At 41.6% G+C, this 110,501-nt stretch carries 98 protein-coding genes, 1 tRNA gene and 1 pseudogene; 51 read left to right on the forward strand and 49 right to left on the reverse strand.

Going from position 1 to position 110,501, the window contains the following annotated elements:
- The 15 genes from sctE to PR799_RS10020 all read right to left on the reverse strand — a co-directional run.
- Positions 1 to 1,740 (reverse strand): type III secretion system translocon subunit SctE (gene sctE / locus PR799_RS09950; RefSeq protein WP_272521897.1); only part of this gene is annotated, 1,740 nt, incomplete at its 3' end.
- A 13-nt stretch (positions 1,741 to 1,753) separates the two neighbouring features.
- Complete coding sequence (sicA, locus tag PR799_RS09955; RefSeq protein ID WP_442959916.1) at positions 1,754 to 2,281, reverse strand: type III secretion system translocator chaperone SicA; 528 nt, start codon at positions 2,279 to 2,281, stop codon at positions 1,754 to 1,756.
- A gap of 128 nt (positions 2,282 to 2,409) precedes the next feature.
- Positions 2,410 to 3,483: an EscU/YscU/HrcU family type III secretion system export apparatus switch protein gene (locus PR799_RS09960; protein WP_272521898.1), complete on the reverse strand. Its 1,074-nt coding sequence runs from the start codon at positions 3,481 to 3,483 to the stop codon at positions 2,410 to 2,412.
- A 32-nt stretch (positions 3,484 to 3,515) separates the two neighbouring features.
- A complete protein-coding gene (gene sctT, locus PR799_RS09965; protein WP_154626296.1) occupies positions 3,516 to 4,310 on the reverse strand; it encodes a type III secretion system export apparatus subunit SctT in 795 nt (264 codons plus the stop codon).
- The gene (gene sctS, locus PR799_RS09970) at positions 4,307 to 4,579 is read right to left on the reverse strand and encodes a type III secretion system export apparatus subunit SctS (protein ID WP_036949954.1); all 273 of its coding nucleotides are present in this window, start codon (positions 4,577 to 4,579) and stop codon (positions 4,307 to 4,309) included. Before sctS ends, sctT begins: the two co-directional genes overlap by 4 nt.
- A gap of 16 nt (positions 4,580 to 4,595) precedes the next feature.
- Positions 4,596 to 5,261 (reverse strand): EscR/YscR/HrcR family type III secretion system export apparatus protein, encoded by a 666-nt coding sequence (locus PR799_RS09975; protein ID WP_036949952.1) that lies wholly within the window; start codon positions 5,259 to 5,261, stop codon positions 4,596 to 4,598.
- A gap of 2 nt (positions 5,262 to 5,263) precedes the next feature.
- Positions 5,264 to 6,193: a FliM/FliN family flagellar motor switch protein gene (locus tag PR799_RS09980; RefSeq protein ID WP_272521901.1), complete on the reverse strand. Its 930-nt coding sequence runs from the start codon at positions 6,191 to 6,193 to the stop codon at positions 5,264 to 5,266.
- Positions 6,193 to 7,443, reverse strand: a complete 1,251-nt coding sequence (locus PR799_RS09985) for a SpaN/EivJ family type III secretion system needle length determinant (RefSeq protein ID WP_272521902.1) — start codon at positions 7,441 to 7,443, stop codon at positions 6,193 to 6,195. Before PR799_RS09985 ends, PR799_RS09980 begins: the two co-directional genes overlap by 1 nt.
- Complete coding sequence (locus PR799_RS09990; RefSeq protein WP_154626290.1) at positions 7,418 to 7,870, reverse strand: hypothetical protein; 453 nt, start codon at positions 7,868 to 7,870, stop codon at positions 7,418 to 7,420. The genes PR799_RS09985 and PR799_RS09990 overlap by 26 nt, the downstream gene beginning before the upstream one ends.
- Complete coding sequence (gene sctN / locus PR799_RS09995) at positions 7,870 to 9,162, reverse strand: type III secretion system ATPase SctN (protein WP_272521996.1); 1,293 nt, start codon at positions 9,160 to 9,162, stop codon at positions 7,870 to 7,872. Before sctN ends, PR799_RS09990 begins: the two co-directional genes overlap by 1 nt.
- A 6-nt stretch (positions 9,163 to 9,168) precedes the next feature.
- Positions 9,169 to 9,573, reverse strand: a complete 405-nt coding sequence (locus PR799_RS10000; RefSeq protein ID WP_272521904.1) for a type III secretion system protein — start codon at positions 9,571 to 9,573, stop codon at positions 9,169 to 9,171.
- Positions 9,574 to 9,584: 11 nt separating this feature from the next.
- Positions 9,585 to 11,651, reverse strand: a complete 2,067-nt coding sequence (locus PR799_RS10005; protein ID WP_272521906.1) for an EscV/YscV/HrcV family type III secretion system export apparatus protein — start codon at positions 11,649 to 11,651, stop codon at positions 9,585 to 9,587.
- A 23-nt stretch (positions 11,652 to 11,674) separates the two neighbouring features.
- A complete protein-coding gene (gene sctW / locus PR799_RS10010) occupies positions 11,675 to 12,787 on the reverse strand; it encodes a type III secretion system gatekeeper subunit SctW (protein WP_272521907.1) in 1,113 nt (370 codons plus the stop codon).
- Entirely contained in the window at positions 12,778 to 14,478 is a 1,701-nt protein-coding gene (sctC, locus tag PR799_RS10015) for a type III secretion system outer membrane ring subunit SctC (protein ID WP_154626281.1), read from the reverse strand. The genes sctW and sctC overlap by 10 nt, the downstream gene beginning before the upstream one ends.
- Positions 14,468 to 15,277, reverse strand: coding sequence for an AraC family transcriptional regulator (locus PR799_RS10020; RefSeq protein ID WP_272521908.1), 810 nt, complete (start codon positions 15,275 to 15,277; stop codon positions 14,468 to 14,470). Before PR799_RS10020 ends, sctC begins: the two co-directional genes overlap by 11 nt.
- 269 nt (positions 15,278 to 15,546) lie before the next feature.
- Between PR799_RS10020 and PR799_RS10025 the strand changes: the two genes are divergently transcribed.
- From PR799_RS10025 to PR799_RS10085, 13 genes are all read left to right on the forward strand, one after another.
- Complete coding sequence (locus tag PR799_RS10025; RefSeq protein ID WP_442959917.1) at positions 15,547 to 16,689, forward strand: PrgH/EprH family type III secretion apparatus protein; 1,143 nt, start codon at positions 15,547 to 15,549, stop codon at positions 16,687 to 16,689.
- 13 nt (positions 16,690 to 16,702) lie between these two features.
- Complete coding sequence (locus PR799_RS10030; protein ID WP_272521909.1) at positions 16,703 to 17,014, forward strand: EscF/YscF/HrpA family type III secretion system needle major subunit; 312 nt, start codon at positions 16,703 to 16,705, stop codon at positions 17,012 to 17,014.
- Positions 17,015 to 17,078: 64 nt separating this feature from the next.
- A complete protein-coding gene (sctI, locus tag PR799_RS10035) occupies positions 17,079 to 17,375 on the forward strand; it encodes a type III secretion system inner rod subunit SctI (protein ID WP_272521910.1) in 297 nt (98 codons plus the stop codon).
- A gap of 3 nt (positions 17,376 to 17,378) precedes the next feature.
- Positions 17,379 to 18,134, forward strand: a complete 756-nt coding sequence (gene sctJ / locus PR799_RS10040) for a type III secretion system inner membrane ring lipoprotein SctJ (protein ID WP_272521911.1) — start codon at positions 17,379 to 17,381, stop codon at positions 18,132 to 18,134.
- Positions 18,118 to 18,669, forward strand: a complete 552-nt coding sequence (locus PR799_RS10045) for a hypothetical protein (protein ID WP_154626269.1) — start codon at positions 18,118 to 18,120, stop codon at positions 18,667 to 18,669. Before sctJ ends, PR799_RS10045 begins: the two co-directional genes overlap by 17 nt.
- Positions 18,647 to 19,327 (forward strand): hypothetical protein, encoded by a 681-nt coding sequence (locus PR799_RS10050; protein WP_272521914.1) that lies wholly within the window; start codon positions 18,647 to 18,649, stop codon positions 19,325 to 19,327. Before PR799_RS10045 ends, PR799_RS10050 begins: the two co-directional genes overlap by 23 nt.
- The gene (locus PR799_RS10055) at positions 19,317 to 19,802 is read left to right on the forward strand and encodes a hypothetical protein (protein WP_230088550.1); all 486 of its coding nucleotides are present in this window, start codon (positions 19,317 to 19,319) and stop codon (positions 19,800 to 19,802) included. The genes PR799_RS10050 and PR799_RS10055 overlap by 11 nt, the downstream gene beginning before the upstream one ends.
- A gap of 336 nt (positions 19,803 to 20,138) precedes the next feature.
- Entirely contained in the window at positions 20,139 to 20,567 is a 429-nt protein-coding gene (locus PR799_RS10060) for a winged helix-turn-helix domain-containing protein (RefSeq protein ID WP_272521917.1), read from the forward strand.
- A 26-nt stretch (positions 20,568 to 20,593) separates the two neighbouring features.
- On the forward strand, positions 20,594 to 21,019 hold the full coding sequence (locus PR799_RS10065) for a YbaY family lipoprotein (RefSeq protein WP_272521918.1): 426 nt from the start codon (positions 20,594 to 20,596) through the stop codon (positions 21,017 to 21,019).
- A gap of 328 nt (positions 21,020 to 21,347) precedes the next feature.
- Positions 21,348 to 29,708: an Ig-like domain-containing protein gene (locus tag PR799_RS10070; RefSeq protein WP_272521919.1), complete on the forward strand. Its 8,361-nt coding sequence runs from the start codon at positions 21,348 to 21,350 to the stop codon at positions 29,706 to 29,708.
- 967 nt (positions 29,709 to 30,675) lie between these two features.
- On the forward strand, positions 30,676 to 30,960 hold the full coding sequence (locus PR799_RS10075; RefSeq protein WP_036949907.1) for a helix-turn-helix domain-containing protein: 285 nt from the start codon (positions 30,676 to 30,678) through the stop codon (positions 30,958 to 30,960).
- A 223-nt stretch (positions 30,961 to 31,183) separates the two neighbouring features.
- Entirely contained in the window at positions 31,184 to 33,016 is a 1,833-nt protein-coding gene (locus PR799_RS10080; RefSeq protein ID WP_272521920.1) for an FUSC family protein, read from the forward strand.
- A gap of 398 nt (positions 33,017 to 33,414) precedes the next feature.
- A complete protein-coding gene (locus tag PR799_RS10085; protein ID WP_272521921.1) occupies positions 33,415 to 34,656 on the forward strand; it encodes a Zn-dependent hydrolase in 1,242 nt (413 codons plus the stop codon).
- A gap of 82 nt (positions 34,657 to 34,738) precedes the next feature.
- On the opposite strand, the gene PR799_RS10090 is transcribed toward PR799_RS10085, so the two are convergent.
- Together PR799_RS10090 and dcuC are read right to left on the reverse strand one after the other, a co-directional pair.
- On the reverse strand, positions 34,739 to 36,004 hold the full coding sequence (locus tag PR799_RS10090) for an amidohydrolase (RefSeq protein WP_036949898.1): 1,266 nt from the start codon (positions 36,002 to 36,004) through the stop codon (positions 34,739 to 34,741).
- Between the two features lie 15 nt (positions 36,005 to 36,019).
- The gene (gene dcuC, locus PR799_RS10095; protein ID WP_154602186.1) at positions 36,020 to 37,294 is read right to left on the reverse strand and encodes a C4-dicarboxylate transporter DcuC; all 1,275 of its coding nucleotides are present in this window, start codon (positions 37,292 to 37,294) and stop codon (positions 36,020 to 36,022) included.
- Between the two features lie 802 nt (positions 37,295 to 38,096).
- Here dcuC and codB point away from each other — a divergent pair.
- From codB to PR799_RS10125, 6 genes are all read left to right on the forward strand, one after another.
- Positions 38,097 to 39,344, forward strand: coding sequence for a cytosine permease (gene codB, locus PR799_RS10100; protein WP_272521927.1), 1,248 nt, complete (start codon positions 38,097 to 38,099; stop codon positions 39,342 to 39,344).
- A complete protein-coding gene (locus PR799_RS10105) occupies positions 39,337 to 40,635 on the forward strand; it encodes a cytosine deaminase (protein ID WP_272521929.1) in 1,299 nt (432 codons plus the stop codon). The genes codB and PR799_RS10105 overlap by 8 nt, the downstream gene beginning before the upstream one ends.
- A gap of 172 nt (positions 40,636 to 40,807) precedes the next feature.
- On the forward strand, positions 40,808 to 41,479 hold the full coding sequence (locus PR799_RS10110) for a heavy metal response regulator transcription factor (RefSeq protein WP_154626247.1): 672 nt from the start codon (positions 40,808 to 40,810) through the stop codon (positions 41,477 to 41,479).
- On the forward strand, positions 41,476 to 42,837 hold the full coding sequence (locus tag PR799_RS10115; RefSeq protein ID WP_272521930.1) for a heavy metal sensor histidine kinase: 1,362 nt from the start codon (positions 41,476 to 41,478) through the stop codon (positions 42,835 to 42,837). Before PR799_RS10110 ends, PR799_RS10115 begins: the two co-directional genes overlap by 4 nt.
- A 109-nt stretch (positions 42,838 to 42,946) precedes the next feature.
- Positions 42,947 to 43,954, forward strand: a complete 1,008-nt coding sequence (gene msrP / locus PR799_RS10120; RefSeq protein WP_195848209.1) for a protein-methionine-sulfoxide reductase catalytic subunit MsrP — start codon at positions 42,947 to 42,949, stop codon at positions 43,952 to 43,954.
- Entirely contained in the window at positions 43,954 to 44,562 is a 609-nt protein-coding gene (locus PR799_RS10125; RefSeq protein ID WP_154626241.1) for a sulfite oxidase heme-binding subunit YedZ, read from the forward strand. The genes msrP and PR799_RS10125 overlap by 1 nt, the downstream gene beginning before the upstream one ends.
- 37 nt (positions 44,563 to 44,599) lie before the next feature.
- On the opposite strand, the gene dmsD is transcribed toward PR799_RS10125, so the two are convergent.
- From dmsD to dmsA, 4 genes are all read right to left on the reverse strand, one after another.
- Positions 44,600 to 45,214, reverse strand: a complete 615-nt coding sequence (gene dmsD, locus PR799_RS10130; RefSeq protein WP_272521931.1) for a Tat proofreading chaperone DmsD — start codon at positions 45,212 to 45,214, stop codon at positions 44,600 to 44,602.
- A 108-nt stretch (positions 45,215 to 45,322) separates the two neighbouring features.
- On the reverse strand, positions 45,323 to 46,180 hold the full coding sequence (locus PR799_RS10135) for a DmsC/YnfH family molybdoenzyme membrane anchor subunit (RefSeq protein ID WP_132496824.1): 858 nt from the start codon (positions 46,178 to 46,180) through the stop codon (positions 45,323 to 45,325).
- Position 46,181: 1 nt separating this feature from the next.
- Positions 46,182 to 46,799 (reverse strand): DMSO/selenate family reductase complex B subunit, encoded by a 618-nt coding sequence (locus tag PR799_RS10140; RefSeq protein ID WP_036950397.1) that lies wholly within the window; start codon positions 46,797 to 46,799, stop codon positions 46,182 to 46,184.
- Positions 46,800 to 46,810: 11 nt separating this feature from the next.
- Positions 46,811 to 49,255 carry a dimethylsulfoxide reductase subunit A gene (gene dmsA, locus PR799_RS10145; protein WP_272521933.1) on the reverse strand — a complete coding sequence of 815 codons (2,445 nt, stop codon included), beginning with the start codon at positions 49,253 to 49,255 and terminating at the stop codon, positions 46,811 to 46,813.
- Between the two features lie 676 nt (positions 49,256 to 49,931).
- Here dmsA and PR799_RS10150 point away from each other — a divergent pair.
- Entirely contained in the window at positions 49,932 to 50,264 is a 333-nt protein-coding gene (locus PR799_RS10150) for a helix-turn-helix domain-containing protein (RefSeq protein ID WP_272521934.1), read from the forward strand.
- A gap of 58 nt (positions 50,265 to 50,322) precedes the next feature.
- Here the strand turns inward: PR799_RS10150 and PR799_RS10155 are convergent, their stop codons facing one another.
- A complete protein-coding gene (locus PR799_RS10155; protein ID WP_272521935.1) occupies positions 50,323 to 50,784 on the reverse strand; it encodes a hypothetical protein in 462 nt (153 codons plus the stop codon).
- Positions 50,785 to 50,789: 5 nt separating this feature from the next.
- Entirely contained in the window at positions 50,790 to 51,695 is a 906-nt protein-coding gene (locus PR799_RS10160) for a winged helix-turn-helix domain-containing protein (RefSeq protein WP_272521936.1), read from the reverse strand.
- 425 nt (positions 51,696 to 52,120) lie between these two features.
- Between PR799_RS10160 and PR799_RS10165 the strand changes: the two genes are divergently transcribed.
- From PR799_RS10165 to PR799_RS10195, 7 genes are all read left to right on the forward strand, one after another.
- Positions 52,121 to 52,639, forward strand: a complete 519-nt coding sequence (locus PR799_RS10165) for a fimbrial protein (RefSeq protein WP_272521937.1) — start codon at positions 52,121 to 52,123, stop codon at positions 52,637 to 52,639.
- Between the two features lie 66 nt (positions 52,640 to 52,705).
- The gene (gene pefC, locus PR799_RS10170) at positions 52,706 to 55,081 is read left to right on the forward strand and encodes a PefC/AfrB family outer membrane usher protein (RefSeq protein WP_272521938.1); all 2,376 of its coding nucleotides are present in this window, start codon (positions 52,706 to 52,708) and stop codon (positions 55,079 to 55,081) included.
- The gene (locus PR799_RS10175; RefSeq protein ID WP_272521939.1) at positions 55,074 to 55,742 is read left to right on the forward strand and encodes a fimbrial chaperone; all 669 of its coding nucleotides are present in this window, start codon (positions 55,074 to 55,076) and stop codon (positions 55,740 to 55,742) included. Before pefC ends, PR799_RS10175 begins: the two co-directional genes overlap by 8 nt.
- Positions 55,743 to 55,752: 10 nt before the next feature.
- Entirely contained in the window at positions 55,753 to 56,763 is a 1,011-nt protein-coding gene (locus PR799_RS10180) for a fimbrial protein (RefSeq protein ID WP_272521940.1), read from the forward strand.
- An 11-nt stretch (positions 56,764 to 56,774) separates the two neighbouring features.
- On the forward strand, positions 56,775 to 57,305 hold the full coding sequence (locus PR799_RS10185) for a spore coat protein U domain-containing protein (RefSeq protein WP_272521942.1): 531 nt from the start codon (positions 56,775 to 56,777) through the stop codon (positions 57,303 to 57,305).
- 11 nt (positions 57,306 to 57,316) lie between these two features.
- Positions 57,317 to 57,865 carry a fimbrial protein gene (locus tag PR799_RS10190; protein ID WP_272521944.1) on the forward strand — a complete coding sequence of 183 codons (549 nt, stop codon included), beginning with the start codon at positions 57,317 to 57,319 and terminating at the stop codon, positions 57,863 to 57,865.
- A 13-nt stretch (positions 57,866 to 57,878) separates the two neighbouring features.
- Positions 57,879 to 58,415 carry a fimbrial protein gene (locus tag PR799_RS10195; protein ID WP_272521946.1) on the forward strand — a complete coding sequence of 179 codons (537 nt, stop codon included), beginning with the start codon at positions 57,879 to 57,881 and terminating at the stop codon, positions 58,413 to 58,415.
- Between the two features lie 6 nt (positions 58,416 to 58,421).
- Here PR799_RS10195 and PR799_RS10200 read toward each other — a convergent pair whose 3' ends face one another.
- From PR799_RS10200 to PR799_RS10230, 7 genes are all read right to left on the reverse strand, one after another.
- Complete coding sequence (locus tag PR799_RS10200; RefSeq protein ID WP_272521947.1) at positions 58,422 to 59,099, reverse strand: fimbrial protein; 678 nt, start codon at positions 59,097 to 59,099, stop codon at positions 58,422 to 58,424.
- Between the two features lie 69 nt (positions 59,100 to 59,168).
- Positions 59,169 to 60,785, reverse strand: a complete 1,617-nt coding sequence (locus tag PR799_RS10205; RefSeq protein ID WP_154626225.1) for a fimbrial protein — start codon at positions 60,783 to 60,785, stop codon at positions 59,169 to 59,171.
- Positions 60,786 to 60,810: 25 nt separating this feature from the next.
- Positions 60,811 to 63,306 carry a TcfC E-set like domain-containing protein gene (locus PR799_RS10210; RefSeq protein ID WP_272521948.1) on the reverse strand — a complete coding sequence of 832 codons (2,496 nt, stop codon included), beginning with the start codon at positions 63,304 to 63,306 and terminating at the stop codon, positions 60,811 to 60,813.
- A 19-nt stretch (positions 63,307 to 63,325) separates the two neighbouring features.
- A complete protein-coding gene (locus PR799_RS10215; protein ID WP_154626221.1) occupies positions 63,326 to 64,009 on the reverse strand; it encodes a hypothetical protein in 684 nt (227 codons plus the stop codon).
- 95 nt (positions 64,010 to 64,104) lie between these two features.
- A complete protein-coding gene (gene ecpA / locus PR799_RS10220) occupies positions 64,105 to 64,713 on the reverse strand; it encodes a common pilus major fimbrillin subunit EcpA (protein WP_108478643.1) in 609 nt (202 codons plus the stop codon).
- Positions 64,714 to 64,877: 164 nt separating this feature from the next.
- Complete coding sequence (locus PR799_RS10225) at positions 64,878 to 65,198, reverse strand: helix-turn-helix domain-containing protein (RefSeq protein ID WP_272521951.1); 321 nt, start codon at positions 65,196 to 65,198, stop codon at positions 64,878 to 64,880.
- A 733-nt stretch (positions 65,199 to 65,931) separates the two neighbouring features.
- Positions 65,932 to 66,414 carry a cold-shock protein gene (locus PR799_RS10230; protein ID WP_181477794.1) on the reverse strand — a complete coding sequence of 161 codons (483 nt, stop codon included), beginning with the start codon at positions 66,412 to 66,414 and terminating at the stop codon, positions 65,932 to 65,934.
- Positions 66,415 to 66,595: 181 nt separating this feature from the next.
- On the opposite strand from PR799_RS10230, the gene PR799_RS10235 reads away from it, so the two are divergent.
- Entirely contained in the window at positions 66,596 to 67,294 is a 699-nt protein-coding gene (locus tag PR799_RS10235; RefSeq protein ID WP_272521953.1) for an RluA family pseudouridine synthase, read from the forward strand.
- Positions 67,295 to 67,298: 4 nt separating this feature from the next.
- On the opposite strand, the gene PR799_RS10240 is transcribed toward PR799_RS10235, so the two are convergent.
- A complete protein-coding gene (locus tag PR799_RS10240; protein WP_272521955.1) occupies positions 67,299 to 67,838 on the reverse strand; it encodes a DUF2058 domain-containing protein in 540 nt (179 codons plus the stop codon).
- 745 nt (positions 67,839 to 68,583) lie between these two features.
- Between PR799_RS10240 and PR799_RS10245 the strand changes: the two genes are divergently transcribed.
- On the forward strand, positions 68,584 to 68,907 hold the full coding sequence (locus PR799_RS10245; protein WP_036950403.1) for a helix-turn-helix domain-containing protein: 324 nt from the start codon (positions 68,584 to 68,586) through the stop codon (positions 68,905 to 68,907).
- Between the two features lie 313 nt (positions 68,908 to 69,220).
- Here PR799_RS10245 and PR799_RS10250 read toward each other — a convergent pair whose 3' ends face one another.
- A complete protein-coding gene (locus PR799_RS10250; protein ID WP_272521957.1) occupies positions 69,221 to 69,562 on the reverse strand; it encodes a hypothetical protein in 342 nt (113 codons plus the stop codon).
- A 10-nt stretch (positions 69,563 to 69,572) separates the two neighbouring features.
- The gene (locus tag PR799_RS10255; RefSeq protein WP_272521958.1) at positions 69,573 to 69,938 is read right to left on the reverse strand and encodes a DUF7079 family protein; all 366 of its coding nucleotides are present in this window, start codon (positions 69,936 to 69,938) and stop codon (positions 69,573 to 69,575) included.
- Positions 69,939 to 70,119: 181 nt separating this feature from the next.
- Here PR799_RS10255 and PR799_RS10260 point away from each other — a divergent pair, with 181 nt between their 5' ends.
- Entirely contained in the window at positions 70,120 to 70,482 is a 363-nt protein-coding gene (locus PR799_RS10260) for a YibL family ribosome-associated protein (protein WP_272521998.1), read from the forward strand.
- Between the two features lie 77 nt (positions 70,483 to 70,559).
- On the opposite strand, the pseudogene rhuM reads toward PR799_RS10260, so the two are convergent.
- Both rhuM and PR799_RS10270 read right to left on the reverse strand, forming a co-directional pair.
- Positions 70,560 to 70,709 (reverse strand): annotated as a pseudogene (gene rhuM / locus PR799_RS10265) (RhuM family protein); the annotation flags it as partial.
- Between the two features lie 61 nt (positions 70,710 to 70,770).
- Positions 70,771 to 70,865 (reverse strand) — tRNA-Sec (locus PR799_RS10270).
- Between the two features lie 282 nt (positions 70,866 to 71,147).
- Between PR799_RS10270 and prlC the strand changes: the two genes are divergently transcribed.
- Both prlC and rsmJ read left to right on the forward strand, forming a co-directional pair.
- Positions 71,148 to 73,190, forward strand: a complete 2,043-nt coding sequence (gene prlC, locus PR799_RS10275) for an oligopeptidase A (protein WP_272521960.1) — start codon at positions 71,148 to 71,150, stop codon at positions 73,188 to 73,190.
- Entirely contained in the window at positions 73,183 to 73,953 is a 771-nt protein-coding gene (rsmJ, locus tag PR799_RS10280; RefSeq protein WP_154602148.1) for a 16S rRNA (guanine(1516)-N(2))-methyltransferase RsmJ, read from the forward strand. The genes prlC and rsmJ overlap by 8 nt, the downstream gene beginning before the upstream one ends.
- An 83-nt stretch (positions 73,954 to 74,036) precedes the next feature.
- Here rsmJ and gdhA read toward each other — a convergent pair whose 3' ends face one another.
- Both gdhA and uspA read right to left on the reverse strand, forming a co-directional pair.
- The gene (gene gdhA / locus PR799_RS10285; protein WP_154627298.1) at positions 74,037 to 75,371 is read right to left on the reverse strand and encodes an NADP-specific glutamate dehydrogenase; all 1,335 of its coding nucleotides are present in this window, start codon (positions 75,369 to 75,371) and stop codon (positions 74,037 to 74,039) included.
- A gap of 268 nt (positions 75,372 to 75,639) precedes the next feature.
- Positions 75,640 to 76,074: a universal stress protein UspA gene (uspA, locus tag PR799_RS10290; protein ID WP_006657449.1), complete on the reverse strand. Its 435-nt coding sequence runs from the start codon at positions 76,072 to 76,074 to the stop codon at positions 75,640 to 75,642.
- A gap of 433 nt (positions 76,075 to 76,507) precedes the next feature.
- Between uspA and uspB the strand changes: the two genes are divergently transcribed.
- A complete protein-coding gene (gene uspB, locus PR799_RS10295; protein ID WP_036950083.1) occupies positions 76,508 to 76,843 on the forward strand; it encodes a universal stress protein UspB in 336 nt (111 codons plus the stop codon).
- 99 nt (positions 76,844 to 76,942) lie between these two features.
- On the opposite strand, the gene pitA is transcribed toward uspB, so the two are convergent.
- The gene (gene pitA / locus PR799_RS10300; RefSeq protein ID WP_036950148.1) at positions 76,943 to 78,430 is read right to left on the reverse strand and encodes an inorganic phosphate transporter PitA; all 1,488 of its coding nucleotides are present in this window, start codon (positions 78,428 to 78,430) and stop codon (positions 76,943 to 76,945) included.
- A 376-nt stretch (positions 78,431 to 78,806) separates the two neighbouring features.
- Here pitA and PR799_RS10305 point away from each other — a divergent pair, with 376 nt between their 5' ends.
- Both PR799_RS10305 and PR799_RS10310 read left to right on the forward strand, forming a co-directional pair.
- A complete protein-coding gene (locus PR799_RS10305; RefSeq protein WP_272521963.1) occupies positions 78,807 to 80,003 on the forward strand; it encodes an NAD(P)/FAD-dependent oxidoreductase in 1,197 nt (398 codons plus the stop codon).
- Positions 80,004 to 80,488: 485 nt separating this feature from the next.
- Positions 80,489 to 81,187: a pirin family protein gene (locus tag PR799_RS10310; RefSeq protein WP_154602147.1), complete on the forward strand. Its 699-nt coding sequence runs from the start codon at positions 80,489 to 80,491 to the stop codon at positions 81,185 to 81,187.
- A gap of 100 nt (positions 81,188 to 81,287) precedes the next feature.
- On the opposite strand, the gene pckA is transcribed toward PR799_RS10310, so the two are convergent.
- The 4 genes from pckA to PR799_RS10330 all read right to left on the reverse strand — a co-directional run bounded on the left by pckA (position 81,288) and on the right by PR799_RS10330 (position 86,619).
- A complete protein-coding gene (pckA, locus tag PR799_RS10315) occupies positions 81,288 to 82,907 on the reverse strand; it encodes a phosphoenolpyruvate carboxykinase (ATP) (protein ID WP_272521964.1) in 1,620 nt (539 codons plus the stop codon).
- Between the two features lie 203 nt (positions 82,908 to 83,110).
- On the reverse strand, positions 83,111 to 83,983 hold the full coding sequence (hslO, locus tag PR799_RS10320; RefSeq protein WP_272521965.1) for an Hsp33 family molecular chaperone HslO: 873 nt from the start codon (positions 83,981 to 83,983) through the stop codon (positions 83,111 to 83,113).
- Between the two features lie 28 nt (positions 83,984 to 84,011).
- A complete protein-coding gene (hslR, locus tag PR799_RS10325; RefSeq protein WP_154637861.1) occupies positions 84,012 to 84,452 on the reverse strand; it encodes a ribosome-associated heat shock protein Hsp15 in 441 nt (146 codons plus the stop codon).
- A gap of 67 nt (positions 84,453 to 84,519) precedes the next feature.
- Complete coding sequence (locus PR799_RS10330) at positions 84,520 to 86,619, reverse strand: IgaA/UmoB family intracellular growth attenuator (protein ID WP_272521966.1); 2,100 nt, start codon at positions 86,617 to 86,619, stop codon at positions 84,520 to 84,522.
- A gap of 277 nt (positions 86,620 to 86,896) precedes the next feature.
- Here PR799_RS10330 and nudE point away from each other — a divergent pair, with 277 nt between their 5' ends.
- Positions 86,897 to 87,451: an ADP compounds hydrolase NudE gene (gene nudE / locus PR799_RS10335; RefSeq protein WP_108479672.1), complete on the forward strand. Its 555-nt coding sequence runs from the start codon at positions 86,897 to 86,899 to the stop codon at positions 87,449 to 87,451.
- A 96-nt stretch (positions 87,452 to 87,547) separates the two neighbouring features.
- Here nudE and mrcA read toward each other — a convergent pair whose 3' ends face one another.
- Positions 87,548 to 90,088: a peptidoglycan glycosyltransferase/peptidoglycan DD-transpeptidase MrcA gene (gene mrcA, locus PR799_RS10340; RefSeq protein WP_272521967.1), complete on the reverse strand. Its 2,541-nt coding sequence runs from the start codon at positions 90,086 to 90,088 to the stop codon at positions 87,548 to 87,550.
- Between the two features lie 116 nt (positions 90,089 to 90,204).
- Here mrcA and pilM point away from each other — a divergent pair, with 116 nt between their 5' ends.
- From pilM to trpS, 11 genes are all read left to right on the forward strand, one after another.
- Positions 90,205 to 91,050 (forward strand): pilus assembly protein PilM, encoded by an 846-nt coding sequence (gene pilM, locus PR799_RS10345; protein WP_272521968.1) that lies wholly within the window; start codon positions 90,205 to 90,207, stop codon positions 91,048 to 91,050.
- 1 nt (position 91,051) lies between these two features.
- A complete protein-coding gene (locus tag PR799_RS10350; RefSeq protein ID WP_272521969.1) occupies positions 91,052 to 91,591 on the forward strand; it encodes a PilN domain-containing protein in 540 nt (179 codons plus the stop codon).
- Positions 91,584 to 92,126 (forward strand): hypothetical protein, encoded by a 543-nt coding sequence (locus tag PR799_RS10355; protein WP_272521970.1) that lies wholly within the window; start codon positions 91,584 to 91,586, stop codon positions 92,124 to 92,126. Before PR799_RS10350 ends, PR799_RS10355 begins: the two co-directional genes overlap by 8 nt.
- Complete coding sequence (locus tag PR799_RS10360; RefSeq protein ID WP_272521971.1) at positions 92,113 to 93,156, forward strand: transporter; 1,044 nt, start codon at positions 92,113 to 92,115, stop codon at positions 93,154 to 93,156. The genes PR799_RS10355 and PR799_RS10360 overlap by 14 nt, the downstream gene beginning before the upstream one ends.
- A gap of 505 nt (positions 93,157 to 93,661) precedes the next feature.
- Positions 93,662 to 94,183: a shikimate kinase AroK gene (gene aroK, locus PR799_RS10365; RefSeq protein ID WP_036950109.1), complete on the forward strand. Its 522-nt coding sequence runs from the start codon at positions 93,662 to 93,664 to the stop codon at positions 94,181 to 94,183.
- Between the two features lie 40 nt (positions 94,184 to 94,223).
- Positions 94,224 to 95,312, forward strand: a complete 1,089-nt coding sequence (aroB, locus tag PR799_RS10370) for a 3-dehydroquinate synthase (RefSeq protein WP_154627287.1) — start codon at positions 94,224 to 94,226, stop codon at positions 95,310 to 95,312.
- 284 nt (positions 95,313 to 95,596) lie between these two features.
- The gene (locus PR799_RS10375; RefSeq protein ID WP_154627286.1) at positions 95,597 to 96,526 is read left to right on the forward strand and encodes an SPOR domain-containing protein; all 930 of its coding nucleotides are present in this window, start codon (positions 95,597 to 95,599) and stop codon (positions 96,524 to 96,526) included.
- An 83-nt stretch (positions 96,527 to 96,609) separates the two neighbouring features.
- Positions 96,610 to 97,446 (forward strand): adenine-specific DNA-methyltransferase, encoded by an 837-nt coding sequence (dam, locus tag PR799_RS10380; protein ID WP_272521973.1) that lies wholly within the window; start codon positions 96,610 to 96,612, stop codon positions 97,444 to 97,446.
- 36 nt (positions 97,447 to 97,482) lie between these two features.
- Positions 97,483 to 98,157, forward strand: a complete 675-nt coding sequence (rpe, locus tag PR799_RS10385; protein ID WP_108479679.1) for a ribulose-phosphate 3-epimerase — start codon at positions 97,483 to 97,485, stop codon at positions 98,155 to 98,157.
- A complete protein-coding gene (locus PR799_RS10390; RefSeq protein ID WP_154627284.1) occupies positions 98,154 to 98,840 on the forward strand; it encodes a phosphoglycolate phosphatase in 687 nt (228 codons plus the stop codon). Before rpe ends, PR799_RS10390 begins: the two co-directional genes overlap by 4 nt.
- Before the next feature lie 80 nt (positions 98,841 to 98,920).
- Positions 98,921 to 99,964: a tryptophan--tRNA ligase gene (trpS, locus tag PR799_RS10395; RefSeq protein ID WP_154602131.1), complete on the forward strand. Its 1,044-nt coding sequence runs from the start codon at positions 98,921 to 98,923 to the stop codon at positions 99,962 to 99,964.
- Between the two features lie 76 nt (positions 99,965 to 100,040).
- Here the strand turns inward: trpS and PR799_RS10400 are convergent, their stop codons facing one another.
- Both PR799_RS10400 and PR799_RS10405 read right to left on the reverse strand, forming a co-directional pair.
- Positions 100,041 to 100,586: a toxin-antitoxin system YwqK family antitoxin gene (locus tag PR799_RS10400; protein WP_272521975.1), complete on the reverse strand. Its 546-nt coding sequence runs from the start codon at positions 100,584 to 100,586 to the stop codon at positions 100,041 to 100,043.
- A 261-nt stretch (positions 100,587 to 100,847) separates the two neighbouring features.
- Positions 100,848 to 101,525: a hydrolase gene (locus PR799_RS10405; protein WP_132497197.1), complete on the reverse strand. Its 678-nt coding sequence runs from the start codon at positions 101,523 to 101,525 to the stop codon at positions 100,848 to 100,850.
- A 263-nt stretch (positions 101,526 to 101,788) separates the two neighbouring features.
- Between PR799_RS10405 and PR799_RS10410 the strand changes: the two genes are divergently transcribed.
- Positions 101,789 to 102,667: a pirin family protein gene (locus tag PR799_RS10410; protein ID WP_187128544.1), complete on the forward strand. Its 879-nt coding sequence runs from the start codon at positions 101,789 to 101,791 to the stop codon at positions 102,665 to 102,667.
- 32 nt (positions 102,668 to 102,699) lie between these two features.
- On the opposite strand, the gene PR799_RS10415 is transcribed toward PR799_RS10410, so the two are convergent.
- The 3 genes from PR799_RS10415 to sodA form a co-directional block, all read right to left on the reverse strand.
- Positions 102,700 to 103,605 (reverse strand): LysR substrate-binding domain-containing protein, encoded by a 906-nt coding sequence (locus PR799_RS10415; protein WP_154627280.1) that lies wholly within the window; start codon positions 103,603 to 103,605, stop codon positions 102,700 to 102,702.
- A 36-nt stretch (positions 103,606 to 103,641) separates the two neighbouring features.
- Positions 103,642 to 104,322: a 6-hydroxyaminopurine reductase gene (gene yiiM, locus PR799_RS10420; RefSeq protein WP_272521999.1), complete on the reverse strand. Its 681-nt coding sequence runs from the start codon at positions 104,320 to 104,322 to the stop codon at positions 103,642 to 103,644.
- Between the two features lie 141 nt (positions 104,323 to 104,463).
- Positions 104,464 to 105,090, reverse strand: coding sequence for a superoxide dismutase [Mn] (sodA, locus tag PR799_RS10425; protein ID WP_132497200.1), 627 nt, complete (start codon positions 105,088 to 105,090; stop codon positions 104,464 to 104,466).
- A gap of 397 nt (positions 105,091 to 105,487) precedes the next feature.
- On the opposite strand from sodA, the gene acs reads away from it, so the two are divergent.
- From acs to actP, 3 genes are all read left to right on the forward strand, one after another.
- Positions 105,488 to 107,443: an acetate--CoA ligase gene (gene acs, locus PR799_RS10430; protein ID WP_036965034.1), complete on the forward strand. Its 1,956-nt coding sequence runs from the start codon at positions 105,488 to 105,490 to the stop codon at positions 107,441 to 107,443.
- A 205-nt stretch (positions 107,444 to 107,648) separates the two neighbouring features.
- The gene (locus tag PR799_RS10435) at positions 107,649 to 107,960 is read left to right on the forward strand and encodes a DUF485 domain-containing protein (RefSeq protein WP_272521992.1); all 312 of its coding nucleotides are present in this window, start codon (positions 107,649 to 107,651) and stop codon (positions 107,958 to 107,960) included.
- Positions 107,957 to 109,606, forward strand: a complete 1,650-nt coding sequence (gene actP, locus PR799_RS10440) for a cation/acetate symporter ActP (RefSeq protein ID WP_154602125.1) — start codon at positions 107,957 to 107,959, stop codon at positions 109,604 to 109,606. Before PR799_RS10435 ends, actP begins: the two co-directional genes overlap by 4 nt.
- 58 nt (positions 109,607 to 109,664) lie before the next feature.
- Here actP and PR799_RS10445 read toward each other — a convergent pair whose 3' ends face one another.
- A complete protein-coding gene (locus PR799_RS10445) occupies positions 109,665 to 110,093 on the reverse strand; it encodes a hypothetical protein (RefSeq protein ID WP_272521993.1) in 429 nt (142 codons plus the stop codon).
- Between the last annotated feature and the right edge of the window lie 408 nt (positions 110,094 to 110,501).

Genomic DNA, 110,501 nt, shown 5'->3' on the forward strand with positions numbered 1-110,501 from the left:
GTCACCCACTTTGACCATTTGCCCGCCAAGGGATACATAATCAGAGGATGCATCAGCGGTTTTCGCGATATTTTGAACATCGTCGAATTTATCGGCTAACTTAGAGAACTTGGTCAGCTTAACCATCTCATCTGCACTATCCGCAACTGACTGCCCAACTTTTGTACCTTTAGTGGCAATATTTCCCAATGCATTAGTGAAACTTTGTGGCATGGATTTAATAACGCTCTTTAATAAGGTACCGACATTCTTTGCCAACATTTTAGTAACGTTACTAACTGTATTTGCGATGTTTTTGGCAAATGATGACATAGAAAGCAAAGAGATTGCTAAGAATGCAATGGCCGCCAACACCATACCGACAATACTGCCTATCTTCTTAGCTTCTTCTTCCGGAACACCAAAGGTAATCAGCATATCGGTCACGGCACTGGAAATTTCGGCTGCAAGCATTTGCATCAAGCTTCCATGACCCGTTTCCTCTAGCACAATGTCAGCAATTGACATTGCAACACCAATAGCGGCAATCGCTAATGTTAGCGGAGCTGCTGTACCAAATGTTGCCACTGTGGCAATGACCGAAACAGCTAGCAGCACATAGCTAAAAATTTTACTGGCACAAGATGCCGCTTTGTTGGCATCTGCCGCTTTACGTTCGGCTTCTGCCGCTTCTTTGGCTTTTTTATCTGAATCTTTACGAGAGGCTTCACTGATTGTCATCATCAGCTCTTCTTGCTCTCTCATATTGCGAACTGAATCTTCATTCATCGCTTTTTTTAATTGAGCCGTTAACATCGTTAGAAGCGCAAGCGTGTTTTCCCATTTTTCACCATCAACATTCGTTTGCAGTGGTGCGGTCTCTATAAATTGATTTAATTTTTGACGATCTTCATCAGCAGTTGCCGCTAACTTTGTGGAATCACTCAGCAATGAATCTAATGATGAACTTAGCTGGCTAATCTCATTTTTGAGCACACTAAGTTCGGTACCCAGTTCTGTAATGTTTGACTCTAATGTTTTTTGCTGTTGGGTGATGAGCTTTATTTCGCTTGAAAGCTGCGTAATACTCGCTTCCAACATCACCTCTTGGTTATGAACTTCTTCGGTATAAGGTTTTGGAGAAGAATTCAATTGACCTAATGCTGTTTGGCTTTTAGCTAACTTAGCGCTTAGCTCAGTAAGCTTCCGTTCATTACTGGCAAATAGAGATTTGCTATTTGAAAGTTGGTTAACAAGTTCATTAGATTTAAGGTTAAGCGGCTTTAGCTGAGCCTTTTTTTCAACCACTTTGTCATGAGTTTCATTCAGTCGCTCAGTAGAGCCAGCAAATGATTTTAATAACTCAGCACCTTGCTGACGCAGAGATTCTGATTCAATATTCAATAACTGTAGGCGGTCATTTAATTCACTAATATTGCCTTCGTGTAATAACTTGCGAATAGAGGAAAACGTTTCAAGCAGTATCGCATTCGCGTTAAACCCGTTGCCTTGCTGAGCCTCTGGAGACATCTTCATTGCCGACATTTTGGGTTTGACTAGTTTTGGAAGATGTTCTGAACCCTGACGCTTCATTTGTTCTGAAGACACCAGCTCAGCACATGCCAATTCTAAGGCTAATACCGCTTTTGCGCTCGCTTCGCCCAATCCCAAAGGATTATTCCCTTGTAAGAAGGTGTGAATATTATTAATTCGATCATTACCTGAAGCGTTACTGATGCCCGGCATGGTGACTTGACTCATGGTATTTCCTTCTTTAAGTATTAGAGTCCGATAACTCTGATGGCTCTGATGGCTCTGCTTTTTCGAGATTTGTCTTTAAAGCACTCAAATAAGCCTCTGATTTTTTCTTTAAATCTGCATCAAAACTGTTTTCAACTACGCTTTCAAAACAGTGAATTGCCGCACTGCTCTTCTTCAGCATCAAATTGCACTGCCCTGCATGGAACAATGGTCGGTAATCATTTTTCGCCAAAACAAAGGCGAGTGCGTATAATTCCGTTGCTTTCTCATAACGTTTCGTTAATTGATAAACAGCCGCTAATCCCATGACATAGTCAGTGTTATAAAAATCGTAAGTACTTAAAAAGCGAAAGAATGTTTCCGCTTCTTCTAATTTTCCTTGCTGATAAAATTCATATGCATAAGCATAAATACCATCCATCGTTGTCTGTGGAATACCATGAATATCTTTATATGTTGCACCATCCATAAGTGCGCTTGTAATTCCGTCTAGTAATGCTTCCATGTCAATCTGTGTATTTTCTGTTTCAGTATGATTCATATTTTCACCTCGTTATTAATACGTGATATATGATGCAAACTGCTCTGTTGCATCATAGTTAATAAAATTTTCCATTTCTTATAAAAAACGATTCAATGCATGAATAGTTTATTCATGGCACCATCGATTCATGATGAAATTAACCGCTCCAATGCTTCATCAACATTTATTCCTAATTTTTCTAATTCCACGCGAATCAGCCAATTAATTATTTGCATAACATCCTGCAATCCATTTTCATCAATAAAGCTATTTTTTTTATAATTTCGCCATATTTGACGAGCCAAAATAATGTCTCTTACTACAGGTACATTCTGTTGCTCTGCATATTTAATAACGGCTTTCGCTTGCACCCCACGTGTTTTTAACATTAAGAAAGGTAGTGGTGCGATATTCGAATCATAATAAATCAACATGGCAATATGTGTCGGATTTGCCATAACGAACGTCGAGTTTTTAATATTTGACTTCACTTCCTCTGATAATATTTCTTGGTGTATTTCCTTACGTGCACTTTTAATATGAGGGTCACCTTCATTATCTTTGTGCTCTTTTTTGACTTCCTGTTTCTCCATTTTTAGGTTTTTAATAAATAAGAAAAACTCAGCAATTGCATCCACCAAAACAATAATTAGCGCTACCGCAAGAAAGACGAATACAAATATAATACAAAGACTTACCCACTTATCTGTCATGCCATTGATCGTGGTAAGGTATAACATAAAAATTTCGTGCCGCCACACCACAAAAAAAGTGGCAGCGGAAACGCTAAAGACCAACAAGTACAAAATGGCTTTAATCAGTTCTTTAAGCGAATTTAAAGAGAATATTTTTTTAAATCCGGCAATTGGGTTTAATTTTGTAAAATCGAGTTTGATTGCTTCGGTCGCTAATCTAAATCGACTCTGTAATAGTGAAATAATGGTTCCTGATAAAAAACAGGCAATCAAAACAGGCACCACTATACTCAAAAATACTTTTGAGAACTGCCAAAGTAAATTATCGATATAAATATCACGTGGGTTTAATAATAATTTTTTCATTAACCCACCCAGTTCATATAAACTGGACATTCCGCCAATAACAAATGCACCTGTGACTAATACAATCGCCGCTATGGTGTCCTTACTTTTATAGCTCTGTCCTTTTTTGGCTGAATCTTTTATTTTCTTGTCGGTAGGCTTTTCTGTTTTTTCAGCCATAACACAGCCTCATAATTCCGCATCAGTAATCACTAAGGTGAATGAAAAATAGTTTTTAATGGCGACATCGAAATCATATTGACCAATATATCCGGAACTTCATTTTGGAAATAAAGTAAAAACACAATAAAAGCGATGATCGACTTAATTGCCAAAGACAATGAAAATGCATTTAATTGCGGACAAAAACGGGAATATAATCCAAGTGCCACTTCCGAAATAAATAGCGTCACAATAATCGGCGCCGTTAATATCACACCATTCACCACTGCCTTATTTAACCATTCCCCTAACGGCAAACTATTAAATGAAGTAAACCCATGGGCAAAGGGCAATAATTGGTAGCTTTGTGCAAATACGTTGGCGAGTTGGTACATTCCCCCTTGCGCCAAAAACACCATACACACGATATAACTGATAAATACCGCTAATTCAGAGGCTTCCGTACCACTTGCTGGGTCTACAATACTACTAATGGTTTCCCCCCGCTGGGTATCTATCAACTCGCCGATAACATTGGCAATCATAAATGGCAGCCCTAAAATCAGTGCCAATACAATGCCAATACTGACTTCGTAAATAAAAACCTCACTGAGGCTGATTTCATCCCAATTTATTTCGCGGGCGGTAAGATAAGGCCACATCCCTAACGCCAAATACGCGACGACACAGTTTTTAATGATCCCGCCATTGAGCAATTTATTACTCAAAAAAGGCAAAAAAAACATGACAGGGGCAATACGCAACCACGCAAATGCGACTTTCACTAGCCCTTGCTGAAAATTAAAATACAAGGACGACGCCAATGAGAGCATCTCCTGATTCATCCAAATAACCCTATCGCTGGCAAAGCGGTTGTCATGACTTCAATGGCGTAATTCATCACTTTATCCGCCAGCCAACCTGAAATCATAAACAAGGAACCAAACACGGCTAATAGCTTGATACCAAATGGTAACGTCTGTTCCTGAAGCTGGGTCACGGTTTGTAAAAGCCCCACTAACAGCCCCACTACCGTCGCCACAATCACGGGAATAGCCGACAATATGACGATCAACAACATCGCTTTATTACTGACATAAATGATTGAATCCATTTTCTATTCCCTTACGTCAATGCTGTGCGAGTTCGAAATACTGCATCACCAACCCTTTCGAAATCAGTGACCATCCATCAATTGCCACAAACAAAATCAATTTCACTGGCACTGAGATAGTCACGGGACTCATCATCATCATACCGAGTGCCAATAGAATGCTTGAGATCACCAAGTCGATAACCACAAACGGTAAATAGATATAAAAACCAATTTCAAACGCAGATTTAATTTCACTCAATGCGTAGGCTGGTAGTAATGAAAATAGCGTTGGCGCCGCTTGCTCTTCTTGCACCTCGGCTTCCGTTTTACCCTGCTGAATAGACTCGAAGAAATTCACTAATTGAGGATCGGAATATTTCACTAAGTAATCTTTATAACGCCCTAGCCCGTTATCAACGAAGTTGTCGATGGATTCCACATTGCTAAAATCCACGCTTTCGTGGCGCATATAATTGTTCACATCTTGCAGCACAGGCATCATCACAAAAATGGACAGTAGCAAGGCAATACCATTGAGTGCCATCGTCGAAGGCACTTGTTGTACTCCCATCGCATTGCGCACCATAATCAGCACAATCGAAATTTTTAGATAGCAGGTTCCAGCTGCAATAATAAAAGGCAGCAGCGTGGAAAAGGCGATAAGGACTAATAAAGGTATTTCATTCGGAACCGTTGGCATGCTTATAACCTTTTATCACCTAAGCTTACCAATCGCTTAATTTCTAAGCCTAATTCGTCACTATCACCAATATAGGTCAGCTCACCTTCTGCGATCAGTTGTTTGTTCGCATACACCTTCACTTCGCGTTCTTTATTTTCACCAATTGAGTAGACTGCCCCTGGCTGGAGCGAATTCAATTCCTCTACACTGATGTCTGAATGACCCAATACAAAGGTCAATTTGACCGTGAGGTCGTGTAAATTAAAAGGACGAACAGTTTCATCAACAAACTCCTCTTCCACCGCAGAAGCTATCTGTTCGTCATCTGCTGTCATTAACTGTTCAATCATAAAAATGCCTTCTTGTTGTTTTTGAAAATGGGCCAATACACGCCCTGCAACGGTCATATCTAATTGCAATTGCTGAATACGCAGCACATCGCCAAGCGCGATAGACTGCAAAGTTTTACTACTGATATGGCTATAACCTAAAATCCAGTCGGCTTGCAGCTTAAGCTGCTCGACTACCCCGTTTTGCGCCTTACGCTCGGTTAGCCCTTCAATAGGCTCAGCTAACAACACAATGCCAAGTTTCTTTTCTTTCACCGTGAACCTTGGTTGTTGGAGCTGTTCATCATCAATAATCTCGACATCATGACAACGGAATTGCTCGGAGAAAAACGTCTTTCCGGTATTTTCATAAGTAAAAATTTTGCATAAGCTTTTGGTATCTAAAAGATTCCATGCATAGTGAGCCAACTTAGGCCAGCGGTGACGGCACCATTCTTCAGCATTTATCAGCACTTGGGTTTTTTGCTTTTTACTGTGTAGGGTGACTTGAAAATAGCGTTCTCCAACCTTGGGAATATGCATGTCTAAGTCCCATTGAAAACGCTGCTGCCACTCTCTCACCTGCTTTTCTCGGTGACTAATTCGATGAATGTTTAGCATTAGGACTCCTCATCTTGCTGATGCTGTTGTTGTCGTTGACGCTGTTGACCTTCCTGCTCTTCACGTCGGATCACCATTTTTTGTTCACCTGTCCATAAATGCTGGTTGTCTTGCAAAGCCTGCTGAACTTCATGGCTTAGCGTTGATGCCACCACCTGATCTTTGTTGGCGCTCGCTAAAGCAAAAGAGACCGTTGGTGCATTTTGCCATTGGCTAAAGGTGTAGCTCAGGGTGCGAGAAGGCACCGTTTTGAAACTTTCACTCTCGGAAGCTGCCATCAATTCAGCAACTTTGCTTGCCATGGAAGAGGCTTGCTGCATATGTGCTGGGGTTTGGGAAGCTGAAGCTTGAGAAGTAGGAGTTTGGGGCATCACAGTCAGTGATTTCTCCCCCATCTCTGCACGCACTTGCGCGACGATATTTTTGGTAATATCCATTTCATCCGGTTGAATCACTTCTGATTTTTCAATATTGAAGTTTTTCATATCAGGAAAATGTTGAGGTGCAGGACGCTCATTTGGTGCAGGTCTGACGTCGTGACTCGTAGAGGCATTCAGCCCCTTAACCTCATGTTGAATTTGCATGCTAGGTTCAAAAGAAGACTGAATTTCACTCACTAAATTCGATTGACCATCACGCAGAGGTGACTTCAATACAGCGATATCCACGACTTCAGTCTGCTGCGCTAATGGGACGCTCATCCATTGAGTTTGCTTTACGCTTGTCGGATTATCTGACAAAAATCGAGCGGCTTTTTGTTCCATAGCTTTTGTTTTAACGGTTTTCTTGTCCGCCAATTGACTGACCGATACCGTCCCAATATTGGCGTTAAACGTGACCTGTGGAATATCGTTTTCACTCACCATGTGCCCTAATGAGTCATCGGGTTGTGCACTTAGCGAATGATTTGCTTCGCTATTGTTTTTATCTGAGCCATACTCTGCAGAGAGAAATGCCATTTTCCCACCAGAGTGTATGTGCTGGATTTGAGTCGGCAAGTTCAACAGAACGGGTACCGCCAACTCTTCTACTGGTTTTTTAGGCTTTTTATTATTACCAGTCACTTGAGTCAGTTTTTTTTGAACAATATCCTGAGCAGCTTTTTTGACTGAATGCTGCTGCCCGCCTTCCTTTTGAAAACCCGTTTTTTGCTGATCATATTTTTGATGATGAAAACCTAGCGATGAACTTTTACCTTCCATTATGGAATTAAATTTACTTTCACTAGGCAGTGATTTTATTGTCGACATGAACAAACTGCTCCTCAATTTCATTTTGTTGCTGGCGCTCTAATTTTAACCACTGCGCCCTACGTTGTTGCTTGAGATATTTTCGGAATTTCTCGCACTTATTACGCAAAATGGACGTCTGTTCAGTCATTTGCTGCTTCAATAAATGATACTTAGATAATTCAGCGTCGATGTTTTCTATCTGAAATTCACATTGGGCGATTTCTGATAAAACCACGGCTTTTTGCCGTTGACGTTCCCAAAAATCCATTTGAGTTAATTCTTCAGATTTTTCATACATCCCCACCTGTAGAGCTAATATGGCAATCCGTTGGTGAATATCTTGACGCTGTTGCTGCAACTGCAAAATGGCGTGTTTCAGCTTGCTTTGCTCTAACTGCACTCTTTCGAGACGCTTTTCAGCCAGCGTTAATAATTGATTAATCATCAGGATGCCAAATGGTGTAATCGGGCTAACATCTCCTCAAAGCCCTCTGACTCATCCATGTTTTGTTGTAAGAAATGATTGATATCCTGCTGTTTATCTAAAGCACGGTCATTTTCTTGGCTTTCACCTCGCTGGTATTCCCCTAATTCGAGGTACAGCTTTATCTGCTCTAAACGAGATAAATTTTCACGAACATCGACAGAAAATTGGCGATGTTCCGGCGTTGTCACCTTTTGAAAAACACGGCTAATACTGTGCAAAATATCAATCGCGGGGTAATGTCCTCGCCCCGCAAGTTTGTGACTGAGATAAATGTGCCCATCCAAAATAGAGCGAATTTCATCTCCAATAGGGTCGGCTTCTTCCTCGCTTTCTAATAACACTGTGTAAAACGCAGTAATAGAGCCCTGTTTTACGCGCCCTGGGCGTTCGAGTAATAACGGGAGTTGCTCGAAAACAGAGGCGGGATAACCACGGCGTGCAGGGAGTTCCCCTGCTGCGAGTGCCACATCGCGCAATGCCCTTGCATAACGGGTCATTGAATCGACATACAATAAAACCTGTTTTCCTAAATCACGGAAATATTCCGCCATCGCTGTCGCCAACAAGGCGGCATTACAACGCTCAATCGGCGGGCTGTCGGAGGTGGCATACACTAAAATGGTTTTATCCGCATGGGGGGACTGCTTGAGTTCTTCAATAAACTCAATCACTTCTCGCCCGCGCTCACCAATCAATGCCACAATATGAATATCCCCGTGAGCGTGATTGATCAGCATGTTCATTAATGAAGTTTTACCGCTACCCGCCGCGGCAAAAATACCGATACGCTGACCTAACCCGCACGTGAGCAATCCATCGATAGCACGAATTCCTGTGACCATCGGTTCATTGACTGGGCGGCGTTTATTCACACTCACTGGAGGATTATCGATGCGTTGCAGCTTAGTTTTTAACTGTGTAATTTCGCTATTTTTCTGACTTAATGCGCCTTCTAATTCCCCTGCTGCATTAAAAATATTCCCAGCCAGATGCTCTCCCATTTGAAATACAAACGGATAACCACTTGGGCGAATAACCACTTCACGAGTGAGGCCCTGAGCACGACCAATTAGGCTCAGTACCGTTAGCCCTTCTTTGAAGCCTATCACTTGCGCTTTGGCGATAACTTTTGGCTGTGCCAATGACTGCTCAATAAAGCAGATCTCGCCAATAAATACGCCATCCAATGGGGCTTCAATCAGGCATCCATGAATGCGCACAGGATGTGCGCAAACGTCAAAAATTTTCATCATCAATTACGATAATTGCAGGCGTAATTCGTTAACGCATTCAAAAAATTCTTCAAAAGAATCAGCAAATACCTGCATGTCATCCAATGAATTCACCTTTAATACCGCGGATAACACTAAGTTATTTTCCATAATATTTAATGCAGGTTGCCCCGGATGAAAATTACGCGGTACATACTCTAAAATGCTTTTTAATAATGAAGCGCTGGATGCCTCGAGTCGGCTGTAATTACATTCCATTAAGTTGCACCAAATAATTAAATCATCGGATGACAAATCAATATTAATCGCAGGTGCATCATTCATTTCAAGTTGAATGTTGGAATGGCAATCAAGCTGCGGATTAACTAAATCACTGCGCCCCATGGCATTTAAAAATTCATTCAATTTCTCGACAAAGCGGTATTTCATTTACGTGTTCCTTATATTGTTTTAATAACGTTGACCTTCACCATTTCGGAAACCTCATTAAATGAGAGCACCTCAAGTTCAGGAAAACGACCTTCTAAGATTTTTTTCACAAACCGGCGGATATCCACAGGTACCAGTACATTGACATCCCTAACAGATAAATAACTGTTTTCTAATGCCAATTCAGCTGCTTGAATAAGCTCATTGCTTTTTTCAGGTTCTAGATGCAAATAAACGCCACCGGATGATTGGCGGATACCTTGACGAATGGTGTCTTCCAATTCGGCATTCACCATTAAGACATTCAAGCGCCCTTCCACCGAGAAACGGGATGAGATATAACGCGCCATGGAACTGCGAATATGCTCTACCAGCATCATGCTGTCTTTCTCTTTGGGCACCCATTGCACTAAGGTTTCAATAATTAACTTCATATTGCGCACCGAAATTTTTTCCATTAATAAACGTTGGAAAACTTCCGTGACTTTTTGTACGGTGGCGTGGCGATAACATTCTTTCAGCAATTCGGGGTATTTTCTTTCAAGATCATCCAGTAAATTTTTAGTTTCTTGGATCCCGAAGAATTCATTGATGTAACGTAATAACAACGTACTGACGCAATCAATCATTTCTGTCACGTCGTCGCGCACTAATAGACCAAGTTGCTCTACATTTTCACTGTATTGGTTGTCAAACCAGGTGCTGACTGAACCATATTCATCGGTATATTTGATAAGTTCCATACCAAGATATTCCAACTCATCATTCGCCGTCAGTAAGCGCTGACCATGAAAATAGACATCGTATTCACCCGCTTTGACTTCGTTTATTAGCACCACAATTTTGTTTTCGGGCACGATAGGCGAATAGTTAATGGCAATATCTGGGATGCGGTATCCATAGCGAATAAACACATCTTTTTTCATGCGAGATAAAAAATTATTATCTTCTAGATGCTGCTTATATTGCTGATTAACCGAGATAATGACGGGTAAGGTTTCTGGAATATATTCATCGTCAAAATCATCATTCGCGCGTTGAGTTTCCCCTTCAGTGGCTTCGGTTTGCAGATTTTCTTCACCTAATTGCTGCTCTTTTCGCTGTTCTTTGCGCTTTTTAAAATAGCGAGTGGCAAATAACCCCATCAGCAATGCCGCAAGGAACAAGAAAATGGCTGTTGGAAATCCGGGTAAAAAGCCCATAAATAGCACGATAAATGCGGTGATCAGGATGGTAAAATCATTGTCAAAAAGTTCAGAAACAATGTTTTCACCCAAGTTTTTATCATTGCCACCCACGCGGGTTACAATAAAGCCAGCACTGATAGAGATAAGCAGCGCGGGAATTTGCGCGACCAACCCATCACCGATAGTTAATAATGTGAAGGTGTTTAATGCCGTAGAGATGTCCATACCTTGCTGAGCCGTACCCACTGATATCCCGCCGATTAAGTTGACGAAAATAATCACGATACCGGCAATGGCATCCCCTTTGATAAACTTCATCGCACCGTCAAAAGAACCGAATAACTGGCTCTCTTTTTCCAGTTCGCCACGTTTAACTTTCACGGTCGCTTCATCGATAACGCCAGCGCGTAAATCCGCATCGATACTCATCTGTTTTCCGGGCATCGCATCCAAAGAGAAGCGAGCTGCCACTTCAGCAATACGTTCTGAACCTTTGGTGATAACAATAAATTGCACGATAGTCACAATGGCGAATACCACCATTCCCACCACCAAGTTGTCCTGAATAACGAACTCACCGAAAGTATCGATAATATCGCCAGCATCCGCTTCAAGCAGAATAAGTCGGCTGGTACTGATAGATAGTGCCAATCTAAACAGCGTACTAATCAGCAGAATAGACGGGAAGGATTGGAAGTTAAGGACTCGCGTAATATAAAACGAGCTCATAAAGATCAGCACCGAAATCATAATGTTCAGTGCAATCAATAAATCGACCAAGACGGTAGGTAACGGAATAATCAGCATCGCAATAACCATCACCATGATGACTAGCACCATCAGCTCAGGACGATTACGGATCTGCAGTAAAAATCCGGTTAAGTTTTTCATGAAATCGTGTATTTCCTATCAAATTAGGGTTGTCGACGTAAGCGCTGCTCTTGCGCCAACAGTTGATCCATCTGTATTTTTAATTGGTCGAGTAATTCATCACGCGCTTCCAATGAGTAAAAAATGGCAACGGGGATAATTGAAAACGCAATAATCAGAAGCTGAACAAAGCGGGCGCGTAGATCCGTAGTCATGGCACTTAATTGCGCCTGAATGAAATTCACAAGCTTGTCATTAAAACTTTCTTGGCTCCGGATCCCACTAGTAAATAGTTGGCTTAGCACCTTCTCCAACTGGTTCTGCTGCAAGTGGTTTTGTGACAAGTATGCTTGCTGGCGAAACAGACCCGATTGGAGAAATTGCTGACTAAATGTGCGATCTAGTGACTGCAGCTCACGTAGACGACCAATTCGTGTAAAGAAGCTGCCAAACTCACTGATATTGAGGTCTCCCAGCGGCAGTGCTTGTAAATCACACGCCAAGGCTCTTGCGAGATAGCGCATCATGTTTTCGCGTTGAGCCAGTTCCATCTCTTCCACCCACTGTTCGTATAAATAGACCACTGGACCGTCATAGCCGATAAATTCGCGGTATACGGTACGTAAGTTCCCAGCACTTTCACGCAGAGTTTGGGCAAACGCTTTTGCGATTAGCGCAATGTTTGCGCCTGCCTGCGCCATACGGTTGGTGTCTTCTGTTAGCAGTAACCGCTCTAACTCTTGTAAAGCCTCTATCTGTTCTTGCTTAAGTTTCTTTCGGTTAATCAGCGCAGCTAATACCATTAATAAATCACTGGGATCCGTGAAATACTGCAATAGAAATGCGCGTAATTGCTGAGGCGTCATCATTTGGCGATTTAAAATCCCCTCAATGCGCAACACTTTTTCATCCGCATTATTTTCTAGGATGCGCTCTGCAAACTGCATCCACTCTTCATCCTGCCCTTGCTTTGAACCGCTGCGACGAACGTGGCTCGCCGCCAGCATCGCCATGGAAGCATATTCGCTTGAGCTATCAATCACCCCCGCACCGCGCGCAGCTTCATCAGAGTCATCACTGGTTTTCGTAGCTGTACGACTCTTATCTTGCGCGTTCAGTAGCATGCGGTTGCTGTAGCTCAGCGGGGTTATTGCCATGAGTCCCTCATGTATTGCTGGAGGAACTGTACGGTTCCATGCAGTTGGCTATCTTTTTGTGTAATACGGGTTTTCTCGGAAAATTGTCGCCCATCCCACACTTCGTTTTCATCCAGTAAACGCGGCTGGATTAAAAAGATGCGCACCATCTTTTGTTGATTAGTCGAGCTATGACGGAATAAGCCACCTACCCAAGGGATATCGCCAAGAAGAGGGATTTTGCTTTCATTTTCAATATATTGGTCGCGAGTATAGCCACCGATTAGCAAACTGCTATCTTTGGCGATACGTGCCACTGTATTAATACTGGTGCGGTTAACAGTCGGAAGCCCTTCAACGCTGGACGTTTTGCCGCTGCTATCACGGTTTTCTGCTCCGTCTTCGATATTGACTTCCATTTCAACACTTTGACCAGCTGAAATGCGCGGCATGACGCTGATCATCGTGCCGTAAGTGACAGATTCGAGGGTTGCGGTACGTTCACCTTGTAGCTTGGCGTAGAAACTGGTGTTGTTATCAAACAGCGCAGGAACGTTTTCTTGGGTCAGTAACACAGGGCGCGAGACAATTTGGCTATTACCATTTTTGCTTAGCGCATCAATTTGCACTAAAAACTTACTGCTATCGGGCAAAGTGCTTCGATTGAAAGAAACAGAGCCGCCTCCCACATTAAAAGAGCCCACTTCCCAATTCACCCCTAAGTTATCCAACTCAGAACGCGTGATATCGATGATCCACAAGGAAAGCTCAACTTGGCGGCGGCGGTTATCTAATGTTTTAATTAAATCGCGAACGTAACGGATCTGTTCAGGGCTACCTTTCACAATCAGGCTGTTACTATCAGGATGGGCAACCAGAGAAAAACTACTATTTGATGCGCCACCACGTCTGACAGTGACTTGACGATTTTCAGAACGAGCGCCACCAATTGGTGCATCCATCAAGGCATCAATTTCATCCCCATCGGTATTGAGCTTTGCAGGTAAAATTTCGAGGGTTTCTTCGACGCTACTCCCCCCATTTTTAAACAGGGAACTGATCACCGATAACATACCGGGAACAGTGATCGATTGACCACGTAATGAGTAGCTTCGGTCGCTTACAGAGGCATGCTTCAGCGGGATCACCGCGACATTACCACTGGTTTTTTCTTCTTGCTTGCGTTGCTCGCCAAGATACAGCGCAGCACCTTTAATCAACTCAACATAGAGCGGTGGTCCCGACACAAATAACATCGTGTCGCCACCTTGGGAACGCACAGGAAAACGCGCGTCATAGATGCCATTACGCTGGATATAGCTGATAACTTGCTGGCTACTGACTTTGTGAGTCGGAATAATCAGACTACGCATTTCACTATTATCATAGACATAAATGCCTGCGCCATCGTCATACCAAACTAATGCGATACGACGCGTTAAGGCTTTAAACATTTCATCAGCATTCGCGAGATTAAAATTTCCCGTCACTTTTTTCTGGGACGCCAATTTACTTAAAATAATCGGCTTGTTAATTTGTTCTGCTACAGCATCAAACACTTTACCTACCGCGATATTATTCGCCACAAACGTGTCTGCACTTCTTTCTTTCGTCACTGGCTCTGCAATCATCATTTCTGATTGAGCGGTATTGATATTTACACTCAGTAAAAACAGCGAAATAAAAATCGCCATTAATTTTTTACTGTTCATATAACGTTGCTCCAAGGTGCCTTATTTCTGATGGGGTTAATCCCAATTCTTTTTTCAAATCATTCGTGAAGTGAGAGGCAGAGCAGTAACCTGCTTCTAACCCAACATCTAGAATAGAACTTTCACTTTCAATTAATTGCAAAATGGCCGCACCCATACGTACGCCCATAATTTTGCGTTTAGCGGTTTTATTAAAGTTTTCTCGGTAGAGTTGTCTAAAATAAGAAGCTGAAATGCCATAACGGGCACACAGTTGATTAATATTGGCGTTTTTGTCTTGCTGAGCCGCTGAAATTAAAAAGCGCATCATTCCATACGCTTCGTAGCGTCTTAATACATCACACCAATCATCAAATAACGGCTGCTTTTTAATGATCAGATCAATCACGATATTTTTAATTAAAACAGGTTCTGATATTTCATCGTCAAATAGAATGAATTCACCTAATTGATTTTCATCACTCTCTCTGGTCGCTTTTTTTGCAAGAAAGGATTGCCCCATTGCAGTATCAATAATAGCAAGCGTTTCAACGAGTTCTGATAATTCCATGGTATAGATATTCCATAAAGATTTATCTTCAATCGTTAATTCATCCAGACCGCAAACAAAGATAGCGGGTTCTTGTACCTTAATATTTAAATTTGTATACCGAGATTTATAACAAAGCGTCGCTTTTTCTGTGATTATATTTTCTATTGAGGCTATAGTTTCCTTTGGTATTGACAAGACCAATACGTCTTGTAAAGAAAAGCAACTATTTCTACTCGCCAATAATTTAGCAATATCTTCATTCGACATTATAAATAGACCTTATCCATTGATTTTTACTTGATGTAGGTTCATTGATTAAATAGAAAAAAACAAATGAATACTCTGGAATAGTTTGGAATGAACCATAAAAATACAGGGTGTGAATGAATAAGATAAATTCAGCTGACTATATTATGTTCTTATATTTAAATACTGACCATTGAAGTCAATATGATTCGTTATTTTTTATTAATTGAGATTATCTTATGATAGAAACAAAACACCACACCTGCATAATGAAAATTATTAGTGGTTCGATGAATAGTCAAGAGCTAATGATTAACATCGATAAAAATCTTATTATCGTTGGGCAACAGACTAAATACAAAACTGAAATAGATGAAAACGGTTTTACAACCTATTATATTCCTAGTGAACATACCCAGTGTGAGTTTTCTATTGTTTCTCATGACGAATCTAGTAATAGTCTTGCAATTAATTTTCAACAAGATGGAAAAAGTCGCCATTTCACTGTCACACTACAAGAAATATTGCTTATTGACACATTTCCAATCGCAATTAAGCTATTGAATACTGAATGGAATCACCCCGAGAGAGCCACAAAGCCATTGCCTTCTCAATCGCTCTCACCTACAGAACATAATTCCATTGCCATAAAACAGAAACCAAAGTTTAATCAGAAATGGCTTTTTGCTTTCTTATTACTATTTGTCGTTGTTTTTATATTATTCGTTGAATTCCAAAATAATCCAAAAAATAATACTGAAAAACAAATTAAAAATATTGATAATATATTAAAAGGAAGCTCTTCCTCTATTATCTATACGCAGAATAAAAACGGCGAAATACTTATTCTCGTCAAATCTCAAAGAGATGAAGACTGGAGCCGTCAAATTTTATTAAAATCAGATTATCAAGAAAAATATACCATTAGAAAAATAAACACTCTTGAAAAAGAAATTGAAGATAAGTTAATAGATACTGTACCTAATTTATTAAAGGTTGACATTAGAAACCCTTGTCAACCCGTCATTCGAGTCGTGAAAAACCCACTACCGAATAATGATGATAAAAATATTAATCGCATTTTATCTAATTACTTCAGTTGTTATAACCAAAGCCAACTTGTACAGATTCCTCTTGAGGAACTCATCAAGAAAGCAGAGTTAGGATTGACTGAAAGTAATGTGAAATGGCAAAGAATAACCAAAGGTAACTACGTTATCTTTGTTATAAGAGATAGTTTAAATGATAAACAGACTCTCTCTTTAATTAGTTTCACCAATTCATTTAGTCAAAAGTGGGGAACCAAGCAAATTCAATTTTCCGTCTCCCTTGCCAATAATGAACTGGCTGGAAAATCGTTTATCACTCATACCAACGGTATTACGTTGTTAGGTAATAATCATTGGTTATTTAACTCAAACCAACCTAATTAATGAGGTAATAAATATGGCAACTCCAGGTATTAGTAATACAGAGGGCAATTGGGATGCATCTGCATTAGAACAAGAGTCTACCACAGTAACAGATAACAAATGGGGCATGATGTATCGCACTTCCGCTGGTATTAGCGAAAGAACTAAGACTATCGCTGATGAATTAAAGTCTATGATTGACAACCCAAATCTGGAAGTCGATAACCCGCTCGTTCTGGGTAAAATCACAGCCTTAAGCGGTAACTATAATATGGCACGTCAATTACAAAGTAACGTAATGAAGTCCATTAAAGATGCGGCACAAGCCATTATTCGTAACGTGTAAGCCCGTAGCGTGTTATTTAAATCAGAGCATCACTCACCTGATGCTCTCTTTATAGAGAATATTTATGTTACCAATTAATCCAATCTCTACACTATCAGATATCGCGGATATAGCTCCGGTCATACCTGCAGCTATTCCACTGGAAGATAAAGTGAAACAGTTATTTGCTGAGTACACGACCTCTGTGAGCCAAGAAAAAGCAGATATTCTGGAGAAAATGAAGACCGTTGACCCAAGCGATCCCGCTAAGTTATTGGAATTACAAAACCAAGTGGGTAATTACAGCCTCGCCTTGAATATGGTCAGCACACTCACACATAAAAGTGTTTCTGCCATCGATACTGTATTAAAAGCACAATAAACTATGAATATATTAAAGAAATTCCTATTAATCGGGTTTATTGGCTTGCTGCTCGGCTGTGATAACCAGCTATTACTGAGCAATTTAAGCCAGCGCCAAAGCAACGAAGTGCTTGCGATTTTGCAAGAGCACGGGGTTGATGCTAAACGTAAGCAGGATTCTAAAAATGGGGACTCTATTCGCGTAGCGCCTGACGACTTTGTGATTGCGGTGGATCTTTTACGCCAATACAACCTGCCATCCAAAGATCCGGTGGAAATTATTGATGCCTTTCCTGGGGATTCGTTAGTTGCCTCACCGCAAGCCGAACGAACGCGATTATTATCCTTGATTGAACAACGGCTTGAGCAGTCTTTACTGACCATTCCTAATGTGGTCAATGCGCGAGTACATGTGAGCTACCCTATTTCGGGTAACGGTCCCGTAAAACAGGCACAAAAAGTCTCCAGTCTCGTCACTTACTCCGGTAATGAAGACCCGAAGGTGATGATGAATAAGATTAAGTTATTCCTCAATAATAGCTTTGCCGAAACCACCTATGACAATGTTTCTGTCGTGATAGTCAGTCGCCCTCCGCTGCTGTATCAAACAAAAAATGGTCCAACACCAGCATTTAATCCAGTGATTGCCTTTGCTTTAATCACCGCATTAATCGGCATGCTAATTGCATTTGGGTTGTATTTATACCATCGCAACAATAAACAAAGCGATGAAAATGAAGAAGAGGTGGAAAAATCAAACCATGCCCCTATTGAGTAAGCTGCTGGTTGACCAAAAAAACATTTTCTTAGCACCGGGGGATTATTTTCACTCGGAGTTTGTTGATGAGCATTATCATCAGCTACCCGTTCCGCTACAACAGCTGCAAAATTTGCAGCTTATTGAGCAATATCAATTAGATTTACCCGATGAAAAAACGTTGATATTACCCGAGATACTTGCCGAAAATTGGTCATTATTACCTTCCGTGGCATGGGGCTTGGGCGTTATTCAGTACCCGGGGCCCCTGCCTTGGTGGGGGGAGCTATCTCAATATCGACAATTACATCAGAAATTTAGCCATCCTTTATGGCAAGACATGACACATTCCATCGATACGCCTCAGCATTTACTTGCACTAGGCGCTGAGCAGCTTTTGATGTGTTTAAACACCTTTAGTCACGGCTATGCTACCCGCGCAAAATATATGTTTAGCCGCAGCACACAGCAGATGATCCCTCACACGGCTTCCAATCTGCTACCTTGGAATATTATTGAAGAAACTTGCCGCTATGTCAGAGAACACACAACCTAATATCCAGCAGACCTTAATTGAAAATGTGCTGATTAAACATCCGGTTTTAGACACCAATAGATATGTCCAGTCGGTTGTTAAACAGGCACATCAAAAAGCCACAGCACATGTTCAACAAGCTCAGCAGTCTGAGAAAAGTATTCATGCTATCGCCTATCAACAAGGCTACCAAGATGGATTAACACAACTTTTGAATGATTTTATTGGCGCTCTCAATGACAGTGAAGCCCAATACCAAAATAAGGTGAGCCAAACGGAACACCAATTAACTCAATTACTCATCGGTTTGTTTACTGACTTACGCCTACAGGAAATTGTGGCAGAACATTTCGCTCAATTACAATCCGAATCTCGCCATGTTCAATTACACATACCGGCATCATTGCAAGCCAAGATAAGTTCTCGAGCTAACGGCGCCAAAATATGTACTAGCCCCGATAATTCAATCACATTAGAAGTGAATAACGAAATTACACAATTCACGCCAAAACTGGCGGCAGAGAAAGTATTACCGCATATTTTTCCGATTTCGACCCGTTGTTTAACTTTGCAACAACATAAACAAGCTTATGCACTATTAATTCAACAAAAACAGCTAATTCAACAAAAACACGCTTTTCAACAAGAAGAAACAAGGAGGGAAAAACATGAAAATTGACTCTAATTTGCTGAATACTTTGTCAGCTTCGCGTACTCATGGCAATACGCCATCGAGTATATCCGATCTACACACTAAAATGAGTACCCTTTGGAAATCCCATAACAGCATGAAAGATATACAGAACTATCAGGCAAAAAACATCCCCCACATTTCGGAGGATAAAAATACTAAAATACAAAACTTTATTACTGAATTTAAACATTTGGATAGTGATAAAACACGATTCGCGTTGGTGTTTAAAACCATGGTAAATTTGAATCGCAATGATAAAGAGTCATTCATTGCTCAAATCGTCCAAACATTAAAGTCGTCATCTGAATCTGACCCTGCTTTATATAAAGGTTTCACTAAAGCTATTCAACGTTATATGTCAATAAGTTTAATGAATGCACCATTTACAGAACAATTGAATAAAAACATGACTAGCTTTAATCTTGATGGCGATGAAGATGAAGATTCATCAATTATATAACCCCAACGATTGAATAACTCTGTACTATTAAATTAGTTCATATCTTAAATTCTCACCGACGAATATTTATAAGCTTAGAGTACATTTTTTATAATCTAAGCTTTTTAACTCCCTCTCCTTTTAAAAACATAAAAAAAATAAATTTGAAATTGATATATACACTCACAGATAGTAGTTTAAATTTACATCACCAAAACACATTGTTCGAATTTAAAAAAACGCTTTGATTCTTCATCTATTCATTACCCTACTGTTTTTTTATATTCAACACAATTTTACTGATGATTACGATGTTGAGAATTAATTTTATATTAAACTATATTTGTGGGAAATATTATGAATAACACGGAATACAATCAAATAGAGCCAATGATGCTTTTATGTGGTCAAGTCGTTTATGACCCACTGAAGAGAACGCTATCTCGCGGAAAAAGAACCGTGAATTTATCTGAAAATGAATCCTGCCTCTTAAAGCTGTTGTTATTAAAAACAAATAGCAAGCGAGAAGTGATGCACGAAATTTGGGAAAAGCGTGGAACGATCGTGACTGAAAGCAGTTACTACAAGTTAGTCAGGCAATTACGGCAATCATTTAAGAAAGTAGAGTTAGATGAAAATCTCATCATGACACTACCTAGAATTGGTATCTTGTACACTGGTGAAAAATCAGAAATGCCAATTTTATCAAGGGTTAATGAAAGAAAAAACATGTATGCGTATGTTCGCTGTTTTTTTCAGAAAGTATTCAATCGCTCATATCAATAAATTATTTATATAAAAGAAGAAAAACCATGTCACGAATTGCTATATCAAAACCTATTTTACATTCAATTTTCATATTAGCTTGTTGTTTATTTTTATTTGCTTGTAATAACCCAATAAATCAAAGTCGAAATACATTCAATCTTCAAGGTGATATTTATAGCCAATCTATCGATATTCCTAGTGATGCGTTAATTACCTTTTCAGTGACCCCAATAAACGGGAAAAGTCACTCTGAAAAAAGTCATTATGATTATACTTTTACAACCAGAAAATCAGCGAGAACCGTTAATTTTTCCATTAATTTACCGGAATCTCTATTAACCCAAGGTCACTATTTTGGATTAAGCGTGAGAGTTGAAAAAAAGGGTGAATTACTGATGATGAGTAATCAAGTTGCACCTTTAAACCAAGCCACATCTGCGAGGCTTTCTTTAAAAGTAAATTCTATTTGATTTATTCGATTAAAGAATATCAGCACTTGCAGCATTCAAATACTTTAATGCTTAACAAAAAATTTTTAAATGCATAAATCGACAGAACAGAAAATTAGTAGTCACTAGAATTTATTGGAATTCTTTTTTTGTTAAGCAAAATTCCAAGTTATTCAAAAAATAGATCTAACAAAAATAAATATACTTCATTCAAATATAAACCGAATGATGTTGAGTATTGACAGCTCATTTTAATGACTGCGCGAATCTTAAGGATAGTTAGAAACCAAGGATTTTTAAAATACTCATTAAAGACATTTAATTAACGCTATATTCTCGGAGCCCCTTAATGAATCGCAAGTCTAAGGATTTTATTCCTTATCATGTTACATTTATCGCGTGGATAAATATTGCAACGCAGATTAGTTTTCCTTTGGCATCAATTTTTTCACCTGTCGCAGCCAATGCATTTACAGAACAAAACCATCAACAACGCACGTTTTTATTACCAAAAAAAAATACGCTTACTTTAAAAGAAACTCTGCCATATACACTACAAGCGGGAGAAACAACTCAAAGTATTGCCAAAAAATATAATATAAGTTTGGAACAATTACGTCAGCTTAATCAATTTAGAACGTTTTCACACAATTTTGAGGCCCTAAAAGCCGGCGATGAACTGGATATTCCTATAGCTCCGTTACCGGTTTTAGAATGGGAAAACGAAAAACCAGTTTATATTCCACCAGAAGCGCCGAGTGAAGGAGAAATCAAACTGGCACAGTTTGCTTCCAAAGCAGGTCAGTTTTTTACAAAGCAACCTAATCATGAAAAAACTAAAGCATTCACCCAAGAGCTCATCACGACCGCAGCAAGTAGCTATCTGCAAGATTGGTTTAATCATTTTGGTAGCTCACAAATAAAGCTGGTCGCGGATAAAAAATTTTCATTAAAAAATTCGCAAATTGATTTACTGCTGCCTATTTATGAAAACGAAGAAAGTTTATTCTTTACTCAGGGTAGTTTTCACCGTCAAGATAAGCGTATTGAAACCAACCTCGGTTTTGGTGCACGCTGGTACGGTGAAAATCAAATGGTTGGCGGGAATACCTTCTTTGACTACGATATATCGCGTGGTCATTCTCGTTTAGGATTAGGTGTTGAATATCGCCGTGACTTCTTAAAATTGTCAGGCAACAGCTATCATCGTCTTAGCAGCTGGCGCAATGCTCTAGAATTAGTCGATCATTCGGCTAGACCATCTAATGGATGGGATCTTCGCGCAGAAGGTTGGCTACCTATCTATCCACATATTGGTGGAAAGCTCACTTACGAACAATATTATGGTGATGATGTCGCTCTATTCGGTACCAAAAATTTACAACGTGATCCATATTCCATCAATGTCGGCCTCAACTATACTCCGATTCCATTAATCACATTCAATGCGGAACATCGCCAAGGAAAAGCCAGCAAGAAAGATTCGCGAATTGGTTTACAACTGAACTACCAATTTGGCAAAAGCTTGAAGCAACATTTGGATCCAGAGTCCGTCAATGCATTTCGCTCACTCATGGGCAATCGTTATGATTTTGTCAGTCGTAACAACCATATCGTTTTGGATTATAAAAAAAATGACGTAATCCACTTAAACATAACGAACTCTGTCACAGGCTACGCAGGGGAAAAGATCCCTTTAAATTTCACAGTAACCAGCAAATATGGCTTAAGTCACATAAAATGGGATGCTGAAGCACTGGTTGCAGCTGGGGGGCGCATACTCAATGAAAATGGTCAATATAGCCTTGTGTTGCCTTCCTATAAAAATACCAAAAATGCAAACAATTACACCATTACCGCCATTGCTATTGACAAGAAAGGAAATACCTCTTCCAAAGCCATTATCCGTGTTTCGGTTACTCAACCTGCTATTCACACCCTAAAAAGTGTCGTTTCATCCAGCAAAATTGATTTAATCGCTGATGGCAAAAGCAGCCAAAAACTGTCGTTATCCATTAAAGATAAAGCAGGAAATGTCATTGACCTGGCGCCCAAAGAAATCATGCTTGAGCGAGCCACAACTCGAAAATTGAAGAGAGCGATGCCAGCTAGGGGGTTAAAAGCACCACCACCAGCCAAATACACCACCATCAGCCCATTTTTTCGCTTAGCGGCCGGACAATATGAAGCGACATTAACCGCAGGCACTAAGCCTGAAAGCTTTATATTGGTTCCCAAAGTCCGTAATGCCGCCTTCCCTGAAATCAAAGTCACTATCGTTGCGGATACGACAACGACTCAAGCCACAAAGCCAACTGTCAATACCCAAACCCCTCAGGTCGCTAACGGAAACGCGCCTGTGGAGGTGAAAACACAGCTTAAAGATGCGAATGGCAACCCTATCATTAATAGTGTAGTGACTTGGAGCTCCAACAAAGATCCGCAAAAAGTGATATTCACCCCTGTGAGCAGTACAACAGATAACAACGGCTATGCCACCACTCTCGTCAACAGCACACAATCTGGTGATGTAGTGATCACCGCAACACCGTCGACGGGTGCGCCACAAGATGTCACGCTGACATTTATCCCAGATGCCACCACTGTGGTGGTGCAACCGCAAAATATTAACATTACTCAAAATGGCTCAACTGCTGATGGGAAAAAACCCAATTTGGTGTCAATTACCATTACCGATCAATTTGGCAACCCATTACCAAATATCGATGTGCAATTTGCAACTGATAAAGGAACTCTCGCCAATACCCTCATAAAAACGGATGCTAATGGGGTTGCGCAAACCGCGATCACCAGTACGCAAGCGGGTGAAGCGAATGTGACGATTACTGTGGATGGCAAAGACGTCCAACATAAAGTTCAATTTGTGGGAGATAACTCAACACCGCAAATCGCAAAACCAATCATCAACCAGGCAACGCAAATCGCCGATGGTCAAAAGCCAATTGAAATCACAACAAAATTAGTCGATGCCCATAATAACCCACTGCCAAATACGGTCGTAACATGGAGCTCAAATAAAAACGCCAATGATGTTCAGTTTGCGCAGCAGACCACTACAACCGATGCTAATGGTCTAGCAACCACCACTATTACCAGCACTGTGGCAGGGGAGATCATCATTACAGCCACTGCGCCGAATGCGACACCACAAGAAGTGAAAGTGGATTTCTTGCCTGATACCACAACAGCTGTGGTGCAATCGAATAATATTCAAGTATCCCAGCCAAACACTGTCGCGAACAGTCACTCGGCAAATACCATTTCTATTACCGTGACCGATGCAAAAGGTAACCTACTTCCAAATGTCGAGGTCGCATTCGCTACAGATAAAGGAACATTAGCTGATAGCAAAGTGACCACAAACAGCCAAGGGGTTGCACAAACCGCTATTTCCAGCGATAAAGCTGGAGATGCTACCGTGACGATCACCGTGGATGGCAAAGATGTTAAACAGATTATCTCGTTTGTTGGGGATAAAAACACACCACAGGTTGTGAAACCGACAACCAATACAGCCTCACAGATTGCCAATGGTAATAAGCCATTTGAAGTCAAAACACAAATTGTGGATGCCAATAATAACCCGCTGCCAAATACCGTAGTTAATTGGACATCAAATAAGAATGGCAATGAGGTTAGCTTCTCTGAAACCAGCAGTATCACTGATGCCAATGGCTTTGCTATAACTCAAGTCACCAGTACTGTTTCAGGTGATGTCGTGATCACGGCTGTAACACCTAACGCCACATCACAAGACATTAGCCTTACATTTTTACCGGATTCAACCACTGCAACGATTAAACCTGCAGATCTCACTGTCGGCTCAATGATATCCGTTGCGAATGGAGTGACAGGCAATCCAATTGCAGTTACCGTGACCGATGCTAATGGCAACGTTGTTCCAAATGTTGAAGTTCAATTTGCAACCAATAACGGTTCTCTGACTGACCAAAAAGTGATGACAGATAACCAAGGTGTGGCAAAAACCACCATCACTAGCAAGCAAGCTGGAGATGCCAAAATTACAGTGACTGTCGGTGGAAAATCGTTTGATAAAACTGTCGTATTCATTGCAAATATACAAACGGCGAATGTCAGTTCAGTCATGCCAGAAGTTAAAAGTCAGTATCTCGCCGATGGCAAAATGACCGTCACTTATACTGCAAAAATTGTGGATGCCAATAACAACCCTGTTTCTGGTGTTGATGTCGACTGGCTGTCTAACTTAAGTGCATCGGAAGTGAAATTTAGCCAAGTAAAAACCAAGACCAATACCCAAGGGGAAACGACGACCACCATAACCAGCACAAAAGCTGAAATGGTGGTCGTGACAGCATCGACAAATGGCGATGGGAAGATGGCAAAAGAGATTCATTTTGTTGCCGATAAAGCCCAAGCTAAAATCACATCGTTAAACGTCAAGCAATCAACTATCGTGGCTAATGGCGTGGATAACACCGATGTTTACGTCTTCGTGGAAGATAACTACGGTAACCCTGTTGAAGGTATAGATATTCAATTACAGACGAACAATGGTGCCGTACTCACCGTGGTCACACCGTTCTCTAAAACAGATATCAATGGCTTGGTTCACGCCACACTGTCTACCTCACAAGCTGCCAATAATATTATGGTTGCAGCAGTATTAGCGAACAGTAGCCAACAACCGATTTCGAGCACCGTAAAAGCGGTCGCTGATAATACGACGGCAACGGTGACGATTACATCATCAGTGAACCAAGTGCAAATTCGCCCACAAGCCCAGAAAGTGTTACTGACGGCAACTGTCGTTGATAACCTGAACAACCCATTAGTTGAAACACCTGTCACTTGGCTCAGTGATAACAACACACTGAGTATAAACACCACACGTACCGATCATCGAGGGCAAGTTACCGTTGAGTTATCGGGCTATATTGCAGGAGAAACGACGGTCACCGCACAACTGCTTAACCGCCGTGAAGCACAGGAAAAAATTCAATTTATTGCTGGAGATGCAAACCCACTATATAGTTTCTTTGAGATTAAACCACAAACTATTGTGGCGAATAATCGTGAACAAGCGACAGCCACGTTGACCTTACGTGACCAATGGAATAACCCAGTTACAGGGCAAACAATTGATTGGGATAGTAACAACAACGCCATTACATTTACGGATTCAAAAGAGCTAGCGAACACCGGTGAGTACCAAGTTAAAGTGAGTGGTAACCTTGCTGATACCATTGATATCACAGCTAGAAATGGTGCTGTTTTCAAACAGAAAAGCCTCGGTTTAATTGCAGACAGCGCCACCGCGCTCATCAAGGACATTAACATCACCAGTAACGCCTCAGTTCCTGCTGATGGCATCAGCCGCATTACTGTACAAGCAACCATTACAGATGCCGCCAATAATCTGGCGCCTGCGGGTATTGCTATTGGTTGGCGTAGTGATGTTGGTGAGCTATCACAACCCGTTAGCCGCACAGATAATAACGGTATTGCCCAAATTACTTTAACTAGCACACAAGCAGGAAAAGGCAACGTCACCGCCATTTTAGGTCAAAATACTAAGCAAACCGTTCAAAATATCGAGTTCTTAGCAGGGAACGTTTCTAGCAGCACCTCAAGCGTTGCGCTGAGCACTCCATCATTAACCGCAGCAACAGGTGAAACTGAAATTACCGTTACGCTGAAAGATGACATTGGAAACCGACTGGGTAACTTGGCGAATAAAATCAAGCTGGATTACTCAACTGATTTGGGCTTAGCAAAATCACCGACTTTCACAGAGATAACGCCTGTAGGAACCTATCGTGCGAAGTTAAACAGCACCAAAGCAGGCAAGACAGACATTACAGTCCTTGTTGATGGTGTGGCTTTGAACCAGATATCCCCTCTGACTGTAATTGCTGACACACAAAGCGCACAGGTACGTGGTAATATCCAGATTTCAAAAACAACGGAAACCGTCGGCAATAAAGTCACTGTCAGCGCCCAGTTTGAAGATGCTAATGGTAACCAACTCGGCGCAGGTATTCCTGTATTCTGGACGGCTAATGATGGCAGTCAATTGTCGGATAACCAAACAACCACTGATGCTAATGGACGTAGCGAAATTACCGTTCAACGTAATGATGTTGGTTATGCAAATATCACCGTTAACTTAACATCGCAAAACACGAAAACTGCCCCAACTATCTCCTTTACACAAGGCGCGATTGATGTCAGTAAAACGGTATTCAATGTAACCCCTGCCACAGTTGTGGCGGGTCAACCTGCGACGGTTGAGCTGATATTAAAGGATCAGTTTGGTAATTTATTAACCAATCAAATACCTGCTATTCAAATCAGTAGCAATAACAATGATGTAAGAATTGCTTCGGTAACGATGCCATCGGCTGGGGTATATCACGCGGTTGTGAGCAGTGATAAAACAGGTGTTGCCATATTATCAGCAAACCTCAACGGCAGCGTATTGTCGCAAACCTTAACGTTGAATGTGACCAGTGACAAAGCTACTAGCATCATCACCAGCGTAGTTCCCAGCACCAATAACATTCGGGCGGGTAATAGCCAAGGCGTAGTTTATACTGCCAAGGTTGTGGATCAGTTCCATAACCCGGTACCGCAGGTAAATGTCTCATGGCACTTACAGGGTAAAGCAGAACCTTTCCCACACTCATCAATAACAGATATTAACGGTAGCACTAAAATTACGGTCACCAGCCATACCGTAGGTGCATTAGTGATGACAGCCGCACTTTCCGCAAGCGAAGATAAAAAAGCCGGTGTGGTTAACGTCCTTGCTGGTACGGTAAACATCGCCAACTCTACCTTTACGACCAGTAAAACTGATATTGGTCCAGATGGACTAGAAAGCACCTTGTTCACGGTTAAATTGCAAGATGATTTTGGCAACGCCTTACTGAATGAAACGGTTGATATTACAAGTAATGTCCCAACTCAGGATTTTACTATCAGTCCAGTCACCAATCACCAAGATGGTCACTACAGTGCAACAGCTACCGCGACGAAGCAAGGCACCGTTAAGGTCACAGCAAAAGTTGGCAATAAAACCATTGCCAATCCAATTGAAATCAAAGTCGACGCCATTAACCCAACGCTACGTTTTGACAACATGCAACAGCGCCTGACTTACTCTTCCGCGGTGAATAATGGTCAGGTTGTTAAGGGGTTACCAAATGGTGCTCAACCCATTTGGTCCAGTGATAACACCAGTATTGCCACCGTGGATCAACAAGGGAAAGTAAAGTTAAAAAAGGCTGGGCGCACCAAGATTTGGGCTCGCATCGATGGAAATGGCATATATAAATCCGCAGCGGCTAGCTATGAGGTAGACATTGAAAAAGCCAAACCAAACTTAGTATTAACCAGTGTAGACACTATTTCCGCAGTTTGGTCGGATAACCAAGCTCACGATATTCAAACTTCATTTGGTAATACGGATGTCACTACCGCCATTCCTCTCGAATATGTCAGCCAAAATACTAACATCGCCCAAATGGATTCTGTTTCTGGTGCAATTACTCAGGTCAAGCCTGGCGTCGCAAAACTGACAGTGCGTTCCAAAGAAACGGATCAGTTTGTTTCTGAAAGCCAAGATATTACCTATAACCTCGCAAAAGCACGTTTTAATGTTAATTTTAACCAACAAGAGCAAGAAATTACGGATCAGCGTAATCTTTTTAGGCTACAACAAACCAGTGTTGCTATCCCACCTAAAGCAGACATTGAATGGAACTCAGGAGCCAATAATGTCGTTAATATTGCCAAAAATGGCTCGGTTCAAAGCCTAGGCAAAGGCGAAGCCAATTTAACCATGACAGTAAAAGCCAATGATTACTTTGAGCAAAGTAGTGGTAATTATAAGGTCAAGGTATACACAAAGCCTTTAATTACGATAAATTCAATCTCTTATGGAAATAATGGCAACCAAGAAACTAACGCATCGTATTGGTCCCCCGTTTATACCGACGATAACCTAACGGTTAACTGGTCTGTCGCAGGAACAAGTGATTTTGATATGCCTTCTGATGTCAAAATCGTCATAACAAAACCAGATGGCGGGATAGATAGCGTTCCATCATCGGTTACTAGCGGCCCGCGTTCAAATACCTATGCGCCAAAACAAAGCTATTTGAAAAATAACCAAAAAGTTAAAGTTGAAATTATTGCTATAGGTAAGTCCCAACACAGAATTGAAAACCGAATCCAAGCTGTTGATGTTCCTATTGTTATAACTGAACCCAAATATATCGGAAACTTATCTATTAGCTATAAGACTTTCGCTTACGTCGTAGGAGACGACGTAGTTGATAACGATAATAGTTGTAATCCTACTTTTGCTGTTTTCAATAACCATCGTAATGCGATTGTATTCCCTAAAGTATATATTGGGTTATCAGGAAAACAATTATTAGAGAATATTCAGGTGAGTCATCAGATATTAAAGTCTGAATATAGCGGGAGTGAATCGTTTAGTTCAGATAGGCTAACGTATCCAGTACTGACAAATCCAACTCATGGTCTAGATACCTATGAGTACACATATTCACAGGTTAAGAATAAGGCAATAAAAAATGAATGTTATACGAATCATAAAGGTAACGGAAACCTCACCACAATACTAGAATTTGCAGGCCAACAATCTAAACTCCAAACCCATTTCTCTTGGAGGGGTTAGTAACTTATTCCACAGGGCGCTTTGCGCCCTGTGGGGTTGATGACAAAGAGGGATAAAAAAACGTGGTTTTTCCCTCTTTGTGTTATCAGGTGAAAATCAATAAATTGTAACGCCTAAGTAAATACTCGCCTAAGTAAATACTCGTAAGATATTAGGGATTTTTAAACATATGCATAAATCACAATATGAATTTTATTACCTTATTGATAGCCGTATAACGAATATTTATACTACGAAGATTAAAACAGGAAATCCTTTACTACTAAAGTGGCATACCATTTAGTACCATTTGACTTAAAAGGATTAATGCAAAATTTTAATGTTAATCATCATAAAAACCTCTCACTGACTCACCAAATCTTTGATACTAAAATAACTATCACTTTAGAAAAACAAAAAAGAAAATAGAAATCAAAATATTTTCATTTCTATTAAGATGCCTAGAATCTACATATTTCACAAAATCATAGAAAATTGATCAAATAACGATCTTCCTAGATTGATGCCTTTATGAAATAAATCAAAAACCCAAAACAATTAAGCCAAATCACAGAGGTTAAATATAAAAATATAATATTGTTAATGTTTTATTTTCTGTTTTTTTGGTTTTATATATCGATATAAGACAAATTAATGATTTATTGTGTTGATCAAAAACAGTACACTGAAATTTACATTTGTTATAACATTGCATAGATTTAAATTTAAATCATTGAAAATAAAAAAATAATTCTCAAGCCAAATATTTAAAATTAATAATCGTAAACATGTAAATATTTAAGGCGTCATTTTGGGACTAATTGAAAACAATTATAAGGATAGTATATCATTCAGTGAGTGGCACTTGAGGGTCACTATATATTTAGCCAAAATTTAAAAGGCACAGATTATATTAAATCACTTTTATAAAATCTGAAAAATTCACATTGATTGTTATCTCAACAATATAATTTAATAGAGAATATTTATGAATAGAAAATTTCCTGTCGCTTATGCTGTCGGACAAAAAATCAAGTCATTAAGAAAGTCTCAAGGTTATACTGTGTTTCAATTAGCACGAGAATGTAATATCAGTGAACAACAGCTATTCCGTTATGAACGAGGTGTTAATCGTATTGATATTGATTGCTTAGCTAGAGTAACAAAAATATTAGATGTTAATATCAGTGATATATTTTGTGATGTATTTCAAGACAATCAAGATACTAAATACGAAAATAAAATCCAAGAATCCGTTGAGTCTTACGCATAATGTGCGTAATTAGCATTCCGTATTAACTTCAATTATTTCTTGATTTTAAAAAGTCCATATATGATGTTCCTGTATAAAAAGTAAAAGCCTGTTTTCAGGCTTTTACTTTTTATTTTACTTCGAGTTCTGTTTTGCCAATATAGAAGCCTTCCACCTTTGTTTGCGCTTTTCCCTCACAAGCACTACCCTATATGCTGTTTTATTCACCAATCTGCAAAAGACCATGTCACAACCAACTACATTAATGCAGCGATTCGGATTTGATTCTGACCGTTTACGCTTTGCAATGATCACCGCCTGCGCATCCATTCTCGCGCTATTTATTGCAAAATATTTTGGACTTACTCACCCCCAATGGGCGGCAATGACTGTATGGGCTTCCGCGCAACCTTGGCGTGAAAACTTATTAGAAAAAAGTTGGTGGCGGTTTGCTTGCACCGTTATTGGTGTCGTTGCAGGCATTGTACTCATTCAAATTCACCTAATCAGCCCATTATTATTTGTGATCGGTTTAGCCTCATGGTTAGGTGCATGCAGCGGTATTGGACAGCTACAAAAAGGCTTTGTGGCTTATGGCACTTTTTTAGCGGGCTATTCTGCCGTGATGGTGAGTATGCTCAGCGTTCATGCCACCGACAATATTTTTTCCGTTGCATGGGATCGATTTTGGACTATTTTAGTGGGTGTATTATGTGCGGTTTTGTTTAATTTTTTATTTACCCCCAAGCGTGAACAAGCATCCATCATCGCGTTAAAGCAACAAATTGATCAGCAGTTTTACACTATGTTGCACCGTTCTTTATATAGAAAAGAGTCGATTAAACAACAGGACATTGACGCTTTATGGCAGCAAATGGCCACCTATGATGAACAGTTAGAGGCCAACCGTATTGGGTGGCGTTATCACCGTAAACAAGTCGTAAAAGCTCGCCAACAACTACTCGCTCAAAGCCAAATTTTGCTACAACTTGATAAATTTAAAGAGGTAGCGGCATTTCCATTTCCATTTCCAGCGACACTACCGACTGAATCACAATGGAAACATATCCTGTCTCTGTGCCCAACTGGCGTATTGAAAAATCTCTTAATCCCGCTGTTTTATGTGTCAAAAGGGTTATCCATCAAGGCACAACACCGTGTAGATAAGCTAAAACTCCACCATGACCGCATTGCCGCTTGGCAAACTTTTGCACGCTCGTTTGTTGCCATTGCCACCGTCGGCTTACTCTGGTTAGCGACTCAATGGCAAGCTCTCGCCTATCTAACGCTAGGTTTATCCGTGATGATCGCATTGTTCGCATCCCTTGATTACCCTGCAAGGTTTATGAAAAACATCTTTACGGGACAATCTTTTGGGGCACTTTCCGCGTTGGTTTGTACTTGGTGTCTATGGCCATTCGCATCATCATCATGGCAAATGACCTTATTCATTGTGCCCGTTATCATCAGTGGAATTTTAGTTTTCGCCCACAAGAAACTGATTTTAATCGCCTTTGATTACATTATGGTCTCTTTGATCTTACTGCAACCAAACTACCCTTTTACATTAAGTTTTCCAGAAAGCCTCGGTAATGCCATCGCCATTATTTGTGGACCGTTAGTCGCGATGGGGGCTTTTTATTGGATTTACCCAACAAATCCGAAGAAACGTTACCAAAACCTTATTTTACTCAGCGAACAACAATTTAAGATGGGTCTTCATAAGATTATTTCAGGACAAAAACCATCAACATCACAGATGAGCCATCGCCTATTCAGCGGGTTAATATTGGCGCGTAAGAGTGATTATCCATTTGATAGAACAATACAATTTTTTGCCATCCGCCACGCTATTTGGCTCAATCTGATGCAAGTTTATAAACAATTTTCTGACTCTGAATCACACAATCGCGCCCTAAAAGGACTCGTTTTACGTTTGCAGCACCCACAGACTGATGTTGAAAAAATTCACCGTCTTCTGCAAACACTATTACGTAGGCAACAAAATAGTGCTGAATTACGTCAATTATATAATGATGTTCACCTCTACCTATATTATTTAGATAATAACAATTGAATATAAAAAATAACAATCAGTGAGAGATTGAAAACAATAAAATAAATTATCGCTCTAAATTGATTATAAAAAATAAATCTCTTATTTAAATTATAGAACCCCAGCATATCATTAATAAATAATAAAAAAATCGAGGGTTTATTTAAAAAAATTTTAAGTAAACCCTCGATAAACCCAATCTATCACAAACGTAAAATTTGTTATATTTTCGTTTAATATCAGTAATTTGATAAATATCATACAACCCTCTCTTTTTCACTCTTCTGTTTGACTTACCCAATTCCTATTTGCATAGTGGTACTCATAATAATTTTTATACTTTTCTGTTTTTTATTTTCAATCCTGTCTATTCCAATAAATTTAAATATATCTGATTACAACTTATGAAAGAGGTTTTCATGACTAGGGAATTATTTTCTACTAATGAAATGAAATTATTATTTGAAAAATTAGCATCCTTTACGGTTTATCCTGAAAATAAAGGTGTGACACGTTTGGCCTATACACCCACAGACCAATTGGCACACCAATACATGATAGAAACCATGCAAAAAGCTGGGTTTACTGTTCGCCAAGATGCGATAGGGAATATTTTCTGCCGATTACCGGGAAAAAATCCCAACTTACCTGCTGTTGGCACTGGCTCTCATTTGGACACGGTTCCTAATGGTGGTGCTTATGATGGTACGCTTGGTGTCGTGGCAGGGTTTTATGCGTTGATGCAATTTGAGCCACAGCAATTATCCCGTTCCCTTGAACTCGTTATTTTCAGGGCGGAAGAATCCAGCCGATTTGGCTTTTCCTGTATTGGCAGCAAAGTGTTACTTGGGAAAGTTGATCGTGAAAAGTGGGCTCTCAACCGAGATGATGATGGACGCAGTTTTTTCGATGTCCTCGATAGTCTTGGTTACCCAAGCCACGAAATTGAACAGTGCCAATTGGCGGACAACCATTATTCAGCGTTTATCGAAATGCATATCGAACAAGGTCGGCGCCTTGAACTTGAAGAAAAATCAGTGGGAATTGTGAACGGAATTGCCGCGCCAACCCGCTTCCAAGTTCAGGTGACAGGGCATGCAGATCACTCCGGTGCCACGCCAATGTATCAACGCCACGATGCATTAGTGGCCAGCGCCGCCATTATCAGTGATGTGAATCGCGCGGCTTGCCGTGAATCTGTATGGGGAACCGTCGGTACCATTGGGAAACTCAATGTATATCCAAATTCCATGAACGTGATTCCCGGTGAAGTGAACTTCTTAGTCGATATTCGCGGTATTGAGCCAGAAAGTATTGCCCGCGTTGCCACTCACTTGAAAAATTCCATTAAAAAATCTGAACAAGACAACGATGTTTCGATTCAAATTCGTGAAATTTCAGCAGAAGCACCGGTGAAATTAAATAACGAGATTTGTCAGTGCATTGAACAACATTGCCTTGAGCAAAACATCGGTTATATGACCATGTTGAGCGGTGCTGGTCATGACTCTATGAATCTCGCCCAAAAATTCCCAACCGCCATGATTTTCACACCATCAAAAAATGGGATTAGCCATCACCCTGATGAATTTACGGATTTCGATGACATTATTATTGCCGCCAATCTATTGAAAGATACCCTGCATTCTTTAGCGAAATAAAGCGTTAGCAAAATAATTATTGGCAAAGTGAAAAAAGCCGCTGGGAGATTACTCTCTCAGCGGCTTTTCCCATCATCCAAAATTACATTAATGACACCAAACATCCGGTATACAGCTGATAGGCTGTTAACATCTGTTTTTCATCGAAATCAAAATTAGCTTGGTGATGCCCTGCGGTTCTGTCTGCACCGACAACAAAATACAGAGATTTACCCCCATGACGCTGGACGCGTTTTGCCAAGATAGTGGCATCTTCGCTACCGCCAAACGGGCGAGTCGCCACTGCCGTTAATTCCCCATGTTGCCCTACCACACTTGCTAAGGTATCAATCAGCTCTTGGTCATTGGTTAAATCAACCGCTTCTCCCATCACTTCACTTTCCATTTCTAACTGGAAGCTGTGCGCGGAACCTTCTGCCATGCGAATCGCATTTTCGCTCATAAAGCGGTTAATCTCTTCATTTTCACCACGGACTTCTATCTGCATTTGCGCATAGGATGGCGTCACATTTCGCCCTTCACCGGCATTCAGTACTCCAACGTTAATGCGCGACATTCCTTTACCGTGTCTTGAAATTCCCAACATTTGCGTTGTGGCATGACAAGCGCCGGCTAACGCATTACGCCCCAATTCAGGCTCAGCTCCCGCATGGGATGGTGCGCCTTTGAAACGAAAATCCAGTTTTGTTGTGCAGAGGAAATGGGTTGGGTTAATCACAATTTCACCGCTATTGGCAATGAACCCTAAGTGCGCCCCTAAGAAATAATCCACATCATCCACAATGCCACTTTCTGCCATCGCTCTCGCACCACGAACGCCTTCTTCCGCAGGTTGGAATAACAGTTTTACTTTGCCAGATAAGCTCTCTTTATTTGCCACTAACCAATGCGCAACCGCTAAACCAATCGCGATATGCCCATCATGGCCACACGCGTGCATTTCGCCAGGATGACAAGAGCTAAAATTATCATTTTTTGGTCGATGGGTTTCATCGGTACTTTCTGTCACGCCGACACAGTCAATGTCAAAACGTAGTGCGATTGTCGGTCCCGCTTTGCCGCTATCGAAAATGGCAACACACCCTGTCAGCTCCTGCATTTCAGCCAGCAGATTTTCATCAACTTGGTGCTTTCTCGCCACCGCTAAACCTTTATCAACCACTTTTTGTTGGCGTCCAAAGGCATATTCAGGGTTGATCACTTGCGGGCCCACTTTGACGTCCAAGTTTAAACGACGCAGTTCTTCAACGATTTTTGCTGTGGTTAAAAACTCAGACCAACCAATTTCCGGGTATTGATGAAATTCACGACGCCATTGAGTCAGTTGTTCTAATGTAATGTTTGACATGTTATCTCCTTAAAATTAAAGCATGATGAGCGCAATGAAGATCACCCCAACAATCATGCCGGGCGCAGTACGCTTCACAATTTCCATCGGGTTCACATTGGCTAAGCCTGCACAGACGATAGCTGCACCTGCTAACGGTGACATGGTTCTACCCAGTGCACCTGAAATTGCAGAAGCCATCCCCAAGTCAGGAATTTCATAACCAAATTGCTGGGCAAATGGTGTTACCGTTTCGTTGAAAGCAAACGCGGCTGCATCACCTGAACCCGTGATAATTCCCATTAAGAATGGGCCCAATGTCCCACCCCAACGTGCAAATTCAGGAGAGTGGATCAGAAAACCAATAAAGGAATCAATTAAGCCAGATGCTTTGAGACCCGCAGAGAAAACGGCAGCAGCGATGATGATCCCAAGAACATCCCCATAAGCATTCCCCATTCCTTTAAAAAACTCTTTAGTAATGGTTGAAGGGTTAGTACGCGTGATAACTAACGCATAAATTGCCCCGATGACCATCGCTGCTGGCACACTGATTTGATACGCTTTCAGTGCATCCATAAATGGCAAAATTAATAGAATCAATGGAATAAACGGCGCTGTCGCGTAAAGATAATTTGGTTGCTCTGCCGCTGCGTTTTGTTCTGTGCCTGCGGTGCCATTCACTTCAACAACCGCTTTCATGTTGTACTCTTTTTTCACTAAAGCCACTACCGCTAAGGAAACGGCGGCGATACCCCCAACGGCTAAGCTGTATGGCCCATGGCGAGCAATTAAGTCAACAATGCTCATATTCGACATCTGCGCCACAAATGGGTTATGTGACAACCCGGGACTCAGCATAGAACCTATCGTACCGCACAGCACGGCACCACCAGCAATAGCTGGGTGAATACGCGCAGCAATCAGTAACGGAATCAATGTCGCACCCACCGCAGCAGCACACCCAGCCGCAGAAGGGATCGCGATATTAATAAAGAAAGTCAGTACGACTGCCGCGGGGATCAGGAAAAAACCCAGTCGAGTCAGAACACGAGATAACACCAGTACTAAGTGTTTATCGCACTTGGTGTATTTCATCACATAGGCAAAACCCATACTGGAACAAATGGCTTGGATCAGCGGAGCCGAAACCATGCGCTCGCTAAATGCATTTAAGGCATCCATTGGCACAAGGCTAATAATACAAAGTACTAGCCCCGCAGCAATTAATACCATCCGAGTTTCATATTTTTTAATTAAAAGATAAATTGTAGCAACGATAACTAATGCCGCGATAATTTGTATTATCATGACTAACCTCTTTTATTCCCTGGAGAAATAGATAGAACAAATAAAGAAAAGAATGAATTTTTTAATTGGTAATTCATTGTGAACTTTAATTGTTTTATTTAATTGAGGAATATCAATTTTAATTCCCTATCTGGAAATTAACCGCCATTTTGTGATCAGCGCGATGTTTACTATAAAAAAATCATTCAAAATTAAAAAATATCCTTTAAAAACATAATCATGATCAACCAGAAAGAAACATTAAACTCCGTCAAAATGACTATAAAATTAACGTTGTTATCATTTCATTAATATTGAAACTCTTTTTTTACTCTTTACTTATTAAATGATTAAATATTAAATTACATAAATAATTAGATTTATAAATATAGATTCTCATTTAGATTGAAATCATGTTTAACTCAAAAAAATGAGTAATAAATCCCAATCAACAATTTAAATGCGTAATAATAAATAAAATATTAAAAGTTGTTTTAACATTATATTTTATTGAATAAATATAAATAAAAAAAACGAACCATCGACACCCACACATTCGGAAGTCTTTTATCTTAATTTCACGTTTTTTGTTTGTATCATTAGCTGTTTTGACCACAGATTTTCATCGTGATTTTATCTCACCCCATCAGGCCTTTTACCGTCTCACGCCCTTTCCAGTGACGCGACAGACTAGAATAAAAAATGAACAAAAGCATAATTCATTAATTCTTTTTAAGAATGTACGAAACCGTTTGCTTTTTATTTTTACGGCTATAGAATTCGTCAGATTTTTTTGGCCAGAGGAAAGCTACAGGAGGCAATTGTGTCCGGTGATAAAAATTATAGTCATGAGCCAGTACCCATATCCGCAAGAAAAGGCGGGCTCGCATTAACCTTTGTAATGCTGGGTTTAACGTTCTTTTCCGCCAGCATGTGGACCGGAGGCGCTCTCGGTACCGGTCTTAGTTTCAACGATTTCTTCCTCGCAGTTCTCATTGGTAATCTTATTCTTGGTGTCTACACCGCCTTCCTTGGTTTTATCGGTTCTAAAACAGGCTTAACAACCCACCTTCTTGCTCGTTATTCTTTCGGTATTCGCGGCTCTTGGCTCCCTTCTTTCTTACTTGGCGGTACACAGGTCGGCTGGTTCGGCGTCGGCGTTGCCATGTTCGCCATTCCTGTCGGTAAAGCTACAGGTTGGGATATCAACTTACTGATTGGTATTTCAGGTATTTTGATGACCGTCACCGTGTTCTTCGGTATTTCCGCGTTAACCGTGCTGTCCATTGTCGCCGTCCCTGCCATTGCTATCTTAGGAAGCTACTCCGTGTATCTTGCCGTGACTGATGCCGGTGGTTTAAGCGCTATGCAAATGGTAAAACCGGAACAACCTATCGATTTCAACCTCGCACTGGCGATGGTCGTCGGTTCATTTGTCAGTGCGGGAACTTTAACCGCTGACTTCGTGCGCTTCGGGCGTAAGCCGAAAATCGCGGTACTGGTGGCGATTGTGGCGTTCTTCTTGGGTAACTCACTGATGTTTATCTTCGGTGCGGCGGGAGCAGCTTCCTTAGGCATGGCGGATATCTCCGACGTGATGATCGCGCAAGGATTACTCTTACCCGCAATTATCGTGCTTGGTTTGAACATTTGGACAACCAACGACAACGCGCTATACGCATCTGGCTTAGGGTTCGCCAACATTACGGGCTTATCCAGCAAGACGTTATCCATTATCAACGGCTTAGTGGGCACACTCTGCGCACTGTGGCTGTACAACAACTTTGTTAGCTGGCTGACCTTTTTATCCGCAGCCATTCCACCGATTGGTGGCATTATCATCGCGGATTACTTAATGTATCGTCATCGCTATGCCACTTTTGACATGAGCAAAATGCGCGATGTGAATATCAGTGCGTTGATAGCCGTGGCTGCGGGTGTTGCCGCAGGACATTGGCTGCCGGGAATTGTCCCAGTTAACGCAGTGCTTGGCGGCGCTATCTGCTACGCCATCCTGAATCCACTATTGAATCGCGTACGCGCCACTAATTCGGAGATGACCCGTGCTTAATCAACATATTCAACATATCCACAATATCCGTTTGCCTGAGCGTGAAGGCCTGTGGCGAATCGATATTGAAAATCAACAAATTAAAGCTATCGTTCCGCAGCCCAAAGGTGAAGTATTAGCGAACAGCCTTGATGGTGAAGGTGGCTTAGCCATTCCACCGTTTGTTGAGCCACACATTCATTTGGACACAACGCAAACCGCTGGGCAGCCAAATTGGAACCAGTCTGGCACCCTGTTTGAAGGGATTGAACGCTGGGCTGAACGCAAAGCAATGCTAACCCATGACGATGTGAAACAGCGCGCTTGGCAAACGTTAAAATGGCAGATTGCTAACGGTATCCAACATGTTCGTACCCACGTTGACGTTTCCGATGCCACTTTAACGGCACTGAAAGCGATGCTGGAAGTGAAAAAAGAAGTCGCGCCTTGGGTGGATATGCAGATCGTTGCTTTCCCGCAAGAAGGGATCATGTCCTATCCAAACGGCGAAGAGCTATTAGAAGAAGCACTACGTTTAGGGGCGGATGTAGTCGGGGCCATCCCGCACTTTGAATTCACCCGTGAATATGGTGTGGAATCACTTCATAAAACTTTTGCGCTGGCACAAAAATATGACCGTTTAATCGATGTTCACTGTGATGAAATTGATGATGAACAGTCACGTTTTGTCGAAACTGTTGCCGCCCTTGCTCATCGTGAAAATATGGGCGCGCGCGTTACCGCCAGCCATACCACAGCCATGCACTCATACAATGGGGCTTATGCATCCCGTTTATTCCGTTTGCTGAAAATGTCAGGGATTAACTTCGTCGCCAACCCGTTAGTGAACATTCACTTACAAGGTCGTTTCGATACCTATCCAAAGCGCCGTGGTATCACCCGCGTGAAGGAAATGCTCGCCGCAAATATCAATGTCTGCTTCGGTCACGACGATGTGTTCGACCCGTGGTATCCACTCGGCACCGCAAATATGCTGCAAGTGCTGCATATGGGTCTGCATGTTTGCCAACTGATGGGCTATGGCCAAATTAATGATGGTTTAAAGCTTATCACTGAGCACAGTGCGAAAACGTTGAATTTGCAAAACTACGGTATCGATGAAGGGAAACGCGCAAGCCTGCTGATCCTGCCTGCTGAAAACGGTTTTGATGCAGTACGCCGCCAAGTGCCAGTACGCTATTCCATCCGCGATGGTCGCGTGATTGCCACTACGCAACCAACTGTGACTCAAATTCAACTCGACGATGTCGAGACGATTCGTTACGGCTATCAGCCACATAGCGAGAACTAAGCTTTACCCCAGCACGGGGCTTGTTGAGCCTGCAATCAATGAGTGCCCCGTGTTTCTTTCCTCTGAAATATCTTCATTTACCTCATTTTTATTGCTAAACCCCAGACTGTTTCTTTACAGTAAAAGTTTCTTTAATATGAATTAAGTCAAATAAAACGATTACTGGGTTTCCATGAGAATACTATTAATTGAAGATCACCTAAAAACCCAAGGCTGGGTTAAAAATGGCTTAGAAGAAGCCGGTTTTCTAGTGGATGTGGCTAACGATGGTCGCGATGGACTCTACTTTGCATTAGAAAACAATTATCAATTGGTGATCCTCGATATCATGCTGCCCGGTATGAGTGGCTGGGATATTTTAAAAATCTTACGTACCGCCAAAAGTATTCCCGTTATTTGCCTCACGGCTCGGGATGCCGTAGACGATCGAATTAAAGGCTTAGAGCTTGGTGCCAATGACTACCTTGTAAAACCATTTTCGTTTTCTGAATTATTAGCGCGCGTTAAAAACCAACTCAAAGTGAATCAACCAACCTCGACAACCATGACGATTGCAGATCTAAAGATAGACCTGACCCGTCATGATGTTGAACGCGGAGGAAAGAAAATAATCTTAACCCGCCAAGAGTTTTCTTTGTTGCTGTTTTTCGTGCTGCATAGCGATGAAATTTTACCGAGAACCTTAATTGCCAGTGAGGTTTGGGGCATCGATTTTGACAGTGATACCAATATCATCGATGTCGCCATCCGTCGATTGAGAAAGAAAATTGATGATGAGTTTGAAATTAAGCTTATCGAAACCATTCGAGGGATGGGATACCGCTTAAATAGGCCAATAGAATGAAAAAAAAGTCGCTGCGCTTTCAACTTATTTCCCTGTTTATCATTCTGATGGTCGCTAATGCTGGCATCGTGACATGGGTTTTGTATCACTCGCTGAAAAATGAGCTGTCAGAACAAGACAATAATTTGCTAGTAAACCGCGCGGAACAACTCGCTAAGTTAATTTCGGGTGGCATCGATATCAAAACGCTGCCGATGTATTTCCAAAGTATGATGGACATGCGCCAAGATTTAATCCAAATTTCTGATGCGAGTGGGCACATACTCGTCGCGACTAACAGCGAACTTCTGGATACCCAACCACTGCGGCTAGTTAACCTCGAGCAGCTCAATATCCATGCAATCAACCATTGGCAAACCACACAAAGCATTCCCATCTCCGCGGTCTATTTCGCCATGAGCTCACCATTAGGGCAGCTCCATGTAGTACTCGGTAAAGTCTCCGTCGATCGCAGCGGGGTATTAACCCAATATTTAACCCAAAGCGTGCTTGTGTCTGCCCTCTCAATACTGTTGATGGGATTACTGAGTTTATGGCTGTTGAAAAAAGGGCTCTCCGATATTCAATCACTGAGTCAGATCACGATCAAAACAGACGTTCATGCATTGAATGATCCGATCGATATTGATCAGCTTCCACAAGAGTTAAAAGAGCTGGGCGAATCAATGAATACCATGCGCCAACGGCTAAAACATGACTTTGTTAAACTAACCCAGTTCGCCGATGATTTAGCGCATGAGCTAAGAACGCCCATTAATGCTATTCGAGTGCAAAATGAAATTACGCTCCAGCGTTCCCGCAATGTGAGCGAATATGAAGAGGTCATCATTAGCAATATTGAAGAGCTCGATAAGCTGGCACAGATGATCCAAAGCACATTATTTATTGCTCGTGCTGAAAATAAAAACATTACGTTGAATCGAGAAAATCTCTCAATCTCAGCATTAGTGAATGAGGTTTATGAACTATTTTCTGCGTATGCAGAAGAGAAGCAAATTACGTTGTATTGTGAATCTTCAACTCTCACACTTGATGCTGATCCGGTATTACTCAGCCGTGTATTCATGAATGTTATTGCTAATGCGATTAAATACTCTCACCCAAACACTCGCGTGGTCACCCAAATCGTAGAGCTTCCCCAGCAACGAGAAATCCGCATCACTAACCAAGGGGAACCGCTACAAAATAGCACGGAAATTTTCACCCGTTTTTGGCGCGGAGATAATGCCAGAACCACGGAGGGAACTGGGTTGGGGCTGGCGATTGTCAAAGCCATTGTTGAACTACATGGCGGTTCGGTTAGCTTTGAACATAATGCAGGTACCAGCACTATTACGCTAACATTTCCTACAGTCTAAAATTTCCTACAATTAAGTAAGATGACAAATTTGTCATCTTACTGTCAGCCACTTTTATCACGCATTCGGTATAACTGATCTCATTCCTCTTTTTGCTATGGAGCGCACAATGAAAAAGTTACCTAAAATCCCCGGATCTCAAATCACGGATGAGTCCGTTTTTTTTATGAAGCGCCGGCAGCTACTCAAAGCCTTAGGTGTGGGAGCGGCAGGTTTAACCGTTGCAGCGACAGCAAATGCCGGCTTATTTTCTTGGTTAAGTGACGATGCCCCAGCAACGCCCGCGACGCCAAGAAAAACCCTCACATTTATTCAGCCTGAAGAATTTCAGTCATCGTTAACACTGACGCCCGAAGATAAAGTGACTGGCTATAATAACTTTTATGAGTTTGGGCTAGGGAAATCAGACCCAGCTGAAAACGCACATACCCTCATTACCGACGAATGGACGGTCACTATTGATGGGGAAGTGAATCGTCCTTTGACCCTGAATTTAGATGATATCAACACCAAGTTTCCCCTAGAGGAGCGCATCTATCGCATGCGCTGCGTCGAAGCTTGGTCAATGGTTATTCCTTGGGTGGGTTTTCCATTAGCTAAATTATTGGCATTGGTGGAACCCACCAGCAAAGCCAAATATGTCGCCTTTGAAACCCGTTATGCCCCTGAACAGATGCCGGGACAAAAAAGCCGTTATATCGGCGGTGGTTTACCTTATCCCTATGTTGAAGGGCTGCGTTTAGATGAGGCCATGAATCCACTAACCTTACTTGCCACTGGCGTATATGGAAAGACATTACCCAATCAAAATGGCGCCCCGATCCGCTTGGTTGTCCCTTGGAAATATGGCTTTAAAGGAATTAAATCTATCGTCAAAATTCGCCTAACTGAGCAGATGCCAGACACCACATGGAACCTATCCGCGCCCAGTGAATATGGTTTTTTTGCCAATGTGAACCCGCAAGTTGATCATCCTCGTTGGTCACAAGCGACCGAGCGTTTTATTGGCGCAGGGGGTTTAGGTCAAGTGACCCGACAGCCTACTTTGCTGTTTAATGGATATGGTGACCAAGTCGCAAACTTGTATCAGGGGATGGACTTACGGAGATACTTTTAATGCCCCAAGAAAACAGGCTATTAGTGAGATTAACCAAAGGAGGCTTTCATCTTATTGCTCTGCTTCCTTTGGTATGGCTGGTTTTTTTAATTGATACCCAGCGACTTGGCGCAGACCCCGCTAAAGATATCCAACATTTTACGGGGATAGCTGCGTTACGTTTGCTCGTCGTTATCGCCCTGATCCCCGTTATCGCTAAATTATTGCGATTTACCACGCTGTTTCAGACACGAAAATTACTGGGATTATGGTGTTTTTTCTGGGCTGTACTGCATTTGAGTAGCTATTTATTACTGGAGATTGGCATCAATAATTTAGCACTCTTTTTCGAGGAAGTTTTTTCGCGGGTCTACTTAGTGATTGGCGCCACTGCTTGGCTATGCTTATTTTTAATGGCGGTGAGTTCGTTCAACCGCATACGAATGAGCCTAGGCGTATGGTGGAAAAGAATTCACATGCTGCTTTACCCAACGCTATTACTCGCACTTTGCCACTATGCTTTGTCATTAAAAACCCTAACGCCTGAGCCAATCATTTACTTAGTGTTAGTGGGTAGTGCCTTTGCTTATCGCGTTTGGAACCAACAAAAACAGCAGATCAAACCTTAAAATAAGTTGGCGATCCCCAAGATCGCCAACCAATTCATCAGCGATAAAAAATCAGCTTTTTATCCGCTTCAATATTCATCGAATCCTGCCAAGCCACCAGCGTTAAATGCGCCAGCTTACTCAACCCCACATAAAATGGAGAATCGCCTTTTTCCTGTATTTTGTCTAAATAGAGCAGGCCCCATGGCAAAATATGTTTACCGAGTAATTCAGAAAGATTTTCAGGTTGGTGTTCCGCTACCCAAGCCACCATCATCATCAATAAACCAAAATGGTCTTCGGGCTCGTTTTGCGTTAAATGAATATCAATTTGATTGGCTTGCATCCACTCGCGAAGTTGCAAGGTAGACTCGCCAAACAGCACATTTTCTTTATCAAGCCAGACCGATCCCCACGGTGGAGAAGGAAGTGCGTAAGGGCCAATAAAGAGGCGTTGATAGGCTTCATCAAGGGTTTCATCATCACGTTGCATTGCCGCCATCTCTGCGGCAATCCCTTGTTTTTGCGCTTCAGAGCCGTAATGCCAATCTGCTACCCACTCGCCTGATACCAATAATTCGATAATTTCGGGCACTTGGTCAGGGGAATAATAGAATGCCGCACCAAGGATCCGAGCTGTCACAGAAACATCATTTAAAGCGAGTTCGTTCATGGTGTGTAATCCACTGTTCATGTGTTATTTGTTGTTTTGCTTATTATTGATAAAAATTCTTGGAAACGAAAGGCTTAGCAACTTTCTGCTAAGCCTTTGAGATGACGATTAGTTAACGGCCATGCCCACGGTCATGTGCAGACCATAGAACACACCGCGTCCAACAATCTCGCCCGCCAACACTAACAGGGTACCGATACCCAAGTTAATAACGGATGGATTACGTTTCGCGATTAACGGCATGATCCAGCAGCCCAGCCCCATCGCTACGGCAACAATCTTAATATCCATTAAGAAGCCATAATCAGGCACTAAATCCGTTGCTTTTTGTACTGCGGTTTCAATGCTCGCCAAGTCAAATCCTTGGGAAATTGCCGCGGCTGCACTCACTAATAATGCTATCGCACTCAATGCAGGGAGACGGCGGATACATTGCAGGTCAAACCCAGCCACACGCAATAACAGCGCGGCTAAGATAGGCCCACCCAAGAATGCCGTTAGCACGAAGTTGATCATGGTGTAGCTGTTATTCCATGTTGGTACCGTTGGGATTTGGTACACACGGGAAGTTGCCACCACAAAGATAGCCGCAAGAACAGCCACCACCACTAACCATAATTTACCTAGCGCAGCCGGCATTTTATTTAACACTGCCAACAACCAATACAAGCCACCAAAGGCAAAGAAGATTGCACCACTGGCAATTTCATTACTCAGTGAAGAAGCCCCTAAGCGGTTGAAGGCATTAAATGCACGCAATGGGGTCCCCATGTGCATCGTGGATAATAAGAAACCAATTCCCATTAACACCCACAGGCCGAACATGCTGTAATGCACTTTGCGGTTAAGTTCAGGGGATAATTTTCCACTTAACAAAACCGCTGCCATCACAATAAATGCACCTGCAACACTTTGACCAATAACGGTGAAAAACATCAATGGCCATTCATGAATTCCCGCGCCCATATTAAACTTCCTCCGGGTTAGCCAGATGACCCGTGGTATCACCGACAGGTTTGCTATTGGCATTCAATTTTAAAACGATATTTGGATGAGTATATTCAGCCGATGGTAATGGTGCGATTTCCGCTAAATCACCATATTTAGCGCGTAGCTCTTCTATCGGCGCCATATCCAATGCACGTAATGGGCAAGATTCCACACAGATTGGTTTTTTGCCTTCTGCAACACGCTCATAGCAACCATCACATTTGGTCATATGACCTTTGACTTGGTCGAATTGAGGCGCACCGTAAGGACACGCCATGCTGCAATAGCGGCAACCAATACAGACCTCTTCATCCACCACCACAAACCCATCTTCGCGTTTGTGCATCGCACCACTTGGGCACACTTTGGCACACGCTGGGTCATCACAGTGGTTACACGAAATAGATAGGTAATAGGCGAAAACATTCTGCCCATAAACACCATCTTGCTCAGTCCAATCACCGCCCGCATATTCATAAATACGGCGGAAATTCACTTCTGGAGATAAGTTTTTAAAGTCTTTGCACGCTAACTCACAGGTTTTGCAGCCAGTGCAACGACTTGAATCGATATAAAAACCATATTGCGTTGACATATCTGGCATCCTTAAGCTTTCACAACTTCAACAAGATTAGAGTGTGATGGGTTCCCTTTCGCCAATGGCGATGGACGTTGAGTGGTCAGCACGTTAATGCTGCCCGCATGATCAACGCGGTTACCATCCGGGTCATACCATGCACCCTCACCCAAACCAACCACACCCGGTAAAATACGTGGGGTGACTTTGACTTTGACACGCACTTCGCCTCGGTCATTGTAGACACGGACTAAATCCCCATGTTTCAGGGAGCGTTTCGCCGCATCTTGTGGGTTGATCCATAACTCTTGAGGACAAGCCGCTTTCAATACATCCACGTTGCCATACGTTGAGTGGGTACGTGATTTATAGTGGAAGCCTGTCAACTGTAATGGGAATTTTTCCATTAATGGGTCGCCGTACTGCTCAAACCCAACGGAATAGACTGGCAATGGATGGATCACATCCCCTTCTTCCAGCTCCCATGAATTTTGCAGCTCCGCCAATTGCGCGGAATAGATCTCGATTTTGCCTGATGGCGTGGTCAATGGGTTTGCAATTGGGTCTTCGCGGAAGCTTTGGTAAGCCACATGGTGACCTTTAGGGTCACGTTTTTTGAAAATACCTTGCTCACGGAACTCTTCGAACGTTGGCAGCTCAGGTAATGCAGCGCGAGATTGTTCGTATAAATGGCGCAACCACTCTTCTTGGGTACGATTTTCAGTAAACTGCTCACCGACACCCATACGTTTGGCAATTTCGCTGGTCATTTCATAAATATTGCGGCTTTCAAAACGCGGTTTGATAGCTTGATCAGCAAAAATAACGTAGGACATATTCCCCGCGGAAGCATCCATACAGAAATCCATTTGCTCAGATGCAGTGCAGTCTGGCAGTAAGATATCGGCATATTTTGCAGAGGCGGTCATGTGGTTATCAATCACCACAATCATTTCGCACTTAGACTCGTCTTGCAGGATATCGTGGGTACGGTTGATTTCTGAATGTTGGTTAACTAAACAGTTGCCAGCGTAGTTCCATACCATTTTAATTGGCACATCCAATTTGTCTTTACCACGGACACCATCACGGGTAGCCGTCATTTCAGGACCACGCAGGATAGCGTCTGTCCACATAAACATGGAAATGCTAGTTTGCACTGGGTTAGTTAAGGTCGGCATACGCACGAATGGAATACTGTAAGAGCCTTCACGAGCCCCCGTATTACCGCCATGAATACCGATGTTACCGGTTAAAATCGCGAGCATTGAGATAGCACGAGACGTCAGTTCACCATTAGAACGACGCTGAGGTCCCCAACCTTGCACAATGTAAGCCGGTTTTGCGGTACCGATTTCACGAGCTAATTTCACAATGCGCGCCGCCGGAATACCGGTGATGGATGCTGCCCATTCAGGGGTTTTCGCTTGACCGTCAGGACCATCACCTAGGATATAAGCTTTGTAGTGCGCATTTTTGGGTGCGCCAGCTGGCATGGTGGTTTCATCATAACCCACGCAATATTTATCTAAGAATGGCTTATCCACTAAGTCTTCTTTGATCATCACATACGCAATAGCGTTAACCAGCGCCGCATCAGTACCCGGACGAATTGGGATCCATTCATCTTCACGCCCTGCACCTGTATCGGTGTAGCGAGGGTCGATGATGATCATTTTTGCGTTAGATTTTTCGCGTGCTTGTTCAACATAGTAAGTCACCCCGCCGCCGCTCATACGCGTTTCGCCAGGGTTGTTACCAAACATCACGACTAATTTAGAGTTTTCGATATCTGATGGACTGTTACCGTCTGCCCAGCCACCAAAAGTGTAATTCAGACCTGCCGCAATTTGTGCGGTACTGTAATCGCCATAATGATTTAAATAGCCACCACAGCAGTTCATGAGACGCGCAATTAAAGTCGCGCCCGGTGGCCATGATTTTGTCATGGTACCGCCAAGAGTACCTGTACCGTAGTTCAGGTAAATTGACTCATTACCATAATCTTTAATTAAGCGTTTCATGTTATCGGCAATAGCGTCGAAAGCTTCTTCCCAACTGATTCGCTTAAATTTACCTTCACCGCGTTTGCCTACACGCATCATTGGGTAGCGCAGGCGGTCTGGGTTATAGACGCGGCGGCGCATAGAGCGGCCACGTAAACATGCACGGACTTGGTGCAGCTCTTCATACACGTCATTACCGGTATTATCGGTTTCGACGTATTTGATTTCGCCATCTACAACATGCATGCGCAGTGGGCAACGGCTTCCGCAGTTAACTGTACACGCACTCCAAACAACTTTTTCATTTCCTGATGGTGTCGATGTTTTTTGCTCTGTTTCCGCTGAAGCGCTAAACGGAAGAGAAAATCCTCCCGCGGCGGCGGCTAAACCTGTCACGGCGCCCGCTTTCACAAAGCCGCGACGGCTAAGAGGAGCAAAAACAGCAGCTTTCTCTTTTATATTGGCCATATATAACTCGCTCACTTAAATTGCAATTGCTTAAAATAATAAGAAGTTTTTTCGCTAAAATAACGGAATAAAAAATGTAGTTTGTGTGCCATTAGCGATAAAACCGCCAGCCACATAATTAGAGGTAATTAGAATTTTTGATTGAGTTAATAATATCAATCGGAGAATTTGAGAGATTGTTTTACATCAATAAACATATTGATAATCAACATCATCAATGTATTTATGCTGCTTAACTCGCAGTTTATTTCATTAATTCGTTATATAGTAGAATATATAAAAAAGAGATTTATAATATATAATTGTCTATATTCAAATGATTATCCAAAAATAACACCCTTAAAGTTTTATTATTTTCTGATTATTTTTATCGATATTCCAGCGAGAAGACCCATTGTTTAAAAAACATCATATTGTACAAATTATTGTGATATCGCCAACAACAGATAATAACACCAATGAGATTGATTTTTATTATCTCCTGAGGCTATTTCTCATTCAAAATACTCATTTTGCTTTTAATTAAGGAAATATAAAAACTTAATTTTTTAATAAAGAAATCCCCTAACCACATAAAAAACCTAGATTAAAAGACTAAAAACTATTTGATTTTTAATTTGGTTTACACCCCTCGGTGGAAATACAACAATTATGATCCCATCACGTAAGAGGACATATGATGAGTGAACACCTTTCCTTTGAAAGCACGCAAACCTATAAGTTACCCATTCAAGATATTGGCTTTTACTTTGCCGGAGAGAATGAAGCTCAAATAAACAATTTAATCGGGCACTACATAAGAAAAAAAAGAAAAGAACTGGGTTTGACAGGAAGCCAAATCGCTAGCCGTGTTGGTGTCAGCCAGCAACAGTTTTCACGGTATGAGGTAGGGATCAGTAATATCACATTACCGAGATTATTTTTAATTATTAGCAAACTTGACATGGATATTGAGACTTTCCTCAACGACCTTGTCATGATAGTTAAACGACTACATACACAGGATTAAAGAGGTAGTGATAGATAATTTCTTTATTGGGCAGATTATCTATCACGCTCATATTTAATCATTTGCAATAAAAAGCATACATATCATTGGTGAAAAAGATATACCCACCACTCTTCTGAGGATAAAGAAAGATATCCATATCTAGATTGGGGTCCAAATAAGACTGAGATAAATATTTTTCTAACTCCGAAGAATCTGTATTATCCGAATTCAATAGAATATTTTTCTTGGATTTGATTTTAAGGCTATCGCCGATCTTTATAATATCGATATAAACCTTTCTAGCTACCTCACTCTCAATACCATTTTGGCTAAATTTACCCTTTAAATTCACCCACCCTTCATGATCGCCTAAGGTATAAGAAATACTCAAAGAAAGTTTCACATTCTCTTCAATAGAAATAGTCCTAAATGAGGAACGACAAATAATGTCATCTGACTTATTAACCTGGTATACCGCAATAGAAGAAAGAATAATTGCTGATGTATAAACAACAGCTTTCAAGATGCTTTTTTTCATTTTTATTATCCAGCCCAATCCATGATGTAATACGAAACACATTCATTATCTTTTAACGAAAATGAATCTAACTCTCTGATACAATAAATGATTGATAATTTATTAGTGAAATTCCGTCTTATCACATACATATATTGATAATCATCAAATGACTTTGAAATAATTTCATCTGATAGAAATTTAGATAAGTTCGCATTTAAATCCATCTGTTTATTACAGAGTATTATTTTGCTTTTAATTTCTCCACAATGAGTGTAGTTCGATAAGCTACTACTTTTTTTTTGAAAATCTATATAGCTAAAAAAAATTGTTGTCATCAACACAATTAGAACTAGCATAATGATTGTTTTTTTCACTTCACGATTTGAGAAACTGAACCACACATTCTTTTTTTTAATATACCCAGAGGGGTATTTAGGAGGAGTATTTATGCTGATGTTTTTATGGTTTTCTACTTTTTCCACTTTAGGGATATGGATTTTTTCTATTTTCCCATCATATTTCCTATCAATTTTGTGCTTATTTCTAAACCTACTACTATTTACATTATTTATCGATGAGTTAAGAATATGTATATCATCAACAAGCCTATAGCCTCTTTTAGGAATATTCTTTATTATCTCAAAATTGTGTTCGAGTTCGCTAAATGCCTTTCGTAACAATAAAATGTTTTGATAAAACGTATTTATTGTCACAAACTTCTTTTTTTCACCCCAACCTGCACTAAATAGCTCATCTTGTGAAATAACTTCATTATCTCCATCTACCTTGTTTTTTATTAAAAATAAAAGAATATTCGCAGCTGGCGTTAGAACTTTACGTTTATCTCCATTAAGTATGTATGTGATTTTCTTATTGGTGTAGTCAAACTCAAACTTGTCATTAATTATATATTTTATACTCGATTTCATAATTTCATTCTTTATTAATATAGTAAAACATCGCCACACTATACTACCCATACGAGTGAACCGAAAATTGAAATAAATCATAAAAATCTAAAATAAATTTGAAGGTTTTATTAAGTTTTTTAGCACCACAAATCCACAACACACTGTTAATAATGAATATTTTTAGAATTACATATAAATAAAAATACTTAAGTAGTTTATTTAGTTTATCCAGCTGAGGAGTGAGAGTATTCTGCATCACAGAGCGAGCAGGCTCCAAAGTATTCATCTCTTAATGATGGAAATGATTTTTATTATCTATCATTTCTCCTGCACAGTTCTTTCCATTAAAAATGGGTAATTTAAATTTGAATCTTTGGATATGCATATCCAGAGATTCTTAATACATATTATTAATATATAAATACTCTTATGAGGATGATTAAATGAAAAAGATGTTATTACCTTTAATTTATAGCAGCGTATTACTTAGTGGTGCTGCATTTGCAAACACAGGGGAAGTACAATTTATTGGAGCGGTAACTTCTGCAACTTGTGATATTGATACTGAAGTTGGTGGATTAGTTAAATCTACAATTGATTTAGGCAAAATGACAACAGCAGATACCAATGGTGACTACGTTGAATTTAGTTTAGTTCCACGTACTGACGAATGTTTGAAAAAAACTAATGGTCAAGTAGGTTGGCAAAGTGCTGGATTTACTAATTCTGGTCTTGCAAATATGAAAGGAACAGCAAATGGAGTTTCTATTCAGTTAACCGCAATGAACTCAACCACACCAAATCAAGATGTGACTTATAACAGCCAAACAGTTGATTTTGGTAATGGAACAGATGCTATTGGAAATATGAATTTCAAAGCAAGAATGCTGGCAACAACAGGTCAAACAGTTACCGAAGGTACCATCATTTCTACTGCGACCTATGCAGTGGCATATAAATAATTAGTTTTATATTTTTAAATTAAGGGTCTTTGACCCTTATTACTGCTTACAAATAGTGATGGATATATGCGTTTAAAATCGATCAATGCTTTTATATTATCCCTGTTAGTAAGTCCATTTTGTGTATATGCAAACTTGAATATGGACTTCTTACATGGAGGAGTTCAATCTCAAGCAGCAAGTATTTTTGATGACAGTGTTAAATATCCTGAAGGTCACTATATTGTAGAGGTGATTTTTAATCGCCACCCAATGGGAAAAAAAGAATTAATTATATTAACCAAAGATAGAGAAAATCTTTGTTTAAATACAACATGGATAAATGAACTTTCATTACCTATTAATTTAGCCTTATTCGAAAATGACTTTAATGCAGAAAGAAACTGCTACAACTTAGGTCATTATCCTGGTGTTAAAATTGACTTTGATAATGCAAAACAGGTTTTAACTTTTAATATTCCACAAGTCGCCTTAGATAACTCAAAAAATCAACAAGAATGGGATTATGGAATACCAGGGATCAAAGTTAATTATTCCGGATATGTCTCTAAAACAACATCCGCTAATACCCAAATTTATGGGGATTTCGACTTATATTCTAATTTTGGTCGATGGGTAGGTTACGTCCGCAGTAGTTATCTTAAAGATTCAGGAACCGAGACTTCAGAAGCAACCATTTCAACTGCCATGAAGTCTATACAGGGAAGTTTTATCGCCGGTAAAACAATAACATCAATGACGATGTTGCCTAACTTTGTGTTTTACGGAATGGCGTTACGTTCAGAAAAAAATATGCGTCCATGGGAAATGCGAGGTTATGCCCCCGTCATTTCAGGTGTGGTCAGTTCGAATGCAAAAATTACTATTTCACAAAATGGATACGTTCTTAGTTCTCAAGTCGTTCCTGCGGGAGCATATCAATTAAATGATATTTCACCCGTCAGTAATGGTGATTTGACCATTACTGTTGAAGAAGATAATGGAACCAAAACCGTAAGATATGTGCCAGTTGCCACACTCCCATCATTATTACGAGCCAATGAGATGGATTACAACCTCGTCATTGGTGAGCGAGAGCTAGCTGGAAAGCGTGAAAGCCACCCATTCCTTTTGGGCGCTCTTGATTATGGATTTACGTATTTTACGTTGCAAACAGCGGGAATTTTACACAGTGATTATCAAAGTGCTGGAATTGGTCTGAGTAAAGAATTTGGTCAATTTGGTGCAGTCTCTTTTAACGTAAACGCGGCCACCAGCAACTTTCGAAAACAGACTCCCACATCACCTGATGCCAAGCAATCAGGGATAAGTTATATGCTGAAGTATGCTAATTCACTGTCGAATACGACTAACTTACAGCTTTTAACTTACCGTTATACCGGTAAAGAGTATGTTGATTTTAATGAGTTTAACCAAAATGCGCTATACCAAAGAAGTAATCGCAAAGAGCGCTATGAAACCATTATTTCTCAAAATTTTGATAACAGCTTTATTAGCTTGTCAGGATGGATACAAACCTACCGTAATCATATCCGCAATGAAATCGGCGCTAACGTTACTTATAACACTGCCTTTAAAGGTGTCGACTTTTCGATATCCGCTGATTATCAGAAATTAAATGACCATGACCGAGATAATTATGCCATTTCCGTCGGTGTGAATATTCCGTTTAGTGTGTTTGATAAAAACCATTTTTGGACGAACTCGGTGAGTTATGACCGTGATAATAAAGCCAGTTTTAACTCTGGTATCGCAGGGAATATTAATGAAAAAGTGAACTACAGCGTGAATACCAGCAAAGATCGTGATAGTTGGTCAAACTCTGCTTACTTCGGATTTAACCAAGACTGGGTGAATACAGGTGTGGCTATTGCCCAAAACCAACATCAAACCACAGGCTCTATCAATGCCTCCGGTAGCTTGCTTGCCACACAAAAAACCGGCTTATTTTTAACCAATGTGCGACAAGATACTGTCGCCATCGCCAACATTAAGGATATCGGAAATATTGTTTTTAATGATTCACCGCCTACGGATAGACATGGAAATACCGTAATTGGTGTATCTCCTTATATTGAAAATAATTTAAAAATCAATACTGAGGAAGTTCCGAACAACGTTGAGTTACTCGATTCGGTACAACGTGTTGTTCCAACAGATAAAGCCATTGTTTATCGCGAGTTCAAATACTCAACCATACATCGATACATTTTAAGACTGAAAAAGAAAAACGGTGAGTTTGTGTCTGCCGGTAGCTCAGCACGAACAGAAAATAACGACTATGTGGGATTTGTCTCCAATGGCGGTGTTTTGCTGTTGAATTTATTAAGTCAGCCTAATGCCATTTTCATTACCTCCTCAAATGATGAGGTATGCACCTTAAATATGAATGGGGTAGAACCCAATGAAAACCAAATCATGGAGATCGAATGCAATGATTAAGCTCATATCCAAACTCGCTATCTTGCCATTTTTGTTAACCTGTTTTAATGCCTATTCCGCATTCACACTGAATGGTACTCGATTTATCTATGATGAAGGTCGTAAAAATATTGCGGTTGAAATTAAGAATAATAGCGAAAAAGCCTACGGTGGGCAGGTCTGGATCGATAACCTCAAAGGGGATGATGTTTTCTTTGTTCCCGCGCCTAACTTATTTAAAGTCGCAGCCAATGAAAAACAGCTTGTTCGCTTAATTTATATTAATGACATACTGCCAAAAGACAGAGAGTCACTGTTTTGGCTTAATGTTCAAGAAATCCCGCCGGTTGCATCTGCGGAAGAGGGCAATGTCCTTGCTGTGGCATTAAATACGCAAGTTAAGCTCATTTATCGCCCTAAAATCCTTGCAGAAAACCGTGAAGATGCAGAAAAAAATATCACGTATAGCGGTTCAACACTGAAGAACCCAACACCTTACTACTTTGCACTCACACAAGTTTCCGTCAACAACAAACCACTGTCTTTATCCGCGGATGTTGAACGCTCAATTAGCTTATTCCCGCCTTTCAGCGAGATGGATTTACAGCGCCCTTTATCCGGTAAAGTCACCGTTGAAGCCATTGATGACTACGGTGCTCGACGTGTGATCGAACTGCAATAAGGACATCATCATGGCAAAAAAAGGGTTTTACCTTGGAATATTGATGCTTTTTTTCACGTTAGATGCCTCTGCGGCAAGATGCCGAAATATATCAATCAAATATTCATTTCCAGCACAAATCGACGTGACGAACAAAAAAGTTGGCGACCAACTCTATACTTTTGGCGCCCCTGGTGTCCCATTAACTTTAGCAGGGCAATGCTTACGTGCTTCAAGTGGTGCGGGGAATACGACAGGAAACTTTATTTATATTGTTGATAAATATGGCGCATCACCAAATGATTGCCCAAATGGTGGAACCGTCGATAAAACCTCATCCGATGGCATTTTAAGATTTCGATCAACAGGAAGCTGTAGTAACAGTGCTTGGATACTGGTTTTAGACTACAAAACCAGTGGAACGGGCTATACCAATTTAACCAATGCTGGCGGAGGAACAGACTCTGGTACCGTTTACTTACAGAAAAAGCCACCTGTCGGAAAAACGGTTGTAAACCCTACTTACATGTTAACCAGAAAATTCTATTCACGAATTGGTAATAACAGCCGTACGTTAATGACAGAGAGTGTCGCGTTCAGTGCCCCAACATCGATGACCCTCGTCAATAACGCATCATGTGCTGTCTCAGTCAACGATGTGGATTTTGGTAACCAAACAGCAAGTTCAGTTAACGCAAAATCTGTTGCCGGTAAAACCATCAACGTCGCGTTTACCTGTAATGCGGTACTACCCGCCTATACCTTAAGTTTTTCAGGAAAGGATGGTGTCAACAATGCTGCGAATGGAATTATCAATGTGAAAAGTAATCCATCTGTTGGTTATCAATTCACATGGGGTAATAGTGCATTTAAACCTGTAAATAGTGCAGTCGTTATCAATGGCACCGCTATGGCACCAAATACTAAGCCAACAACAGCAAGCTTCACGATTCCAATTACCGTCAAACCCGTTCCGTTAACAACTCAAACGGCAGTGGGGGCAGCTAATACCGCCTTGACCATTAATGTAAAACTAAACTAACAGGATTTTTTATGATCAAGAGATCTCTATTCCTTTGTACTGCATCGTTATTTTCTATTTATGCTAATGCAACAAGCTTTGCGACTAACGTAACAGGTGGGACCGTCACCTCGAATATTAATATGACGGTCAAGGCTTCTTGTGCCGCCTCAGTAGCAGATATCGACTTTGGCGAGCAATCTGTCAGTGACATTAAAAATGGCAAAGTGGTTGAAAAACCGATGACGATTGCAATCACTTGCGATGCAACTTTAGCATCTTATACGATGGCATTAACCTCGGCTGATGGCGTTGATGCCACAAAAAGTATTTTGAAGACCAAACAAAATACCACTGTAGGTTATCAGTTGACATGGAAGACCGCTGAAATGGCCCCTATCAATACTCCCGTTTTGGTTGATGGCGTTGCAAAAGCCCCTGTCACGAAACCCACAACACCTAATGTATCCATTCCTATTAACGTAAAACCCGTTTTACTTGGTACGACGGGCTCACCTGGAGCCGCCAGTACAGCATTAAATATTAAGTTAACATTCAACTAGTTGAGGTGACTATGCGCAAATCTATTTTGCTCATCAGTGTATTGATTTTTACGCATATCAATAGCTATGGAGCACTCACCAAACAGTCATCCATGGTTGGTCAAGAGCTGGCATCACAAATTAGGATGAGTGTGAAAATTGCCACTTGCCTGCCAGCAACGATCGATAATATTGCTTTTGGTGCATTAGATAGCGCAACTGTTTTATCTGGCGAAATAGAGGGACATACCACGCTATCATTAGATTGTTCAGGAACCATAGTTCCACAACGTGTTTCACTATTGTTTGAACCCGCGACCCCTCATTTAACCATGGGGGCATCAGGCTATATTGGCTCTGTTAACAACACTCTTGGTTATTTAGTCGCATGGGAAGATAACCAAGTTGGAGACATTGATGCAGGTGTGCCGATGGGAAAAGAGCTTTTACTTAAAAAGCCCACCGCCTCATTAATGAAAGTGAAACTGAAAGTAAAACCTATTGCACTACCCATTGGTAGCAATAGTGTGACTTTAGGCAGTGGGAGCACCCACATTACAATCAAAATAAAATATCTTTAATGTGAGCGAATTGATGAATAAAACACTTCCCTTCTGCTTTCTTTCGATGCTGATGAGTGGCTACCCTTTACATACCGTTGCCGATGAAATTTTACCCGACACGGTTCTGAGCATCTCGCTAGAGATCGTCAATATCACTTGCAATATTAATGATGGGAAAGGCTTCAATAAAATTGTCGATTTCGATGTAATCAATGAAACCGATTTGCTCGCAGGAAAACAACCCGCTGTAAAAACGCAATTTATTGTGGATTGTAATAAAAGTGGCTTTAAGCCTAATAACATAGATATTAAAGTTTATCCTGGTGCTCAAGGGGCTCTTAATAATGGTGTTGGTGGTGAGTTGAAAACCAACTTATCTGGTGTTGGAATTTATTTATCCTGGATGGATAAGAGTCCTATTGATTTATCTGGAAAAAACCAACGATTCAGTGCTAATGGTAATAACCAATTTGATATTAGCTTTTTTGCCAAACCCTATGCTCAATCACCGAGCATCGAAAAAGGCATCATGAAAAGCAGTGTTATTATTAGTGCGCTCTACAAGTAATAACGATTACTCACAGTTACCCACCGCGTAATATTTATCAAAAATCACAATGTACTTGCGGCTTTTCTTGGCTAAACGCGCATCTTGATACGTTTGATTAGGTAACAGGTAAAGGACGTAAGGCTCAGTATCATCCTCTGCATTGCAATTGTTATGCAGCAACACTCTAAAATAGGTATTCCCTGTATTTTTCAACATGCCTGCATTTTGGTCTAGCGTATATTTAAAATCAGGCTGTTTGGGTCTCACGACGAAATACGTTTCTAAACTGACCGTTGGGTAAAACAGCGGCTGTTTACGTTGCTCATTATCATTTTGCATTTCAAGTGGCGTTTCACTAATAATAATTTTGTAATAGCGCTCTTGGTTGTCCACGGTTCCGCGATAAAAAATTTTAAAGAATTCCTGCTCTCCCGGTAATAGAATTTTCTTCAGTGGAGTAAAGATAATTTCCCCGTTATGAATGGCTCTCCCTTGCTCATGGCTGCCCGGCTTATCAATTTGATACGCACTCAAGCTGTATAAATTGGTCTTTTTCGTATCGTTAATATAGGGCTTAGAAAAAAATTCTTTCTCGGACTCCATCGAGGAGATGTCCGAATTAATGTAAAGCGCATAAACGCTAGCATTGAATGAAAACAGTGTGCAGAGTAATAAGAATTTCAGCAAAGAATTGAGTTTCATATTTAACCTGTTAGCGCTGAAGAAAAAGGCGACTGAATACTGAATGAGTCGCCTAAAAAATGAATGAGTTTATTGAATATCGGGCCCTGTCCAGATGGCTTTTACTGTCACCGTCCCGCTTGCGGATACTGTCCCTAGCCAATCAATGCCATCTAACGTAAAGAAAGAATTCGCCTCATTCATTGGGAATAGCAAGTCTAAATTTGTGCGATAAAAGGAACCTAAATCTTCATTTGGTCTTGCCCACGGCGTCTCTTCCCATAACGCATTTTTGAGGGAAATTTCATTGCTATCGCAGCTGGCTCGGTAAGACTCTAAGCTTCCCGTGTAATTTTTAAATGACAAATACGCCGAAAATGGCACTTTGAATTTGTCATCATTGGAGCTAAACAAGCAGTACGATTGTCCTTTCAGCGTGGTACTTGGGCCTTCCACTTTGGCGGTGATTGAATCTGCCTGCCTTGGTCCGCTGGTCGTCACAATATAATTAAATTCAATTGGCGGCTCTTCATTTCCCACTTTCCCGGTTTTCGATTGGTTCGGGTTAAAGTCGGCAGGAATAATACTGATCCCATAATCCCGCGGTTTAATAATCAAATAATTCGATGGTGTGAACTCATAAAACCCTGATTGTGGCAGTGGAGACTGAAAAGCAAACGTATAAACACTATCCGCTAAGGTCACGTTCGAGTTAGGGGAAGCATCAACAATCGATTTCAAATACGTATTTGATAGAAATACTTCAATAAAATTCGAACCATTATTAAAGATCTCCGACATATTGGTGGTCGCTGACCAGTTCGTCCAGCGGGTACTATTGGTTCCTTTATATTGGATAACATTAGCTCGAGGAGCCGCAGTCAAACCGAGTTTTTGATGATCGATATACATACGGACAGTAAACGAACCACTGATTGATGAGCCTTTCGTTTCTAATTCAACGAGCTGGCAAATAACACCAGAAACGTTTCCAACAATTCCCGTAGTACAGAAGTTGGAGCCCAACCCAACCGTTGGGTTACCGTTACTATCCACGAAAACTTCCTGCAAAGCCCCCGTTCCTTTCAGGATAATATTTCCCTTTTTATTCGTTGGAATGTAGTGCTGCTGAGTCGAGGTTCGCCCGCCGCTGGTCATACAGGTCGAATTACTCAGGTCATAATCATCTCGGCTCGTACAAGTTCTTAAATCAAACGTGTATTCGGTTCCCGGCGGTAATTCTGCAATCCAACGGTAAAATGATTCAGAAAAGACGGGTCTGGAGTAACCGGATTCTCCTGGTGTTCCTGTTTGCTGAATTTTATACGCACCATTATCCCGCAATTGTTGAGCTGACCAATAGGATGTCGCAGGGCAATTTCGGTTGTTTGTCATACAACGGTTCCCCACAAATGGCTGGTTTACAGGGGAGTTTTCTAGCCAAATATCCCCCTTATTATAGGTCGAGCTAAAAGGGGCTCCGGTATACCCCATATAGCCTAAGCTTAATTGGCTATTTCGTTGATATTTAGTAAAAACGTTGGATCCAGAAAAGCGAGGATCAACCCTGTTGGCAACGATAAAAAATTCGTTATCAATCTGGTTCTCAACAATGACGTATTCCTGCAATGGTGCTGTCGCTGCCAATGCATTTGACGTGAGTACCGCCAGTGAAAAACAGAGTGCTGATGTCGATAATACTCGCATGTTTTATTAACCTTAAAATTGAGAGTTAGCGTTTTGCTAATGCTTCTTGAGGCTCACAAGTCACCTCACCTACCCATAAAGCACCGCGTGCCCCTTGTAGGTTTAAATCGGCTTCGCAGATCGTTTTCTCATCTTCTTGCAATAACGAGATCACGGGATAGCGCACATCAACGTCCATGGAGAATTCCCCATTCTTATCGGTTTTTGTTCGCCCAATATGGTTACGAATCGAGGCATATTTGATGTATTCACCATCTGGTGATTTAAGCCGTCCAAATACGGTAACTAACTGACGAACTTCAGGTTGATAAAACGCGATATTACCCGGATACAGCGTGACGGATTTATTGCGTCCAGAGACAATGTCAAAACTGTCTTTTGACTTCCCGTCGTTCATTAACTGGATGTCGTAATCTGAATAGGGTGACAATGGAATAAAGGTATTTTTTCCGCTGATTGGGTAATTTTGCCCATTCACCTTCGCCACCATGCTACCGGCACCTTGAATCTCTGAATTAATAATGACCCCTGATTTTCCTTGGTTGCCGCTTGGTGTGATCATGCCGTTGCTATAAGCCACCGATCCGCGAGAAGTTAAGTTTCCGTTCAGTCGGTCGCTATCCGGTCGGTTAATCGTGACGGTGCCTGAGTTATATTTCATGTCATAAGAAGCGTAGGCCAGCGTCGAAAAATCTGATTCGCCATTATCTTTGTCACGCACTAACTTAGAGACTGAAATTCCCGCATTAGTGATCGGCGAGTTTTCAAAACTCTTGTTGGCGTAAATATTGGCTTTCATGTTGCCGTTCGTGGAAGAAACGCCTGTGCTTAACCACGTAGACAACGGTAATGAGAAGTCCAGATTCACATATTTTTCGTTGGTACTGTTTTGACTATCATAGTGATAACGCTGTACACCGGCTCTGAGCCCAACGGTTCCATAGCGCCCAGAAAACAGCGTATTCGCATATTCGTAGTTAATTGAATCACTGCCTACGCGACGGTCTTTGGTATTACTGATCGTGAATGAGCCAGCTCTATCAATTAGCTTGTCGAAGTTAAATGTACCGCCATAGGAATAGTTATCCGCATCATAAAGCGGTAAATCCCCTTCAATCACCGTCCGCTCTCGTGATGCCCAAAGGGAGCCATAACCATCCGGAATACTAATAGAAATCGTGCCAATGTTGCGATGGCTGCCGTGGTTTTCCAGCATGCCCTGCCAAGAAACCGAGATATAATTATTAATCGACGCGTTGATGCTCGTTTCTTGAACCAGGAATTTATCAAAACCATAGTTTGACATCTGAAAGCGTATCCCTGACAGCACAGGGAAGTTATAGGCGAATGATGCGCCCGCTAAATAGCTTTTTTCTGGAGTTTGGCTGTGACGATCTTCGCCACGGACATAATTTCTTTTATCGAAGTCAACATAACCCCCGTACATTTCCCAATTCAGTTTGTCGAAGTTTCCTCCGATTGCCCCTAAGGATTTATTAATTGTCTGGTTTTGGGTGGTGACCACTTTCCCATCAACAACCGTTTCGATAGTCACGTCATAAATACCAAAAGGTAGTGTACTGGTGTCTACCTCAAAGTTACCCATTGGGAAGTTTTGGATGTTCAGAAGCTTACCTTGGCGATAAATACGAACTTCACCAGGGCTATTTAAGAAGGCATAAATAGGGGTCAGTGACTGCTGTTTAGTGTTGACGACACTCGCGGAGTTATTCCCGATAGTGACCGCATAAATTTTGCTACTACTCAACGCAGTTAAGCTCGCAATAGACTGTAAATTCCACGTACTCATTAAACCCAATGCGACACGCAGTCCATTAAAGTCCCGCTCATACATCGCTCGGTATAATTCAACATTCGCATTGGATTTACCAATGCTATAAGCCGACGCATTGATATTAAAATGGTGTTCTGCTGCGGCAAATAATGCGTCTAAATTGAAATAGCTACTGGAGCTATTTTTTGCATTTTTTACCTGACTTTGGAATACACCTAAATCATAGTTTGCCACTGCCGAAAGTGAATTAACGGATGAATCACCTAAAACAGAATGCCTTGCGTGGGTTTTCGGTGCAAAAGCAGCTTTATCAACATCTAATGATAAATTAAATGATGAGATATTTAATTTCAGCACCGCATTATTGTCGATAACAATACCATTGGTATCATCAAAAACAGTATTTTGTTTATTTTCGATCTTTTCAACCAATACATTGTTTAGTTTTGGTCCTTGCGTACTGTCAATGAGCTGAATACTGGATAATTTAATTTTACCTTGGTCAATGACAATAACTGCATCCGCGATTTTATCTTCGCTTTGGTTGTTTTTAGCATCATCACTTAATCGTAGAAAAACAGGCACAGACATTCCTTCTTCCAATGCACTCACAAATGCCGGAGGAATAATGTAACCACCAATTTTAATACTCTTCATCTCACTAGCATGAATGGTGTTTGAAAAAAAAATGCTTAATATTGATAAAGCAATAACACTCTTACGCATGATTAAAGTCCGTTATTAATTATTTGACGACAATGAAATCTCCTTTGTGCCAAATACCTACGCTAGATTTTTTATTATTAAGATCGACAAACTGTAATTTCACAGCTAAATGTGGCATGAGGTAATAACGCTCACGACAAATACCATCCACACTGTATTTTTGTTTTTCAGGTAAACATGGCCCTGATGCCACCACACGAAATGAACTATTCCCTATATTGGAAACTTGGGAGTTTGCATATTGGTAATTAAATTTTTCAATTCTTGGTGCAACAACCAAGATAGTGCTAATAGTCGCTGAGGTTGTCGCTGAAGCAGATTTTGCACTTTGAGTGACTCCGCTTTCACCAATAGGGTCATCTTTCCAATTTAATCGGTAATAACGTTCTTTATCGTCTTTGGGGCCTTGATAAATAATTTTAAACACATCTTTTGCTTGCCCTGGCAAAATCAAATTAGCAGGGGTTGATAATATTTCGTTGGGATCCGTTACTGGAATAACTTTTCCATTCTCAAGTGGTGAGTCTATTTTCTCGATAGTTAAATTAACGAGCCTTGCCGTATTAACCGTATTTTCAATTTCTTTTGCTAATGAGTCTTCATCTGACGATATGATTTCAGTGATATTTCCTACATTAACCGCAAAGCTCATTTTTAGTGGAAGAATAGATAATAAAGCTAATGCTAGTGTTATTTTTTTCATAATTATTAATTTTAAAAAAGATAACGATAAAGATAATATTTCCCTATAGTATCTTTATCGTGAAAATTAGTTATTCACTAAGCGTAAATAATCAATTAAGGAGCTGGTGTGAAAGTACCATCCCAAGTTGCAGTGAACTGAACTTTAACATCACCATCCCATGAACCGTCGGTCAGTGCTTTGAAGTCTGTCGCTGCGCCAGCCGCTTCCGCGCTAGCAATAACGAAAGTGAACTCACCACGGTCAGTTGCACGCTCTGAACCATTGTAGATACCATCCGCTGCTAAGTTATCTAAACCAGATGTTAAGCCTTTTGAAGTATCGATTAATACGGTGTCAGTTGTTTTATTCAGATCTTCACCATTCCATTTAACGCCAACAGTTAATTTAGAATCATCTGTTGTTCTCGCTAAGGTGTTAGAAATGATTTTTGATGCTAATTTAAAATCTGTTGCACCTGATTGACCTTGAATAGCGATATCAAATGCGCCATTTTGTTGGTTAAAGCTTTTCTGACCTTCTGCATAGTTAAATGTTAAGCTTTTTAATGGTGTAACAACCAGCATACTTGTCGTATCTTTAATTGCGGTCGCTTGCCATGTTGCTGTCGCTTGAGCAGTACGAGTGTCAGCATTAGCTACTGTAGCAAAGGAAGCAGCAATAATTGTTGATAGCAAAACAGATGCCATTTTTTTATTTAACATGTTGTTCTCTCTATTTAATATCCATGAAGAAAAATATAATTGCATAGCATAAAAAACACATTCATTGTGTGTTTTATAAAAGACAATCTTAATTTTCCATAGATGAAATAATAATAAAATAACCAGATAATACTGATTATTTTATTCTTAAATTAAGAAGAAAATTAGCAATTATTTATGATGGTTTTTGTTGAATAGCTTTTCCAAGAAATATATCTCCCAATATTTTCTTTGCTATCTTTTTCTCTTTCTGAGTTTACTTCACTCTCAACATACTTTATAACATCAACCCATCTTTTATCTAAAATACTTAAAAATATATCTAATTGATCTAAGGTAATCGCAGTGATTCCCATTTCGTATCGGGATATCTGTTGCTGGCTAATACCTATTAACTTTGCCAACTGCTTTCCCGTCATGTTTTTCTCTTTTCGCGCTTTTCTTAAAAAAGTTCCCACCTGGCCACTAATTATATTAGATTTCATTAACCACACTCCAATATAAAGAAATAAGTTATTTAACTTTTATTAATAATAAATACATTAAAATAAGAGTAAAAACGTTTATATCGATCGAACGAGAATATTTTGATAGGTGCAGTCTATCAAAATTCAATTCATTGATCGACGGGCTTTATTAAAATACAACGAGCGAGAGTACTCTTAATATGATAAGTATATTTAACTAACTGATATATATTAAATAAAATTTAATTCAATTTATTTAATATATTTTCTATTTTTTTAAAATGAAATTTACACGAAAGGAGTAAAAGCATAAAAAAACGAGATAAAATAAATTTTCTATTACAATAAATTACAATTTGAAACAGCTTTATTGGATTTTACAAAATAAAAAACTCATGAGATGAGTAATATACCAATATAAAAATATATTTCTACAGGTTAATTTTTCGGTTAGCAATAATTTTCATTTAGATTGCTAACTTAATAATAACTAAATCGCATCATAATAATTACAATCCAGATTGTATGCCATAAAGGCGCTATAAATTGGGCATATCAGAATGCGGTTCGCGCATATATTAATACATCTTGCTTAATATGTAGCGATGGCTTATTAAAAATATTCTCTTTTTAGATTGTTTGTTGATTTTTTATTCAAATTTAGGAAAGGACATCGAAGGTAGTACTGAAAAAGCATTGCCTCTAAATAAGAGGCAATGGAATTGGGGAGATTTTTTAATTCTGTCGAAAGCTATTTAACGCCTTTAAGTTGTTTCATGGTTTCATCCACGTCAATCTCATCTTCAGAGAACGTCAATGTTGTTCCATGCTGGGTTTCGATAATCAGCTTTTTCAGCGCTCGAGTAGCTCCCGGCTTAATATTCGTTTTAGGTTTAATACTGTTCATCAATGCACCTATCGATAGCACGGTATTTTCTTTATCAATACGTGTATCTGCCGGAACATCTTCATAATAGATACGGAATGATTTGATAGCCGTCAGCTTAATGCGCTCACCGGCAATATAGATATATTTGCTTTCAGGGATCACTTTAACCGCAAAGGCCGATAAACCTTTATTATTTGTGGTCGGCTCAAACGTAACCGCCGCCCCTTTTTTAATCAGTTCTGGGTTGGCAACTTTAATCACATGAAAATAACGGTTATCCCCGTTTTCATCTTTGAGAAACCCAAAACCTTTATCTTCAAACCATGTTGTGATTGTTCCGTTCATTGCCATACCACCTTCTTTGTTGACTCAATTTCACAGCGCGCAGTATAAAACACAATACCTGCCCAGACCACGCCTTTAGTTTTAGTCTAGCCTATTTATCTATAACATCAGCCAATAACATCATCGTCAAAAAGCGCAAAATTGGGTATTATTTATAACCACTTTTTATCTGGGTAACCTGATGTCGACGATTATTGATACCTTTATTGCGCCCCCTTGCCATGATGACATTGAAATCATTGAGCAGGATGAGCACCTTATTCTTATCAATAAACCTTCGGGGCTACTGAGCCTCTCAGGAAAGAATCCACAAAATCTCGATTCAGTACATTACCGGCTCGTTCAACGGTTCCCTGAATGCACTCTCGTACATCGCCTTGATTTTGGTACTTCAGGTGTCATGGTCGTGGCTCGCAATAAAGCCATAAATGCAGAATTATGCCGACAGTTTAGCCAGCGAACCGTGACGAAAGCCTACAGCGCACTACTATGTGGCCATGTAAAAAATGATGATGGAGTGATAGACGCACCGATTGCCAAAGATCCGGCGCTGTTTCCCCGAATGTCGATTTGCCCGACTCATGGTAAACCGGCACGTTCCTATTATCAGGTAATTGAGCGGTTTTATCATGAACTAGAAGATGGGTGTAGATTGCCATTGACGAGGGTGAAGTTTATCCCAGAAACAGGACGCACCCATCAGCTGCGCATTCATAGCCAACTTTTCGGTCATCCTATTTTGGGGTGTGATCTGTATGGAGGCTTACTGCCCGCAGATATAGAACCTGCGCCGAGGCTGATGCTGCATGCCAGTGAATTAGATTTTATTCATCCGATAACTGGGGAACCCATTCACGCCCACAGCAAAAGCCCGTTCTAAACGACTACCACATTAAATCATCTGGGATTTTAAAGTCTGCGTACGGATCGTCTTCATCCTGCTCTTCCTGATTCAAGGCGTTATTTAATACGATGCTGCTTTCATCACGCTGAGCGATTTTATCCGCTACACTCGCGGGGATAATCGCGTAGGTGCTCATTTCAGGATTGTCAGTCGCTAAACGCGCGATGGCGAGACGGCCGCTAATAAGTTGGGTTTGCGTTGTTTTATCGACGACCACTTGCTTGATGACATTATTATCTGTGAAGTTAAAGCTGATATCGCCTTTCGCCACGTCAATTTTGTTCATCTCAATCAGCTGCTTCACCTGAGCTTTATACTCTTTTGTCAGTGCCGCTTGCTTTTGTTGATCGCTCAGTTGTTTATCACGCTCAAGCAGCGCTTTTTTATTCTCTTCTACCGCTTCTCTGGCTTCTCTAGCCTGTACTCGTGATTTTTTCGCTGTGCGCTGTACCTTCGCCATTTTTTTACTGGTGACGAGTCCCGCTTGGAGCATTTGCTCTTGTAAGGTGAGTTTTGCCATGTTGGTATCTAAGCCTGTTGAATGAAATTGAAGGGATTATACCTGCAAATTAGATTTCTTTTCGGTTACTTTTGCGATTCTTGCTCGGTGAATGATAAAAACATCATGTCATCCATTCCCTTCAAAAATGTCGGTGTGACCAACAATAATCTGAATTTGTTTCAACCCCATAAATAAAACCCGCGTCTTAAATGTATGTGTCATTTTCAATACATCTTAAAGTGATCTGAATCACAAACATCAACAACTTAAGTCAAATTCAATGTCATTAAATGTCATTGAAATAACATTTCGACATATTTTGTATATTTCATTTTTTTAATTCATAATTGTTACTAAGCATGTCTTGAGTAATGCATAGCCTATGCATCTGAATTTTATTGTTATTTTTATATTCCTCATTGTTACGCATTCATATTCTTTGATTTTTTAAAAATGTAACTATGAAAATATATTTTTGACGATATATAAATCTAAAATTAACTACGTATAAGGATAATAACGAACTTTATCACTGCCAAATTAAGCCATATTACGAGTAAGGATATCGTAACCTTTTGTAATTTATTTATTTTAACAAACTCACATTGTGGATAATGTGTAAATCATGCTTTGGCTGGAAATATTGCCAAATTTCACCCTATTGTTTTTTACTCTTAATTTGTTTAAAAATAAAAACAGATTCGTGCTTACGCATTTGTTTTATTTAATATGTTTTGAAATTGATTCTTATTTAAGGTTTATGATGAGTTTGAAAAAAATAGAGAGAATTACAGAATCATTTTCTCAAGCTATCGCAGATGAAATTGCAAGCTTAAGAAGGAAAAAATTATTATCAGGTAGACAATTAGGTTCACTCATTGGAGTTTCCCAACAACAAATTTCACGCTATGAAAATGGTATCTGTGAAATAACTTTATCTACCTTATGTCTTTTACTTCATTATTTGGGTGTATCTTTAGAATCGTTCTTCTTCTTTGTTTCTGAACGCATAGAAGCCAAGGAACCAGAGCTTTACGATGAGTTTAATTTATTATTTGAGCAACATGGCGCTCTAATTTCAAAATAAATCACAATGGATTAATAACACTAAATTAGCGTTTAATTTAAAATCATTTAAATTAAATCTTATTATCATTCATTCTCAATTAAAAAAATAATTAATTGGAATTAATGTTTTTTAATCTATAAAAAACAATTTTAAAAACCCATTCAACATGGGTTTTTTCTATTTTTTTAATCAATACTTCTAAAATAGCTTTATTTAAAGCTATATATTCTTTTTTAATTAAAGAAATTAAATCAATGAAAAATCATTGTAGATGCGCTTCCTGTGTAAGTTTAAAAATTGTATCTAAAAAAATGGTTACGTTCTTTCTCCACTAGCCTTCTGAGATAAATTGTTTTTCATAAGCGTCTAGATGATGCTTAAAAAATTTCTCAAACTCTTCTGCTGACTCAACTAAAACCGTTACCTCGATACACTGCTCGCCAAATTCATCTGAGTGATCGTCAATAGTGATGGATTCGCAAAGGATCTCTTCATGAGTTTCACAGCGCTCATCTGTTTCACAACAATATAGTTTACAGCCCATAGTGCTGATGTTGGATTTATAAAACGGTGTTGGTTCTAGCTCACCAAAAACAAATCCCATTGGAGGGTCGCTTCTTTCAAGTTCGCTCGTCCCTATAATTTGGTCTTTGTTGACAATTTTATATTTCATTGGGTTATCCCTAAACAGGCTGATTTTGCAAAAACTGTACTAACTCCCGCCATTCATGTTTAAGATTATTTTTAAAATATAACGCGCAAAGGTCTCTTTTAAATTTGCCCAAAAAACTGCGTTCTTTTGTTTTTAATACGCAAATATCGTTCCACAGTTCATCTTCATCAAAAAAGAGCCAAACGGGCGGCACTGGCGTTAGCCCATTCGTGTAACAGACGGGCGCAACATATCGAATCAGCATTCGTTCAACATGTTCAATCGGAAAGTGTTTTGCGACAGAGGCAATATGTTGGTAATCCGTCCGGTTATCCACATATATATAGGATAAAGCAGCGCAGAGGTCTTTGTCGGTAAACTGTCTATTCGTATTCATGATGATCATTTTTGCTATCGCCAACTTGCCTTTGTTTGAACTGACTAAAAAGAGTTCAAAGCCCACCCTATACTATGCTGAACTCAAAGATAAGATAATCAGCAAATAGTATCCCTTTTCACCCTCTAAAGCAGAATGATGTATACTTGCCAGCAGAAAATTTATTCACGGTTAATTAATGATGAAAGAAACTGAAAAAACACAAATTAAAACGCTTAGCGACCGCTTGGACCTTATTCGTCACCAAATGGCAAGTATGCAGCTGTCGACTCAAGCGGAAAAGTACGCTGAACTTGAAAAAGAAAAAGCGACACTGGAAGTTGAAATCGCTCGTCTGAAAGAAACGCGTCACAAGAAGCTAAGCAAAGAAGCGCAAAAATTGATGGATATGCCATTCAAGCGCCCTATCACTAAGAAAGAGCAAGCAGATATGGGCAAACTGAAGAAATCCGTACGAGGCTTAGTTATTGTCCACCCAATGACAGCATTAGGTCGCGAAATGGAGCTGGATGCTATGACGGGTTTTTCTAAAACTGATTTTTAGTTGGAAAAATTATCTTAGTGGGTGTTTTGCCTAGATTGAAAAATGCGCGGTTTCTGTATTGGAAAGCGCGCAGTTCTCTGACGAAATTGTGTGCTGCGAACAGAGCGGACGCGGTAACCGACCGCAAGAATGGCAAGTAAACTATAGTAGTCAATCTCTCTGGAAACCTGACCATTTCCCTCTAATCGAACTATCCGGAATTTCCGGACGGTTGCGCTTTGAGCAAGTCTTTATAGATTAAGACAAACTACAAAAAATGGTATTGATACAAAGATAAGAGGAAAAAAGTGGCGGAAGATCACAGGAGTCGAACCTGCCCGGGACTGCTGGCAGCCCCAACTGGATTTGAAATCCAGCCGCCTCACCGGAGACGACGATCTTCCTCTATTTGGTAGGTGTTCGATTATAAACTGAATTATTTATTTTCCAAGGTATTGTAAGAACAACCATTCAAATTATTGATGCACACCAATAATGTCGCGCCATTCTCAAAAACTGATAACAAAAAGCACAAATGTGATATTGAGGTTTGCACAATTGCCCCCATATACTTATTCATGTCTACATACGGCGCGCTGATTTCAAAATCACCCCGCCAACACTTTAATTGTCAGCACAGTAAGCCTTGGCTCCCGAGCGCAAGCCTGCATTCAAGGATGTTTTTTATGACAAACTCATTATTAGCCAATTCCGCATTGCCCCGTTTTGAACATATTGAACCAGCACATATTTTCCCAGCAGTTGAACATGTTTTAGGCGAATATCGCCAAACCGTTGAAAATATTCTGGCGGCCAACAGCCACTACACTTGGGACAACCTATGCCAACCATTAGAAGAAGCGAGCGATAAACTCTCCCGCGTTTGGTCCCCAGTGAGCCATCTACATTCTGTTAAAAATAGCCCTGAACTGCGTGAAGCTTATGAACAATGCCTGCCATTACTGTCCGAATTCAGTACATGGATGGGACAACATGAGCCACTGTATCAAGCTTATAAATCCCTCAAAGAAGACGCTGGATTTAATCAATTAAGCCAAGCTCAACGTAAATCTATCGAAAATACCCTGCGTGATTTTGAGCTGTCCGGTATTGGTTTACCTGCTGAAAAACAGCAACGTTATGGTGAAATCGTCGCACGTTTATCGGAGATCGCCTCTAAGTTTGGTAATAACGTCCTAGATTCCACAATGGGTTGGTCAAAACTCATTAAAGATGAAAACGAACTGGCAGGTATGCCAGAAAGCGCTATCGCCGCAGCAAAAGCGATGGCGGAATCTAAAGGTGAAGAAGGCTATTTACTGACTTTAGATATGCCAAGCTACCTGCCAGTCATGACCTATGCCGATAATGCAGAGCTGCGCCGCGAAATAAGCTATGCCTATAGCACTCGCGCCTCAGACCAAGGTCCAAACGCAGGTAAATGGGATAACAGCGAACTTATCGATGAGTTAATGGCACTGCGCCATGAACTGGCTCAACTGCTTGGTTTTAAAAACTTTGCCGAAAAATCCCTCGCCACCAAAATGGCAGAATCCCCTGAACAAGTTTTAGGTTTCCTAAATGATTTGGCTAACCGCGCTCATCAGCAAGGTAAAGAAGAACTCGCGGAACTGACCGCATTCGCGAAAGAAAATTATGGTGTTGAAACCCTCGAATCTTGGGATTTAGCCTATTACAGCGAAAAACAAAAACAGCATAAATTCTCACTTAATGATGAGCAATTACGTCCTTATTTCCCAGAACAGCGCGTATTAAATGGGCTATTTGAAGTGGTTCACCGTATTTATGGTTTAACGGCGAAAGAGCGCCATGATGTTGAAACTTGGCACGATGATGTCCGTTTCTTCGAACTGTATGATGATACCAACACCCTGCGCGGTAGCTTCTATCTCGATTTATATGCTCGCGAACATAAACGCGGCGGTGCATGGATGGATGATTGCGTGGGTCGCATGGTGCATAAAGATGGTGCGCTGCAAAATCCTGTTGCCTATTTAACCTGCAACTTTAATAAGCCGCTAGGGGATAAACCTGCTTTATTTACCCACGACGAAGTCATCACCCTGTTCCACGAATTTGGTCATGGTCTGCACCATATGCTGACCCAGATTGATGTGGCCGATGTGGCGGGTATCAATGGGGTTCCATGGGATGCTGTTGAATTACCAAGCCAATTTATGGAGAACTGGTGCTGGGAGCCTGAAGCCCTTGAGTTTATCTCCGGTCATTATGAAACTGGCGAGCCATTACCATCCGATATGCTACAAAGCATGCTAGCTGCGAAAAACTACCAGTCTGCGATGTTTGTACTGCGCCAGCTTGAGTTTGGTCTGTTTGATTTCACCTTACACGCAGAATATGACCCAGCAAAAGGCGCGCAAGTGATGCCAACGCTGTACGCTATTAAAGAAAAAGTTGCCGTAGTACCATCACCAAAATGGGGACGTTTCCCACACGCATTTAGCCATATTTTTGCCGGTGGTTACGCGGCGGGTTATTACAGCTATTTATGGGCGGATGTGTTGGCTGCCGATGCGTTCTCTCGCTTCTCTGAAGAAGGCATTTTTAATCGCCAAACTGGCCAATCCTTCCTCGACAATATTTTAAGTCGCGGGGGCTCTGAAGCGCCGATGGTACTGTTCGAACGTTTCCGTGGTCGTAAGCCAGAATTAGATGCGATGTTGAAGAGCTACGGTATTCATGGCTGAGAAGATTGCTATCCAATTAATCTGTGAAGAGGGTGCCGATATCGGCACTCTCAATCAACTTGCTGAAAAATGGCAACTCACGCATACACCTGACGCCTTGATGGCATTGGTGTTAACCCCCGAAAACCTGCAATTACGCAAAATGGATGAGCCAAAATTAGGCGGCATCTTTGTGGATTTTGTCTCAGGTGCAATGGCGCATCGCCGTAAATTTGGTGGTGGGCGCGGTGAGGCAGTTGCTAAAGCGGTGGGGATCAAAAAAGAGTATCTACCCGATGTGATTGATGCAACAGCTGGTCTAGGACGCGATGCTTTTGTACTGGCAGCTTTGGGCTGTAAAGTGCGAATGTTAGAGCGTCATCCGGTGGTGGCTGCACTGCTTGATGATGGTTTGCAACGTGGCTATCAAGACCCTGAAATTGGGGAATGGTTACAATCACGAATGTCACTGATCCACGCATCAAGTATTACCGCATTAGCCGAAATAACTGAAGCGCCAGACGTGATTTACCTCGACCCGATGTACCCACATCGGCAAAAAAGTGCATTAGTGAAAAAAGAGATGCGGGTGTTTCAGTCATTGGTCGGGGCTGATGATGATGCAGATTCTTTACTGGCACCAGCCATTGCGCTGGCAAAACGCCGTGTTGTGGTTAAGCGACCGGATTACGCCGAACCGCTTGCGGGGCAAAAAGCACCTTCAGCAGTCACAACCAAAAGCCATCGATTCGATATCTATCCCTGTATTAAACACAGCGATTAAAACGTAACGGCGAAGGGCGTTTGTACGGTTTATCACAGACAAACTTGCACGACCGCCCTTTCGCTTACGTTTTGAGTTAAACCTTACACAACGCCTTGTGCAAACATAGCGTCAGCGACTTTTACAAAGCCAGCAATGTTCGCACCTTGGACGTAGTTGGTTTGTTTGGCTTCGCCACCGAATTCAACACAGTGGTGGTGAATGTCCAACATGATGTGGTGTAAACGCGTATCCACTTTTTCTGCTTTCCAGCTTAAGCGTGCTGCGTTTTGCGCCATTTCTAGACCAGAAGTTGCAACACCGCCAGCGTTTGCTGCTTTACCTGGAGCAAACAGAACACCTGCTTCAAGGAACAGCTCAGTTGCAGGAATAGTAGTTGGCATGTTTGCGCCTTCCGCGACAGCTTTAACACCGTTTTGGATCAGCACTTTAGCCGCTTCCACATCCAGTTCGTTCTGTGTTGCACATGGCAGTGCGATATCCACTGGAACACCCCAAGGTTGCTTGCCTGCTAAGTAAGTCAAACCAAACTCTTTCGCGTATTCTTCAACACGGCCGTAGTTGTTTTTGATAGCTTCTAAGCGTGCTAGTTTTTCAGGGGTGAAACCGGCTTCATCCACGACAGTACCGCTAGAGTCGGATGCAGTAACGACTTTTGCACCTAATTCCATACATTTTTCAATGGTGTACTGAGCAACGTTACCCGAACCTGAAACCGCCACTCGCATGCCTTCAAAGCCTAAACCATGGCGTTTGAGCATCGCATCAGTGAAGTAAACAAGACCGTAACCGGTCGCTTCTGGACGAATTAGGCTACCACCAAATGACAGACCTTTACCGGTGAAAACGCAAGAGGTGTCATTAGACAGTTTTTTCATCATCCCAGTCATAAAGCCAACTTCACGACCGCCCACCCCGATGTCACCAGCAGGAACGTCAGTATCAGCCCCTAAGTGGCGATAAAGTTCTGTCATTAATGCTTGGCAAAAACGCATCACTTCACCATGGCTTTTTCCTTTAGGGTCAAAGTCAGAACCGCCTTTTGCACCGCCCATTGGTAGGGTTGTCAGTGCATTTTTGAGGGTTTGTTCGAAACCTAAGAATTTCAGGATGGATAAGTTAACGGATGGGTGGAAACGCATGCCGCCTTTGAATGGACCAATCGCAGAGCTAAATTGAACACGCCATGCGCGGTTAACTTGTACCTTGCCTTGATCGTCCATCCAACACACGCGGAACTGGATCACTCTTTCTGGCTCAACGAAGCGTTCGAGAAGTGCTTGATCGCGATATTTTGAATTTTGTTCAATGAAAGGCCAAAGAGAAGTGAATACTTCACGCACTGCTTGTAGGAATTCAGGCTGTGAAGGGTCTCTTTTTTGGACAGACTCCAAGAATGAAGATAGTGTTTGCGCCATCTTTGTCTTCCTTTTTCAATGTGGATATTGTTGTGAGGTGCCTCACTATTTCTTATCTTTTTTTTTAGGAAATGTGAGGTCGATTTGTGTTTGCCTATTGAATATATCATTAGTTTATATTCTCAATTCAAGGTTTTTTTTTACTCATTTGAAAAAAAAATTGCTTGACCTGCCAATCACTCCCTTCAGACGATTATTTTGTCGCAAAAAAAACGCCTGCATAAGCAGGCATTTTCAGTGAATAATATTTCAATTTGTCTGTAATGAATTATTCTTCTTCATCATTCAGTGGAACAATCAGCATATCCACATGAACAGTATTGATTAGCTGGCGAGCTGAAGACATCAACTTGCTCCAGAAATCTTGGTGATGTCCGCAAACAACTAAGTCCATGTCGTATTTTTTGATAGCATCCACTAACACCTGACCTAAGTCACCGCTACCGCTAAGGGTTTCTTGGATGTCATAACCCGCACCTGCGGAAAGGTCTTTTAGTGAATTACGAGTTTCGTCAGTGATGCGCTGTTGCATATCACCTAAATTCACATCGATAAGACCGGTGTACAGATCCGAGTAATTAACATCAACATGGATCATAGAGACTTTGGCTCCGTACGGTTTTGCCATAGAAACTGCTTTATCCAGTAAAACTTTACTTTCAGGTGATAAATCAACCGCGACAAGAATATGTTTATAAGCCATAAGTAAACTCCTTCCAAATGCTGATTTAACTGGTGGTTAACGACGTTCACCAATATCTTATGAATATACTATACCTGCTAATCGCGATAACTAAGTGTCGTTTTGATCACATCTAGCAGATTAATTTTTAAGGATTAAAAGACAGAACATTTGATAAAACAATAACATCATTCATTCAATATTAATATATATCGGTTCAAAATTCGAATTACCGCAATGCCAGTAAGTGTAATCAACAATCTGTAAATTAACAGCTCGTGATGGCCGCTTTTTTGAAGTCAAAACTTGAACCATCTGCACTTTTTTTAAGCAATGAATTGTGTTTAAGTAACGACATGCCCTACAATGAAAATAAATGATGTTAGTGCAATATTTTGGCGGTATTTCCTTTAGTGACAACGGGGCAATTTAGGTTCGTTCTAAGGAGGGGATTATGTTCAGTGTAATTGCATTATTTTGGGCACTCTGCATTTTGTGCATCTTAAATATGATGCGCTATTTTTCATCTATTCGCGTTTTATTATCTATTCTGAGGGATTCTGATCCCCTACTTTATCAATCCGTTGATGGTAATGGCTTTTTCACGACTCACGGCCAGCTGAACAAGCAATTGCGCCTGGTCCGCTATATCAATACCAAACAGTACCTTGAGCACTACGATCCTGATGTGATATTCCGTTGTGAACGTATTCGTAAGCAGTTTATGTTGATCAGCCGGTTGAGCATTTTAGTCGTTGTGAGTTTGGTCTATATGGTGATAGCCAATTAACCTCGCGTTTGTTATTCCCTTTATTCAAAGCAAAAAAATAGTGATGACCGGAAACCGATCATCACTATTTTAAAATGCTTTTGTCTTATCTAACGCTAATTAGATAATCTTCAGCGCAATCCAGTACAGTACACCAGACAGAATGATGGAAACAGGAAGCGTCAGTAACCATGCAAGCGCAATGCTCTTAATCGTCTTGCTCTGAACACCACCACCATCAACGACCATCGTACCCGCTACCGCAGAAGAGAGAACTTGGGTTGTTGAAACAGGCATACCTGTATAACTTGCCACACCGATAGAGACCGCCGCAGTGACCTGAGCCGATACACCTTGTGCGTAAGTCATACCTTTCTTACCGATTTTCTCACCGATAGTCACCGCAACACGCTGCCAGCCGAACATGGTACCTAGTGCCAGTGCTAACGCAACAGCAACGATAATCCATAACGGTGCATACTCAACAGTATACAGCAGGTCATTACTCAGCTTTTTCAGTAAGCTTGCATCTTTCGCGCTAGTTTCTGGTAACTTCGCCACTGCATTCGCAGTATCGGAGATACACATTAACAGGCGACGAGTTTGGTTGCGCTGGTCAGGTGTTAACTCATCATAGCTCTGAATGCCACTGAGCATCTTCTGAGCTTGATTTAAGATAATTGGCGTACGTGAGCTGTCGCAATGGAACTCGCCTTCTTCTGGCTTGTTCTCCGCCATCATAGGCGTATTTTCAATTGCGTGGTTTAAGGCTGGTTTATGTGTTTCATAGTATTGTTGCAGATGAACCACCGCATCATGCGTTCTCGCGATATCATAACCGTTTGAATTCATGTTAACGACGAAACCTGCTGGCGCAACACCGATTAACACCAGCATAATCAGACCGATACCTTTTTGCCCATCGTTCGCGCCGTGAGAGAAACTCACGCCGACAGCAGACAGGATCAATGCAGTACGCGTCCAAAATGGTGGTTTACGTTTACCATCTTTCTTCTCACGCTCAGCTGGCGTTAAGTGAATACGGCGACGTTTTTTCGTTCCGCTCCAATAACGGCGTAACATGAAAATCATCAGCCCAGCAATCACAAAGCCGATAGCCGGAGAAAGAATTAAGGACATGAAAATGCTGATCATTTTAGGAATATTCAGTGCATCAACCACCGATGTATCAGTCACTATCGCATTGGTCAAACCAACACCGATAATTGCACCGATCAGCGTGTGAGAACTTGATGCCGGAATACCTAAATACCAGGTTCCAAGGTTCCAGATGATAGCAGCCAGTAGCAATGAAAAGACCATTGCAAGGCCATGAGCAGAGCTCACGTTAAGGAGAAGGTCTGTTGGTAAAAGATGAACTATGGCATACGCCACGCTCAGCCCTCCCAGCAAGACACCGAAAAAGTTAAATACCCCGGCCATGACAACCGCGAACTGAGCGCGCATTGCTCGGGTGTAAATCACCGTTGCGACCGCGTTAGCAGTATCATGGAATCCGTTAATCGCCTCATAGAACAGCACAAATAACAGTGCTAGAACTAACAATAGACCTGTGTAAAATTCTAAACCTGTAAAAAGATGTAGCATAGACGTTAAGCCATTATTGGTTGGACATGAACGCGGCGCATTATCAGTGACAAACGCTAGCGGTGGAAGCGAAATCTGACCTTTTTTTGATTTAAATACCAATCAAAAAACCATCAAACACAAACTATCCCTTTAATATCATCCAGTTAGCATAATTAAAGTTATTCTGAATTTTTGAAACTTTTTTTATGATAATTTGTGAAAATCTGGGGGAAATAGTCTTTTTTCGCGATTTTTCCTAATTATAATACGTCTACCATACTTTTCATTAATTCTTCGATGATCCGCTGCATTACAACCTACATTAAATCGCGTAAAATAGCGGTACAAATAATCGTAATTATGATAAAAATCATATATATAGAGAGTTCTAATTGTGAGAAATATTGACGTTATTATTTTAGGTGCAGGCGCGGCCGGATTATTTTGTGCTTCACTCGCGGGTAAGCGCGGTTTAAATACCCTTGTGCTGGATAACGGTAAAAAATTAGGGCGTAAAATTTTAATGTCCGGCGGTGGGCGCTGTAATTTCACCAATATGTACGCCGATCACAATAACTATCTCTCGACTAACCCTCATTTTTGTAAGTCAGCACTTGCTCGCTATACACAGTGGGATTTTATTGAGCTTGTTGGTAAATATCAGATCCCTTATCACGAAAAGACCTTAGGACAGCTATTTTGCGACAATAGTGCGCAAGATATCGTCGATATGCTGAAAAGTGAGTGCGATCAGCCCAATGTCGCTATCAAGCTACGCAGTGAAGTCACCCAAGTCGACAAAACAGATGACGGATATGTTGTCACGGTAAATGGGGATCAAGTAAGTACTCGCTTACTGGTGGTTGCGACTGGGGGGCTTTCAATGCCAGGTTTGGGTGCAACTCCGTTTGGCTATCGCCTTGCCGAACAATTTGGGCACAGCATTATCCCTACCCGTGCTGCACTCGTTCCCTTTACCTTACACAAGCCTCTACTTGAAGCGCTGCAAGCCCTCTCTGGGGTTTCCGTGGCGGCAACCGTCACATCCGCCAGCGGCGTCCTATTTAAAGAAAATATCCTGTTTACCCACCGAGGGTTATCCGGTCCAGCGATTTTACAGATTTCAAATTACTGGCAACCTGGAGAGTATGTGAGTATTAACTTACTTCCAGATCTTTCATTGGGGGAATTTCTGACCAATGAGAAACAGCAGCGCCCTAATCAATCACTCAAAAATACCTTAGCGACGCTGTTGCCTAAACGCTTAATTGAGGTTTTACAACAACTTGGACAGATTCCAGATTGCCCACTCAAGCAGCTCACTCACGCACAGATTGATGCTCTCGATGACACACTGCATAACTGGCAAGTACAACCCAACGGCACAGAAGGCTATCGTACTGCGGAAGTAACCCTTGGCGGCGTTGATACTCATGAAATTTCATCCAAAACCATGGAATCGCTCAAGTCTTCCGGCCTCTATTTTATTGGAGAAGTAATGGACGTGACAGGTTGGTTAGGGGGATACAATTTCCAATGGGCGTGGAGTTCCGCTTCTGCGTGTGCGGAAAACTTACCCCATCAAGCTTAATCGCTCACCCTTTTATGAAATTATTTAATCCATTGAAAAATAATGGATATTATTTAATTCCAACCAAATCAGGCAGTTGAGCACTGGGTTTAAATAAATCTAAAATTGGTTAAAAATAACTCTTTACAAACGATAGTGATAACTATTATCATTATCACATCTTCCGCAGGCGACTTAACTTAGTCAGTCTCTTGTAGGAGGTACGACATTGCTCACATTGCTTCCAGTGTTTACTTTAGCCAGCTTATGCTGGCTATTTTTTTATCTGTGCCCTGCTATTGATACACTGTATCTCCCCCCTGCTAAAACTTGCCATTTCATACCGCAAATCATCTTAGTGATACCTCGGAATCTTATTCAAATTTTTTGGATCCTATGGTTAATACCGCCTACTTTTCTCTTTCTGCAATTTGGCTAAACTGTCATCAACAAGTTAAGCAAGAGCCCAATGAAAATTGGATATCCGCTTTTAAGGAGATGACTCAATGATCTATTTACGCCAAGCAAATGAACGCGGACACGCAAACCACGGTTGGCTGGACAGCTGGCACACTTTCTCGTTCGCTAACTATTATGATGAGAAATTTATGGGTTTCTCAGCGTTAAGAGTCATCAATGAAGACTACATCGCTGCGGGACAAGGGTTCGGTACTCACCCTCATAAAGACATGGAAATATTGACCTACGTACTGGATGGTGCAGTTGAGCACAAAGATAGCATGGGCAATATGGAACAGATCCCAGCGGGTGAATTCCAAATCATGAGCGCGGGAACAGGTGTTCGTCACTCTGAATACAACCCAAGCAATGAAAAAGAGCTGCGTTTATACCAAATTTGGATCATTCCAGATAAAAATGGCATCGAACCACGTTACGAGCAAAAACGCTTTGATTCGACAAGTGGTAAGCAATTGGTGTTATCACCAGATGCACGCGATGGCTCACTGAAAGTTAACCAAGACATGACCTTATGGCGCTGGGCATTGCCAGCTAATGAGCAAAGCACCTACGACATCGCAGAGAAACGCGTTGTTTGGATCCAAGTCGTTAAAGGCAATATTGAAGTTAACGGGCAGAAAGCGACGGCTAGCGATGGCTTAGCCATTTGGCAAGAAAATCAGTTAACCATTAAAGCTGATGAAGACAGTGAAATTTTAGTTTTTGACTTGCCTGCTGCGGAATAACTTTTCAGGTAAGTAAACGCTAACACCAATGGGAAAGGCTCTACACCATGAAGTTATCTTCAATGGTTGTAGAGCCTTTTTTTATCTGAGCTACCCGAAATTACAGTTTAGGACCGGCTTTAACCAGTGCCGCACCTGCAGGGGTATCAGTGTACTTATCGAAGTTCTTCACGAAGCGATCTGCTAAGTCTTTAGATTTTTCATCCCACTGAGATTTATCAGCATACGTATTACGTGGGTCAAGGATATTGGTATCCACACCCGGTAATGCTGTTGGGACTTCTAAATCAAATACTGGTAGCTTGATGGTATCGGCTTTTTCGATATCGCCACTTAAGATAGCATCGATGATTGCACGAGTATCTTTAATAGAGATACGTTTGCCTGTACCGTTCCAGCCTGTGTTAACTAAGTATGCTTTCGCACCTGCTGCTTCCATACGCTTCACCAACACTTCCGCGTATTGCGTTGGGTGCAGAGATAAGAACGCCGCGCCGAAACATGCAGAGAATGTTGGAGTTGGTTCAGTCACACCACGCTCTGTACCCGCCAATTTCGCTGTGAAACCAGACAGGAAGTGGTACTGAGTTTGTTCTGGCGTTAAACGAGAAACGGGTGGTAACACACCGAATGCATCTGCCGTCAGGAAGATAACTTTTGTCGCGTGACCCGCTTTAGAAACTGGTTTTACGATATTATCGATGTGGTAAATAGGGTAAGAAACACGCGTGTTCTCAGTTTTAGAACCGTCATTAAAATCAACTGAACCATCAGCCAATACCATGACGTTTTCCAATAACGCATCACGTTTGATTGCGCCATAGATGTCTGGCTCAGCTTCTTTAGACAGGTTGATAGTCTTCGCGTAGCAACCGCCTTCGAAGTTGAATACGCCGTCATCATCCCAACCGTGCTCATCATCACCAATTAACTTACGTTTTGGATCTGTAGACAGTGTGGTTTTACCCGTACCAGACAGGCCGAAGAAAATCGCAACGTCGCCTTCTTCACCGACGTTTGCTGAGCAGTGCATGGAAGCGATGCCTTTTAATGGCAGCAGGTAGTTCATCATAGAGAACATCCCTTTCTTCATTTCACCGCCGTACCAAGAACCGCCGATTAACTGCATACGCTCAGTTAAGTTGAAAGCAACAAAGTTTTCTGAGTTCAGACCTTGTTCTTTCCAATTCGGGTTAGTGCATTTTGCACCGTTCATCACGATAAAGTCTGGTTCAAAACCCACTAATTCTTCATCAGAAGGACGAATGAACATGTTTTTCACGAAGTGAGCTTGCCATGCAACCTCAGTGATAAAACGGACTTTCAGACGAGTATCTGCGTTCGCACCACAGAATGCATCCACAACAAACAAACGTTTACCTGATAACTGCTCAGTCACTAAGTGTTTCAGGCTGCTCCAAACCTCTTGGCTCATTGGTTTGTTATCGTTTTTACCTTTACCTTGGTCAGCCCACCAAACGGTATCACGGGTGACATCATCGCGAACGATATATTTATCTTTTGGGGAACGTCCTGTAAAAATACCGGTATCAACAGCAACAGCACCTAATGTAGTGACAGTACCGCGTTCATAACCTTCAAGACCTGGCTTGGTTTCTTCCTGAAATAACAGCTCATAACTTGGGTTATAAACAACTTCAGCGACGTCATGAATGCCGTACTTTTCGAGATCCTTCAGGGTAATGCTTTTAGCGCTCATTATATTGCTCCTGGTAAACATAGCTATTCTGCCGACGATCATAAATCTTTACGACTAATTAACAGCGATAGTTATCAAAGAATTGAAAATGTATAATTTTTTTTAATTCATAATGAGACTTAGAGCACGTTATAATCCTTTAAAATTATAAAAAAAGGGTGCAAAATTGCACCCTCGTCACATAATTAGGTTGCTAAATCGTATCAGTGAAGTTGCTGATTTTGCTCATTATTTAACCCGATGATATCGGATTCAATAAATACATAGTGTGAGCCACAATATTCACACTCCATATCAATTTTCCCATCTTTGTGCAAAATATCCATAACATCTTCATGGGTTAATGTTGCTAAAGACGCTTCACAACGTTCACGTGAACAAGTGCAACGGAACTCAACAGATTGTGGGTCATACAGAGTGACATCTTCCTCATGATACAGACGATGAAGTACCTCTTTCACGTCTAACTCGCTCAGCTCTTTGCCTTTGATAGTCGCAGTCAGTTGCACTAAGTGATCAAAAAACTCGTGGCTAGTCTCTCCTGCAGCAGGTAAAACTTGCAGCAACATCCCGCCAGCAATCGCTTTGCCATCTTGTTCACTAACGCGGATAAACAAGCGAGTCGGTAACTGTTCAGATTGGCGGAAATAAGCATCAATACTCTCTTCAATGCTGTTGCCTTCAATCGCCACAATCCCTTGATAACGCTCACCTTGTTTTGGTGTAATCGTGATGACAATAAACCCGTTACCAATCATTTGCTGTAACGTACTTCCCGCAACAACAGGGCCATCAACACGTGCAACACCGCGCATTTGTTGTAAGTTATTACCGTTAATCACGGCTAACTTAACTGGGCCATCACCTTGGATTTGAACGGTAATATCACCATCAAATTTTAAAGTAGCAGTCAGTAAGCTGGTCGCAACCAGCAGTTCGCCCAGTAGCATTTTGACAGCTTCTGGGTAATCATGATTTTCTAGAATATGATGAAAAGTCTCATCGACAGTAATCATTTCTCCACGTACCGCATGCTGTTCAAACAGAAAACGGTGGAGTTGGTCTTGTTTAGCCATAATTTCTCTCTATTACTCAGGCAGTCTATTAAGACGATTCATGGGAATTCGTGTGTTTAAATTTTAGCAGAGTCCGACGCTCTTTTTTATCGGGACGTCTGTCAGGATGTGGCATCGTGAGTGCATTCATCTTACGTGCCATCGCCATCTTTTCGCGTTGTTCAAGGCTTTCTACGGTTTCACGGTAGAGTAGCTGAGCTTCTGGTGCGCCTTTACGTTGATTGCTGATCTCGAGTACTTCGACAATCCGCTCATCATTTCCTTGGCGTACTTTTATCATCGCACCCAATTCAACAATTTTGCCCGGCTTACTTCTTTGCCCATTATAATGAACTTTTCCGCCATCAATCATCTCACGAGCAATTGAACGTGTTTTGTAAAAACGTGCAACCCATAGCCATTTATCAAGGCGAACTGGCTCAGCGGATGATGGCTTTGTTGAAGATTGATTTGTCGATAACGGCTTCATGGTGCCTCCTCACACTTAGTTTGAATGCCAAACCAAAATGAGGCTCCATGGTCAGGGAAGGATAATACTATCTAGACTCGGAAGGATTATCTGCCTCATAGCATTTATCGTAATATTCAGTGATTTTACGCAAACGCCGTTTGTTATTCAAAACTCGAATAATAATTAATGTTCCATTTATCAAGGTACAAATGATCAAGAAGAAAACCAACATTGAACGGCAGACATATTCTGATAACACATCTTCATCCAAGCGCTCATGAACCACCACTTGCAATGTGCCATTGGCATCTGTCGAAATGTTCGTGATAACCCCTTCAACATCAAACGGGGTATTAATCAGAATGCTGGATAAACGCTTTAACTCATACCATCGCTGGACTTGGTTCATTTCGCTCAGTGAACTCACTGGCATTAAGTCTACCAGCGGACGGTTTTCATCGCTGATCAACAACACCCCACCCGGTGGTGGACTATTGAGTTTACGAACTTCCTTCTCAAGTTCTTGCTTGATGAAATCATATGTGGTGTCTTCAACTAAGTTTTCCAAGGCATCAGCACTTCCTGCACGTAATAAAACATGCGCACCACTTAATTTTCCTGAAGACGCTTTATTCACCAACCCTGGCCAATCATCCACACTTCCACCCAAGTTAGACAATGCGCTTTTGAGTTTAATGCAATGATCTTGCTGATCACACAATGCGTTGGTTTTTAATATGATTTCTGAAAAATCGAAAATAATATTCATTCCAGATTTCATGATTTCACGCTGTAATCTTGGGTTAATTCCCGCGGCATCTTTATCTGGATGCAATTGGTTCTTTACGCTATTCAATAAATCGGTGGCTCGATTCACAATCTCAGATTGCGGCTCAGTAATCAGGTTAATATTATTCCAATACACACCCGAGCAATCGAAAGGTACAAACAACGCTTGGTTGGCATCATTCAAATTAGGTGGTCGATAACACATCCCCATTCCCTTCGCTGATAATGTATCTCCAACTCTAATTTTACGGGCGGTTAAATCTGAAGGATCAACGACACTGACTTTTTTCGCACCTTCAATCCACGCAAACCCTAATTTCACTGGCAAGCTAATCGATTGATAAGAAAACACCATCGCCAAAACGAACAATGCACTGAAAAACATCAGCACATTCTTTTTAAATCGTTTATAGGGGTAATAGCGTTCCTCTTCATGAATAGAGAGACAACGACCGTATCGTAATACCTCTCCCGTCGAATAGAGATCAATATTGGTAGGGTGGCCTAATTCATATTTTAAGTAGGGAAGCCAATAGCTAGGATAGTGTAAGTCCACGCCCCCTATCGAAATGGTAGAAGAGTACTTTTTATCTAACTCTCCGTACAGTTCCCAGTGTTTGGCTTGCCCATAAATACATTGCACATCTTGATAGGGTTTAGGAAAAAGGCGTAAACGGAATAATAAAAACATCCCGAGGATAAACACCACTGCAGCTAGTGTCAGCCCCCATCCTTGAAAAATGGGAATAGAAACAATCGTCAGATAGCCGATAAAAAAACTGAGGCTTACCACGATCGCCCCTAACCACCCAGAAGAATTATGGAGTCGATGCTCCTCTTTACTTTCCTTACGCATCTTCAACAATTGAATGGTGTTCGGTTCCCCTTCATGGATATCAGCCTCAGGTTGAGACCTAGACTCCTCTGAAGGAACTTCCCATTCATAGCTAAATTCTTTCAATGAGTGGCTATTGAGAGCAACAATTAAAGGCAGATGATCCGTTTCCACAATTTCCATGACATTTTGTCGTTGTAAAAACGGTTCTAGTTGAGAAGGCAACTGAACTTCAATCGTATCAATAAAATAGCGCCAACCCTGCCCTTGCTCTTGACGCAAATTAAATCGCGTAATGGCATTGCAGATAGTGGCAACCGTGGCATTTTTTCGTATTTGCCATGCAGTTTGGGAAGACGAATGAAGGTTTTTAGATGCACTGTGATTAAGATACTGGGTGATAGTCTGGAAATCAGACTCAATCATTTTTTTAAACGCGGGTGTCGCTAGAGAGGGTATTTGATAGACACTAGAACGCCGTCCCCGCCGGAAAAACAGAACGGAAACCATTATAATTAGGCTAGCTATGATCAGAGCCAGTATAATGACGGTGTTTAGCATTTTTTTCTCAACAGAATTGTCTACCTAAAAAGCATAGCAACGTAATGCTTTTCACTATATAAGCCAATTCCTATTCTCTTCCAGTTTTTGTTTTATTTTACAATATGTTGTAAATAAAATGTTTTACTTATTAATCAGTCCGACTTTCATAAGTAGATTATACTAACAGCATTTTCTCCACCCTATACTCTCTATCATTTTTTTTTGATATGCGTCATAGTTAAAGGCAATGTATGCTTGCCCTCATGGATCCCATTCACCTGATTCGGAAATCGTTATGACAGAGTTAAAAAAACCAAAAATCCTGAATATTCAAGATGTTGCTAAATCAAAATTATTCAGTATCCAATCTGTTGACCTCGAATTTAGTAATGGTGAAAAACGTGTTTATGAAAGAATGCGCCCCGCAAAGCGTGAAGCGGTTCTTATCGTCCCCATCATTGATGATCACCTGATTCTGATCCGAGAATACGCCGTGGGTATCGAAAACTATGAGCTAGGCTTCCCTAAAGGAGCTGTAGACCCAGGAGAAGCCCCTCTTGAGGCTGCTCAGCGCGAACTCAAAGAAGAAATCGGTTATGGGGCTCGCCAAATTACCCCTTTGGCAAAACTCACCATGTCCCCATCTTACTTTTCCAGCAAGATGAACATACTTATAGCTAACGACCTATTTAGCGAAAAACTTGAGGGGGATGAGCCAGAACCACTGCAACAAGTCAAATGGCCGATTGCACGTATGATGGAGCTCCTTGACCACCCAGACTTCAACGAAGCCCGCAATATTAGTGCGTTGTTTTATGTGGAACGTTACTTAAAGAATAACGCGAAATAACGCCACATCAATATTCAATTTATTCAACACCCTAAATAATTACACCCCATGCCAAACGGCGATGGGGTGCAGTTTATTTACGCTCAAAACAGCTCATTAGAATAGCTCTTGGCTGACTCCATTTTCCGTTGAAATGGTCGTTCCAACCTCTTGTACCGCGCGCTCTTTCGGCTCAGTTCCTTCGATAAAGTATTCACTACGAGAAGGTCCGCCGGATGAGAGTTTACCTGTACGAGTATCAATAGTGACTGAAATAATCCCTTTTGGCGGTTGCATGATTTTCACCGGAACACCGTCAAGGGCTGCTTTCATGAAGTCATCCCAAATCGGCTGAGCACTCTTCGCTCCCGCTTCACCACCACTTATTCCAGTACGGCCTAATGTGCGCTTGTTATCATCGAAGCCAATCCATGCAGAAGCGACAATATCGGGGCCATAGCCGGAGAACCACGCATCTTTCGAGCTATTCGTGGTACCTGTTTTCCCGCCAATGTCTCGACGACCACCCAGATCACGACCCGCACGCCAACCAGTACCTGACCAACCTGGCTCACCATAAATATTTGTTACCATCGCATCGCGAATTAAGAACGCCAGCGGTGTACTAATAACATGCGGGGCATATTGGTCTTCAGGGCTCTGCTGCTCTGCAGCCGTAGACAGTGCCATGGTTGGCTCTTGTTCCATCACATTATTATTCGACTGAGTTACTTCCTCTGTTGCATCTTCGCCTTCAGAATCACTCAACGCAATCGTACGTGCTGTATCCCCATAAATGACCGGAATATTTGTACACTCTGGGCATGCAATTTTTGGTTTCGCTTCGAAAATCACTTCATCGCTGTGATTCTCAATCTTCAAAATATAGTAAGGATCAACAAGGTATCCCCCGTTCACCATCACGGCGTAACCACGCACCATTTGCATTGGGGTAAATGATGGAGCGCCCAACGCCAACGCTTCTGTGCGGTTAATATTCTCTTTCGGGAAACCAAAACGCGTTAAATAATCCGCGGCATAATCCACACCCATGGCGCGCATCGCACGTACCATCACCACGTTTTTCGATTCACCTAAGCCTTGGCGTAGACGAATAGGACCCGCATAGCGCGGTGGTGAGTTCTTCGGACGCCAGTCTGAACCGGCACCCGCATCCCAACGGCTAATCGGCACGTCATTGAGTAATGACGCTAACGTTAAGCCTTTATCCATCGCAGCGGTATACAAGAATGGCTTAATATTTGAGCCCACTTGGCGCAATGATTGCGTCACGCGGTTAAATTCACTCATATTAAAATCAAAACCACCCACAAGGGCTATCACTGCACCATCATTCGGATTCAATGCAACAAATGCCGCGTTCACATCAGGGACTTGTGCTAACCACCAGCTATCTTTAACCTGACGAACCCAAATTTGCTCACCCGGCTGCACAACTTTGTTCACCGCAGATGGCGTGCCACCTTGCTGAGTATCCGAAATAAACTTACGCGCCCAGCGCACACCCGCCATCGTAATTTGGATGTCCGAGCCATCCGCCAGCATCACTTTCGCATCGCTGCTACTTGCCGAAAGAACGACAGCCGGAACCAATGAGCCGTAGTTCGGTAATTTTTTCAGTTTCTCCAGGATTTTCTCTTTATCCCATGCGGCTTGGCTTCCACTCCATAACACTTCCGCAGGACCGCGATAACCATGGCGAATATCGTAATCTATCAAATTATTACGTACGGCTTCGGTCGCCGCTAACTGGTCTTTACGCACAACCGTGGTGTACACCTTATAACCATCGGTATAAGCATCTTCACCGTATTTTTCATACATCGTTTGGCGTGCCATTTCCGCTAAATAAGGCGCGGAAAAATCCACTTTTGGAGCGTGATAAGAGGCGACAATTTTTTCGCTTTTCGCTTGCTCGTACTGGTCTTGCGTGATGTATTTTTCTTCTAACATCCGCATTAGTACTACGTTACGGCGGTTAACCGCACGGTCATAAGAGTAAAGTGGGTTGAATGTTGACGGCGCTTTCGGTAGACCAGCAATCATCGCCATTTCACTCAACGTCAACTCATTGACTGTTTTACCAAAATAAACATAAGCGGCGGCCCCCACACCATAAGCACGGTTACCTAAATAAATTTTATTCAGGTACAGCTCCATAATTTCATCTTTGGTAAATAACTGTTCGATACGAATTGCCAAAAATGCCTCTTTTGCTTTACGCATCAAGGTTTTTTCTGGGCTTAAATAAAAGTTTCTCGCCAGCTGCTGAGTAATGGTACTCGCCCCTTGCGATGCATGACCCGATGAAGCCATCACAGTCACTGCACGGAAAATACCAATTGGATCAATACCGTGGTGCTCATAGAAACGGCTATCTTCTGTTGCAATAAAGGCATGCACTAACATCGGAGGAATGTCAGCTAATGGCAATGGAATACGGCGTTTTTCACCATATTGGGCGATCAGTTCATTGTCTGCACTGAATACCTGCATTGGCGTTTGCAGACGAATGTCTTTCATTGTTGCGACATCAGGCAGCTCACCTTCGACATATTTGTACATGCCATAAATCGAGGCGCTTCCCAAAAAAATGCAACAGAAAACCAGAATTAAAAAATATTTTACGAACTTCACCGAAGAATTCCCATATGCAACTGACAGGCGGGTTTAGATATCACTACTGCATAGTATAAAGCTTATACAGCACAATAGAAAACGTAATTTAATTGTTAATGATAAGGATATTATGTATGTATTCACCAAAATGGCACATCGGAATTGAGCTATCACAGCACCACATTCAGTTAGTTGCAGTAAAAAAACATCGCAAATTCTGGTCGTTATGTGAATGCTGGCAACAAGCACTACCTTTTGACAGCGCATTGCATGCCCTTGATGAACACCGCGTAATTTTACGCAATATTCTGCGACAATGGCGTCAGAAATTACCTAAAAACTGTTCTGTTTCTATTGCGTTACCCTCATTGAGATCGCTCCAAAAACAAGTCTCACTTCCCAACCAAATGAGCCTACAGCAACCAGAACTAAGCTGGTATTTACAGGCGCAAGTTGACCAACTTTTCCCCATGCAAGCTCAAGAGCTTGCTGTAGATTATCGGATCATTGGACAACAAGTTTACTTCAATGCCGCACGCCAATCTGATATTACCTTTTGGCAAGATTTATTACTGGAGAGCGGCTACCACTTGCTAGCTGTAGATATTGCCCCCATCGCGCTACGTTACCTTGCTCGGCATGCTCAGTTGCCTAACGAATGTTGGCTTGTTTACTATCGCCAAAACGAATGGTTTTGGTCAGGACCTATCAGCCAACCTGCAAGTTATAGTCATATTCAAAGCGATAATCCGGCTCAAGATAATCAGTCAGTGCACATTAACCAAATTCAATCCTTATTAACTGACGATCCTGAAGCCTTAAAATTACCGATTTACTGTATTAGTGACCACGATATTCAAGGCGTTGAATATCGATGGGATTTACTGCAAGCTTTTCATCAATACCCCATCAAATTACCCCGCCAATTGGGGGATTTTGTGATTGCCGCAGGGCTGGCTCTGCGTCATGGGGATCTTTAATATGTATCAGGTTAACTTCCTACCTTGGCGAACCGATAAGCTCACTCGCCAACGACGCTATTTTTTAATGGTGACGGGGAGCAGCTGTATTTCTGTTATCGTTATCTTTGGTTATTTAATCAGTTTGCTTCTAGAGGATATATCGCAAGCCCATTTATACCTTGCAGCTCAACAGAAACATCAACAGCACATTGAACAGCTAAAGACACAATTACAAGCGCAACAACAACAGCTAGAAAAATTCACGCTTCAGCAAAATCAGCGTCAAGCCTATGCGCAACATAACCATGCCTTACTCAACCTATTAAGGTCGCTATCCAATCTCACGCCACCTAAAAGCTGGCTATCCTCCTTTCAACTACGTGAAGGTCGTTTAGAAATTAAAGCGCTCAGTTATCGCTTTCAAGACCTGAACTTACTGTTAACCCAATTTGACCAAGCACCCCAAGTTGATAACGTGCAACTGCGTACGTTACGGCGGGTTGCTGCCATTAACCAACTGCACCTTATTGCCGATTATCGAGGTGTCGTTGATGAATAACCACTTTGCCGCTTTTTGGTACCGCCCCCTTTGGCAGCAATATTTAACGATATCGTTGATTTTGGTGGTAAGCATTGCCGCTGGCTATACCTTCATTTTGCAAGACAAGCAAAATCAATGGGTAGATTTACAACAAAACGGTTCTGTCTTGCACCAACAAAATCAAGTAAGTAGCCAGTTTTTCGCCCAAAATCCGACTCGGGTTTGGCTAGCACAGGAACTCGCTTCATTCCCTTCTAATGAAGAAATTACCTTAGATCCTCAGTTCTTTGTTCTGCACTTACAGCAGCTCATTGCAAATAACAATGTTGTCTTAAATCAGCTTCAGTCATCGGATCCGTTGAATTCTCAGTACCAACTTGAGATCCAAGGAAAATTTAAGGATCTCCTCGAATTTATGCAATCACTCACCCATACGCTACTCCAGCAACATTGGCAATTTTCTGACGTTATTTTGACGGCTAAAAATCAGCAACTCACTGCCAATTTATCGCTCTCATTTATCAAGGATGAACAACCTAATGAGCAACACTAATTTTTTCGTTCCCATATTAATGTTAATGCTATGCGGCTCTTTCTTCGGGTATGCCGAAACACCCCGAGACCCTTTTGAACCCATATCCCCAACAGAAGAAGATACCCAGCTCTTAGACACCATCATTCCACCTAAAGCGCCGGAAATAATTCTCACCGAAAAAATTTTTCCATTAGTCTCTATCGATGCTCAAACCGTTCATCAACAACTCACGGAGCCTGACATGCGCCTACTATCCGATAAAGGCATCGCCCACTTTGATGTCACCACCAACAGTGTGATTATTACTGACACCAAAGAGCGCTTGACATTAATTGAAACATGGCTTGTTCAAAAAGATATTCCCCAGCAGCAAGTGCAAATCACCGCCCACATCATCAGTAGTTCGCGCACTGCTTTACAAGCACTAGGCTTAGAGTGGGGAATGCTAGGAGAGTCAGCGACTGATGGGCACCATAGCCGCTATAACCGTTACAGCAGCCAATCAGGGCAAATGACATTGAATGTATTACAGCTCGGGGAAGGCTTACTTGAAATGAAGCTGAACGCACTAGAAAAAGAAAATTTACTGTCGATTATTGCGAGCCCACGCTTGGTGGCATCCCACAAACAGCCCGCCAGCATCCAACAAGGCAGCGAAATTCCCTATGTCACCACCTCCGATAAAAAAAGCCACGTTCAGTTTAAAGATGCGGTATTAGGTATGGAAGTCACACCAACCATTGCCCGAGATGACAGAGTGGAAATGGTATTAAAAATCAGTCATAACTCCCCAGATGCCGCTCTCACTATCAATCCCAGCCAACATCTGGCCATTAATAAACAAGAAATAGCAACCTCTGTCACCATTAAAAATAATAATACGTTAATACTTGGCGGTATTTTTCAACAGAAGCAAGAAAAAACGGATTCAGGCATCCCATTTCTTTCACAAATTCCGCTATTAGGGAGTTTATTTATCAGTAAGACACAACACGTTGATAAACGTGTTTTACTGGTATTTATTACACCAAAACTTATTAAGATTTAGCGTAAAAAATAACGCCTATACATTCAATTAGTTGAATGTTTAATTCCTCAAAGTACCGTGAAATTATTACTTTTTGTGCCATAAACATACCGGATAAATTTGACGCTGAGGTCGTTTTAGCATACAAGGTTATCCATTGAGTGTTCTAACTATCGGTAGATGAAAGAACAAACTATCAGCCGCTTATAAAATAGCTACAGAAATTTTGCTTTATAATTAACAGGTTCCATTCATTTAGTAGAATAAACAACCTGCTAATAAGCTCGCTAAACAGTGCATTATGTAATGTAGACGGCTCAAATATATAGAAACCCGCAACGAAGAATATGGCACTTTGTTTTCTAAGTGCCATATTTATATAGTTGCAATTCAGGTTGATGTATTGAGATAATTTTCTTATCTGATCTCACATCATCACTTATGAGGTTTCAGTTTAGGTCCCGCCGCTAATTCGATTGGCGGGGCGGGTGATCATTAACGAATAATCGTAGTAATACCAAAAAACATGGCAGAGAAACGCAATATCTTTCTGGTTGGACCAATGGGAGCCGGAAAAAGCACTATTGGTCGTCAGTTAGCTCAACAGCTTAATATGGAGTTCTTTGACTCCGATCACGAGATTGAAAAACGCACTGGCGCAGATGTAGGTTGGGTATTCGACCTAGAAGGTGAAGAAGGCTTTCGCGATCGCGAAGAGAAAGTCATCAATGAACTCACTGAAAAGCAAGGCATTGTCTTAGCGACAGGTGGTGGCTCTGTTAAATCCAAAGAGACGCGTAACCGCTTGTCCGCTCGTGGGGTTGTCGTGTATCTCGAAACCACCATTGAGAAGCAACTATCCCGCACACAACGTGATAAAAAACGCCCTCTTTTACAAGTGGATGAGCCCGCTCGCGAAGTTTTAGAAAAGTTAGCCGATGAACGCAATCCTATGTATGAAGAGATAGCGGATATAACAATTCATACTGATGAGCAAAGCGCAAAAGTTGTTGCCAACCAAATCATTGAAATGTTAGAAAAAAACTAATTTTTATACATCAGAAGTCATGAATTCAAGGTAAAGCAAGATGGAAAAAGTCACTGTTACTCTGGATGAACGCAGTTATCCAATCAATATTGCACCTGGTTTGTACCAAGGAAAGGATGCATTTTGGCCACTAACTGCGGGTCAGCGAGCAATGATAGTGACTAACGAAACTCTCGCTCCGCTTTACCTACATAAGATCCAAACCGTCCTTGAAGCCTCAGGTGTCAAAGTCGATTCCATCGTCTTACCTGATGGCGAACAGTACAAATCTTTATTCATCATGAATGATGTTTTTACGGCATTACTCGAAAAGCACCATAACCGTGACACTACCCTCATCGCCCTTGGTGGGGGAGTAATCGGTGACTTAACTGGATTCGCAGCAGCCAGCTACCAGCGTGGTGTGCGCTTCATTCAAGTTCCTACGACGTTACTCTCCCAAGTGGACTCTTCGGTTGGTGGAAAAACCGCTGTTAACCACCCTTTGGGTAAAAATATGATCGGGGCATTTTATCAACCGGCATCTGTCGTGATTGACCTTGATTGTTTAAAAACCTTACCTAAGCGCGAACTCTCTTCTGGTCTGGCCGAAGTCATTAAATACGGCATCATTCTTGATGGTGAATTTTTTAGCTGGTTAGAAAAAAATATCGATGCGTTAATGGCATTAGATAACCAAGCCATGGCGTACTGCATTCGCCGTTGTTGCGAGCTGAAAGCACAAGTGGTCGCCGCCGATGAAAAAGAAACCAGCGGGCTACGTGCACTATTAAATTTAGGGCATACCTTTGGTCATGCTATCGAAGCCGAAATGGGCTACGGCGTATGGCTCCATGGAGAAGCTGTTGCTGCTGGTATGGTTATGGCTGCAAAAACCGCTGAGCTGATTGGTCAATTTACCTCGGAACAAACAGAACGCATCATCGCCCTTTTAAAGCGTGCCGAGCTACCTGTTACTGGTCCTGCAAAAATGCAACCTGATGACTATTTACCTCACATGATGCGAGATAAAAAAGTCATGGGAGGCAAATTGCATCTTATCCTTCCAACCACTATCGGTAATTCAGAAATGCGTTCCGATGTGGATGCCTCAACAGTCATTGCCGCTATTTCGGCATGCATGCCATAAATCATTACTGAACTAAGTAAAAAGCATTAATTGGCTTCTGAATATTTTCAGGGGTTTTAAAATGTTACTGGCAGATATCAACTAAAGCCGTTAAATTATACGCACGCCTAGCACCTATAACGAGTAACGAAGTAAGGTGGTCGCAATCTCATTGAAATTGGAATGAAATTGCTAAACAATCTATTCTTTAAAAGTGAGCAGAAGCAATTGCTTAGTCGTGAACAGGTCGTAATGATAAGAGACATTTTATCTCTACACAGGCGAACTAATTTCGGGAGAGGAAAATGGACGAATTTAAACCAGACAATCAGCCTCAAGTGCAGAATGATTTAAGGCCTGATACATCAGATAGACCAACCGGACGTGCGCGTCCTGCTGCGGCAGCTAAGCCAAAAATTGCGTTATCACGTCAACACATCATGATCGGTGTCGGCGTTTTAGTGCTGCTGCTACTGATCATTGCAATCAGTTCCGCATTAAAAGCACCAACAGAACATGAGAAATTACAAAATGATAGCGCTAATCAGCGTAATATCGATTTATCAGGTTCTTCATCACTGACCAACTCAGATACTCAATCCACAACGCAACCTCAAACAGGTCAAGCGCAAGAGTTAAATGGTCAGCAAATTAACCCAATGCCAACTCAAGCAGACACTCAGACCCAACAGAATGGTCTTGGTGAACGCATTGAAATTCCTGGTGATGTTGCCGATGCTCTCAACCAAGGTCAAAACCTGCCGTCTGAAAGTACCACGACGCCACCACAAAATGTGACACCGTTGACGCCTCCGCAAGTTAAATCTGTGGAAAAACAGCCAACAGTAAAACCAGTCACACCAGAGAAAACGCAACCAAAAGCGACTAAGCCAGTTGAACAAAAACAACCTGCTCAGCCAAAAACAACCACTAAGCCTGCAACCAGCACAAGCCAAGGTGGTAGTACCGTTGCAGCACCCTCTGGAAGCTATACATTGCAATTAAGTAGCGCAAGTCGTTCAGATACACTGGAAGCTTTCGCAAAAGAGAATAAACTTGCTAACTATCAAGTGTATAAAACCATTCGTAATGGTCAGACTTGGTATGTATTGATCCACGGAAATTACAGCTCAGTGAGCGAAGCAAAAAGTGCAATTGCGTCCTTACCAGCCGCAGTGCAAGCGAAAAAACCGTGGGTGCGTAATATGAAACAAGTTAAACAGGATCAAAAATAACAACGTTTTTCCCCGGGCGCATAATGTTGTCCTGAAAGAGCCGCCAAGTGGCGGCTCTTAAACGATTGTAATAATAAGACGGCATGAAAAAAAAACGCGCTTTTTTAAAATGGGCTGGGGGTAAATACCCGCTTGTGGACGAGATCAAAAAACATCTTCCACAAGGAGATTGCTTAATAGAACCTTTTGTTGGTGCAGGATCGGTATTTTTAAATACCAACTACGATTCGTACGTACTTGCGGATATTAACAGCGATCTCATCAACCTCTACAACACGGTTAAATATCGCTCTGATGCTTTTATCGAAGAAGCTCAGCAACTGTTCACACCTGAATTTAATACCTCTGAACAGTATTATTTAATGCGCCAAGCATTTAACCAATCAGATGACCCTGCTAAACGTAGCATTCTCTTTTTGTATCTTAACCGCCACTGTTATAACGGGTTATGCCGCTATAACCTAAGCGGTGAATTCAATGTGCCTTTCGGACGCTATAAGAAACCCTATTTTCCGAAAGACGAATTACTGTGGTTTGCTGAAAAAGCCCAGAAAGCGACCTTTGTGACGCAGTCTTACAGCAAAACATTACTCGATGCGCAGGATGGCTCAGTCATCTACTGCGATCCACCTTATGCACCTCTGTCTGAGACCGCTAACTTTACGGCCTATCACACCAACGCCTTTAGTGCGCAAGAACAACAGAATCTGGCTTTTTTGGCACATAAGTTGTCATCTGAGCGCAAGATCCCAGTTCTTATCTCAAATCATGAGACCCCAGTGACCCGAGAGTGGTATTATCAAGCACAGTTGCATATCGTAAAAGTGCGTCGCACCATTAGTAGAAATATTTTGAACCGTGCCAAAGTCAATGAGCTTTTGGCTTTATATGCGGGAGCGGGAGCATCTAAAAAACCATAGGTGCTGTCAGATAACGACGAATAATCGGAGACAATTATGAAAGATTTTCTCATTGCCCCATCTATTTTATCTGCTGACTTTGCACGTTTAGGCGAAGATACCGCCAAAGTTCTTGCTGCAGGCGCAGACATTGTCCATTTCGATGTGATGGACAATCACTATGTACCGAACCTCACGTTCGGTGCACCAATCTGTAAAGCCCTGCGCAACTACGGTATTACCGCCCCGATTGATGTTCACTTAATGGTTAAACCGGTCGATCGCATTATTCCGGATTTCGCTAAAGCGGGTGCAACTCACATTAGCTTCCACCCAGAAGCCAGCGAGCACATCGATAGAACCTTGCAACTCATCAAAGAAAACGGTTGTACAGCGGGTCTGGTATTTAACCCAGCGACCCCACTTAGCTATCTCGATTATGTGATGGATAAAGTCGATATGATCCTGCTGATGTCGGTTAACCCAGGCTTCGGTGGTCAATCATTTATCCCACAAACCCTGAACAAATTGCGCCAAGTTCGTAAACTGATTGACGAAAGTGGTTATGATATTCGTTTAGAAGTCGATGGTGGCGTGAAGGTCAATAACATTGCAGAAATTGCCGCAGCAGGTGCAGACACCTTCGTTGCTGGCTCCGCGATTTTTGATCAGCCTGATTACAAAAAAGTCATCGATGAAATGCGCCAAGAATTGAAAAAGGTATCTCAATGACATATGCGGTTTTAGAGAGTATTAAAGCGATTGCGTTTGATTTAGATGGAACCCTTGTTGACAGCGCCGGCGGTTTAGCCGACGCCATTGACAGAACCCTCGAAGAACTAAATCTACCTCCAGCAGGCAAAGAGCGAGTCTCCATCTGGGTCGGCAACGGCGCAGATATGCTTGTGCAGCGAGCGCTAGAATGGGCGGGTATGACGGTCACGCCAGAGCTAAAAAAGCAAGCTCGCATCCGCTTCGATGAACATTATGCAACCACCGTAAATACCGGTAGTCAGTTGTTCCCTGAAGTCAAAGAGACTCTCGAAATAATTGCGAAACACAACTTGCCAATGGCAATCGTGACTAACAAACCAACCCCATTTGTGGCGCCATTATTAGAAAAACTGGGCATCGATAGCTACTTTTCATTAGTGCTTGGTGGCGACGATGTGGTGAAAACCAAACCGCACCCAGCGCCGCTCTATTTAACAATGGGCCAGTTCGGTTTACGCAAAGAAGAATTGCTTTTTGTCGGCGATTCCCGTAATGATATTATCGCAGCCCACAATGCAGGCTGCCCAAGCGTAGGGTTAACCTACGGTTACAACTATGGTGAACCAATTGCAACTACCGAGCCTAGCTACGTGTTAAGTCACTTTTCTGAGCTACTCTCCGTTATTGATTTATCAAAATAAAATCCCCAATAATTCGAGTCGCCAACGGTGTGACTCGAAACTTAACAGGGTATAAAAATACTACAAGGACATACAAAGAAATGAGCACTCCCACTGAGAAATCTAAACAAACCCAGAAACCTATTGTATTCAGCGGCGCACAGCCTTCCGGTGAATTAACCATCGGTAACTACATGGGTGCGTTACGTCAGTGGGTTAAGATGCAAGATGATTATGATTGCATCTACTGTATCGTTGACCAACACGCGATCACCGTTCGCCAAGACCCTGTTGAGCTGCGTAAAAGAACCCTCGATACATTAGCGCTCTACTTAGCGTGCGGTATTGATCCGAAGAAAAGCACCATTTTTGTTCAGTCACATGTACCACAACATGCACAACTGAGCTGGGCGCTAAACTGCTACACCTATTTCGGCGAACTGAGCCGCATGACCCAGTTCAAAGATAAATCTGCTCGTCATTCAGAAAACATCAACGCGGGTCTGTTTGACTACCCAGTTCTGATGGCTGCCGATATTCTGGTTTATCAAACTAACCAAGTTCCTGTTGGAATTGACCAAAAACAGCACCTTGAACTGAGCCGTGATATTGCTCAGCGCTTCAATGCCATTTACGGAGATATTTTCACCGTACCAGAGCCATTTATCCCAACCGATGGCGGCGCACGCGTGATGGCATTACAAGAGCCAACCAAGAAAATGTCTAAGTCTGATGACAACCGCAATAACGTGATTGCGCTGTTGGAAGATCCGAAATCCGTTGTGAAGAAAATCAAACGCGCAATGACCGACTCTGAAGAGCCACCACGTATTTGCTACGATGTTGAAAACAAAGCGGGTGTTTCTAACCTGTTAGATATCCTTGCTGGCGTGACAGGCAAAAGCGTGAAAACGCTGGAAGCCGAGTTTGAAGGCCAAATGTACGGTCATCTGAAAGGTGCTGTCGCTGAAGCAGTTTCTGACATGTTGACTAACTTACAAGCTCGTTACCATGAGTTCCGCAACAATGAAGCGCTGCTAAACCAAATTATGGATGAAGGCGCGACGAAAGCAGCGGCTCGCGCTCAAGAAACCTTAGACAAGGTTTACGATGCGATCGGCTTTGTGAAACGTCCACAGCTGTAATCTTAAGTCGCTATTTAATAGCAAAAAGCCAATTAACTCTCACTGTTAATTGGCTTTTATTTTATCTGTAGTCCACTTACTTCGCGATGTATAACTTACCGTCTTTAATCAGTCCCTGCTTTAATAGCTCGCCATCTTGTCCACGCTCTTCAAGAACACCTTCCGCGACTCCATTCACAAAACTCGTTTTAAGATGTAGATTATTTTTCGGTGTATCGTAGTAGGATTTATAATCGCCGTTGAGTCGGTCATTACTGTATCCCATCTCAGTATCTAAATTCCCATTAGGATGGTAAGACTTAATGACGCCATCCACTTTGCAATTTTTTATAGGAATAAACATTTTTGGCTGACCATTTTTATAATAAACCGTGATGCTCTTATCTAAGCAGTTGTTTTTCACCCACGATTTAAACTGAATGGCACCATTTCCATAACGTTCGATATAGTCCCCGTCCGGTGCTCCTTCAGGAATATCCAGCTCTGGCATTCTCAAGCTTTCTAGCTCTTTAAACTCATCTAGCTGTACACCTTTGTTGTCATACTGAGGTGCTGGCTGAAAAAGGCAGCCAGACAACATGAAGGCAACAGAAAATGCCATAGCGATATTAGTCGTTTTCATAACAACCCTTTTATGTGTATACAAAAAACATAGAATGCCATGATATTTCATTTTATCTTCAAGGAAATGAAAGGGAATTCTCTTATTTTGAAGAAAAGAAAGATGTCATTTTACTTTTAGTCACATAAAAATGCCCGATAGCAATTTATCGGGCTGGCAACTACACCAAAAGGACTCACTTGTTCATACTATTTTCAAAATGCTTAGCGTATGAATAAGCAGCCTTTACCAAAGGTAAAGGCTGAAAGAAATCAGAGGCAATTAACGGTTAGAATCTAATTGCTCATTATTACTGACAACATCCTGAGCTTTCATATAGCTCTCAATAAGCAGTTGGTAAGCAGGGAAGATTTGGGTATACGCTTGAGCCCATTCAGCCGCATCTTCACGATTCCATGTTTTCTGTAATTCAGAGGCAACAGCTGCAGTGTCCATTGGCACGATCCCAGCTTGAACGACTCGCGCTAATGTAATTTCTTGCGCCATCTTGCTATAAGTACCAGAAGCATCAATCACCACAAATACTTGATAACCATCCGCTACCGCGCTAATTGCAGGAAATGCCATACATACACTGGTAATTGTTCCAGCAATAATCAGCTGCTTTTTACCCGTCGCTTTTACTGCTGCAACGAACTCTGGGTTATCCCACGCATTTATTTCGCCACGGCGAGCAATATATTGTGCATGTGGTGCATTTTGGTGGATTTCAGGGATCAATGGGCCATTCGGACCTTGTGGTACTGAGGCGGTTGTAATGACAGGCATTTTTGCTAACGATGCCATTTTTGCCAGAACAGAAGCTCTAGCGCGTAATTCCGTCATTGGCATATCACCAACTGTTTGGAATAAACCACTTTGATGGTCTATCAATAACATGACTGCATCATCTGGGTTAATAACAGGACGCTGACCATTGAAGTTTGCTGGATTGCTCATAATAGAACCTCTTAATCGATAAAGTCGTAAACATTATTAGATTAGAAAATAGAACACTGACTGGCTCTTTTTCTTGCTGCTTACAGTAATACACCGATTTTTAGCTGAGTAGTCCGGATTTTGGTAAACTCTGTCCTATAAATAGGATAATAGCCCTAATCCTGTTGTCCTGTTTTTGCAACAATGAAACCTATTTTTGCTACTACTCGTCCTCTGCTGACTCTTCTATTATTTGCTCATCAAACAAATTTAGGAGTCACACCATGAAAAAGATTATTGGTATTTATCAATCCCCACGTAGCCACTGGGTTGGTGATGGTTTCCCTGTTCGCTCCATGTTTAGTTATAGCAACCATGGGAAATACCTGAACCCATTCTTACTGTTGGACAGAGCGGGGCCACACCCATTCCCAGCATCTGAAGGGGATAATCGTGGTGTTGGCGAGCATCCACATAAAGGCTTTGAAACCGTCACTATCGTGTATGACGGCGAAGTGGCTCACCACGACTCTACGGGGGAAGGCGGTGTTATCGGACCTGGCGATGTGCAATGGATGACCGCGGCATCAGGAATACTTCATCAAGAATATCAGTCTGATAACTTTATGAAAAATGGCGGTACTTTGGATATGGTGCAGTTGTGGGTCAACTTACCCGCTAAAGATAAGCTGGCTGCACCGGGTTACCAATTGCTGACTCGCGATGCTATCCCGACCATTAACTTGCCAAATGAAGCGGGCACATTACGGGTCATTGCAGGGGACTATCTAGGCAATACCGGCGCCGCACGCACATTTACCGCGCTTGATGTTTGGGATCTGCGTCTGAATAAAGGGAAAGTCGTGGGATTGCCAACCAAAACTGGTCGCAACGTTGGACTGGTGATGTTGAAAGGCAGCCTATTTGTGGATGGTCATACTGCATTGAATGAAGGTGAGTTGATGATCCTCGATGCTACTGATAGCAATGTGCTATTAGAAGCCACCACCGATGAGGCTTTAGTGCTGCTGCTCAGCGGTGATCCTATCGATGAGCCAGTGGTGGGATATGGCCCATTCGTGATGAATACGAGCCAGGAAATCAACGAAGCCGTGAATGATTTTAATAGCGGTAAATTTGGTCGGATCCCGAATGCCAGCTAACTATAAAGTCCTCTGAATTTTTTCAGGGGACTTTATTTTTTCCCTGCCGCCATATTCTCTGCCAAATAAGTGAGAAATAACTGAACTGCGGGTAACAACCCTTTACGGGAAGGGTACACGGCATGAATGATATCTTCCGGAAATTGCCATTGCGGTAACACCTCCACCAGCTCCCCACTTTTTAACTCATTTTCAACCACACCTCGGGGTATACGGGCGATCCCCAGCCCTCTTACCGCAGCACGGTATAACGTTAAAATATCGGTGGTGGCTAGCTTGGGAGTAACATGCACTGTCACACTGAGATCATCACTATTTTTTAAAGATAGCGAATAACGCTGTGAATGCTCCGTATTGGCAAGAACTGGGTAATCCACCAGCTGCTCTGGAGTTGATGGTGCTCCTTTTTCACGGAATACGCTTGGATTTGCAACTAAGATCCGCCGAGAATACCCTAGCACTTTCATCATCATCCCTGAATCATCAAGGGGTAATGAACGTACGCGTAATGCCAAATCTAACCCTTCACTGATCACATCGACGGGGCGGTTAACTGCCAGAATTTGCACATCGATATCAGGGTATTTCTCCATAAAATCAATCAGTAAATCCTGCAAATAGACTTGCAACAAAGTAACGGGGCAAGAGAGCTTAATGGTACCTTTGGGGTGTGTTTGTACTGAGCAAATCAGTTCATGGGCAATATCCGCTTCTTCCACGACATTCTTACATTGCTGATAAAAAACTTGCCCAATGTCAGTGACATGAAATTGCCGTGTTGACCGATAAATCAGTGAGACATTTAGTTTTTGCTCCAAGTCGGCAATACGACGACTGAGTTTTGATTTTGGGATCCCAAGCGCCGCACCAGCTTGAGAAAAACCACCATATTCAACGACTTTAACGAAATAATAAAGGTCATTTAAATCGTACTGCATGTTGTTTTCCTCAATCCTAATGACAGTGATAATCCATCAGCTGCGTCGACCAAATAAGCGATGGCTAAATTCTTCAATTTTATGATGCTCTAACCGATTTTGCATCGTCAGGCTCCAACTCGCAGATAGCCCTGCCGCAGACAATAATCGACGGTACAACTCTTCATCATACGGCGCATGGAAAGCTATCATAACCGCTTCTTGCATCGAGATATCACTATTACGGCTCAGTAGTTTTAGCGAGGTATCCGCACCGACATTGCCACCTTTAATGACTCTATATAACCAGCCACAGCGACCTTCGTCCTGCATGATTTGAGCAAAGTTTTCCACGCCCGTTAACCCATTGAGTTTATAGCAAGGGGAACGCGGTTGGGTGACTTGAATGCGCGCATCACCCCAAGAATAAATATCACCGATAAAAACGTTTTCTTCGGTCATTCCTTGAGTTGACAGGTTTTCACCAAAAGCGGAAGGAAGGAATAAATCCTCTAATTGCGGGTATCGTTGTCGCCAAAATTCATAATGTTCTTGCGGGTAATGGCATAGCGCCCTATCTGGCCCACCGTGAAAACGCGTTTCTGCTTGTTCATCCCCTTCAATTCCTAAACTGTTTAAGGTTAATACCCCATCCACGGCTCGCTTATGAATCGCACTCACGCCACAATGGGCTGTGCTTTGAATGGTACCAATAAAAACTTGAGGATGTATTTTCACCGTTTTGCTCCCGATAACCCCGCCAGAAAGAGTTTTCATCATAAAGAATGGCCATAGAGATAACAACGTTATACCGACGGTAAAAACAAAAAACGCGGCTCCGAAGAACCGCGCTTATCAAAAAATCAGTTAGCAAAAAAATTACTTGGTTTTTTCTGCGAAGCGTTTTGCTGCTTCATCCCAGTTCACAACTGACCAGAAGGCTTTGATGTAGTCAGGGCGACGGTTTTGATATTTCAGGTAGTAAGCGTGTTCCCAAACATCTAAGCCAAGGATTGGGTAACCTGAAGCGCCAGAAATCGCTTCACCCATTAATGGGCTATCTTGGTTTGCAGTAGAGACCACCGCCAGTTTGCCATCGGCTTTTAATACCAACCATGCCCAACCAGAACCAAAACGGGAAGCTGCGGCTTTTTCGAACAGATCTTTAAAGGCATCAACACTACCAAAGTCACGCTCAATGGCGGCTTTCAGTTCGCCTTGCAGTTCAGTACCTAATTTTAACCCTTTCCAGAACAGACTATGGTTTGAGTGACCACCCGCGTTGTTACGTACAAAAGTACGTTGATCAGCTGGGATTTGATCTAATTTTTGGATTAATACATCAATATCTAACCCCGCCAGTTCAGGCAGTTTTTCTAAGGCAGTATTGGTGTTATTCACGTAGGTTTGGTGGTGCTTGGTGTGATGGATTTCCATGGTTTGTTTATCAAAATGAGGTTCCAGCGCATCGTAAGCATAAGGTAAAGCAGGTAATGTGTAACTCATATTGTTTGTCTCCAGTGACTTATCTTTCTACCTCACAGACTGAATTAGGATTTCAGTAACTGCGTGTTTTTAACCACGCACCCATTATAGTTATTTTAGTGTTAATGAAAATCATTATCATATCCATGTGAATTCTGTGGATTTTTCCAACAACTATCATCAATAGATTATTCAGTAACTAATACCACTATAGTTCGCCTTTGTTTTTCTTTAATTCTAATGTTAGTTATATTTTTGAATTTTTATTTCAATCATGGATTTAGCATCAAATGATCATACTGCAAATCCCATTACTATTAATACGTGATCTTCCGCTCAAAAGAAAAACAAAATAACCATCCATACTTCAGTTAACTGTTTTTTGACATACTATTAACATCTGCAAGGAGATAATAATATGACACAAATAACTAAACATCCCGTTCCTGCTAATATTGCTAAAAATGCCCTGATAAACGAACAACAGTATAACGATGAGTACCAACGCTCGATTCAAGACCCCGAAGGATTTTGGGGCGAAAAAGGGAAAATCGTTGATTGGATTAAACCTTACACTCGCGTTAAGAACACCTCATTCGACCCTGGACACGTTAATATCCGCTGGTTCGAAGATGGCATTTTAAACCTGAGCGCTAACTGTTTAGACCGTCACCTAGCCACTCGTGGCGACCAAACCGCTATCATCTGGGAAGGGGATGACCCAACCCAATCAAAAAATATTACATACCGTGAGCTGCACCATGATGTGTGCCAGTTCGCAAACGTCCTGAAAAAACAAGGCATCCGCAAAGGGGATGTCGTCGCTATCTATATGCCAATGGTGGTTGAAGCCGCTGTAGCGATGCTGGCATGTGCACGTATCGGTGCTATCCATACTGTCATCTTTGCCGGATTCTCCCCTGAGGCGGTCTCTGGGCGCGTTATTGACTGTAAAGCCAAGCTTATCATCACCTCTGATGAAGGCTTGCGTGCAGGTCGTGCTATCCCACTGAAAAAGAACGTGGACGATGCACTGCAAAACCCACAAGTCACTACCGTCGCGAATGTGATTGTTTATCGCCGTACAGGTAATGCACCAAGCTGGATTGAAGGCCGTGACCTTTGGTGGCACGACGTTATCCAAGGCGTAAGCGCGGATTGCCCACCAGAAGAGATCAATGCCGAAGATCCACTGTTTATTCTCTACACTTCCGGCTCCACAGGTAAACCTAAAGGGGTTCTCCACACCACGGGGGGTTATCTGGTCTATGCAACTCTGACATTCAAATACACCTTTGATTATCATGAAAATGAGGTCTACTGGTGTACTGCGGATGTGGGCTGGGTAACAGGTCATAGCTACCTGCTTTATGGACCGCTATCCAATGGGGCAAAAACCTTAATGTTTGAAGGTGTGCCAAATTATCCCGCAGTTAACCGTATGGCTCAAGTCGTTGATAAGCACCAAGTCAATATCCTGTATACCGCACCAACCGCTATTCGTGCACTGATGGCAGAAGGTGATAAAGCGATTGAAGGCACCCAGCGCGATTCTTTACGTATTTTGGGATCGGTCGGTGAGCCAATCAACCCAGAAGCGTGGGAATGGTTCTACAAGAAAATGGGGAACAGCCGTTGCCCTGTTGTGGATACATGGTGGCAAACAGAAACAGGCGGCTTCATGATTACGCCTCTGCCGGGGGCAACTATGTTGAAACCGGGTTCTGCAACACTACCATTCTTCGGTGTTCGCCCTGCATTGGTTGATAACCTTGGTGAGCCTCTCGATGGCGCAACGGAAGGTAACTTAGTCATTGTGGATTCTTGGCCGGGTCAAGCTCGTACCCTGTTTGGTGACCATGAACGTTTCGAACAAACCTATTTCTCCACCTTTAAAGGCATGTACTTTAGTGGTGATGGGGCGCGTCGTGATGAAGATGGCTATTACTGGATCACTGGTCGTGTTGATGACGTGCTGAATATTTCAGGTCACCGTTTAGGGACAGCAGAAATTGAATCCGCCCTCGTTTCACATCCGAAAGTGGCTGAAGCTGCCGTCGTGGGTATTCCTCATAGCATCAAGGGACAGGCAATCTACGCCTATGTCACCTTAATTTCTGGCGAGGAGCCATCCCCAGAGTTGTACACTGAAGTGCGCAATTGGGTTCGTAAAGAAATTGGTCCGATTGCCACGCCAGACGTTTTACATTGGACTGATTCTTTACCGAAAACGCGTTCCGGTAAAATCATGCGCCGTATCCTACGAAAAATTGCATCAGGTGATACCAGTAATTTTGGAGATACTTCCACACTGGCAGATCCAGGTGTTGTCGAAAAACTGCTAGAAGAAAAACAGTCAATGAGTATCTCGTAGCTATTTAAATAGTTGTGTAGATAGCTCATGGCACTACAGGTCGCCTTCGGGCGACCTAAAATCAATACTCAGCATCACTCAATCAGCAGAAAGTAGAGTCTGACCGAATACCCAGTTAATTCCTTGGGTAGCCATGTGTCGCCCTAAAATCCGCCTTTTGAGCTATCAGAGTATGCCAATAATACAATAACAGAGGAGAACTCTGATGAATGCTACTGCTTACGAAAAGGTCGAGGCGAACCCTCTCTTTCAAGAATTAGTGAGAAAACGTAGTCGCTTTTCATGGTTGTTATCTGCAATAACGTTAGTTCTGTATGTTGGTTTTATCTTTCTTATCGCGTTTGATCCAAGCTGGCTAGGTACCCCAATCACTGAAGGTTCCTACATCACCCGCGGTATTCCTGTGGGCGTTGGGCTGATTGTGATCTCGTTTATCTTAACGGGTTTATATGTCATCCGTGCTAACAGTGAATTTGACCGCTTAACCGCCGAAATCTTAAAAGAGGTAGGAAAATGAAAGTCTTGCTCTCACTTATTCTGTTTTTTACCTCGTCCATGGCACTCGCTGATGCCCTGACAGGCAATGTTGAGCGTCAACCTGTCAACGTTCAAGCCATTGTGATGTTCTTGCTGTTTGTGGGTTTTACCCTCTATATCACTTACTGGGCTTCAAAGAGAACGCGATCTCGCTCTGACTACTATACTGCCGGCGGAAAAATTACAGGTTTCCAAAATGGAATGGCGATTGCGGGTGACTTTATGTCCGCAGCTTCATTCTTAGGGATCTCCGCACTGGTTTATACCTCGGGATACGATGGGCTTATCTACTCCATCGGTTTCTTAATTGGCTGGCCAATTATTCTGTTCTTAATTGCCGAGCGCTTACGAAATTTAGGTCGCTATACTTTCGCGGATGTTGCGTCATATCGATTACAACAAAGACCTATCCGTATTCTGTCCGCAATGGGCTCCTTAGTGGTAGTGGCACTGTACCTAATCGCTCAGATGGTTGGAGCAGGAAAACTGATTGAGCTGTTATTTGGGCTTAACTACCACATTGCCGTCGTGATTGTTGGGATACTGATGGTGCTGTATGTGCTATTCGGCGGGATGCTCGCAACCACATGGGTACAGATCATCAAAGCCATTTTGCTACTCGCAGGCGCAACCTTCATGGCTGTTATGGTCATGAAACATGTCGGCTTCAACTTCAATACGTTATTTAAAGAAGCCGTTGAAGTACATAAAAATGGTATCGCCATTATGAGTCCCGGAGGACTGGTTTCCGACCCAATATCCGCCTTGTCGCTCGGGTTAGCCTTGATGTTCGGTACCGCAGGTTTACCTCACATCATTATGCGCTTCTTCACCGTTAGCGATGCAAAAGAAGCGCGTAAGAGCGTGTTCTACGCGACTGGATTTATCGGTTACTTCTACATTCTGACATTTATCATCGGTTTCGGGGCTATCGTTCTGGTTAGCTCAAATCCTGACTTTAAAGATGCAGCAGGCGCCTTAATCGGTGGTACCAACATGGCAGCGGTACACCTCGCTGATGCCGTGGGTGGAAACTTCTTCCTTGGGTTTATCTCTGCGGTTGCTTTCGCCACCATTCTCGCTGTTGTTGCTGGTTTAACATTGGCGGGTGCGTCTGCGGTTTCCCACGACCTGTATGCGATGGCGATTAAAAATGGTAAAGCCGATGAACGCGATGAATTGCGTGTATCAAAAATTACCGTGGTGATCCTCGGCTTTGTAGCGATTGGTTTAGGGATTTTGTTTGAGAAACAAAATATCGCCTTCATGGTGGGCTTGGCCTTCTCTATTGCGGCAAGCTGTAACTTCCCAATTATCTTGCTATCAATGTATTGGAGCAAGTTAACCACGCGAGGAGCGCTTGCAGGTGGTTGGTTAGGCTTGATAACCGCTGTCGTACTCATGATCTTAGGTCCAACAATCTGGGTGACTATTCTGCATCATGAAAAACCAATTTACCCTTATGAATACCCAGCATTCTTCTCATTGATTGTCGCGTTTACTGCGTCTTGGTTATTCTCAGTCACCGATAATTCAGAGAGAGGCAAAATGGAAAGAGCTCGCTTTAAAGAGCAGTTTGTACGCTCACAGATTGGCTTAGGGATTGAGCAAGGTAAATCTCACTAAATTCATCAATAGAAACAAAAAAGCGACTCAAATGAGTCGCTTTTTTTAATGCTTAGAATTAATTGACGTAAGATCGTTTTTCTATTGCTAGCCAATCTTCTACTGAAGTGTAAAAACCTTGAGGGTTACTTTGCTTTTCAGCGAGTAACTTTTGATACTCCGCTTTATCTTTAGGGGTATAACGCGAAAGTAGCTGTTCCAACATAGGGCGTTTATCAACAAACTTCGTCCCGATTCTAAAGCTTTTATATAAACCAGCCGCAATTCCAATACTAAGAACAACCACTGAGACAATCGCCATGGCGTTATTCTCTAACCCAAGATGATTTTTCACCATCACAAGTAAAGAGAAGGGTACAAAAAACATGACTAGCAGTGAAAGGATAATGGCACCATCTTGCCCATTGTTAAATTCATTCTCTTGCTGTTTATTCACAGAAATAATCTGCTCAAAAATCTGGCTATTGTGACTTTTCATTTTATTCATATAACCCACCTATTTGATGAATGCTCATCTTCTTTCAGCTAAATTTAACAATTCAATATCTTAATTGATTAAAAATAACCATTTTTAATAGTATATAAACAATGGAATTAAACATCAATTTAACAATTCTTACCTATTATATTTTACATTAGGCCAGCTATAGGAGGTTATCGAATAAAAACTAGAGAAGGAATAATGTGTTAGATGCTTAAATGATAATCAATTAATTTCTATGAGAGATTATTAATTTTAATCAATCATGAGAATGGTGGTTTTTATGGCTGGTTTTTTATCGCTAGGATAACGACTTTTCGTTGGATCACTGCGACGCTGATCATCAGATGGAGGTATTCTTTGAGTAAGAACAACCCAGCATAGGGACTTCCTGCAATTTTCAGTACCCTGAAT

The organism is Providencia sp. PROV202, assembly GCF_028479565.1.
GTDB lineage: Bacteria > Pseudomonadota > Gammaproteobacteria > Enterobacterales > Enterobacteriaceae > Providencia > Providencia zhijiangensis.

Excerpts from the sequence above, each read along its gene's own strand:
- sicA (WP_442959916.1), bottom strand. The coding sequence starts at position 2,281 with ATGAATCATACTGAAACAGAAAATACACAGATTGACATGGAAGCATTA.
- PR799_RS09960 (WP_272521898.1), bottom strand. The coding sequence starts at position 3,483 with ATGGCTGAAAAAACAGAAAAGCCTACCGACAAGAAAATAAAAGATTCA.
- sctT (WP_154626296.1), bottom strand. The coding sequence starts at position 4,310 with ATGAATCAGGAGATGCTCTCATTGGCGTCGTCCTTGTATTTTAATTTT.
- sctS (WP_036949954.1), bottom strand. The coding sequence starts at position 4,579 with ATGGATTCAATCATTTATGTCAGTAATAAAGCGATGTTGTTGATCGTC.
- PR799_RS09975 (WP_036949952.1), bottom strand. The coding sequence starts at position 5,261 with ATGCCAACGGTTCCGAATGAAATACCTTTATTAGTCCTTATCGCCTTT.
- PR799_RS09980 (WP_272521901.1), bottom strand. The coding sequence starts at position 6,193 with ATGCTAAACATTCATCGAATTAGTCACCGAGAAAAGCAGGTGAGAGAG.
- PR799_RS09985 (WP_272521902.1), bottom strand. The coding sequence starts at position 7,443 with ATGTCGACAATAAAATCACTGCCTAGTGAAAGTAAATTTAATTCCATA.
- PR799_RS09990 (WP_154626290.1), bottom strand. The coding sequence starts at position 7,870 with ATGATTAATCAATTATTAACGCTGGCTGAAAAGCGTCTCGAAAGAGTG.
- sctN (WP_272521996.1), bottom strand. The coding sequence starts at position 9,162 with ATGAAAATTTTTGACGTTTGCGCACATCCTGTGCGCATTCATGGATGC.
- PR799_RS10000 (WP_272521904.1), bottom strand. The coding sequence starts at position 9,573 with ATGAAATACCGCTTTGTCGAGAAATTGAATGAATTTTTAAATGCCATG.
- PR799_RS10005 (WP_272521906.1), bottom strand. The coding sequence starts at position 11,651 with ATGAAAAACTTAACCGGATTTTTACTGCAGATCCGTAATCGTCCTGAG.
- sctW (WP_272521907.1), bottom strand. The coding sequence starts at position 12,787 with ATGGCAATAACCCCGCTGAGCTACAGCAACCGCATGCTACTGAACGCG.
- sctC (WP_154626281.1), bottom strand. The coding sequence starts at position 14,478 with ATGAACAGTAAAAAATTAATGGCGATTTTTATTTCGCTGTTTTTACTG.
- PR799_RS10020 (WP_272521908.1), bottom strand. The coding sequence starts at position 15,277 with ATGTCGAATGAAGATATTGCTAAATTATTGGCGAGTAGAAATAGTTGC.
- PR799_RS10025 (WP_442959917.1), top strand. The coding sequence starts at position 15,547 with ATGAATAGTCAAGAGCTAATGATTAACATCGATAAAAATCTTATTATC.
- PR799_RS10030 (WP_272521909.1), top strand. The coding sequence starts at position 16,703 with ATGGCAACTCCAGGTATTAGTAATACAGAGGGCAATTGGGATGCATCT.
- sctI (WP_272521910.1), top strand. The coding sequence starts at position 17,079 with ATGTTACCAATTAATCCAATCTCTACACTATCAGATATCGCGGATATA.
- sctJ (WP_272521911.1), top strand. The coding sequence starts at position 17,379 with ATGAATATATTAAAGAAATTCCTATTAATCGGGTTTATTGGCTTGCTG.
- PR799_RS10045 (WP_154626269.1), top strand. The coding sequence starts at position 18,118 with ATGCCCCTATTGAGTAAGCTGCTGGTTGACCAAAAAAACATTTTCTTA.
- PR799_RS10050 (WP_272521914.1), top strand. The coding sequence starts at position 18,647 with ATGTCAGAGAACACACAACCTAATATCCAGCAGACCTTAATTGAAAAT.
- PR799_RS10055 (WP_230088550.1), top strand. The coding sequence starts at position 19,317 with ATGAAAATTGACTCTAATTTGCTGAATACTTTGTCAGCTTCGCGTACT.
- PR799_RS10060 (WP_272521917.1), top strand. The coding sequence starts at position 20,139 with ATGAATAACACGGAATACAATCAAATAGAGCCAATGATGCTTTTATGT.
- PR799_RS10065 (WP_272521918.1), top strand. The coding sequence starts at position 20,594 with ATGTCACGAATTGCTATATCAAAACCTATTTTACATTCAATTTTCATA.
- PR799_RS10070 (WP_272521919.1), top strand. The coding sequence starts at position 21,348 with ATGAATCGCAAGTCTAAGGATTTTATTCCTTATCATGTTACATTTATC.
- PR799_RS10075 (WP_036949907.1), top strand. The coding sequence starts at position 30,676 with ATGAATAGAAAATTTCCTGTCGCTTATGCTGTCGGACAAAAAATCAAG.
- PR799_RS10080 (WP_272521920.1), top strand. The coding sequence starts at position 31,184 with ATGTCACAACCAACTACATTAATGCAGCGATTCGGATTTGATTCTGAC.
- PR799_RS10085 (WP_272521921.1), top strand. The coding sequence starts at position 33,415 with ATGACTAGGGAATTATTTTCTACTAATGAAATGAAATTATTATTTGAA.
- PR799_RS10090 (WP_036949898.1), bottom strand. The coding sequence starts at position 36,004 with ATGTCAAACATTACATTAGAACAACTGACTCAATGGCGTCGTGAATTT.
- dcuC (WP_154602186.1), bottom strand. The coding sequence starts at position 37,294 with ATGATAATACAAATTATCGCGGCATTAGTTATCGTTGCTACAATTTAT.
- PR799_RS10110 (WP_154626247.1), top strand. The coding sequence starts at position 40,808 with ATGAGAATACTATTAATTGAAGATCACCTAAAAACCCAAGGCTGGGTT.
- PR799_RS10115 (WP_272521930.1), top strand. The coding sequence starts at position 41,476 with ATGAAAAAAAAGTCGCTGCGCTTTCAACTTATTTCCCTGTTTATCATT.
- msrP (WP_195848209.1), top strand. The coding sequence starts at position 42,947 with ATGAAAAAGTTACCTAAAATCCCCGGATCTCAAATCACGGATGAGTCC.
- PR799_RS10125 (WP_154626241.1), top strand. The coding sequence starts at position 43,954 with ATGCCCCAAGAAAACAGGCTATTAGTGAGATTAACCAAAGGAGGCTTT.
- dmsD (WP_272521931.1), bottom strand. The coding sequence starts at position 45,214 with ATGAACGAACTCGCTTTAAATGATGTTTCTGTGACAGCTCGGATCCTT.
- PR799_RS10135 (WP_132496824.1), bottom strand. The coding sequence starts at position 46,180 with ATGGGCGCGGGAATTCATGAATGGCCATTGATGTTTTTCACCGTTATT.
- PR799_RS10140 (WP_036950397.1), bottom strand. The coding sequence starts at position 46,799 with ATGTCAACGCAATATGGTTTTTATATCGATTCAAGTCGTTGCACTGGC.
- dmsA (WP_272521933.1), bottom strand. The coding sequence starts at position 49,255 with ATGGCCAATATAAAAGAGAAAGCTGCTGTTTTTGCTCCTCTTAGCCGT.
- PR799_RS10150 (WP_272521934.1), top strand. The coding sequence starts at position 49,932 with ATGATGAGTGAACACCTTTCCTTTGAAAGCACGCAAACCTATAAGTTA.
- PR799_RS10155 (WP_272521935.1), bottom strand. The coding sequence starts at position 50,784 with ATGAAAAAAAGCATCTTGAAAGCTGTTGTTTATACATCAGCAATTATT.
- PR799_RS10160 (WP_272521936.1), bottom strand. The coding sequence starts at position 51,695 with ATGAAATCGAGTATAAAATATATAATTAATGACAAGTTTGAGTTTGAC.
- PR799_RS10165 (WP_272521937.1), top strand. The coding sequence starts at position 52,121 with ATGAAAAAGATGTTATTACCTTTAATTTATAGCAGCGTATTACTTAGT.
- pefC (WP_272521938.1), top strand. The coding sequence starts at position 52,706 with ATGCGTTTAAAATCGATCAATGCTTTTATATTATCCCTGTTAGTAAGT.
- PR799_RS10175 (WP_272521939.1), top strand. The coding sequence starts at position 55,074 with ATGATTAAGCTCATATCCAAACTCGCTATCTTGCCATTTTTGTTAACC.
- PR799_RS10180 (WP_272521940.1), top strand. The coding sequence starts at position 55,753 with ATGGCAAAAAAAGGGTTTTACCTTGGAATATTGATGCTTTTTTTCACG.
- PR799_RS10185 (WP_272521942.1), top strand. The coding sequence starts at position 56,775 with ATGATCAAGAGATCTCTATTCCTTTGTACTGCATCGTTATTTTCTATT.
- PR799_RS10190 (WP_272521944.1), top strand. The coding sequence starts at position 57,317 with ATGCGCAAATCTATTTTGCTCATCAGTGTATTGATTTTTACGCATATC.
- PR799_RS10195 (WP_272521946.1), top strand. The coding sequence starts at position 57,879 with ATGAATAAAACACTTCCCTTCTGCTTTCTTTCGATGCTGATGAGTGGC.
- PR799_RS10200 (WP_272521947.1), bottom strand. The coding sequence starts at position 59,099 with ATGAAACTCAATTCTTTGCTGAAATTCTTATTACTCTGCACACTGTTT.
- PR799_RS10205 (WP_154626225.1), bottom strand. The coding sequence starts at position 60,785 with ATGCGAGTATTATCGACATCAGCACTCTGTTTTTCACTGGCGGTACTC.
- PR799_RS10210 (WP_272521948.1), bottom strand. The coding sequence starts at position 63,306 with ATGCGTAAGAGTGTTATTGCTTTATCAATATTAAGCATTTTTTTTTCA.
- PR799_RS10215 (WP_154626221.1), bottom strand. The coding sequence starts at position 64,009 with ATGAAAAAAATAACACTAGCATTAGCTTTATTATCTATTCTTCCACTA.
- ecpA (WP_108478643.1), bottom strand. The coding sequence starts at position 64,713 with ATGTTAAATAAAAAAATGGCATCTGTTTTGCTATCAACAATTATTGCT.
- PR799_RS10225 (WP_272521951.1), bottom strand. The coding sequence starts at position 65,198 with ATGAAATCTAATATAATTAGTGGCCAGGTGGGAACTTTTTTAAGAAAA.
- PR799_RS10230 (WP_181477794.1), bottom strand. The coding sequence starts at position 66,414 with ATGAACGGAACAATCACAACATGGTTTGAAGATAAAGGTTTTGGGTTT.
- PR799_RS10235 (WP_272521953.1), top strand. The coding sequence starts at position 66,596 with ATGTCGACGATTATTGATACCTTTATTGCGCCCCCTTGCCATGATGAC.
- PR799_RS10240 (WP_272521955.1), bottom strand. The coding sequence starts at position 67,838 with ATGGCAAAACTCACCTTACAAGAGCAAATGCTCCAAGCGGGACTCGTC.
- PR799_RS10245 (WP_036950403.1), top strand. The coding sequence starts at position 68,584 with ATGAGTTTGAAAAAAATAGAGAGAATTACAGAATCATTTTCTCAAGCT.
- PR799_RS10250 (WP_272521957.1), bottom strand. The coding sequence starts at position 69,562 with ATGAAATATAAAATTGTCAACAAAGACCAAATTATAGGGACGAGCGAA.
- PR799_RS10255 (WP_272521958.1), bottom strand. The coding sequence starts at position 69,938 with ATGAATACGAATAGACAGTTTACCGACAAAGACCTCTGCGCTGCTTTA.
- PR799_RS10260 (WP_272521998.1), top strand. The coding sequence starts at position 70,120 with ATGAAAGAAACTGAAAAAACACAAATTAAAACGCTTAGCGACCGCTTG.
- prlC (WP_272521960.1), top strand. The coding sequence starts at position 71,148 with ATGACAAACTCATTATTAGCCAATTCCGCATTGCCCCGTTTTGAACAT.
- rsmJ (WP_154602148.1), top strand. The coding sequence starts at position 73,183 with ATGGCTGAGAAGATTGCTATCCAATTAATCTGTGAAGAGGGTGCCGAT.
- gdhA (WP_154627298.1), bottom strand. The coding sequence starts at position 75,371 with ATGGCGCAAACACTATCTTCATTCTTGGAGTCTGTCCAAAAAAGAGAC.
- uspA (WP_006657449.1), bottom strand. The coding sequence starts at position 76,074 with ATGGCTTATAAACATATTCTTGTCGCGGTTGATTTATCACCTGAAAGT.
- uspB (WP_036950083.1), top strand. The coding sequence starts at position 76,508 with ATGTTCAGTGTAATTGCATTATTTTGGGCACTCTGCATTTTGTGCATC.
- pitA (WP_036950148.1), bottom strand. The coding sequence starts at position 78,430 with ATGCTACATCTTTTTACAGGTTTAGAATTTTACACAGGTCTATTGTTA.
- PR799_RS10310 (WP_154602147.1), top strand. The coding sequence starts at position 80,489 with ATGATCTATTTACGCCAAGCAAATGAACGCGGACACGCAAACCACGGT.
- pckA (WP_272521964.1), bottom strand. The coding sequence starts at position 82,907 with ATGAGCGCTAAAAGCATTACCCTGAAGGATCTCGAAAAGTACGGCATT.
- hslO (WP_272521965.1), bottom strand. The coding sequence starts at position 83,983 with ATGGCTAAACAAGACCAACTCCACCGTTTTCTGTTTGAACAGCATGCG.
- hslR (WP_154637861.1), bottom strand. The coding sequence starts at position 84,452 with ATGAAGCCGTTATCGACAAATCAATCTTCAACAAAGCCATCATCCGCT.
- PR799_RS10330 (WP_272521966.1), bottom strand. The coding sequence starts at position 86,619 with ATGCTAAACACCGTCATTATACTGGCTCTGATCATAGCTAGCCTAATT.
- nudE (WP_108479672.1), top strand. The coding sequence starts at position 86,897 with ATGACAGAGTTAAAAAAACCAAAAATCCTGAATATTCAAGATGTTGCT.
- pilM (WP_272521968.1), top strand. The coding sequence starts at position 90,205 with ATGTATTCACCAAAATGGCACATCGGAATTGAGCTATCACAGCACCAC.
- PR799_RS10350 (WP_272521969.1), top strand. The coding sequence starts at position 91,052 with ATGTATCAGGTTAACTTCCTACCTTGGCGAACCGATAAGCTCACTCGC.
- PR799_RS10355 (WP_272521970.1), top strand. The coding sequence starts at position 91,584 with ATGAATAACCACTTTGCCGCTTTTTGGTACCGCCCCCTTTGGCAGCAA.
- PR799_RS10360 (WP_272521971.1), top strand. The coding sequence starts at position 92,113 with ATGAGCAACACTAATTTTTTCGTTCCCATATTAATGTTAATGCTATGC.
- aroK (WP_036950109.1), top strand. The coding sequence starts at position 93,662 with ATGGCAGAGAAACGCAATATCTTTCTGGTTGGACCAATGGGAGCCGGA.
- aroB (WP_154627287.1), top strand. The coding sequence starts at position 94,224 with ATGGAAAAAGTCACTGTTACTCTGGATGAACGCAGTTATCCAATCAAT.
- PR799_RS10375 (WP_154627286.1), top strand. The coding sequence starts at position 95,597 with ATGGACGAATTTAAACCAGACAATCAGCCTCAAGTGCAGAATGATTTA.
- dam (WP_272521973.1), top strand. The coding sequence starts at position 96,610 with ATGAAAAAAAAACGCGCTTTTTTAAAATGGGCTGGGGGTAAATACCCG.
- rpe (WP_108479679.1), top strand. The coding sequence starts at position 97,483 with ATGAAAGATTTTCTCATTGCCCCATCTATTTTATCTGCTGACTTTGCA.
- PR799_RS10390 (WP_154627284.1), top strand. The coding sequence starts at position 98,154 with ATGACATATGCGGTTTTAGAGAGTATTAAAGCGATTGCGTTTGATTTA.
- trpS (WP_154602131.1), top strand. The coding sequence starts at position 98,921 with ATGAGCACTCCCACTGAGAAATCTAAACAAACCCAGAAACCTATTGTA.
- PR799_RS10400 (WP_272521975.1), bottom strand. The coding sequence starts at position 100,586 with ATGAAAACGACTAATATCGCTATGGCATTTTCTGTTGCCTTCATGTTG.
- PR799_RS10405 (WP_132497197.1), bottom strand. The coding sequence starts at position 101,525 with ATGAGCAATCCAGCAAACTTCAATGGTCAGCGTCCTGTTATTAACCCA.
- PR799_RS10410 (WP_187128544.1), top strand. The coding sequence starts at position 101,789 with ATGAAAAAGATTATTGGTATTTATCAATCCCCACGTAGCCACTGGGTT.
- PR799_RS10415 (WP_154627280.1), bottom strand. The coding sequence starts at position 103,605 with ATGCAGTACGATTTAAATGACCTTTATTATTTCGTTAAAGTCGTTGAA.
- sodA (WP_132497200.1), bottom strand. The coding sequence starts at position 105,090 with ATGAGTTACACATTACCTGCTTTACCTTATGCTTACGATGCGCTGGAA.
- acs (WP_036965034.1), top strand. The coding sequence starts at position 105,488 with ATGACACAAATAACTAAACATCCCGTTCCTGCTAATATTGCTAAAAAT.
- PR799_RS10435 (WP_272521992.1), top strand. The coding sequence starts at position 107,649 with ATGAATGCTACTGCTTACGAAAAGGTCGAGGCGAACCCTCTCTTTCAA.
- actP (WP_154602125.1), top strand. The coding sequence starts at position 107,957 with ATGAAAGTCTTGCTCTCACTTATTCTGTTTTTTACCTCGTCCATGGCA.
- PR799_RS10445 (WP_272521993.1), bottom strand. The coding sequence starts at position 110,093 with ATGAATAAAATGAAAAGTCACAATAGCCAGATTTTTGAGCAGATTATT.